The organism is Ruegeria sp. BF6 (assembly GCF_056538665.1).
In genome coordinates this window covers 1-104,924 of record NZ_JBQFTN010000012.1, presented here as the reverse complement: position 1 = coordinate 104,924, position 104,924 = coordinate 1, and the positions used below count along the sequence as shown (strand labels likewise).

General features: G+C 58.0%; 132 protein-coding genes and 4 tRNA genes. 63 read left to right on the top strand and 73 right to left on the bottom strand.

The annotated features are described in order from the left end of the window. Both ACR0IM_RS19555 and ACR0IM_RS19550 read right to left on the bottom strand, forming a co-directional pair. Positions 1–681 (bottom strand): hypothetical protein (locus tag ACR0IM_RS19555; RefSeq protein WP_480682937.1); only part of this gene is annotated, 681 nt, incomplete at its 3' end. Positions 682–892: 211 nt separating this feature from the next. After that, on the bottom strand, positions 893–1,396 hold the full coding sequence (locus ACR0IM_RS19550) for a hypothetical protein (RefSeq protein ID WP_480682936.1): 504 nt from the start codon (positions 1,394–1,396) through the stop codon (positions 893–895). 315 nt (positions 1,397–1,711) lie between these two features. On the opposite strand from ACR0IM_RS19550, the gene ACR0IM_RS19545 reads away from it, so the two are divergent. Then, positions 1,712–1,801: transfer RNA gene (locus tag ACR0IM_RS19545), tRNA-Ser, on the top strand. A 133-nt stretch (positions 1,802–1,934) separates the two neighbouring features. On the opposite strand, the gene ACR0IM_RS19540 is transcribed toward ACR0IM_RS19545, so the two are convergent. The 20 genes from ACR0IM_RS19540 to ACR0IM_RS19445 form a co-directional block, all read right to left on the bottom strand. Further along, positions 1,935–2,837 carry an FAD:protein FMN transferase gene (locus ACR0IM_RS19540; protein WP_480642078.1) on the bottom strand — a complete coding sequence of 301 codons (903 nt, stop codon included), beginning with the start codon at positions 2,835–2,837 and terminating at the stop codon, positions 1,935–1,937. Further along, positions 2,834–3,349, bottom strand: a complete 516-nt coding sequence (locus tag ACR0IM_RS19535) for a nitrous oxide reductase accessory protein NosL (RefSeq protein ID WP_480642079.1) — start codon at positions 3,347–3,349, stop codon at positions 2,834–2,836. The genes ACR0IM_RS19540 and ACR0IM_RS19535 overlap by 4 nt, the downstream gene beginning before the upstream one ends. Beyond that, on the bottom strand, positions 3,346–4,167 hold the full coding sequence (locus ACR0IM_RS19530; RefSeq protein ID WP_480594344.1) for an ABC transporter permease: 822 nt from the start codon (positions 4,165–4,167) through the stop codon (positions 3,346–3,348). Before ACR0IM_RS19530 ends, ACR0IM_RS19535 begins: the two co-directional genes overlap by 4 nt. Then, positions 4,164–5,057: an ABC transporter ATP-binding protein gene (locus tag ACR0IM_RS19525; RefSeq protein ID WP_480682935.1), complete on the bottom strand. Its 894-nt coding sequence runs from the start codon at positions 5,055–5,057 to the stop codon at positions 4,164–4,166. Before ACR0IM_RS19525 ends, ACR0IM_RS19530 begins: the two co-directional genes overlap by 4 nt. Next, positions 5,047–6,303 carry a nitrous oxide reductase family maturation protein NosD gene (locus ACR0IM_RS19520; RefSeq protein WP_480682934.1) on the bottom strand — a complete coding sequence of 419 codons (1,257 nt, stop codon included), beginning with the start codon at positions 6,301–6,303 and terminating at the stop codon, positions 5,047–5,049. The genes ACR0IM_RS19525 and ACR0IM_RS19520 overlap by 11 nt, the downstream gene beginning before the upstream one ends. A 4-nt stretch (positions 6,304–6,307) precedes the next feature. Next, a complete protein-coding gene (gene nosZ / locus ACR0IM_RS19515) occupies positions 6,308–8,215 on the bottom strand; it encodes a TAT-dependent nitrous-oxide reductase (RefSeq protein WP_480594341.1) in 1,908 nt (635 codons plus the stop codon). A gap of 16 nt (positions 8,216–8,231) precedes the next feature. Next, positions 8,232–10,409, bottom strand: a complete 2,178-nt coding sequence (locus ACR0IM_RS19510; protein ID WP_480682933.1) for a 4Fe-4S binding protein — start codon at positions 10,407–10,409, stop codon at positions 8,232–8,234. Beyond that, entirely contained in the window at positions 10,400–10,864 is a 465-nt protein-coding gene (locus ACR0IM_RS19505) for a DUF2946 family protein (protein WP_480682932.1), read from the bottom strand. The genes ACR0IM_RS19510 and ACR0IM_RS19505 overlap by 10 nt, the downstream gene beginning before the upstream one ends. A 141-nt stretch (positions 10,865–11,005) precedes the next feature. Beyond that, positions 11,006–11,269, bottom strand: coding sequence for a hypothetical protein (locus ACR0IM_RS19500; protein ID WP_480642083.1), 264 nt, complete (start codon positions 11,267–11,269; stop codon positions 11,006–11,008). After that, complete coding sequence (locus ACR0IM_RS19495; protein ID WP_480642084.1) at positions 11,226–12,779, bottom strand: cytochrome D1 domain-containing protein; 1,554 nt, start codon at positions 12,777–12,779, stop codon at positions 11,226–11,228. Before ACR0IM_RS19495 ends, ACR0IM_RS19500 begins: the two co-directional genes overlap by 44 nt. Beyond that, entirely contained in the window at positions 12,754–13,968 is a 1,215-nt protein-coding gene (nirJ, locus tag ACR0IM_RS19490) for a heme d1 biosynthesis radical SAM protein NirJ (protein WP_480682931.1), read from the bottom strand. Before nirJ ends, ACR0IM_RS19495 begins: the two co-directional genes overlap by 26 nt. 3 nt (positions 13,969–13,971) lie before the next feature. After that, positions 13,972–14,454, bottom strand: coding sequence for a siroheme decarboxylase subunit beta (gene ahbB / locus ACR0IM_RS19485; RefSeq protein WP_480682930.1), 483 nt, complete (start codon positions 14,452–14,454; stop codon positions 13,972–13,974). Then, the gene (locus tag ACR0IM_RS19480; protein WP_480682929.1) at positions 14,451–14,900 is read right to left on the bottom strand and encodes an Lrp/AsnC family transcriptional regulator; all 450 of its coding nucleotides are present in this window, start codon (positions 14,898–14,900) and stop codon (positions 14,451–14,453) included. Before ACR0IM_RS19480 ends, ahbB (ACR0IM_RS19485) begins: the two co-directional genes overlap by 4 nt. After that, complete coding sequence (ahbB, locus tag ACR0IM_RS19475; protein ID WP_480682928.1) at positions 14,897–15,886, bottom strand: siroheme decarboxylase subunit beta; 990 nt, start codon at positions 15,884–15,886, stop codon at positions 14,897–14,899. Before ahbB (ACR0IM_RS19475) ends, ACR0IM_RS19480 begins: the two co-directional genes overlap by 4 nt. A 3-nt stretch (positions 15,887–15,889) precedes the next feature. Further along, on the bottom strand, positions 15,890–17,035 hold the full coding sequence (locus ACR0IM_RS19470; protein ID WP_480682927.1) for a cytochrome D1 domain-containing protein: 1,146 nt from the start codon (positions 17,033–17,035) through the stop codon (positions 15,890–15,892). After that, positions 17,032–17,385 (bottom strand): c-type cytochrome, encoded by a 354-nt coding sequence (locus ACR0IM_RS19465; RefSeq protein ID WP_480594332.1) that lies wholly within the window; start codon positions 17,383–17,385, stop codon positions 17,032–17,034. Before ACR0IM_RS19465 ends, ACR0IM_RS19470 begins: the two co-directional genes overlap by 4 nt. Positions 17,386–17,449: 64 nt before the next feature. Continuing rightward, positions 17,450–18,211 (bottom strand): uroporphyrinogen-III C-methyltransferase, encoded by a 762-nt coding sequence (gene cobA / locus ACR0IM_RS19460; RefSeq protein ID WP_480682926.1) that lies wholly within the window; start codon positions 18,209–18,211, stop codon positions 17,450–17,452. Between the two features lie 202 nt (positions 18,212–18,413). Continuing rightward, the gene (locus tag ACR0IM_RS19455) at positions 18,414–18,815 is read right to left on the bottom strand and encodes a cupredoxin domain-containing protein (RefSeq protein WP_480642087.1); all 402 of its coding nucleotides are present in this window, start codon (positions 18,813–18,815) and stop codon (positions 18,414–18,416) included. 53 nt (positions 18,816–18,868) lie between these two features. Continuing rightward, a complete protein-coding gene (locus ACR0IM_RS19450) occupies positions 18,869–20,656 on the bottom strand; it encodes a NapC/NirT family cytochrome c (protein WP_480642088.1) in 1,788 nt (595 codons plus the stop codon). Between the two features lie 124 nt (positions 20,657–20,780). Beyond that, entirely contained in the window at positions 20,781–22,457 is a 1,677-nt protein-coding gene (locus tag ACR0IM_RS19445) for a cytochrome D1 domain-containing protein (protein WP_480594328.1), read from the bottom strand. Positions 22,458–22,690: 233 nt separating this feature from the next. Here ACR0IM_RS19445 and ACR0IM_RS19440 point away from each other — a divergent pair, with 233 nt between their 5' ends. From ACR0IM_RS19440 to ACR0IM_RS19410, 7 genes are all read left to right on the top strand, one after another. After that, positions 22,691–23,872, top strand: coding sequence for an NnrS family protein (locus ACR0IM_RS19440; RefSeq protein WP_480682925.1), 1,182 nt, complete (start codon positions 22,691–22,693; stop codon positions 23,870–23,872). 99 nt (positions 23,873–23,971) lie between these two features. Beyond that, positions 23,972–24,421, top strand: coding sequence for a c-type cytochrome (locus ACR0IM_RS19435; protein WP_170448418.1), 450 nt, complete (start codon positions 23,972–23,974; stop codon positions 24,419–24,421). Positions 24,422–24,437: 16 nt separating this feature from the next. Beyond that, the gene (locus ACR0IM_RS19430; protein ID WP_170575123.1) at positions 24,438–25,838 is read left to right on the top strand and encodes a cbb3-type cytochrome c oxidase subunit I; all 1,401 of its coding nucleotides are present in this window, start codon (positions 24,438–24,440) and stop codon (positions 25,836–25,838) included. Positions 25,839–25,840: 2 nt separating this feature from the next. After that, a complete protein-coding gene (locus ACR0IM_RS19425) occupies positions 25,841–26,650 on the top strand; it encodes an AAA family ATPase (RefSeq protein WP_480594326.1) in 810 nt (269 codons plus the stop codon). Between the two features lie 9 nt (positions 26,651–26,659). Beyond that, complete coding sequence (locus tag ACR0IM_RS19420; protein ID WP_480682924.1) at positions 26,660–28,582, top strand: nitric oxide reductase activation protein NorD; 1,923 nt, start codon at positions 26,660–26,662, stop codon at positions 28,580–28,582. After that, positions 28,579–29,127: a cytochrome c oxidase subunit 3 gene (locus ACR0IM_RS19415; protein ID WP_480682923.1), complete on the top strand. Its 549-nt coding sequence runs from the start codon at positions 28,579–28,581 to the stop codon at positions 29,125–29,127. The genes ACR0IM_RS19420 and ACR0IM_RS19415 overlap by 4 nt, the downstream gene beginning before the upstream one ends. A gap of 5 nt (positions 29,128–29,132) precedes the next feature. Continuing rightward, the gene (locus tag ACR0IM_RS19410; protein WP_480682922.1) at positions 29,133–29,381 is read left to right on the top strand and encodes a cytochrome C oxidase subunit IV family protein; all 249 of its coding nucleotides are present in this window, start codon (positions 29,133–29,135) and stop codon (positions 29,379–29,381) included. A gap of 56 nt (positions 29,382–29,437) precedes the next feature. Here ACR0IM_RS19410 and hemA read toward each other — a convergent pair whose 3' ends face one another. Then, positions 29,438–30,661: a 5-aminolevulinate synthase gene (gene hemA / locus ACR0IM_RS19405; protein WP_480682921.1), complete on the bottom strand. Its 1,224-nt coding sequence runs from the start codon at positions 30,659–30,661 to the stop codon at positions 29,438–29,440. A gap of 178 nt (positions 30,662–30,839) precedes the next feature. On the opposite strand from hemA, the gene ACR0IM_RS19400 reads away from it, so the two are divergent. Both ACR0IM_RS19400 and ACR0IM_RS19395 read left to right on the top strand, forming a co-directional pair. Next, positions 30,840–31,532 carry a Crp/Fnr family transcriptional regulator gene (locus ACR0IM_RS19400; protein ID WP_480594321.1) on the top strand — a complete coding sequence of 231 codons (693 nt, stop codon included), beginning with the start codon at positions 30,840–30,842 and terminating at the stop codon, positions 31,530–31,532. A 554-nt stretch (positions 31,533–32,086) separates the two neighbouring features. After that, a complete protein-coding gene (locus tag ACR0IM_RS19395; protein WP_480682920.1) occupies positions 32,087–32,329 on the top strand; it encodes a hypothetical protein in 243 nt (80 codons plus the stop codon). 489 nt (positions 32,330–32,818) lie between these two features. On the opposite strand, the gene ACR0IM_RS19390 is transcribed toward ACR0IM_RS19395, so the two are convergent. The 16 genes from ACR0IM_RS19390 to ACR0IM_RS19315 form a co-directional block, all read right to left on the bottom strand. After that, positions 32,819–32,938, bottom strand: coding sequence for a DUF6538 domain-containing protein (locus ACR0IM_RS19390; RefSeq protein ID WP_480642184.1), 120 nt, complete (start codon positions 32,936–32,938; stop codon positions 32,819–32,821). 121 nt (positions 32,939–33,059) lie between these two features. After that, positions 33,060–33,169: transfer RNA gene (locus ACR0IM_RS19385), tRNA-Leu, on the bottom strand. Continuing rightward, positions 33,130–34,215 (bottom strand): tyrosine-type recombinase/integrase, encoded by a 1,086-nt coding sequence (locus ACR0IM_RS19380; RefSeq protein ID WP_480682919.1) that lies wholly within the window; start codon positions 34,213–34,215, stop codon positions 33,130–33,132. Before ACR0IM_RS19380 ends, ACR0IM_RS19385 begins: the two co-directional genes overlap by 40 nt. A 211-nt stretch (positions 34,216–34,426) precedes the next feature. Continuing rightward, complete coding sequence (locus tag ACR0IM_RS19375; protein WP_480682918.1) at positions 34,427–34,774, bottom strand: hypothetical protein; 348 nt, start codon at positions 34,772–34,774, stop codon at positions 34,427–34,429. A gap of 12 nt (positions 34,775–34,786) precedes the next feature. Then, the gene (locus ACR0IM_RS19370) at positions 34,787–35,128 is read right to left on the bottom strand and encodes an ASCH domain-containing protein (RefSeq protein WP_480682917.1); all 342 of its coding nucleotides are present in this window, start codon (positions 35,126–35,128) and stop codon (positions 34,787–34,789) included. Between the two features lie 2 nt (positions 35,129–35,130). Next, positions 35,131–35,646, bottom strand: coding sequence for a hypothetical protein (locus ACR0IM_RS19365; protein ID WP_480682916.1), 516 nt, complete (start codon positions 35,644–35,646; stop codon positions 35,131–35,133). 112 nt (positions 35,647–35,758) lie between these two features. Further along, positions 35,759–35,977, bottom strand: coding sequence for a BrxR family helix-turn-helix transcriptional regulator (locus ACR0IM_RS19360; RefSeq protein WP_480682915.1), 219 nt, complete (start codon positions 35,975–35,977; stop codon positions 35,759–35,761). Beyond that, the gene (locus tag ACR0IM_RS19355) at positions 35,974–36,222 is read right to left on the bottom strand and encodes a hypothetical protein (protein WP_480682914.1); all 249 of its coding nucleotides are present in this window, start codon (positions 36,220–36,222) and stop codon (positions 35,974–35,976) included. The genes ACR0IM_RS19360 and ACR0IM_RS19355 overlap by 4 nt, the downstream gene beginning before the upstream one ends. Positions 36,223–36,232: 10 nt before the next feature. Beyond that, a complete protein-coding gene (locus ACR0IM_RS19350) occupies positions 36,233–36,427 on the bottom strand; it encodes a hypothetical protein (RefSeq protein ID WP_480682913.1) in 195 nt (64 codons plus the stop codon). 57 nt (positions 36,428–36,484) lie between these two features. Further along, a complete protein-coding gene (locus ACR0IM_RS19345; protein ID WP_480682912.1) occupies positions 36,485–37,489 on the bottom strand; it encodes a DUF2303 family protein in 1,005 nt (334 codons plus the stop codon). Positions 37,490–37,528: 39 nt separating this feature from the next. Continuing rightward, complete coding sequence (locus ACR0IM_RS19340; protein WP_480682911.1) at positions 37,529–37,948, bottom strand: hypothetical protein; 420 nt, start codon at positions 37,946–37,948, stop codon at positions 37,529–37,531. 60 nt (positions 37,949–38,008) lie between these two features. Then, a complete protein-coding gene (locus ACR0IM_RS19335) occupies positions 38,009–38,521 on the bottom strand; it encodes a hypothetical protein (protein ID WP_480682910.1) in 513 nt (170 codons plus the stop codon). 11 nt (positions 38,522–38,532) lie between these two features. Next, positions 38,533–38,793, bottom strand: a complete 261-nt coding sequence (locus ACR0IM_RS19330) for a hypothetical protein (RefSeq protein ID WP_480682909.1) — start codon at positions 38,791–38,793, stop codon at positions 38,533–38,535. Continuing rightward, entirely contained in the window at positions 38,790–40,379 is a 1,590-nt protein-coding gene (locus ACR0IM_RS19325) for a DNA cytosine methyltransferase (protein WP_480682908.1), read from the bottom strand. The genes ACR0IM_RS19330 and ACR0IM_RS19325 overlap by 4 nt, the downstream gene beginning before the upstream one ends. Then, positions 40,376–40,876, bottom strand: a complete 501-nt coding sequence (locus ACR0IM_RS19320) for a hypothetical protein (protein WP_480682907.1) — start codon at positions 40,874–40,876, stop codon at positions 40,376–40,378. The genes ACR0IM_RS19325 and ACR0IM_RS19320 overlap by 4 nt, the downstream gene beginning before the upstream one ends. Next, entirely contained in the window at positions 40,873–41,088 is a 216-nt protein-coding gene (locus tag ACR0IM_RS19315) for a hypothetical protein (RefSeq protein WP_480682906.1), read from the bottom strand. The genes ACR0IM_RS19320 and ACR0IM_RS19315 overlap by 4 nt, the downstream gene beginning before the upstream one ends. Before the next feature lie 386 nt (positions 41,089–41,474). Between ACR0IM_RS19315 and ACR0IM_RS19310 the strand changes: the two genes are divergently transcribed. The 36 genes from ACR0IM_RS19310 to ACR0IM_RS19135 all read left to right on the top strand — a co-directional run bounded on the left by ACR0IM_RS19310 (position 41,475) and on the right by ACR0IM_RS19135 (position 68,829). Then, complete coding sequence (locus ACR0IM_RS19310; RefSeq protein WP_480682938.1) at positions 41,475–41,810, top strand: helix-turn-helix domain-containing protein; 336 nt, start codon at positions 41,475–41,477, stop codon at positions 41,808–41,810. A 186-nt stretch (positions 41,811–41,996) separates the two neighbouring features. Beyond that, positions 41,997–42,611: a helix-turn-helix transcriptional regulator gene (locus tag ACR0IM_RS19305; RefSeq protein ID WP_480682905.1), complete on the top strand. Its 615-nt coding sequence runs from the start codon at positions 41,997–41,999 to the stop codon at positions 42,609–42,611. Between the two features lie 55 nt (positions 42,612–42,666). Next, positions 42,667–43,293: an acyl-homoserine-lactone synthase gene (locus tag ACR0IM_RS19300; protein WP_480682904.1), complete on the top strand. Its 627-nt coding sequence runs from the start codon at positions 42,667–42,669 to the stop codon at positions 43,291–43,293. 111 nt (positions 43,294–43,404) lie between these two features. After that, positions 43,405–43,644 carry a hypothetical protein gene (locus ACR0IM_RS19295; protein ID WP_480682903.1) on the top strand — a complete coding sequence of 80 codons (240 nt, stop codon included), beginning with the start codon at positions 43,405–43,407 and terminating at the stop codon, positions 43,642–43,644. A gap of 147 nt (positions 43,645–43,791) precedes the next feature. Beyond that, complete coding sequence (locus ACR0IM_RS19290) at positions 43,792–44,319, top strand: DUF1937 family protein (RefSeq protein ID WP_480682902.1); 528 nt, start codon at positions 43,792–43,794, stop codon at positions 44,317–44,319. After that, positions 44,316–44,585, top strand: a complete 270-nt coding sequence (locus ACR0IM_RS19285) for a hypothetical protein (protein ID WP_480682901.1) — start codon at positions 44,316–44,318, stop codon at positions 44,583–44,585. The genes ACR0IM_RS19290 and ACR0IM_RS19285 overlap by 4 nt, the downstream gene beginning before the upstream one ends. Further along, on the top strand, positions 44,585–45,763 hold the full coding sequence (locus ACR0IM_RS19280) for a DNA-methyltransferase (protein ID WP_480682900.1): 1,179 nt from the start codon (positions 44,585–44,587) through the stop codon (positions 45,761–45,763). Before ACR0IM_RS19285 ends, ACR0IM_RS19280 begins: the two co-directional genes overlap by 1 nt. After that, complete coding sequence (locus ACR0IM_RS19275) at positions 45,760–46,146, top strand: hypothetical protein (RefSeq protein ID WP_480682899.1); 387 nt, start codon at positions 45,760–45,762, stop codon at positions 46,144–46,146. Before ACR0IM_RS19280 ends, ACR0IM_RS19275 begins: the two co-directional genes overlap by 4 nt. Further along, positions 46,143–46,505: a hypothetical protein gene (locus ACR0IM_RS19270; RefSeq protein WP_480682898.1), complete on the top strand. Its 363-nt coding sequence runs from the start codon at positions 46,143–46,145 to the stop codon at positions 46,503–46,505. The genes ACR0IM_RS19275 and ACR0IM_RS19270 overlap by 4 nt, the downstream gene beginning before the upstream one ends. Before the next feature lie 58 nt (positions 46,506–46,563). Then, complete coding sequence (locus ACR0IM_RS19265) at positions 46,564–47,214, top strand: hypothetical protein (protein ID WP_480682897.1); 651 nt, start codon at positions 46,564–46,566, stop codon at positions 47,212–47,214. A gap of 167 nt (positions 47,215–47,381) precedes the next feature. Then, the gene (locus tag ACR0IM_RS19260; protein WP_480682896.1) at positions 47,382–47,963 is read left to right on the top strand and encodes a hypothetical protein; all 582 of its coding nucleotides are present in this window, start codon (positions 47,382–47,384) and stop codon (positions 47,961–47,963) included. Beyond that, positions 47,960–48,772 (top strand): hypothetical protein, encoded by an 813-nt coding sequence (locus ACR0IM_RS19255; RefSeq protein WP_480682895.1) that lies wholly within the window; start codon positions 47,960–47,962, stop codon positions 48,770–48,772. Before ACR0IM_RS19260 ends, ACR0IM_RS19255 begins: the two co-directional genes overlap by 4 nt. 171 nt (positions 48,773–48,943) lie before the next feature. Continuing rightward, positions 48,944–49,366: a hypothetical protein gene (locus tag ACR0IM_RS19250; RefSeq protein ID WP_480682894.1), complete on the top strand. Its 423-nt coding sequence runs from the start codon at positions 48,944–48,946 to the stop codon at positions 49,364–49,366. 39 nt (positions 49,367–49,405) lie between these two features. Then, positions 49,406–49,882 carry a hypothetical protein gene (locus ACR0IM_RS19245; protein WP_480682893.1) on the top strand — a complete coding sequence of 159 codons (477 nt, stop codon included), beginning with the start codon at positions 49,406–49,408 and terminating at the stop codon, positions 49,880–49,882. A 3-nt stretch (positions 49,883–49,885) separates the two neighbouring features. Then, positions 49,886–51,664, top strand: a complete 1,779-nt coding sequence (locus ACR0IM_RS19240; RefSeq protein WP_480682892.1) for a terminase large subunit — start codon at positions 49,886–49,888, stop codon at positions 51,662–51,664. Continuing rightward, positions 51,657–53,000 carry a phage portal protein gene (locus ACR0IM_RS19235; RefSeq protein ID WP_480682891.1) on the top strand — a complete coding sequence of 448 codons (1,344 nt, stop codon included), beginning with the start codon at positions 51,657–51,659 and terminating at the stop codon, positions 52,998–53,000. The genes ACR0IM_RS19240 and ACR0IM_RS19235 overlap by 8 nt, the downstream gene beginning before the upstream one ends. Then, positions 52,997–53,734, top strand: coding sequence for a head maturation protease, ClpP-related (locus ACR0IM_RS19230; RefSeq protein ID WP_480682890.1), 738 nt, complete (start codon positions 52,997–52,999; stop codon positions 53,732–53,734). The genes ACR0IM_RS19235 and ACR0IM_RS19230 overlap by 4 nt, the downstream gene beginning before the upstream one ends. A gap of 70 nt (positions 53,735–53,804) precedes the next feature. Continuing rightward, positions 53,805–55,046, top strand: coding sequence for a phage major capsid protein (locus tag ACR0IM_RS19225; RefSeq protein ID WP_480682889.1), 1,242 nt, complete (start codon positions 53,805–53,807; stop codon positions 55,044–55,046). A 73-nt stretch (positions 55,047–55,119) separates the two neighbouring features. Beyond that, positions 55,120–55,737, top strand: a complete 618-nt coding sequence (locus tag ACR0IM_RS19220) for a hypothetical protein (protein WP_480682888.1) — start codon at positions 55,120–55,122, stop codon at positions 55,735–55,737. Positions 55,738–55,747: 10 nt separating this feature from the next. Then, a complete protein-coding gene (locus ACR0IM_RS19215) occupies positions 55,748–56,338 on the top strand; it encodes a head-tail connector protein (protein ID WP_480682887.1) in 591 nt (196 codons plus the stop codon). 2 nt (positions 56,339–56,340) lie between these two features. Further along, positions 56,341–56,724, top strand: a complete 384-nt coding sequence (locus ACR0IM_RS19210) for a phage head completion protein (protein WP_480682886.1) — start codon at positions 56,341–56,343, stop codon at positions 56,722–56,724. Further along, complete coding sequence (locus tag ACR0IM_RS19205) at positions 56,708–57,145, top strand: HK97-gp10 family putative phage morphogenesis protein (protein ID WP_480682885.1); 438 nt, start codon at positions 56,708–56,710, stop codon at positions 57,143–57,145. Before ACR0IM_RS19210 ends, ACR0IM_RS19205 begins: the two co-directional genes overlap by 17 nt. A 14-nt stretch (positions 57,146–57,159) precedes the next feature. Beyond that, complete coding sequence (gene gp17 / locus ACR0IM_RS19200; RefSeq protein WP_480682884.1) at positions 57,160–57,549, top strand: tail completion protein gp17; 390 nt, start codon at positions 57,160–57,162, stop codon at positions 57,547–57,549. 2 nt (positions 57,550–57,551) lie between these two features. Further along, on the top strand, positions 57,552–57,953 hold the full coding sequence (locus ACR0IM_RS19195) for a phage tail tube protein (protein ID WP_480682883.1): 402 nt from the start codon (positions 57,552–57,554) through the stop codon (positions 57,951–57,953). A gap of 2 nt (positions 57,954–57,955) precedes the next feature. Next, a complete protein-coding gene (locus ACR0IM_RS19190; protein ID WP_480682882.1) occupies positions 57,956–58,327 on the top strand; it encodes a GTA-gp10 family protein in 372 nt (123 codons plus the stop codon). Between the two features lie 89 nt (positions 58,328–58,416). Further along, a complete protein-coding gene (locus ACR0IM_RS19185) occupies positions 58,417–58,644 on the top strand; it encodes a hypothetical protein (RefSeq protein WP_480642134.1) in 228 nt (75 codons plus the stop codon). A gap of 3 nt (positions 58,645–58,647) precedes the next feature. After that, positions 58,648–60,825, top strand: coding sequence for a phage tail length tape measure family protein (locus tag ACR0IM_RS19180; protein WP_480682881.1), 2,178 nt, complete (start codon positions 58,648–58,650; stop codon positions 60,823–60,825). 1 nt (position 60,826) lies between these two features. Further along, entirely contained in the window at positions 60,827–61,498 is a 672-nt protein-coding gene (locus tag ACR0IM_RS19175) for a hypothetical protein (RefSeq protein WP_480682880.1), read from the top strand. Next, a complete protein-coding gene (locus ACR0IM_RS19170; RefSeq protein WP_480682879.1) occupies positions 61,495–62,082 on the top strand; it encodes a hypothetical protein in 588 nt (195 codons plus the stop codon). Before ACR0IM_RS19175 ends, ACR0IM_RS19170 begins: the two co-directional genes overlap by 4 nt. After that, positions 62,079–62,504, top strand: coding sequence for a DUF6950 family protein (locus ACR0IM_RS19165; RefSeq protein WP_480682878.1), 426 nt, complete (start codon positions 62,079–62,081; stop codon positions 62,502–62,504). The genes ACR0IM_RS19170 and ACR0IM_RS19165 overlap by 4 nt, the downstream gene beginning before the upstream one ends. Continuing rightward, entirely contained in the window at positions 62,494–64,629 is a 2,136-nt protein-coding gene (locus ACR0IM_RS19160; protein WP_480682877.1) for a phage tail protein, read from the top strand. The genes ACR0IM_RS19165 and ACR0IM_RS19160 overlap by 11 nt, the downstream gene beginning before the upstream one ends. A gap of 14 nt (positions 64,630–64,643) precedes the next feature. Next, positions 64,644–67,349 carry a hypothetical protein gene (locus ACR0IM_RS19155; RefSeq protein ID WP_480682876.1) on the top strand — a complete coding sequence of 902 codons (2,706 nt, stop codon included), beginning with the start codon at positions 64,644–64,646 and terminating at the stop codon, positions 67,347–67,349. A 47-nt stretch (positions 67,350–67,396) separates the two neighbouring features. Continuing rightward, positions 67,397–67,774, top strand: coding sequence for a hypothetical protein (locus ACR0IM_RS19150; protein WP_480642142.1), 378 nt, complete (start codon positions 67,397–67,399; stop codon positions 67,772–67,774). Continuing rightward, complete coding sequence (locus tag ACR0IM_RS19145) at positions 67,771–67,893, top strand: hypothetical protein (protein WP_480682875.1); 123 nt, start codon at positions 67,771–67,773, stop codon at positions 67,891–67,893. Before ACR0IM_RS19150 ends, ACR0IM_RS19145 begins: the two co-directional genes overlap by 4 nt. A 28-nt stretch (positions 67,894–67,921) precedes the next feature. Next, positions 67,922–68,476, top strand: coding sequence for an N-acetylmuramoyl-L-alanine amidase (locus ACR0IM_RS19140; protein WP_480682874.1), 555 nt, complete (start codon positions 67,922–67,924; stop codon positions 68,474–68,476). Further along, positions 68,473–68,829: a bacteriophage spanin2 family protein gene (locus tag ACR0IM_RS19135; protein ID WP_480682873.1), complete on the top strand. Its 357-nt coding sequence runs from the start codon at positions 68,473–68,475 to the stop codon at positions 68,827–68,829. The genes ACR0IM_RS19140 and ACR0IM_RS19135 overlap by 4 nt, the downstream gene beginning before the upstream one ends. Before the next feature lie 52 nt (positions 68,830–68,881). On the opposite strand, the gene ACR0IM_RS19130 is transcribed toward ACR0IM_RS19135, so the two are convergent. From ACR0IM_RS19130 to ACR0IM_RS19110, 5 genes are all read right to left on the bottom strand, one after another. Beyond that, positions 68,882–69,055: a hypothetical protein gene (locus ACR0IM_RS19130; RefSeq protein WP_480682872.1), complete on the bottom strand. Its 174-nt coding sequence runs from the start codon at positions 69,053–69,055 to the stop codon at positions 68,882–68,884. Positions 69,056–69,317: 262 nt separating this feature from the next. Continuing rightward, positions 69,318–69,716, bottom strand: coding sequence for a type II toxin-antitoxin system HicB family antitoxin (locus tag ACR0IM_RS19125; RefSeq protein ID WP_480642146.1), 399 nt, complete (start codon positions 69,714–69,716; stop codon positions 69,318–69,320). Between the two features lie 77 nt (positions 69,717–69,793). Continuing rightward, positions 69,794–69,976, bottom strand: a complete 183-nt coding sequence (locus ACR0IM_RS19120; protein ID WP_480642147.1) for a type II toxin-antitoxin system HicA family toxin — start codon at positions 69,974–69,976, stop codon at positions 69,794–69,796. Positions 69,977–70,049: 73 nt separating this feature from the next. Continuing rightward, complete coding sequence (locus ACR0IM_RS19115; RefSeq protein WP_480682871.1) at positions 70,050–70,274, bottom strand: hypothetical protein; 225 nt, start codon at positions 70,272–70,274, stop codon at positions 70,050–70,052. A 200-nt stretch (positions 70,275–70,474) separates the two neighbouring features. Further along, a tRNA-Thr gene (locus ACR0IM_RS19110) sits at positions 70,475–70,549 on the bottom strand. Between the two features lie 83 nt (positions 70,550–70,632). Here ACR0IM_RS19110 and ACR0IM_RS19105 point away from each other — a divergent pair. The 9 genes from ACR0IM_RS19105 to ACR0IM_RS19065 all read left to right on the top strand — a co-directional run bounded on the left by ACR0IM_RS19105 (position 70,633) and on the right by ACR0IM_RS19065 (position 77,032). Next, positions 70,633–70,788 (top strand): hypothetical protein, encoded by a 156-nt coding sequence (locus ACR0IM_RS19105; RefSeq protein WP_480594319.1) that lies wholly within the window; start codon positions 70,633–70,635, stop codon positions 70,786–70,788. Positions 70,789–70,794: 6 nt separating this feature from the next. Beyond that, complete coding sequence (gene murA, locus ACR0IM_RS19100; protein WP_480682870.1) at positions 70,795–72,063, top strand: UDP-N-acetylglucosamine 1-carboxyvinyltransferase; 1,269 nt, start codon at positions 70,795–70,797, stop codon at positions 72,061–72,063. Beyond that, positions 72,060–72,536, top strand: coding sequence for a DUF2948 family protein (locus ACR0IM_RS19095; RefSeq protein ID WP_480682869.1), 477 nt, complete (start codon positions 72,060–72,062; stop codon positions 72,534–72,536). Before murA ends, ACR0IM_RS19095 begins: the two co-directional genes overlap by 4 nt. Positions 72,537–72,606: 70 nt before the next feature. Beyond that, on the top strand, positions 72,607–73,050 hold the full coding sequence (locus ACR0IM_RS19090) for a GNAT family N-acetyltransferase (RefSeq protein WP_480682868.1): 444 nt from the start codon (positions 72,607–72,609) through the stop codon (positions 73,048–73,050). Positions 73,051–73,102: 52 nt separating this feature from the next. Then, a complete protein-coding gene (gene hisD, locus ACR0IM_RS19085; RefSeq protein WP_480682867.1) occupies positions 73,103–74,404 on the top strand; it encodes a histidinol dehydrogenase in 1,302 nt (433 codons plus the stop codon). A 690-nt stretch (positions 74,405–75,094) separates the two neighbouring features. Then, positions 75,095–75,574 (top strand): UPF0262 family protein, encoded by a 480-nt coding sequence (locus tag ACR0IM_RS19080; protein WP_480594382.1) that lies wholly within the window; start codon positions 75,095–75,097, stop codon positions 75,572–75,574. 3 nt (positions 75,575–75,577) lie between these two features. Continuing rightward, entirely contained in the window at positions 75,578–76,030 is a 453-nt protein-coding gene (locus tag ACR0IM_RS19075; protein ID WP_475211327.1) for an arsenate-mycothiol transferase ArsC, read from the top strand. A gap of 2 nt (positions 76,031–76,032) precedes the next feature. After that, positions 76,033–76,431 carry a ketosteroid isomerase-related protein gene (locus ACR0IM_RS19070; protein ID WP_480682866.1) on the top strand — a complete coding sequence of 133 codons (399 nt, stop codon included), beginning with the start codon at positions 76,033–76,035 and terminating at the stop codon, positions 76,429–76,431. Further along, positions 76,424–77,032 carry a GNAT family N-acetyltransferase gene (locus ACR0IM_RS19065; RefSeq protein WP_480682865.1) on the top strand — a complete coding sequence of 203 codons (609 nt, stop codon included), beginning with the start codon at positions 76,424–76,426 and terminating at the stop codon, positions 77,030–77,032. The genes ACR0IM_RS19070 and ACR0IM_RS19065 overlap by 8 nt, the downstream gene beginning before the upstream one ends. A gap of 4 nt (positions 77,033–77,036) precedes the next feature. On the opposite strand, the gene ACR0IM_RS19060 is transcribed toward ACR0IM_RS19065, so the two are convergent. Then, positions 77,037–77,252 carry a hypothetical protein gene (locus ACR0IM_RS19060; RefSeq protein WP_480642154.1) on the bottom strand — a complete coding sequence of 72 codons (216 nt, stop codon included), beginning with the start codon at positions 77,250–77,252 and terminating at the stop codon, positions 77,037–77,039. 149 nt (positions 77,253–77,401) lie between these two features. Between ACR0IM_RS19060 and ACR0IM_RS19055 the strand changes: the two genes are divergently transcribed. The 6 genes from ACR0IM_RS19055 to ACR0IM_RS19030 all read left to right on the top strand — a co-directional run bounded on the left by ACR0IM_RS19055 (position 77,402) and on the right by ACR0IM_RS19030 (position 80,529). Further along, positions 77,402–78,277 (top strand): carbon-nitrogen hydrolase family protein, encoded by an 876-nt coding sequence (locus ACR0IM_RS19055; RefSeq protein WP_480642155.1) that lies wholly within the window; start codon positions 77,402–77,404, stop codon positions 78,275–78,277. Positions 78,278–78,368: 91 nt separating this feature from the next. Continuing rightward, on the top strand, positions 78,369–78,587 hold the full coding sequence (infA, locus tag ACR0IM_RS19050) for a translation initiation factor IF-1 (protein ID WP_005978431.1): 219 nt from the start codon (positions 78,369–78,371) through the stop codon (positions 78,585–78,587). Between the two features lie 11 nt (positions 78,588–78,598). After that, positions 78,599–79,177, top strand: a complete 579-nt coding sequence (locus ACR0IM_RS19045; RefSeq protein ID WP_480594310.1) for a Maf family protein — start codon at positions 78,599–78,601, stop codon at positions 79,175–79,177. After that, positions 79,174–80,196, top strand: coding sequence for a ribonuclease E/G (locus ACR0IM_RS19040; RefSeq protein WP_480594309.1), 1,023 nt, complete (start codon positions 79,174–79,176; stop codon positions 80,194–80,196). Before ACR0IM_RS19045 ends, ACR0IM_RS19040 begins: the two co-directional genes overlap by 4 nt. Further along, on the top strand, positions 80,193–80,375 hold the full coding sequence (locus ACR0IM_RS19035; RefSeq protein ID WP_480594307.1) for a DNA gyrase inhibitor YacG: 183 nt from the start codon (positions 80,193–80,195) through the stop codon (positions 80,373–80,375). Before ACR0IM_RS19040 ends, ACR0IM_RS19035 begins: the two co-directional genes overlap by 4 nt. Positions 80,376–80,454: 79 nt before the next feature. Further along, positions 80,455–80,529: transfer RNA gene (locus ACR0IM_RS19030), tRNA-Phe, on the top strand. Positions 80,530–80,951: 422 nt separating this feature from the next. On the opposite strand, the gene ACR0IM_RS19025 is transcribed toward ACR0IM_RS19030, so the two are convergent. Continuing rightward, positions 80,952–81,509 (bottom strand): hypothetical protein, encoded by a 558-nt coding sequence (locus tag ACR0IM_RS19025; RefSeq protein ID WP_480682864.1) that lies wholly within the window; start codon positions 81,507–81,509, stop codon positions 80,952–80,954. 1 nt (position 81,510) lies between these two features. After that, a complete protein-coding gene (locus ACR0IM_RS19020; protein ID WP_480682863.1) occupies positions 81,511–81,966 on the bottom strand; it encodes a hypothetical protein in 456 nt (151 codons plus the stop codon). 320 nt (positions 81,967–82,286) lie between these two features. Between ACR0IM_RS19020 and ACR0IM_RS19015 the strand changes: the two genes are divergently transcribed. After that, positions 82,287–82,571, top strand: a complete 285-nt coding sequence (locus ACR0IM_RS19015) for a hypothetical protein (RefSeq protein WP_480682862.1) — start codon at positions 82,287–82,289, stop codon at positions 82,569–82,571. Between the two features lie 59 nt (positions 82,572–82,630). Here the strand turns inward: ACR0IM_RS19015 and ACR0IM_RS19010 are convergent, their stop codons facing one another. From ACR0IM_RS19010 to ACR0IM_RS18975, 8 genes are all read right to left on the bottom strand, one after another. Then, positions 82,631–83,167, bottom strand: a complete 537-nt coding sequence (locus tag ACR0IM_RS19010) for a hypothetical protein (RefSeq protein WP_480682861.1) — start codon at positions 83,165–83,167, stop codon at positions 82,631–82,633. A gap of 131 nt (positions 83,168–83,298) precedes the next feature. Next, positions 83,299–84,105 carry a DNA adenine methylase gene (locus tag ACR0IM_RS19005; RefSeq protein ID WP_480682860.1) on the bottom strand — a complete coding sequence of 269 codons (807 nt, stop codon included), beginning with the start codon at positions 84,103–84,105 and terminating at the stop codon, positions 83,299–83,301. Between the two features lie 135 nt (positions 84,106–84,240). Next, the gene (locus ACR0IM_RS19000; RefSeq protein WP_480682859.1) at positions 84,241–84,636 is read right to left on the bottom strand and encodes a hypothetical protein; all 396 of its coding nucleotides are present in this window, start codon (positions 84,634–84,636) and stop codon (positions 84,241–84,243) included. Then, the gene (locus ACR0IM_RS18995) at positions 84,636–85,223 is read right to left on the bottom strand and encodes a hypothetical protein (protein ID WP_480682858.1); all 588 of its coding nucleotides are present in this window, start codon (positions 85,221–85,223) and stop codon (positions 84,636–84,638) included. The genes ACR0IM_RS19000 and ACR0IM_RS18995 overlap by 1 nt, the downstream gene beginning before the upstream one ends. 10 nt (positions 85,224–85,233) lie before the next feature. Continuing rightward, on the bottom strand, positions 85,234–86,079 hold the full coding sequence (locus ACR0IM_RS18990; RefSeq protein WP_480682857.1) for a phage tail-collar fiber domain-containing protein: 846 nt from the start codon (positions 86,077–86,079) through the stop codon (positions 85,234–85,236). Positions 86,080–86,091: 12 nt separating this feature from the next. After that, positions 86,092–86,760: a phage tail protein I gene (locus ACR0IM_RS18985; RefSeq protein WP_480682856.1), complete on the bottom strand. Its 669-nt coding sequence runs from the start codon at positions 86,758–86,760 to the stop codon at positions 86,092–86,094. After that, a complete protein-coding gene (locus tag ACR0IM_RS18980; protein WP_480682855.1) occupies positions 86,760–87,875 on the bottom strand; it encodes a baseplate J/gp47 family protein in 1,116 nt (371 codons plus the stop codon). Before ACR0IM_RS18980 ends, ACR0IM_RS18985 begins: the two co-directional genes overlap by 1 nt. Then, positions 87,865–88,248: a hypothetical protein gene (locus ACR0IM_RS18975; RefSeq protein WP_480682854.1), complete on the bottom strand. Its 384-nt coding sequence runs from the start codon at positions 88,246–88,248 to the stop codon at positions 87,865–87,867. The genes ACR0IM_RS18980 and ACR0IM_RS18975 overlap by 11 nt, the downstream gene beginning before the upstream one ends. Positions 88,249–88,455: 207 nt before the next feature. Here ACR0IM_RS18975 and ACR0IM_RS18970 point away from each other — a divergent pair, with 207 nt between their 5' ends. Further along, positions 88,456–89,721 carry a pentapeptide repeat-containing protein gene (locus ACR0IM_RS18970; RefSeq protein ID WP_480682853.1) on the top strand — a complete coding sequence of 422 codons (1,266 nt, stop codon included), beginning with the start codon at positions 88,456–88,458 and terminating at the stop codon, positions 89,719–89,721. A gap of 24 nt (positions 89,722–89,745) precedes the next feature. Here ACR0IM_RS18970 and ACR0IM_RS18965 read toward each other — a convergent pair whose 3' ends face one another. The 18 genes from ACR0IM_RS18965 to ACR0IM_RS18880 form a co-directional block, all read right to left on the bottom strand. After that, positions 89,746–90,213, bottom strand: a complete 468-nt coding sequence (locus tag ACR0IM_RS18965; protein WP_480682852.1) for a phage baseplate assembly protein V — start codon at positions 90,211–90,213, stop codon at positions 89,746–89,748. Positions 90,214–90,216: 3 nt separating this feature from the next. Next, entirely contained in the window at positions 90,217–91,221 is a 1,005-nt protein-coding gene (locus ACR0IM_RS18960; protein WP_480682851.1) for a phage late control D family protein, read from the bottom strand. Then, the gene (locus ACR0IM_RS18955) at positions 91,218–91,460 is read right to left on the bottom strand and encodes a tail protein X (RefSeq protein WP_480682850.1); all 243 of its coding nucleotides are present in this window, start codon (positions 91,458–91,460) and stop codon (positions 91,218–91,220) included. The genes ACR0IM_RS18960 and ACR0IM_RS18955 overlap by 4 nt, the downstream gene beginning before the upstream one ends. Next, complete coding sequence (locus ACR0IM_RS18950; RefSeq protein ID WP_480682849.1) at positions 91,457–91,915, bottom strand: phage tail protein; 459 nt, start codon at positions 91,913–91,915, stop codon at positions 91,457–91,459. Before ACR0IM_RS18950 ends, ACR0IM_RS18955 begins: the two co-directional genes overlap by 4 nt. Further along, on the bottom strand, positions 91,915–94,077 hold the full coding sequence (locus tag ACR0IM_RS18945; protein ID WP_480682848.1) for a tape measure protein: 2,163 nt from the start codon (positions 94,075–94,077) through the stop codon (positions 91,915–91,917). The genes ACR0IM_RS18950 and ACR0IM_RS18945 overlap by 1 nt, the downstream gene beginning before the upstream one ends. A 163-nt stretch (positions 94,078–94,240) precedes the next feature. Further along, positions 94,241–94,585 (bottom strand): hypothetical protein, encoded by a 345-nt coding sequence (locus tag ACR0IM_RS18940; RefSeq protein WP_480682847.1) that lies wholly within the window; start codon positions 94,583–94,585, stop codon positions 94,241–94,243. A 112-nt stretch (positions 94,586–94,697) separates the two neighbouring features. Beyond that, on the bottom strand, positions 94,698–95,207 hold the full coding sequence (locus ACR0IM_RS18935; RefSeq protein WP_480682846.1) for a phage major tail tube protein: 510 nt from the start codon (positions 95,205–95,207) through the stop codon (positions 94,698–94,700). Between the two features lie 17 nt (positions 95,208–95,224). Then, positions 95,225–96,487 (bottom strand): phage tail sheath family protein, encoded by a 1,263-nt coding sequence (locus ACR0IM_RS18930; protein ID WP_480682845.1) that lies wholly within the window; start codon positions 96,485–96,487, stop codon positions 95,225–95,227. A 3-nt stretch (positions 96,488–96,490) separates the two neighbouring features. After that, entirely contained in the window at positions 96,491–96,730 is a 240-nt protein-coding gene (locus ACR0IM_RS18925; RefSeq protein WP_480682844.1) for a hypothetical protein, read from the bottom strand. 1 nt (position 96,731) lies between these two features. Next, positions 96,732–97,211: a Gp37 family protein gene (locus ACR0IM_RS18920; RefSeq protein WP_480682843.1), complete on the bottom strand. Its 480-nt coding sequence runs from the start codon at positions 97,209–97,211 to the stop codon at positions 96,732–96,734. Between the two features lie 2 nt (positions 97,212–97,213). Then, the gene (locus ACR0IM_RS18915; protein ID WP_480682842.1) at positions 97,214–97,699 is read right to left on the bottom strand and encodes a phage protein Gp36 family protein; all 486 of its coding nucleotides are present in this window, start codon (positions 97,697–97,699) and stop codon (positions 97,214–97,216) included. A gap of 6 nt (positions 97,700–97,705) precedes the next feature. Continuing rightward, positions 97,706–98,062, bottom strand: a complete 357-nt coding sequence (locus ACR0IM_RS18910; protein ID WP_480682841.1) for a hypothetical protein — start codon at positions 98,060–98,062, stop codon at positions 97,706–97,708. Positions 98,063–98,173: 111 nt separating this feature from the next. Next, complete coding sequence (locus ACR0IM_RS18905) at positions 98,174–99,115, bottom strand: major capsid protein (protein WP_480682840.1); 942 nt, start codon at positions 99,113–99,115, stop codon at positions 98,174–98,176. 9 nt (positions 99,116–99,124) lie between these two features. Next, entirely contained in the window at positions 99,125–99,463 is a 339-nt protein-coding gene (locus ACR0IM_RS18900; protein ID WP_480682839.1) for a capsid cement protein, read from the bottom strand. A gap of 3 nt (positions 99,464–99,466) precedes the next feature. Further along, positions 99,467–100,585, bottom strand: a complete 1,119-nt coding sequence (locus tag ACR0IM_RS18895) for a hypothetical protein (RefSeq protein ID WP_480682838.1) — start codon at positions 100,583–100,585, stop codon at positions 99,467–99,469. Between the two features lie 398 nt (positions 100,586–100,983). After that, a complete protein-coding gene (locus ACR0IM_RS18890; protein WP_480682837.1) occupies positions 100,984–101,592 on the bottom strand; it encodes an HNH endonuclease family protein in 609 nt (202 codons plus the stop codon). Continuing rightward, on the bottom strand, positions 101,589–103,475 hold the full coding sequence (locus tag ACR0IM_RS18885) for an AAA family ATPase (RefSeq protein ID WP_480682836.1): 1,887 nt from the start codon (positions 103,473–103,475) through the stop codon (positions 101,589–101,591). The genes ACR0IM_RS18890 and ACR0IM_RS18885 overlap by 4 nt, the downstream gene beginning before the upstream one ends. A gap of 42 nt (positions 103,476–103,517) precedes the next feature. Beyond that, positions 103,518–104,498, bottom strand: a complete 981-nt coding sequence (locus ACR0IM_RS18880; RefSeq protein ID WP_480682835.1) for a DNA-methyltransferase — start codon at positions 104,496–104,498, stop codon at positions 103,518–103,520. Positions 104,499–104,924: the final 426 nt, after the last annotated feature.

Here is a 104,924-nt window from a genome sequence, read left to right as displayed (position 1 = left end):
AATCCGCCGCATAATCAGACCAATCAGATGGGCCACATCCTCTCTTAGATCAGAGCGCCATCTGTCCCAAAATCCCTGACGACGGACACCCCTCATCTGATCGAGAAATTTCGCTGCCCGCTTTAGAGTTCGCGCCCGGCCTGATGGCTGCGCTCCGATAGTCTCCTCGAGCCATTTCTTGTTCGCCTGGTGGATGTCAATTCCAGCCTCGCGGCAGCAACTAATAAATACCGTTAACGGAATGGCCTCACGAGCCGAGATCGGCGGCAACCCGAGCGTGCCTTTACTGACCAGTTCGAGGAATTTGGCCGACCGGTCTTGACGCGTTTTGTTTGCTGCCTTCTTAGCACGCTCGCCGCTTACCAAATCAAAAAAACGTTTGGTGTTCGAGTACCAGACATAAAACCTATCATAGCTTTTGAAACCGCAGTTCATTGGAGCTGTTCCGGTGTCGAGATAGTCCGCGACCAGAGTGCGTAAGCGCTTTGAATCACAAACCACTTGTGCGTTTTTTGGGGTTGCGTCCAAAACGTCAAAGACTTTTTCTACTTTGGACAACGAGCCACGGATTTTTCTCCAGGAGGATTCAGTCCACGGCAGATCAAGGACGCCGGCATTGGCCGCCAGCAGTGCGTCGCGAAGCGTCGGAGGTGTCAGCTGAGTTTGTTCGTTCGCTGTCATTGTTTGTCTCCAATCAGGGGGAAAGACCGTCGTTGCGCGAAAGAACGACGGTCTTTGCCTTCTGTTGGTTTTGACGAAAAAATTGGCTTGTGAAGCAAAGGAGCGGATGAATGAAGAAAACACCCAATGGTGTTTCGTCCGGAAATCCCTTTGGGTGTTTTCTTCATTGTCGCGCCGTGAAGCAGGATGTGTTCACTGCTGTATGGTCTTGTCATTTTCCAGCCCTCTTGCCTGAGTTCAGAAAATTCAAACGCTCAATTTCTTCGATGTTCGGGCGGAAAAGCCATCGCCGCCCAAGCTTAAAACCGTGGCGTTGACCATTTCGCGCCAAACGTCGAAATGTCTCCGGGTGGCACTTGACAAACCGCCGGTCGAGCAACCGCAGGTCCTCGATTGATAGCAACGGTGCAAGAAGGACTTTGCGGCCCTCACTGCCTCCAAACGCCCATAACAAGATCGGATCGTCTACCTCTTCAAGCCGCAGTACATCGAGCAGGTCGAAGCAGGGGTGCTCACCAGGAACAGAAACAGGCGTCAGGCCATGAAGCTTGCGAAATCGTTCAACTGAAGATCGGCTGCAGCGCCAGCGCTTAGCTAAGCAACGAACGGTCAAGAGCGGCGAAGGGTTCTGTCTAATGGCGATAGCTAAGTTGTGCGCATCATATTCAGCTTGTGTACCAGCACAGTTCACACCTTTTTCCGTTTGTTTTGACATGCGCTACCTCCGATGCCCGGAGGAGATGGGTTCGAACCGAAACAGGAGAAATTCTTCGTTGGCAGATAATGATCTCTCAATCGGCGCGGCGATGCAGAATGGGGATTCGATGTGTTGTGGTGTTTCGAACCTGACGGCTGGATGGTTCGGCGCTGGGAAATGCCTCAGAAAAAATTGTCCAAATCTTGCCCATAATCCACGTAAATCGGTGTGTTTTACCGTAATTTCAACGGGTTCAGCAATTTTGCCGGAGTGAGACACAAAATGGAAATTTCGCCTTGTATTCCCGTTGCTTGCAAGGATATACCCGTCGGCGGAGACGTGGCCGAGTGGTCGAAGGCGCTCCCCTGCTAAGGGAGTAGGCGGGAAACCGTCTCGAGGGTTCGAATCCCTTCGTCTCCGCCACCTACCTTTTTTCGTAGATACGGCGTGAAACTCGGCTTACCAAATTAATCTTTGGGCAAGTCTATGTTTCGGCTTTGGTGTACTGAGAGGCTTTGGTTGCGCAGTTTCTGGCACGCAACACTGAGCCTTGTGATCAGATGTGCATTTCCAGCCGCACGTCGGGGAAAGACCTGAGTACTGTGTCAAATCCTGTCTTCGGCAGGGCGCACAAAGCTGTCGACAACCCGTCGGCAATGGCCGCGCTGGGCGCTGAGACTGAGACGATGCCCGCTGGGCGCATACCACTCGCAGGGTTCAGAATATGCCCCTGATCACCTGTCAGCATGAAGCTGCGCGCGTTCGAAGTTGCGACCGCACGGTCCCGTAGTTCGATGGATTTACGAACATTGCCTCCGGGTCCAGCCAGCCCGACCTGCCAGGCTTGTCCGTCTCCGCGTTGCCCCCAGGCTGCTATTTCTCCCATATTTACCAGCACGCCCCGCAGGTCATGCGCGGTCAGCAGCGCACTGATACGGTCGGTGATGGCGCCCTGTGCGATGCCGTTCAGGGTCAGTGCTGAAACACCCGGTTGCGGCAGGCGGATCATGTCCGTCTGAACGTTCACGCGAGTCCACCCGACAGAACGCCGTGCCGCGTCGGTCTTTTCAGGGCGCGCATCAGTTGCGAGTGCGGACCAGAGTGGTTGAACGGTGGGGTCAAACGCGCCGTTCGTAGCCTCGTGCAGCGCCGTGCACAGGCTGAGAACGTTTAGCAATTCAGGTGCGGGGTCCGACAGTTGGCCGTCGCGGTTCAGTCGGCTGAGTTCGGATTGAGGGCGGTACAGGCTGAAGATGTTTTCCAAACGGTTCAACTCGGCCTCGACGGCGGCAATGATCGGCGCCGCCTGGGTATCGGTCAGCCCTTCCAGCCGCAGGCTGGCTTCGGCCCCCAGTGCAACCCCGCGCCAATGGGCCGCTGGGGCGGGTTTCGCGCTGGCTGGAAAGGCGGCGCAGGCGGCGGACATGGTCAGGAACCGACGGCGGGAGAGGGGGGTCATGAGGGGGTCTCCAGTTTCAGGTCCAGATCGACGGGGCCGAGAACCTCGGCAGCTGGAATGTCGGGCAGCGGCATCTGCGCGCCGCCATATTGGGTGATGAAAACATCGGCAGCGGTGGGATCGGCAAAGGGTACAACCTCGGGTGCGCCCATGCCGCCTGCAACGTTGGAGCCGACCACAAAGGTTGCGTCATCAGCCGCGATCCAGTTGGAAATGCCCGGCTGCCGCCAGTTCGGGGCAACCCCCATGTCACTGACATAAACAGCAGTGATTTTGGCATCCCTCTCGGGGCTTTTCAGATAGGCCACCATGTCGCGCACTTGAGCAAAGAACAGCGGCACGGGATACCCTTCCAGATGAATTTGCCCCTTTGGCCCGCCATGCTCGGCAATGTTCATCTGACAAAAATAGCTGAGCGCGTCCGGTGTCAAATCAACCGGGTCAGGGGCCACGGCCATCTCTTCTTTACAAGCAGTCAGGGCTACCAGGGCGATCAGGCAAAAGCGTTTCATGGCTCGACCCTCCGGAAGGCGGCACGGGCTAGGATAAAACCCAGCACCGGCCAGATCAGCAGCGAGGCCGGCGCGGCCCATACGGGCAGAGCCTGCGCAGCTCCAGTCATGCCCGAGGCCATGGCGACACCTTCGGTCGCGGCGATGTTCCACAGACGGAATGCGTCGGCCGGGTTGGCAACCATCACCCACGGAAAGACGGATTGGGTGAAGGTGCCGCCCTTGTCCATGACGACGGCTCCCAACAAGCCCAGATCATAAAGGACGACAAAAACCAGCCAGAGCCCGGCCGACAGACCTGCTGCCGCCGTGGCGCCCCTTGCCAGGGCAGACAGCAGGTAACCCAGCGCCAGAAACACAGCGCCCAGCAGGATGGATGTGAGAATGAGGCGAGCCAGCGCCATCAGGCTTTCCGGTCCCGCGCCGCCAAAAAATGCGGCCACCGCGCCTGCGGTGCCGAAACCAACGGTCATAGCAAAGGCCAGGGCGGCCAAGTGGGCGGTGAACTTGCCTAGCAGGATTTCTCCGCGCCCTGCCGGGTAGGACAGCAGCAGCGACAGGCTGCCCCGGTCCACGTCACCAGCGATGGCGTCGAAGGAAATCATCAGCGCCAGCAAGGGTGCCAGGTAAACCGACAGTGTGGTCATCGAGGCCACCGAAACAGTCAGCATATCTACGCCCAGTGTGCCGGTGGGGGCGCTGCCCGCAAAAGTCAGAGCCAAAGCGAACAATACCATGATCAGCGTTGCGACCAGCAGCCAGCGGTTGCGACGCAGTATCAGCATCTCGGTGCGAGTGATGGCGAGGAAGCGGGTCATTGCATCTCCTCCTGTGCGTAGTGTCGATAGAGGTCTTCCAGCCTGGGCGGGGTCATTTCGACATCCGCTACCGCGTCGCCCAACCCGGCGATACGGCGCAGGGCCTCCATCTTGTCATCCGGGGAACAGAGCAGTTCCACGGACGCACCATTGATCCGGTTGCCACCCAATTCGGCGGCCAGTGCATCTGCGTTGACGCTGGCGCGTACGCGCAGGCGGATCGGCAGCCCGGCCAGCGCCGACAGGTTGTTCAGCGTGTCATCCGCAACCATCCGGCCCTTCCGCATGATAGCGATGCGGTCAGTGCGGGCCTCGACCTCGGTCAGAGCGTGCGACGCGATCAGGACGGCGGTGCCCTGCGCTGCCAGTTCGTCAATGATGGCATAAAGATCCTGCCGTGAGATCGGGTCCAGGCCTGAGGTTGGTTCGTCTAGCAGTGCCACTTTCGGCTGGCCTAGCAGCACTTGCGCCAGACCAAGACGTTGCCGCATCCCTTTGGAATAAGTTCCAATCCGGCGATCCAGTGCATCGCTGAGGCCAACGCGATCCAGCAGGCCGGGTACATCGGCCATTGCCCCGGACAGCTTTGCGAAAAGGGTCAACTGCTCGCGTCCGGTCAAGGCTGGGTGGAACGACACAGCCTCGGGCAGATAGGCCGTATCCCGCCGTGCTTGCGCGGTGCCGGGAGTGGTATCGCCGATCCGAATGGCTCCGCCATGGATCGGCGTCAAGCCGAGGATGGATTTGATCAGGGTCGACTTGCCCGCGCCGTTATGGCCCAGCAGTGCAACGCGCTGACCTGGGGCAAGGGAAAGGGTGATATCGTCAAGAACGCGGGTTTTCCCTCGGTCCTTGCTGACTTGGGTAATACTTAGGGCCTTATCCGTCATGAGGCACCTTTTTCATAGCTGGGGGTTCAGGGGCTTGCATAAGCGGGTTGCTGTCGATCACGCCGCCCGGCAGAAGGGCCGGGAAGGCAGATTGCGACCAGCGTACCAGCTGCACGGCAGGGGAGCCGAGGAGTAATTTGGCTGAGGGTTGGGTCCACAGCACATGGTCCATACTGTCATTGGGGCGATAGGGGGCGTCGGCGATACCGTCCCCATCCACATCATAGGCGGCGAAATCGGACCAGTAATTGCCGCGCCCGTTTTCGGACCACTCGACCCACTTGGTCGAGACGTATTTCACCTGTGTCCGGTTCCCAATAAAAGAATTGCCGACGATGCGGTTGCGCTCGCTGCCAGCGGTAAAATGGATGCCGATGCCGCATCCCTGGAACCAGTTATCGGTGAATTCATTCTTGTTGGAGTTATAGAGGAAGGTGCATTTTTCCTTGGCACCTATCACCACGTTGCCGGTGATCTGACTTTTGTTGGCGTAGTTCAGCATCACGCCATGTTCGCGGTCACCAACCGAGACGTTATCTGCGACCTTCACATTGGTGGTGAACATCACGGCATAACCCAGATCGTTACCGATTGAGACATTGTCGCTGACGATCGAGTCGTCGGCATACATGTAGTGCACGGCAAATCGCAGATCGCGGAACAGGTTGCCGGTGAAGGTGTTTTTCTTGGACGAGTTCACAAAGATCCCGTCGCGGCCATAGCGGATGTCGTTGTCTTCCACCCGCGCACCCGGCGCATTCCAGACATAGACGCCATTACCGCGGTCGTTCATCCGCTGGTCCAACCGACCTTCGATCCGGTTGCCACGCACGATGCTGTCCTTGGCCCCGTGAATGTCGACGCCGTAGAGATTCCCCAGCAGCACGTTATCCTCAACCACGGGTGCTTTGGCCGTTTTGGTTAGCTGGATACCGCTGTCGATCCCGTCATGGCTAGAGCCTGAGCCGATCACGGTCAGCCCGCGTACGGTGACACCCGGCCCGGTCACGGTGATGACGCTGCCGTTTCCTTTCCCGTCTATGGTGGCCTGTCCCAGCCCGTCGATAATTACAGGCCGGTCCAGAACCAGTGTTTCGGTGTAAACACCGGGGCTCAGGCGGAGGGTGTCCCCATCCGCCGCCTGCGCCAGTATTTCATTGATGGCCCCCGCCCGGTTGGGCACGTCCCAGTCCGCCGCCCAAAGGGGCGAGCCGAGCAGGAGCGGAATGAGCAGGGACCAGCGCATCGCCTTATGCTCCAGCCGGTTCGACCAGCATCCGACCGCGCATTTCCATGTGCAGCGCGTGGCAGAACCACTGGCAATAGAACCAGTGCACGCCCGGACGGTCGGCGGTGAAGGTGACCGAGGCGGTTGCCAATGGTGCGACTTCCATCGCGATGCCGTAGTTGCCCAGGCAGAAGCCGTGGGTCACGTCGTCCACGTCATCCAGATTGGTGATGTAGACCGTCACCTCGTCACCTTGTTTAACGGTGAACTTCTCAAGGCTGAAGGTCGGGGCCTGCGAGGTCATGTAGACCCGCACCTTGTTGCCGTCCCGGATGGGTTCCTCGGCACCTTCTTCCAGATCGATGCCATCGGCTTCGGCCTGCTTGCGGGCGTCTTCCCATGTGACATCGGCGCGATCCCAGACGTTGACCGGGTTGACGATGTCGCTGCGAACGATGATCGAGTCATGCGGTTCGGCAAAGGTCGGGCCGTCGTGAACCACTTTCATCTCGTCGGACGAGATGTCGATCAGCTGCTCGTTTTCGGGCTTCAGCGGACCCACGTTCAGGAAGCGGTCTTTCGAGAACTTATTCATCGAAATCAGCCACTTGCCGTCGGCATCCTTGGTTTCACCCATGGAGGTCGAGTTGTGGCCCGGCTGATAGTGCACGTCGACCTTCGAGATGATCGGGTCCACATCGGCGCCGCCGTATGCCTCGATTGCCTTTTCGATGTTCCACTTCACGATCTGGCTGTCGAGGAACAGCGTGGTGAACGCGTTGCCCTGACCGTCATAAGCGGTGTGAAGCGGGCCGAGACCCAGCTGCGGTTCGCCGACGATGCACGACCGCGGGTCAGCGTCGCTTTCGAACAGGGCGTCCAGTTTGGTGACGTCCATGATCGAGACTGTCGGCGACAGCTTACCGTTGATGCAGACATGCTTGCCGTCAGGTGCGGTGTTGATGCCGTGCGGCGAGTTCGGGATCGGGATATAGCGGGTGTATTTCTTGTTCTGACCCTTGCGCCCGTCCAGAACCTTGACGCCTTTCAGCTCTTGGTAGTCACCGGCTTCGATACCCGCTTCGATTTCCGCGAGGTTGAAGACAACGACGTGGTCCAGCTCGTTCTCGGTCATCTCGGCCAGGTTCATACCCATTTCCGAGTTGTACGAGGTCGAGTAGGCGTACTTGCCCTGATAGTCGCAGTCGGTGTTGTCGAGGTTGCCCGACACGATCACCTGCCATGCCACTTCCATGGTGTCGCCGTCCAGCGCGGTGAAGATGTTCACGTATTGCGATGGATCATCCAGCACTGTGCCGTCATTAACCAGCGGCGTTTCATCCTCACCGTTGGCAAATACATAGCCGGTGCGCGGGAATTTCTGCGGGCGCAGACCGTGGATCGCCTTGGCGTTCGGGATCTCGGTGATTTTGTCGCATTTCATCACGTCGCAGCGCACGCGGGCGACGCGGGTGTTGGCCTTGTCGTTCATGAACAGGTAGCGGCCATCATAGGTGCCGTCGGTGAATGACATATGCGGGTGGTGAAGGTCACCGTTGTCATAGGTTTTCAGGCCGCGCTTGGCGAGGAATTCCTTGGTTTCCGGTAGCAGGCCATCGGTCATGATCTTCAACGACTCGTTGGTTTGACCCCAGCCGGTGGCCGAGCAGCGGTTGAACACCGGAACCCGCATCAGTTCGCGCATGGACGGGAAGCCCAGAATGCGCAGTTCACCTGTCTGACCTGAAGACCAGAAACCGTAGTATTCGTCCAGTTCACCGGGCTCCAGGTTAGCATTGGCGGCAGCGCTGGCTTGCTTCGCGGTCATCAGGGTTGAGCCCAGACCGGTCCCGGCCAGCACAGCGCCGGTTGCGGTTGCACCCAGCATCCCGCGGCGTGTGATGTTCAGTTTGCTTTCATTGTCCGACATGATCGTTCCTCCTTTTTTAGGAAACGGATTGCGGTTTGGCGTTCGGATGGTTCGCCGGTGGTTGTCCGAGCGGGGTCTTGAGGTCGACCGACCCTGTCTTGGCCCGCCGTTTTAGCTGGCGGATGACGACGGGACATTTCGTCTCGGACTGGTAGAGCACCTGACAATGCAGGCAGGTGACACACTCGTTCGGATTGATCTCACCCGTGGGGTGGATGGCCTGAACGGGGCATTCGTTGGCGCAGGTCTGACAGGGTGTGCCGCATTCCTTGTAGCGGCGCAGCCAGTCGAACATGCGGATACGGGCGGGGATCGCCAGCGCTCCGCCCAGCGGGCAGAGATAACGGCAGTAGAACCGTTCGATGAACAGCCCGACACCCAGCAGGAGCAGCGCAAAGACTACAAACGGCCAGTCGCGCATGAACTTCAGGATGATTGCGGTCTTGAACGGTTCGATCTCGGCATATTTTTCGGCCAGCGGGATGGACACGAAGCTGATGCCGAAGAGCACAAGGAAGATCATGTATTTTGCAGGCCAAAGCCGTTCATTCAGACCCCAGGGCAGGGTCCACTGCGGAACGCGGCAGGCCCGCGCGATCTTGTTGGTCAGCTCCTGCAATGCACCGAACGGGCACAGCCAGCCGCAATAGGCACCTCGGCCCCAGAACAGCAGGGCGGCGGCCACGGCGAACCATTGGATAAAGACCAGCGGATCCAGCAGGAACGCATCCCATGAGAACCCGGTGCGTAGACTGCCTGCCAGAGCCATCAGGTTCACCACGCTTAGCTGCGCGTTGGCATACCAGCCGATGAAGAACAGGGTCATTGTCAGGTAACCGATGCGGAACCAGTAGAAGACCCGCGCGTTCATGGTGGCGTGGAATTGGAAGAAGAAGGTGGCCGTCAGCACCAGAAGCATGATGCCGAGAACGCCAATTTCAACGGTGCGATCCTTCCAGATGCGCTGCCACAAAGCGGCTTTGGCGGCGGCTTCGCCGGTGGCATCATCGACGACCGCGGAGGCAGCGACGGGCAGCAGATACCGCTCGGGCAGTTTGTAACCAAGATCAAAGGTCAGGAATGTCTTCTCAACCGCACCTATAGCGCGTTGCACCAGCAGTTGCAGGCGGAACGGTTCAGCCGGATTGAACTCGGCCTCGGCAGGGATCTTGAAGATATCCAATTCGGTGAAGCTCGGCGCGTCGGAGGCTGCGACTTTGCCAAGACGCTCTTGTTGCTTGTCAAAGAACCGTACTGAATTGTCGCCCTGGATCAGTTGTATCCGGTCAAAGATACCGCCGCGGACGTAACCCGAACCTTTGAAGCTGTAGGCGCCGCGGCCCAGCACCAGAATGGCCTGTTCCCCTTCGTCCAACCACTCGACCAGATTCTGATATTCGGCCTCACCCAACAGCGACTTGCCGATTGACGGGACAGAAACCAGTGCCAAATGCATGTCGATGAATGTGTCGTCCGGTTCACCCGGTTCGGGGCGCTTGATGGCACGCTGATCGCCCGTGGCCTCAAAAGCGGCATTGACCTGACCGACGTCCAGCGTCAGACGCCGGACCGAGCCGTCGCCAGACAAGGTTGCCCAGTCGTAAGCGGAGTTCTTCGCCATATCGATTTCGCGTTTGGGACCATCGGCCAACAACGGAGACAGGCCTCCCAGACCCAGTGCGCGGGATACCTTGATCCCACCGCGAACGAGGCTGTCGTCGATCACCATGATCGTCACTGTCGCGCCCGAGATGATGTCGAGGTCATGCCCCTCGCCACCGGTCTCCACTTCGACTTTCAGGTCAAGCCCAGTGTAACCTTCGGTCAATTCGACCATACGGGAATTGGGAATGCCGATCAGAACGATGGGTTCCGAGTGTTTGACCAGCTTAACGCCGGTCAGAACCGCATCGTCGTCGATGGCAGCAACCACGTGGATGGGTTTGCCCGAATAACCGGTGGTGCCCACGAAATCAGAAGTCAGGAAAGCCCAGGCAACTGTCTCTCCGCCCTTCAGAACTGGGGCAACGGGCACGTCGTCGCGAACCGGGCCAAAAGCATCGGCACCGGGGGCCAGGTCGGCGGGCTCAATGTCGGGCAGGAAGCTGGCGAGGCTGTCGGCATGGGCGCTGATCGCCAACAGGCAGGACAGAGAAAGGGCCAGCAGGAAATGGATTGCGCGACTTACGACCACGGCGCACCTCCGATAATTTGGGTAGACGCCATGGACGCGCGCAGGGCGCGTTCAGTTGTTTCTTGGGTCACGCGGGGGGGGGCGCGGGTTTCGGGCCACAGTCGTTTTACACTGGTGACGCTGAGCAGATCGCGGTTTTCGCAATGTGCGGCGTGAATTAGACCTTCCCGGTAGAATACGGGCATTTCCGGCACCGGGGCCGCTGAGGTGACGGCGCACAGGGCGCAGTCGGCGCAATTCGGACAGGGCGCGGTTGGATCCGTGGTGTCCTCTTCAAGGTCCACCTGAACCCAGACCGCCCCTGCCTCCGAGCAGATCTCCACCCACATGCTTTCCCCGGGACTCGCCAGCGCCGGGCCAAGCAGCTGCAACAGCAGAAGGAAAATGCCCGCTACAGCACAAGCTGCGCGGGACGCGCAAACAGCTGACATGTGCAGAGGGTTAAAGGCGGGCATGGAGAATCCAACTCGGCAATCTTTCCTGAGGGGTAGACCTGCCGCCGGATTCGATCCTTGACTTAAGTCATTTGTTCTCAGACTGCCCAAAAATTAATCTTGGCGGATTTCCGTGAAATCTCAGAATTCTAGAAGCCGACGTCAACTGTCAGCTTCGTCCATCAGGCCCCGTACCCAGCGCCCGGCAAGCCAGGATGCAGGCACGCCCAATGGGATCGACCACAGGATCGCTGTGACCGGCTCGATAATGCCGTAACCGGCGCTGTTGGCAATCAGGCCGGCCAGAAACAGATTGATAGCCACGGTCAGCGCCGTGGCCGGATAAAGCAGAATGGCCAGTTTCCAGACCGGCCATTTGCCTTCAGTGGCTGGTTCCTTCCGAGAAGGTGATTTTGTTCCAGACATTGTATTTTCCCGAAGGTTTGCGCATCGGCAGGCGGCGGACTTCTTCCAGCGTTTGCGCATCATAGACGATTACCGCGCCGTCATCTTCCCAGATCGAAACCAGCGCGTGGCTGCCGTCTTTGGTGAACTCAACATGCGCAACTGTCTTACCCGGAGCCGGGCGCAGAGTCTTAACGATCTCAAGGCTTTGCTTGTCGATCACATGCATCGCGTCCTTGTTCGGCCCAAAGAACACATCGGCCCAGACGTAGGGCGAGTTTTCATGGCTGCGCATGAAGAACCCCGGTCCTTCCGTCTTGATCCGTTTGACAGTTTCCCAGGTTTCCATGTCGATCACCGACACGGTACCATCGGTCAGGTGCGGCGTGGCCATCACGGTGGTGTCGCCGTGCTGCCATGTGATGCCCGAGCCCAGATGCGGCATCCCCGGCAGGTCCAGATCGGCGACTTTCTGGCCGATGACCAGATCGATCACCTGACCGCCCTCGCCATCGCGCGATGCGCCCATGACATATTCATAGCTCTGGTCGAAAAAGAAATCGTCCAGATAGTCGGGCGTGGTGATCTTGCGCACCGGGAATGGGTCGGGGTTCTTGAACTGACCCTCGATGCGAAAGTCGTGACCCAGGCCGGATTGCGGTGGGTTGGCGCCGTAGAAGACCTCCCAGATCTCGGGCACGTCTTTCAGTGCCAGCACAAAGCTTTCGCGCGGTGGGGCCTGATACACGGCCGAGACACGGCTGGGGACTCCCTTCTTGCTCTTGACCTCAACGACCTTTGCAACCGACAGGTCCTCGGTCGACAGCAGGGTCAGGCTGTTGGGCAGGTAATTCGCCACGGCAACCCATTTGCCGTCGCCAGACATGGCAATGTTGCGGCTGTTCAGGCCCGCGCGCACGCGGCCCACCTGTTTCAGCGCCCAGATGTCGTATTTCTGCACCCAGCCATCACGGGACATGATGAATACATAGCGGCCATCGGGGCTGAATTTCGGGCCGCCGTGAACGGCAAAGGGGGTCTCGAACCGGTCCAGAACCTCGAACGTGTCGCCGTCCAGAACGCTGACATGGTGATCGCCGGTCTCAACTGCCAGCGTGATATTCATCGGGTCGCTGTCCCATACAGGGGCGTCGACCGGGACATAGTCCTCGTCCAGCGTGCGGCTGGCCATGATATCGGCCTCACCCCATTCAGGGTCGGTTTCCAGCGGGGATTTCAGCCAACCGGCCAGTTCCTCGATCTGCAAAGCGTCGAGTTCGTGGGAAAAGGCGGGCATCTGAGTGGCCGTGCGCCCTTCGGCGATCACAGCGGCCACGCGCGGGCCGCGCATCCGTTTCAGCGTCTCGGGGATCAGCGCAGGACCAACTCCGCCCAGACGGTTTTCACCGTGGCAGGATGCGCAGTGTTCGGCATAGTCGGCTGGGGCGTCGGCCCATGCAGTGCCCGCCAGCAGCAGCGAACAGAAGGTGCCGATTTTCAGAGTGTCAAAAGAATTGATGCGCCGGGTCATGGCTTTTTCCTCGGAACGGCGTCACCTGCAGGCGCTTGCCCGCATCTTCGACGCCGATTTCTTGATTTGTCAGATAACAGGCCGGATCTTCGGCCCAGGGGTCGCCGGTCAGCTGCAACGCCCGAATCCGGGTATTGCCGCCGCAGACGTCCTTGAGCTGACAAGCCCCGCAGCGCCCCTTCAGCGGGCGCGGGCGGGTGCGCAGCATGGCAAGCATCGGATCATCGCTGGTCCATAGCTCGGAAAACGGTTTGGTCTTTACATTGCCGACCGTGTAGTCGGACCAGTAGGTGTCGGGATGAACCCGGCCCAGATTGTCAATATTGGCCACGCCAAGACCGCTGGAGTTACCCCCCCATGCGGCCAGGTGCTCGCGTACATGGGCGGCCTTGTCGGCATCGAAGCGTGCGCGGACCCAGTTCAGGAAATACCCAGCATCGGCGTCGTTGTTGCCTGTCACGATGTCCAGTGGGCGCCCGCCCGAGGCGGCCTCCCACGCGCGTTCCAGCAACAGATCAAGCTCGTTGCGCGTGCGCATATGCTCGGCATCCTCGCCCCGGTTCTTGTCGCCGCGCCCGGCATAGACCAGGTGGGAGAGGTAGAACTTGTCGACGCCTTCGTCGTCACACAGTTTCAGCAGGTCGGGCAGGTGATGCTGGGTCCCTTCGGTCAGGCAGAACCGCAGACCGACCTTGATGCCGCGTTTTTTGCATTCGCGTACGCCGCGCAGGGCATCGGCAAAGGCACCTTCGACACCGCGAAACCAGTCGTTGGTGGCCCCGATCCCGTCCAGTGAGATGCCGACATAGTTGAATCCCACATCGGCGATCATGTCGGCGGTTTCGTCGTGAATCCGCGTGCCATTGGTGGACAGCGCCAGCATGGGCACCAGATCGCGGGCGCGTTTGGCGATATCGAAGAAATCGAACCGGTCCAGCGGTTCCCCACCCGAGAGGATCAGGGCCGGGACGCGAAACTGGCCCAGATCCTCAAGGGTTACCATGGCTTGCTCGTGGCTGAGCTCACCCGGGAACGCAACATCCGCCGAGACGGTGTAGCAATGGCGGCATTTCAGGTTGCAGCGTCGCGTCAGGTTCCAGATCACCACCGGTTTTACCGGCCCGGGGCGGCGTTTGCGCACCGGGGTGGGGGTGACGAGTTGATGCATGTATTCGGTCAGGCGGAACATGTCTCAGCCTTTCGTTTTCAGGCGCAGCCCGGTCTTTTTGAGAATGCGCGTGGAATAGAGGATATCTTTGGCCCGACAGGCCTCGCCCAGTATTGCGGTGATTTCCGCCCGCTTTTCTTCGACCTCGTCGCGATCCGTTCCGTGGACCATGGCGAACAGGTTATAAGGCCAGTCGGGCAGGGCGCGAGGGCGTTCGTAGCAGTGGGTTACAAACGGCAAAGCGCCGATCCGGGTGCCCAGTTCGGTCACGCGGTTGTCTTCGACATCCCACACGGTCATACCGTTCGAGGTCATGCCCAGTTTGTAGTGATTGGGTGCAGCAGCGATGCGGCGGATCACACCGCTCGATTTCAGGTCGGCCAGACGAAGCAGCAACTCGTCTTCGTCCATGCCCATGTCCGAAGCCACCTGCGCGTAGGGTGCAGGCACGAGCGGCAGGCCGCCTTGCAGCGCCTCGATAATCTCTCTGTCTTTCGCGTCGATCATGCCGCCACCCGGAAGCCAATGAAAAATTCCTGCAATTTGGGAAAACAAAGTACCTCGATCCCCGTTTCCCGTTCGATGGCATCGGCGGTGGCCTCGATCCCCTCGGGGGTTTCGGTTGCCAGAACGAACCACATGTTCAGCCGATGCGTGCGTTCATAATTATGGGCAACCTCTGGATGCGCATTGACTTTGGTCAGGACGGTTTCGAAATTCTCTGGTGGAACGGCCATTGCGCACAGGCAGAAGGCGCCGCCCATGGCAGCGGCGTCAAAAAACGGACCAAAACGAGTGATGATGCGCTCTTCTTTCATGCGTTTGAGACGGCCCAGCAAGTCGCTCTCCGAAATGCTCAGCTCGGTGGCGATTGCGGCATAGGGATGCGTGCTCAGTGGCAGATCGTCCTGCATCCGGTTCAGGATTGCGCGATCGGTTGCGTCCAGTGTCATGCCGCAGCCTCCTTTTGGTGGATCAGCGCGCCGGTCTGTTTGAAGCAGCGGGTCGAGAACAGCACCTTGTGGCGCGCACAGGCCAGTTCCGGCAAGGCGACGGCACTTGAAAGGGTTTCCAGCGCTTCGCTGCGCGACCGGGCGTGGATCATGGAATAGAGGCGATAGGGCCAGATGTCCTCGACCGGGTTCCGCTCATAACACAGGGTCACGCCGGGATGTGCGGCAAGTGCTGGGCCAGCAGTGCCGACCTGATCGGCGGGCATGTCCCAGACCACCATCGCGTTGGCCGACCAGCCAAGCGCCCTGTGGCGAACGATGACACCCAGGCGCGAGATAATGCCCGCATCGTGCAGTGCCTCGATTCGCGCCATCACCTCGGGGGCGGACCGACCCAGAGACCGTGCCAGATCAGCAAACGGATCAATGACCAGTTGCAGGCCCGAACTCAGCGCCTGCAGCAAGGGGCGGTCTCCGTCCCGCATGGCCGAGCAATCCACCTTGCGGGGGCCGGGCACGTTGCGGGTATTGCCCGACATGCGGAACCCCAGATCGACGTTGAACGGGCGCACCAGCCGCAAATCCAGCACCCGCAGCCCGGTGCGATGGCTGATCCGCGCCAGCGTGCCATTCACATGCGCACGGTCCGGGCCGGTGGTGACAAACCATAGGTTCCAGTCATCCTCGCGCTGGTAATTGTGGTTAACGCCGGGTTCCGCGTCGATTATTGCGGCGACCTCTTCCAGACGCTCATCGGGCGCGGCGACGGCAGCCAGAGTGCTGGCCGAAACCGCACCGGGTGCAATCGTCGCGCCAACGCGCGTGATCCGGCCGGTTGCGCGCATTCGGGTCAGGCGGTCGATGACTTCGGCCTCGTCCAGACCCAGCGTATTGCCCAGAACCTGAAACGGGTGGTCGGTGATCGGGAAATCACGCTGGAACTCATCCAGCAGGCGGCGGTCGATCGGGTCGGTGATATGATCCATCCGTCACAGCCCCGTTTTGTGCGCACGCGCTGTAAAGAAGATGCCCGAGGGGCTGTCCGCATCGATCTCGCGCAGTTTTTCGAAGGTCTGCGTGTCGTAGACCATAACCTTGTTGGCATCGCGCACGCTGAGCCAGACCTCATGCCCGCGCGGCGTGAACTCCATGTGCAACACGGCGGGGCCGGGTTTGAATTCGTGGATGATCTCTTTGCTGACACTGTCGACGACCTGAATCGTGTCGTTCAGCGGATGGGCGAAATTGACCCAGACCTGCCGCCCGTCGGGGCGAGCCATGGCAAAGACCGGCTGGCCGTGCGTCTTGGTGCGCCCGGTTTCGGTAAGGGTGTCAGAGTCGATCCACAGAACCTCGTGATGGCCAACGGCGGGCAGGACGAACTCGCGCCCGGTCAGCGCCCAGCCTTCCAGATGGGGCATCTTGTAGACCGGCATTTCCTCCTGTCCGCGCCCATAGTCGGGCAGCACGCGGATGGGTTCGGGGTTCTCGGCCCAGAGATCCAGCGCGGTCAGGCCGTCCTCGCCGAACAGGCCGGTGATATAGGTGCGGCCATTGGCGGTGATCAGCGCGTCGTAAGGGTTCTTGCCCATGTCGGTGATCTTGGTGATCGCGGGGTCGCCTTTGGCAAAATCGGCAATCCAGGTCTCGCCCGTGTCCCACATGGTAAACACGAAGCGACGGCCCGGCGCATCGACTAAACCGATGGTTTTGCTGTCGGTGGGAATGTCGGCGACCATCTCCAGCGTGTCCGCATCAAAGACTCGTACACCACCGGGTTCATAGTTGGACACGGCCACCAGTTTGCCATCGTCTGAGATTGCGCCGCCGATGGCGTTGCCCGCCTGCACGACGCGGTTCACGATCTGACGGGTGACAATGTCCACCTTGGTCAGCCCGCCGTCACGCCCAAAGACATACGCAAAGCGTTCATCCGGCGAATAGACCAGCGAGGCATGGGAAAGGTCGCCCAGCCCCTCGATCCGCGCGAGCGCGGCGCGGTCGGACTGGTCGACCAACAGGACTGACCCCTTAGCCCGTTCGATCACCAGACCCAGGTCTCCGGTTGCGGTAGGATCGGCATGTGCCGTTGTGATCATCAATGTGGCTGCAAGGCCGAGGATGAGATGTTTCATTGTTCCTCCTGTTCCAGCAGGTAACGGGCGATCCATTCGGCCTCTTCTTCGCTGATCAGGGGCCGCCATGGGGGCATTGCGGTATCGGGAATGCCGTCAAGGATGACACCGGTCAGGACGTCGGCATCGTAATGCTGCAATGTCTCGGACCGCAGATCGGGGCCAAGGCCGCCTTTCAGCGACAACCCGTGGCACGAGCCGCAATCCTGATGGACAAGTCGTTTCAGTGCGTTGGGGTCAATGGCTTCTGCGGCAAAGGCTGACGTGGCCAGAACTACGGCGGTCGTCAGCACGGCGTGCGCCGTCCAGCCCGAACGTTGGCCCGCCCTGCGGGGTAACACCCGGTCCATCCCCCGGCTAGGCGCCTGGCCCCCCGCCGGGACCTGGCACTGCCCCAGGCTTTTATGACCAAGCTTAGCCATGAGCCTGTTCCAGCAGGTCTGCCAAGGGCCGTTCTGCGCAGAGTGAAACCACCTTGCCGATGATGAACAAGGTCGGCGCTTTCAGGTCGGCTTTGCGGACATCCGCCGCCAATTGATCAAGGCGGGATACCATGCGGCTCTCATCCGGTGTGGTGGCTTTGCCCACGGCCAGAACGGGGGTCGAGCCGGGCAGGCTCTCGGTCATTAGCCCCATGGCGATCTGGCCGATGTTGGCGACGCCCATATAGACCACCAAGGTCGAGTCAGGATCAGCCAGCCGTTTCCAGTCCAGATCCAGCACCTTGTCGGCTTGCCGGTGGCCGGTAACATATTGAACCGAGGTCGCCAGCCCGCGATGGGTCAGCGGCACGCCGGTCGAACTGGAGGCCCCCTGTGCCGCCGTGATACCCGGCGCGTATTCGACAGCGATTCCATAAGCCATCAGATAGGCGGCTTCTTCCGAGCCGCGGCCAAAGATCATCGGATCACCGCCCTTCAGCCTTGCGACGGTGTGACCGGCCAGTGCCTCTTCTTTCAGGATTTCATTGATGCGATCCTGCGGTACGGTGTGGCATTTGGGGGCCTTGCCCACCGGGATCAGCCGCGCACCGTCGGCGTGCAGGGCGAGGATTCCGTCCGAAACCAGTCGGTCATAGACGACCACGTCGGCCTCTTGCAGCATACGCAGGGCGCGCAGGGTCATCAGCTCGGGGTCGCCTGGGCCGGCGCCAATCAGAAAAACCTTACCGCTCATGTGCTAACTCGCTTGTTCTGAATGTCTTCGGAACCCGGACCTTCCGGCAGCTTCCACGCGCGAATAGGGGACGTTGCTGGGTGAACCGGGCGTGTCATGAGGCCAAGTTGGCGTAATCCTAAACCAACCTCCTTGACATAAGTTAAGGAGCGCGGGATTAGCGCCCGCGCTCCTTTGATTTTGCCTGTATTTTTGCCTCGGCTCAGGGTTCGACTGTGATCATGCCGATCATGTCCTGCGTTTCCCAATGCGGACCGCACAGGTATTCCTGCGGGCCCGGCGTGAGGAATGTCATGTCCACCGATTCCTCGGGGAACAACCGATCGCTTTCGGGTTCGCTGCCGTCTTTCAGCAAGACCGAATGGCTGGTGCGTTTGTCCACATTTATCCAACGCACGGTGGTGCCCGGCTTTACGGTCAATTCGCGAGGGCAGAAGTTGTATTTGTACATCAGCACCACCTCGGCGTCCTCGACTGCGGACGATGGTTGGTCAAACATCTCGACATAGCGATCTTCGGCCTCGGCACAGATCTCAGCGGTTTCATCGGCCCAGGCGGGCGCGGCCAGAAGCAGCAGCGCGGGAAGAAGGCGGTGGGGTTTCATTATCCATGTCTCCTTTCCAAAGGGGAAGGGGCCGGTTCATCCGGCCCCCTCAATTATTGTTTTACCACGTTGATGAAGGCGCTGTCGTCGTCCAATGCAAGGCTGGTGTCCAGCGTCACATGGTGGAACCGCGCGGCGGCAAAGTCATCGTGGATGGCAAAGCCGACCGTGTAGGTATTGCCGGCCTCCAGCGGCACGTCGCCGGGCGCACCGGAGTTCAGCGGACGGGTAAAGACCACAGTCCACATTCCTCCGGAAAGTTCGGCCGATGCGGCGATCTCGCCGTCATTGACCACGCGCTGTTCCAGAAGATAGCCGTTGGTGGCACTGCCGTCCGCATAGACACGCATCAGGTCAAGATAGGTGCCGTCGGCCAGATACTGCTCGATCTGCTCGGCGGTATGCAGTTTATCCCAACCACCCATCGGCTTACCGCGACGACCTTTGGTATCAACCTCGGTGCGGCTTTCGCTTATGTATTTGGTCACCGTGTCCTGAGCGGTCAGACGACCTGAGACATCACCATTGGCGGCAATCGCCTCCGCACCCGGATCAAAGGGCATATACGAGTTGTCGGCGTGGCACGAGGCCCAGCAACCAACTTGATCGCCCATCTCGATACCGGTACCGGTGATCATCATGGCAACCTTGATCTGGTTGTCGGGGTCCATCTTGCCACCATCCACGAACGGTGCCGGGTTGTGGCCTGCATCCGGCCATTGCAAGCGGATATACAGGTTCTCGTCGTCATGTGCGGCCTGAACGGTTGCGTCGATCACACCACGTTTGCCGGGGATCGGCGTTGGCTCCAGATCACCACCGGCCACAATCTTGTTGCCGATCGTGTCCAGTTCCTTGGCGTGACAGGTCGAGCACTGATCACCGCCTTTTGTTAGCGGACGGGCGCCACCATGGAACTTGCCATTCTGCACCCATTCAAATGAAGCCTGACCGGGGTAGAACAGTTTCAGATCCGCGCTGGCCACGGCGTTCCAGTCGACGTTGCCTGGGACATCGCCGCCGCCGCCGTCTGAGGGCGCTGCGGCCTCTTCGCCGTTTGCTGCGGCACGCTCTTCAGCGACGGCCGCGTCAACTGCGGCTGCGATCTGAGCCTGAACGGCCTCTTGCTGCGCTGCCTTGGCGGCTTTTTCAGCCTCGGCTTCGGCGGCTTCCTTTGCCTCGATCCGCTCCAGACTGACCAAATATTCGGGCGGAATCGGGCGGATGAAGTCCGGATTCGGGGTTTCAAGCTTTTCCAGATACTCTTCGTCGGCCCGGTCGCGGGCATCCGAGTGCGCAATACCCTTGTGGCAGTCGATACAAGTCTGGCCGATCTCCATCGCATTCAGGTGCTGCTGACGCGCGCGGGGCTTCTGGAATTCCGGCATCATCGATTCGAAATCGTGACAGTTGCGGCATTCGCGCGAGTCGGTGGCCTTCATCCGTTCCCATTCGTTCATGGCCAGGTGTACACGTTTGGCCTCGAATTTCTCGCGGGTGTTGATGGTGCCGACCATCTTGCCATACAGCTCTTTGGACGCCTTGATCTTGCGGATGATCTTGTGGGTCCAGTCCTTGGGCACGTGGCAGTCGGAACAGACCGCGCCCACGCCAGAACGGTTCACGTCGTGGATCGTACCTGTGTATTCCTCGTAGACGAAATCGCGCATCTCGTGGCACGAGATACAGAAATCTTTGGTGTTGGTGGCTTCCATGGCGGTGTTGAACCCGCCCCAGAAGATGATGCCGCCGACAAAGGCGGCAGCGATTCCGGCCACGGGCATTCCCCACAGGAAATACCGGCGCCAGATCGGTGGTTTTTTATCCGGTTCGGAGGTCATATCCGGGCTCCGTTATGGCTGTATTGACTGGCCCGGTAAGTCGGGCGGGCGTGTTTGGCTGAACTGTCAAACGAGGAAAGGGCGGGCGAGGGGCCCGCCCTTTCCGGTTGTGGTATCAAACCCGTCAGGTGACGTGGTTCGAGCGGTTGTAGACGTTGAACTTGCCGGTCGGGGCATACAGCCCTTCGATGCGACCGATTTCTTCCAGCGTCTTGGCGTCGAAGATCACGATCTGACCGTTGGGTTCTTTCGAGTCCGACAGGTTCCATTTGGAAACCCAGACCTCGGTGCCATCCGCGTTGAACTCGAAGTGTACGGCAGCGCTGCCTTCATCTTCGGTGATCTGGATGGTTTTCACGATCTCGCCGGTCTCTTTCGAGATGACCTGCACCGATTGCTGAATTTCAGGCTCGGGGTGCTTGGTCTGGTCCGCCCAGATGTAGTCCGAATTCGGGTGGGTCCGAACAAACAGGCCGGGGCCATCGGTTTCCACTTCGTAGCAGACCTTCCAGGCATCATCCGGACGATTCTCGGGATCGTTGCCCCAAACAGTCACGGTACCGACACCAAGGTGGGTTGTGCCAGCGACCGGACCGCAATTCGGGTCGACCCAGTTGGCGCCCGGACCGGGGTGCGGCAACGCGGCGGTGTCGATCATCGCTTCCAGCTTGTGGGTTTGGGTATCGACAACAACCATCTTGTTCGACGCGTTTGCGGCGATTTGGAAGTACCGGCCAGTCGGGTCAAAGAACCCGTCGTGCAGGAACTTGGCCGAGTCGATCTTGTCGATCCGCAGGTTATCCAGGTCGGTATAATCAACCTGCCACAGCTGACCCAATTCCTTGATCGCGACGATCCAGGTCGGCTCGTTCGGCGTTGTGTAGATTGCGGCCACACGGGCCTCTTCCACATAGTCGCCGTCCACGTTCACACCGCGGGTCGATACAACCTTGACCGGTTCCATTGTCTGGGCATCTACGATTGCAAAGTGCGGCGGCCAGTAACCACCACCGATGACGTATTTGCCGTCGCCGGAAACGGCCACGTCACGTGCGTCATAGGCAATCTTGACTTCCGAAACCAACATGTTCTCGGGCTTCTGCCAGAGGTCGATCTTGGTCATCTTGCCGTCGCGGCCCATGGTGTACCAGAAGCGGCCGGGGTGCTCAGGCTCGGTAATGCTGTGGTGTTCCGATGCTTTCAGAACGTGCACGGCGTAACCTGTCGGGATGTGCGTTAGCACTTCTTTGGTGTCGCCGTCGATAACAGCCACCTTACCTACGTCACGCTCGATGACGACGAAGAAATTTTCCCAATTGCGGCCGTGAAGCGGCTCGGTCGGGTAGTCGGCTTCTTCGACATAGACCTTGCGGGTCTCTTTCATCTGCTCCAGCGACATCTCAGGCGGCTTGGGGGCCTCCATCTGAATGTAGGTCGCCATATCCTTGATTTCCTGCTCGGTCATGATGTCCGAGAAGTTGTTCATCCCGCCTTCGGTACCCCAGGCGATGATTTTCTCAAGACGTTCCTGCCCGAGTGCAAGGGTTCCGCCTTCGGTCACGGTTCCGTCGGCTGCGGTTTTCTTCCAATGTGGTTCAAGACTCTTGCCTGTGGCGCCTTTGCGCAGAACGCCGTGACAGCCTGCGCATTGTTCGAAATAAAGCTGTTTGGATGATTCAAACGCTTCCTCGCTGAGGGTTGGCTCTTCGGCGAAGGCTGGTGCAGCGACGCTGCCCAGCAGCATCGCCAAACCGGCCCCAAAGGCGCGGCCAGTTTTGTTGTAGCTGATTCCAAGTGACATGATCACTCTCCATTTGCGTGGTGAGGCACCCCCAAGGGTGGAGCATCGCTCGATAGCACTCCTTGACGAAAGTCAACACAAGGGGTGCAATTCGGGGTGGCAACTGGAAAAATCGCGAAAAAAACGCGGAAAAATCTGAATCTTAGGGGCATGTTTTCCAACGTTTTGATTTTGGTTAAGTCGCCGTTTCAGCTTCGCTGCTAGGGCTTAGAAAACCGTCAAGGAGAGCAGCCATGCCCGCAATCGTCGCCCGTGTTCTTGGTGAGGCGTTTCGTGTTTTCTTTCTGTCCGCCGGTCTTTACGGCCTGTTTGTGGGGCTGGTTTGGGGGCTGTGGCTGGCGGTGCCCTACATGGCGCCGGATTATGGCATGACGCCACCGATGTGGCACGCGCACGAGATGATCTTTGGCTATGCCACCGCCGCGCTGGGCGGGTTCTTTCTGACGGCTGTTCCCAACTGGACCGGCGCGCCCGAGGCGCGCGCACGCTTTATCACTCTGGCCGCCGGGCTGTGGCTGGCGGGTCGGATGGCCATGTGGTTTTCCGGGATGCTGCCGCCAGTGTTGGTTGCGATGGTCGATCTGGCCTTTGTGCCTGTTTTGGCAGCCAAAATCCTGACTCAGCTGATCCGTCGCCCAAAACCGCAGAACATGATTTTCCTGCTGTTGCTCAGCCTGATCTGGGTCGCGGACCTGATGACTCATCTGGAATGGATGGAGGTCACGGCGGACACGTTGCAAACCGGGTTGCGCGCAGGGCTGCTGAGCTTGTGTGCAATGATTGCCATCCTGGGCGGGCGGATCACGCCGGCCTTCACCCGCAATGCCATGAAGCGCGAAGGCGTGCCTGAGGCGGACTGGCCGGTTTCGGTCGCTGTCTTGGATAAGGCGGGTATGATTCTGGCCTTGATTCTGCCGCTGAGCGTTTTGGTGTTTGGCGCCGGGCCGGTGGCCGGGGTGGTTGCACTTGCATTGGGCGCGGTGCAGGTATTGCGCATGGCACGCTGGCGCGCACGCTGGGCTGTGCGGCAACCGATTCTGCTGGCGCTGCATCTGGGGCTTGGAATGCTGGCGCTTGGGCTGATTCTCTGGGGGCTTTCGGTGCTGGGCCTGGGTAATGAAGTCGCCGCCCTGCATGTTCTGGGCATCGGTTGCGTCGGCGGCATGACCCTGGCGGTCATGAGCCGCGCTGCGCTGGGTCACAGCGGTCGTGCGTTGATCGCACCCGCTCCAATGGTTGTCGCCTATGGGCTGATGGCCGTGGCAGCTCTGTCGCGCTGGATCGGAGCGGACCTGAACGCAGGCTATATGGTGGCGATGCTGCTGTCCGATGGCCTGTGGGTCTGCGCCTTTGCGCTGTACCTGATTGCAATGTGGCCCGCCCTGACAGGTCCCCGCGCAGCCCGGGCGGGATGAATTTCAATTACTTCGGCCAGTCTTGACTTTCGTTAAGGAGACACCATGGCCCAGCCGCCATGGTGTTCAGACTAGCTAATCTGCGCAAAGGAGAGCGCAATGCGAGAAGTCATGACCAAGAGCATGGCCCGCAACATATTCTATGGCGGGTCACTGTTCTTTATCCTCATATTCTTGGCCCTGTCGGCCCATTCACACTGGTATATCGTGAATTCCGAGAATTCGGCAAAGCTCGATGAAAGTGTGGTTCGCGGCAAACACGTCTGGGAAAAACACGCCTGTATCAACTGTCATACGATTCTGGGTGAAGGGGCCTACTTTGCCCCCGAAGTCGCTAACGTAATGACTCGGTGGGGCGTCCTCGACGACCCGGAATCGGCCTTTGAATCCCTTAAAGGCTGGATGGAGGCGCAGCCGACCGGCATTCCCGGTCGTCGGCAGATGCCACAATTCAACCTCAGCGACGAAGAGCTCCGCGATCTGACCAACTTCCTGATCTGGACGGACAATATCGACGCTCAGGGCTGGCCGCCCAACGAGGCCGGCTGAGAAAGGGAACGGAGAAATGAAATACGAATCCCAAAAAATCGCCTACGCCTACTTTGCGGTGGCAATGGCCCTGTTTGCGATCCAGGTGATCGGCGGCCTGCTGGCCGGTTTGATCTATGTGTTCCCAAACTTCCTGAGTGAGCTTCTGCCGTTCAACATCGTGCGGATGCTGCACACCAACTCGCTGATCGTCTGGCTGATCCTGGGCTTCTTCGGGGCGGCTTACTTCCTGATCCCGGAAGAATCTGAGCGTGAAATACATTCACCCAAGTTAGCCTATTTGCAGCTGATCATTCTGGTGGTCGGTACATTGGGCGTGGTTGTGACCTATGTCTTCAACCTTTTCGAAGGCAATTGGCTGCTGGGCAAAGAGGGGCGCGAGTTCCTTGAACAACCCAAATGGGTCAAGGCAGGCATCGTCGTGGCCGCGCTGATCTTCCTTTACAACGTGTCGATGACCGTTCTGAAGGGTAAAAAGACCGCGATCACCAACATCCTTTTGTTGGGTCTGTGGGGTCTGGCGCTGCTGTTCCTGTTTGCCTTCTACAACCCGGGCAACCTGGCCTTGGACAAACAATACTGGTGGTATGTCGTCCACCTTTGGGTTGAAGGCGTGTGGGAACTGATCATGGCCTCGATCCTGGCCTACCTGATGCTGAAACTGACCGGTGTTGACCGTGAGATCGTCGAAAAATGGCTTTATGTCATCGTCGCCGCCGCGCTGTTCTCGGGCATCCTTGGTACGGGTCACCACTACTACTGGATCGGTACACCCGCGTACTGGCAGTGGATCGGTTCGATCTTCTCGAGCCTCGAAGTGATCCCGTTCTTCGCGATGATGGCCTTTGCCTTCGTCATGGTCTGGAAAGGTCGTCGTGACCACCCCAACAAGGCTGCGCTGCTGTGGTCGCTGGGCTGTGCCACGCTTGCCTTCTTCGGTGCCGGTGTCTGGGGCTTCCTGCACACGCTGCACGGGGTGAACTACTATACCCACGGTACGCAGATCACTGCAGCCCACGGCCACCTGGCCTTCTACGGTGCATATGTCTGCCTCAACCTGGCAATCTTCAGCTATGCGATGCCAATCCTGAAGAACCGTGACCCGTACAATCAGGTACTGAACATGGGTTCGTTCTGGCTGATGACCAGCGGCATGGTCTTTATGACCTTCGTGCTGACCTTCGGCGGTACCGTGCAAACGCACATGCAACGTGTGGTCGGTGACTACTTCATGGACGTGCAAGACCAGATCGCGATCTTCTACTGGATGCGTCTTGGTTCCGGTGTTGTCGTTGTCCTCGGTGCGCTTTTGTTCATCTACTCGATCTGGGTGCCCCGGAAAGAGATGGTTGAACCCGGCCCGATCGAACGCGACCGGCTGGAAAACGATCCTGACCACGTCGCAGCGGAGTCATGAAGATGGACGGCTCAAGAAACATGGGAACGGGGGCGGCTGACGCCCCCTTCTACCTGCCCCAGCGTGATGAATGCGATGTGTTCACCGCCGCTTACAACAACGACCTACCGGTTCTGCTGAAGGGGCCGACGGGCTGCGGCAAGACCCGCTTTGTGGCCCATATGGCCGCCCGCCTTGGTCGTCCGCTATATACCGTGGCCTGCCACGATGACCTTGCCGCCGCCGACCTGATCGGGCGCTACCTGCTGAAAGGTGGCGAAACCGTCTGGGTTGATGGTCCCTTGACCCGCGCGGTCCGCGAAGGCGCGATCTGCTACCTTGATGAGGTGGTCGAAGCCCGCAAAGACGTGACCGTCGTGTTGCACCCACTGACCGATGACCGGCGCATACTGCCGATCGACCGCACAGGCGAAGAACTTGAGGCCGCACCCGGTTTTATGCTGGTCGCCTCGTACAACCCCGGATACCAGAATATCCTGAAAACCCTGAAACCCTCGACCCGGCAACGGTTCATCTCTCTCGAGTTCGACTTCCCGTCGCCCGAGATGGAGGCCGAAGTTGTTGCTCAGGAAAGCGGGCTGGCGCTGGAGCGCTGCAAGCCGCTGATCCGGTTGGCGAACAAGCTGCGCGGACTCAAGGGTCAGGATCTTGAGGAAGGCGTTTCCACCCGCTTAGTCGTTTATGCCGCGACGCTGATCGCACAGGGCATGTCGACCGACCGCGCCATCCTTGCCGCAATGATCGAACCTCTGACTGATGACGAGGATATCAAACGCGGGCTCCTCGATCTTGTCACGGCTGTCTTTGGGTGAGGCCCGCCGATGGTCAGGATCGAATTTGAGCCATGGGAACCCGAAGAAACGATCGGGAAACTGTGGCACACCCTTGCCAGCCGTCTCGATGCACCTGAGGTGCATGTTGGAGCCGCGGTCGACCTCTCAGAGGTCGCGGGGCGGCTGGCAGTCCTCTTCCGGGGACTTGGGGGTAGTCCGGGCGTTGAATTGCGCCCGGTCTCGCCCGAGGTTTCACGCCACCGGTTAAGCTGGCGTCGCAAGCTGGCAACCGAGGCTGAACTGATGCCGCGCGCCTCGTTCGATGGAGAGGTATTGCGCCTGCCGGATCGGCTGGCTGTTTTTCCCGCGCGCGAGGCGAATGGCGCGCTTTATGTCTGGCTCGCCTCCGCCGCTGCCCATGCCGGAACCCGAATTGAAGAGAACGATCCGCTGCGCGCCGACGTGCACGCGCTGATCGCGGCGCAGAGCATGGTCGAGACGACGCTGGATGACGCTCCTGGACTGCGCCCACTTTACACCGAGCTTTGCAAAGGTGTTCTGCATCACCGCGACATCCCGGGCCTGCCACCGGTTGAGGCTACGGTTGAAGAGCTTGTCCGTCACATGCTGGGGGACCCTGCGCCGCTGTCGGACCGGGCTGAACAGATCCTGACGCTGGACGATGACCTTATCGCCCCGCGTGGCTATCAACCGATGCGCCCGGTCCCCCTGTGGCCAGAACTGCGCGCGGTTGGGTTTTCGGAACATAACGAGGTCGAAAACCCCGAAACCGAAGGTCCACCTGAAGAATCCAGTGAGAAAACCCACCGCGCACGCCGCCGCAAATCGGATCAGGCCAACCGCAGCGACAGTTTTATTCTGCATAAGTTTGAGGCCATTCTCAGCTGGGCCGAGTTCCTGAACATCAACCGACGCATCGACGATGACGATCCCGACAACGCGAAGAAGGCTGCCGACGATCAGGAAGAAATCGGCTTGGGGCAAATCTCCAAGGCGCCACCGACCAAGCTGAAGCTGCATCTGGACCTTGCCCCCGAAGACGTGAATCGCGAACGTTTGTCAGGCCGTATCCTCTATCCCGAATGGGATGTGCGTACAGGCCAATACCTGCCCGATCACGTCAACGTTCTACTCTCGGATGCCGAGATCCGCGAAGACGCCGCCGAGTTTGGCAAAGACCCCGCCACCGCCCGCCGAATTCGCGCAGTGAAACGCCAGTTCGAGGCCCTGCGCCCCGGTCGGGTGATGACGCGCGGCCATCTGGATGGAGATCAGCTGGATATCGAAGCCGCCGTACGCGCCGAAACCGACAGGATGGCCAGTGGTGAGGGCAACGAACGCATCTGGATGCAGTCCCGCCCAGTGGCGCGCGATCTGGCGGTGTCAATTGTGCTGGATGTCAGCCGTTCTACCGAAAGCGCCGTCACAGGCCGCGCCGTGATTGATGTCGAACGTGAGGCGCTGGCCGCTTTGGCCTGGGGCCTGAATGCCTGCGGTGACGATTTTGCCATCCATGCCTTCAGCTCTCTGAAACGCCAGCGCGTTTATGTGCAACGCTGCAAACGGTTTGACGAGCCGATGAGCAGCACCGTCGAACAGCGCATCGCGTCGCTGCGGCCGGGGCATTACACGCGGTTGGGCGCTGCGATCCGTCATTGTTCTGCCGATCTGGCCAAGCAAACTCGTAAGCGCCGCCTGCTGCTGGTGATCACCGATGGCAAACCGAACGATCTGGACCATTATGAGGGCCGCCACGGAATCGAAGACACACGCCAAGCTGTTCTTGAGGCGCGCCGGGCCGGACAATCGGTCTTTGGCGTTACCATCGACAAGACTGGCAAAAGCTGGTTCCCGCGTATGTTCGGGCAAGGCGGTTTTGCTGTTATCCCCGACCCGCATCGTCTGACGATGGCCTTGCCGCAGATCTACCGCCAACTGGTCGGCGCATGAGCGATACCTCTCTGATCGACGAGCTTCCGGGCGAGTTGCTGATGTGGGTTCTGATCATCTCGGAATTGCTGGTCTTCGGCGCCGGGATGATCGCCTTTATGGGCGTGCGCCTGACCGATCCGGTGGGCTTTGCCGAGGCGCAGTCGCATTTGCATCGCACCGGCGCGGCGTTCAACACTGCTGTTTTGGTCACGTCTGGCTATCTGGCGGCGCAGGCGCTGCACTGGCGGCAGGCTTCCCGGCGCGGAGCTGCGCGTTTGGCCTTGTTTGGCGCTGCCCTGCTGGGCGTGGTGTTCCTGATCATAAAAGGCACGGAGTACGCGGACAAAGCTGCGCAGGGGATCGGATACGAAACGCACCCGTTCTTTCTGTTCTACTACTTGCTGACCGGTTTTCACGCCGCGCATGTGCTGGCCGGGGTTGGCATTTTGCTGCTGGTCGCGTGGCGGGATGATCCCCGCAATATTGAGGCAGGTGCCCAGTTCTGGCACATGGTTGATCTGGTCTGGATCATGCTGTTCCCCGTTATCTACCTGTTGGGATGAGGGAAATGATCGCAAACACTCTTACACGGGCCTGGCTAGCTCTGTTGGTGCTTAGCCTTGGGTCGGCGGTGCTGACCACAATGCCGTTGCCGTCCGAAGTTCTGGGCGGTGGGATTCTGATTCTAGCGCTGGCCAAATCCCGCATTATCCTAGCCCATTACCTGGACCTTGCGGCCAGCCCGTCTTGGCTGCGCGGCTTCACCATGGTTCTGACGGGGTTTGCGGTGCTGATCTTCGGCCTTTACCTGATCTGAGAAAGAAAAAAGCCGCCCCGAAAGGGCGGCAGGTTTCCAAGCAAGGGGCGCATTGGTTATTGGGCGGCCATCGGCATGCGCGCTATCTGGCACCGTTGCCAGAGGGCCGACAGAGCATTGACCAAGTGGCCGATATCGGCGTCGGTGTGAACCGGAGACGGCGTGATCCGTAGGCGCTCGGTTCCTTTGGGAACGGTGGGGTAGTTGATCGGCTGGATATAGATGCCAAACTCTTCCAGCAGTGTGTCCGAAATGAATTTGCATTTGACCGGATCACCGACCATCACGGGGATGATGTGGCTGGGGTTGGGAAGATGCGGGATGCCCTCGGCGTCAAGACGGGCGCGCACCTGCGCCACGCGGGCCTTTTGCAGATTGCGTTCGGCACTCGACTGTTTCAGGTGCCGGATCGAGGCCGCAGCGCCAGCTGCGATTGAGGGGGGCAGGGCAGTTGTAAAGATGAACCCGCTGGCAAAGCTGCGTACGAAGTCGCACAACGCGGCCGAAGCAGCGATATAGCCACCGACCACACCGAAGGCTTTGCCCAGGGTACCTTCAATCACGGTCAGTCGATCCATCAGACCTTCGCGTTCGGCGATACCGCCACCACGCGGACCATAGAGACCTACGGCGTGGACCTCATCCAGATAGGTCATGGCGTCGTAATTGTCGGCCAGATCACAAATCTCTTTGATCGGCGCGATGTCTCCATCCATCGAATAGACCGACTCAAATGCGATCATCTTTGGCGCATCGGGATCAGCGGCGGCCAGTTTCGCCTCAAGATCCTCTAAATCGTTGTGTTTCCAGATGACCTTTTGAGCGCGTGAGTGGCGGATACCTTCGATCATCGAGGCGTGGTTCAGGGCATCTGAAAACACGATCAGTCCGGGGATTTTGGAAGCAAGGGTGCCAAGGGCGGCCCAGTTCGAAACATATCCCGAGGTGAACAGCAGCGCGGCTTCTTTGCCGTGCAGATCAGCCAGTTCGGATTCCAGCAGTACGTGATCATGGGTGGTGCCCGAGATGTTCCGCGTGCCACCCGCGCCTGCGCCGCAGCGGTCCAGCGTGTCATGCATGGCTGAAATCACGGCAGGGTGTTGGCCCATGCCCAGGTAATCGTTCGAGCACCAAATCCGCACGTCCCGCTGCACCTGTCCGTCGGTTTGGCGCGCATTTGGGAAGGATCCGCAGCGACGTTGCAGATCGATGAAGACGCGATAGTTTCCTTCTTCCCGCAAACTATCGAGGCTTTGGCTGAAAAATCGCTCGTAGTCCATCTTTCTGGCTCCCCGGAATACTGGCTTTGGGGCGAGATTAGGAGCGTCGTGCCCAAAGCGACATGACTATTGTCAAGTTGACCTCGGAAAAGACTGGTGCGTTGGGCGCAGCTTTGGCATAGCCTGAACCCGAAGGATGTACCGGTCAGAAGATCGACTAGGGAAAAGGGGAACCTTCTTGGCTCACGAAGCGCAAAAAGCAATCGCGCGGCAATCGCTCCTGCTCAAGAGCTTGCCGGATCAGCATGTCGATACTCTGCTCAGCCATGCAATCTGGCGCAGCTATGATCGCGGCGAGACGATTTTCCTGCAGGAAGAAAAAGCCAAGGCCGTACACGTGGTGCTGGCGGGTTGGGTCAAGCTGTTCCGTATGTCGCCCACCGGGGCCGAGGCGGTGGTGAGCGTCTTTACACGCGGTGAAAGCTTTGGTGAGGCGGTTGCGCTGCGGAACGTTCCCTATCCTGTCTCTGCCGAGGCGGTGTCGGCCTGCGAAATCATGCATATCCCCAGCCCGTTGTTACTGTCGCTGATGAAGGAAGACCCCGAGATCGGCGTATCGATCTTGGCCTCGACCTTTACCCATCTGCATGCGCTGGTGGCGCAACTGGAGCAACTAAAAGCCCAGACAGGCGCACAGCGGGTGGCCGAGTTCTTGCTGAGCCTGTGCGACACCGATGCCCAAGCTTGCGACGTGGAATTGCCCTATGACAAGATGCTGATTGCCGGGCGTCTGGGGATGAAGCCGGAAAGCCTGAGCCGCGCCTTTTCGCGGCTCAAGACCGTTGGTGTGAAGATCAACCGCAACCACGCTGAGATCGCAGACGTCGACCGCCTGCGAGACTACGCCGAAAGCGATCCGTCAGAGAAGTAGTCGTCCGGATTGACTGCAGCCATTCGGATATCCAGACCTTGATCGGTTTCTTGCTGTCGAATCCGCACGTCAGGCTACAACGTGGCGCGTTTTTTCGACCTGAAACGTATACTGTAACAGGTCTCATTCGTTGCGAAACTGCCTCAGCTCTCCGAAACTCTGACTGCGCATGGAAGGGCTAGATATGCACAATGCCGGGCAAATGAGCGCGAGATGTAGCGTTGCTAATTGCATGGTGTTCAGGCAAACTTTTTGCCAATCTTTCATAGTAGGTTTTCAGGTTTTTGGGGGGCAAAATGAGGGGTGTGTTCGTCTGTGCTCTATCAGCACTTTTTTCAATTTTTGCGTCGGTTTCGTCTGCGGCGACTTTGAGCCCCACTGAGGGTCTAGCGGTGGATTTTAGCTCTGGCACCACTTTTGATATTTATGATGTGTATTGGAGCGCATCACCGTTTGCAGCAAACCAACTGCGCGTAACAGTCTACTCCGGACCCGGGCTTACCGGCAGTATAGTCGGATCAAGGGTACTTCCTTTCGCAGCAAGTGGAGGTGGTATGTACATAGATACGCCCTCTGCGGGTCCTAATGGTTCAATTATTGCCACAGCGGAATTTGGTACGATTGAAAACTTCAGCTTTTCCAATCTTGCGGTTCTTCTTGACGCGACTGGTAGGCGCTTGGGTAACGCAACCTATGAAAGCGCTCCTTATGTCGCCAGCCCTTCGCCTGTCCCGCTCCCTGCAGGATTGCTTCTTATTGTCAGCGCTTTAGGGGCACTTGGAGCATTGGCACCTTGAACAAACGTAGGTTACATGGTGTCGAACCAGAAGTGAAGGTGTCGGCATGCCAATCCCGTGCTGCCGCTTACTGATAATTTGAGTTTGGTCGACAGGTGTTGATACGGAAACAGTGAGATTTGCTGCGACTATTAGATAGCTTGGGTTGTACGGTTTTTGAGTTTGACCGCCACGCTATTTTTGCAGTCTTAGAAACCGCAACTTGTTTTCGAGTTACTGGTTATTGTCGCGTTTCATTCCATCTAGGATTTTGGGCAGCACTGCGTGCAGTTCATCCCTGCCGAGCGTTTATCTGTTAGCGACACTAGACCGAGGTGTTTATCGTTAACCTGCCGCTTACAGGCAATCTTAACTGAGGTTCAACCGGCTTATTCTCCAACACTTCCAATAAGCGGAATTACAATATCGAGAAAGTACGGCGATTTTCTCAAAGGGGAGCCGTTCAGGCTTTGCCCGAAGGGGCGCGCAACGTTTTTGAGGCTACGCGTGTTAGGTGGTATTTCTCTCTTTTGACTTTGCTGCGTCCTTGATGCGGAGTGACTTTGACACTTCAGCACGACCGATGATTCCCTTCAGGTCCGTTGGAACACGCGTTACAGCGAAGTATATCTATTTTTTTGTTGTTGACCGGTTTAAGCAAGGCTGGGGTCAATGCCTAAGACTCCTGTGTAGGAGCTAGCAGGCGCAAGCAGTTGGTTTTCGTAAGTTTTTGAGAATGATGAGGAAATCATGGTGCTGCTGGAGAGAATTGAACTCTCGACCTCTCCCTTACCAAGGGAAAATAGAAACGCCGATTTCCTTTATTCTTTCATCCCCTTAGCGTGCTTTACGTTCAGCGGCTGTACGGCCCCTGTACGAATCCGGTCCCGCATTTCGCGGTCATCACCTTCCACATGGGCATAGATTTTGTCCGGCAAAGCCGGGTTCGACCAGCGCCCCGCCTTGGCGGCTTTGACCGGGTCAACGCCCTGGCGCACCCGCAATTCGGTGTAGAACCCGTGCCGCCCGGCCTGGTGCGGGCTGAGATACTCGACCTTTGCCGCCTTGCAGGCCGTGCGCAGTGCGGCGGTGAAGCCAGATCGATCGGCATAGCCGAACATGCGCCTAGGCAGCTTGTAGCCGTGTTTGCGGTTATGCGGTGCGCGGGGCTTGAGATTGGCCATGGTCACCACCAGCGCGGTGGAGATCGATACCCATTGTTCCGGGTGGCCTTTTGAAGCGATGATCTTGACCCGCCCGTTCTGCAGATCGCAGTGCCTGGGTTCAATCGCCACCAGTTGCGACACCCGCACGCCGGTTTCGAACATGAATTCCAGACCTGCCGCCACATACGGATTGGCATGGGGCTGCACGGCCCTGATCCAGTCCCAGCTTCCCGCCTTGCGTTCCGGTCGGCTTTGTTTGCCGCGTATCTTGTCCTGATCGATGCGCTGCTGCGATGTGTAGGATCGGATTCGGATCGGGTGGCATTTGCCCCTGTCATGGGCGTTGTTGATCACGGCAGAAACCGGCGTGATGATCTGGCGCTTCCATGTATCGGTTGAGGCTTTGGGATAGATCACCGGGCCAAGGTCGCGCACCTGCTCTGGTGTAATCTTGTGAACAAATTCGTTGCCGATCTTCTCAACAATCGGGATCAGGAACTTCGCCTCGGCGGGTTTGGCTTTGTAGAGCATCACCGCATCGGCAAAGGTCAGCGCTGATTCTTCACCAAGGACGTGACAACGGATTTGCCTGTCCTCTTCCGCCCTGATCCAGTCTTTTGCGCCTGCTTCTGTAGATGCGCCAGAGCTGCACCGGTAGTAGTCTGAGATGGCAAGCCCGTTGTACTCGACCCGGCCCTTGACCCACCAGACCTTGCCCCGTTTGTAGGCTTCGAGCGGCATAAGCAATTCTCCAAAATAACATCAAGCTGTTGAGGTGTGATAATCATCGCCCGGCCAATGATATGGCAAGCGTCGTGTTTGCGGGCTTTTTCCCGCAAGCTGCGCGGGCTGATGTCGATGCCACGTTCCAGCAGCAGTTCGCACCACTGTTCCGGCGATTTGCCGTTGTCGATTATGAACGATCCGGTGGGCGGCATCATGGACATGGGTTCTATCCCTGCTCAGTCAGATCGCGCACATCGGCGGCAGATTGAAGCCACATACCGTCTCTTGCAGCAACTCGGCCCATCAACTGCGCGCAGCGATTTGTGCAGAAATAATTGTCCAAATAGCTCTCGCCGTCCCAGAGGGCTGCGAAGTGAATTAGATGCTTCTTTTCCGGGTGACGTCGAATGTAGGCAATCGGCATGTTCACAAGGCGATCAACATCGTCTCTGGTCTCCGGGTTTTCATCCCTGACGATGTGCCCGATGAATGTGTTTGCGTACCTCTGGAACACCGCAAAACTGTATTGTTTTCTGAGTGCCTTCCCGCAGCTCCGGCATAATTTCGCAGTCATCACTTCGTCCTCTCAATCCAGATACTTGAATTCGATGCGGTTGACCGGCTCGGCTGGGTCGCAGCGGTAGTGGCGCACCAGAAACTGAACGAACTCCTGCGGTGTCCAGCCGGGAAAGCCTTCCCGGATCACGTCAGCCTGCGTGATGGCGTTCAGAGGTTCGGCGCGCACGGATACCACTTCGATCAGGCAGAGCCGTTCGATCTTCTCGCCCTTGCGCAGCCCCATCGCCTTTTTGACGCCGTTGAGGTGGTCACCGGGTTTCAGGAACCACCAGCCAAACCGGCGCGTCACGTCCTTGCTACGGTCCTGCACCTGCTGGGTGGTCATGGCAAAAGAGATGTTGCGGGGCATGGTTACGCCTGCGTCGCTTCGGAGCTGGTGGCGCGCCATTGGGCCTCGCTATCGCCAAGGCGATAGTCCAACTCGGCCTCGGTCTCTGGCGCAAGGTGCATATCCTTGACCAATTCCATATACAGCCAGTGCCACCAGTCGCGAATTTTGGCGTCAGGATGCTTGTATCCGATGATCTCGGCGGCGTGCATCAGGTGCAGTTGGAAGTGGTGCGGCAGTTCGTCGAGGCTTTGCAGATAACGTTCCACGACGGCGTTCATTTTCGCGGTCCAGTCGTGGTCCAAACCCGGAGGCCATTCGTAGCTGGGGCCAGTGAATGACCCGCCCCGGGGATCGTAGGGGTTTTCAAAAACGTTGTGGTCCAGTGCGCCCAGGAGGACGCAGCGACGAAACCAGCGGATGAGAAATTTGCAGGGGTGGTACTTCGCCACGCCATCGGGGCCGCGCACAGCAGTCAGCAAAACGGTTTGCTGCATGCAGGTCAGGCTATGGGTCCATTCTTGAGTGACAATCGGCATTTTTGGCCCTTTCAGTTGGTGCGGTTGGCGCTGTAACGAACAACGCGGATCGGGTGGTAAAACGCCTTCCAGAACGGCGGCAGGAACTCATAGAAAATCGCTGGAATCGGGATCATGCGGCACGCCCCTGCTCTTTCGTATTGACGTAGGACTTGCGGCGGGTGTCGTACCGTACCCAATCCGCGTTCTCGGACTGGAAGGCCGTCAGGTCGTGCCCGGCGGATTGTGGTGAGCATCCGAACTTGGCCACAATATGGCTGCGGTTGATGAAACCGTAGATCCGCAGCATTTCACCAATCCAGTTCTGGCGCTGTTGGGCATACCAGTTCATTGCGCGGTCCCTGATGATGATTTGAAATCAGGGACGCGCGGACCCCAAACAAAAGCGTCGATCAGTTGACCCGGTTCGATGCCCGGCACGTAGACGCGCCACTTGTCATCACCCTGGCCGTTGTTGTCGGAGACCGAGACGACTTCCCAATCTGGGGACGTCCAATCTTCACCCTCGGGCATTTCGTGTGGATGGACCAACTTGGCCCAAAAGTATCCTTCGGCGTTTGGCGTCGGGTAGCGCATGTCTGTTTCCTTATTGGGTTGCTGGTCTTGGCCGCTGCTGGGGCACTCGGTTCATGGTCAGGACGTAATCAACGCCATCGATTTCAGCGATGACCGCGACGGTTTCCGGGTTGAGAACAAGAATCTCTTGCGGCAACTTTCCCGAGGTCAAAGGGATCAGGGCGTCGCAGACCTTTACGGCTGGGGGAATGAGCTTGTGCGTCATGATGTTTCTTCCTGCGTTCCGTCGCTGGCCCCTGTTTCCAAGGGCCAGAAAGAGAATTCAGGCTTCGGGGGAACCCATGAAGGTCGGCAGGCCGGTTTCCTCGGTCGCCTGTTCAACGGCTTCCTTGAATGCCAGTTCGAACGCCTTCTCGGGGTTGTAGACCGACAGGATGAATTTCACCTGCCCGCCCATCTTGCGATACCGGAACCGCACCGGCATGCGGAACGGTGCGCCGCCCATGAACACCGGGATCGCGATGATGATCAGGTTGGGAATGTTCAGCGGTTTGCCGTCCGGTGCCTTGTGTTCGTTCAGGAACTGCACTTCTTGTTCGCCGGTGTCCCGGTTGGTTTTGACTGTCAGGTTGCTGGTCTCGTGCACCTGAAACTGCTTGGACATGGCCAGCAGTTGGGTGAGCTGCCCATAGCGGCCTTCGATCTTTTGGGCGGTTTCGATCAGGCGGGTTTCCCAAGGCTGGATCTTGTCGCTGATGTTACCCTTCAGAATGGCGGGGGTGGGGTCGAACACGTCTTTTGCCTGGGCTTCGATGAACTCGCCCATTTCGTCCTTGTCCAGCGGCTGGCCAGAAATGCCCATCCATGCCTTCCATTCTTCGGACAGCGGGAAGCTGTAAACCGCCCTGTGGTGGCAGTGGCGGGCGCTGGGGTCGCCTGACGTGTTTTCGACATCAACCGGACCGCTTGCGTGATAATCGGCAACGCAAGTCAGTGTGGGTTTGGTCATATCCGGTTTGGCGAACAGAACGGACGTATCGCCCTTGAAGCGGTTGGCCCATGCAATGATGCTGGCCAGATCGTCAAAGCGGGCAGTGCCCATGCGGCGGGCTGGTTTGAGGAATTCCAGCGCTTTGCGGTGAGCTTCGGTTAGGTCCTCAACCGCGCGGTGGTTCGGGACCGTGAGCAAATGGGCCTTGGTTAGGTCCATTTGATCCGGAGTTTGGACGTCGTCGTGATGGCCGATGTCGGCCATCAGGTCGCGCACGGTCTGCGCCGGGTTTTCCAGCGCCGGTGCGATAGTGATGTCTTGCTTTTCTCCTGCCATGGTCAGTTTCCTTTGATTGGCGGGTTGAGGTTTTCGGGGTTAAACGTCGCGCACTTCGCCCGTTTCCGGGTCGTGCGGGGTGACGTCACGCACGCCGCTGTGCATGCGCTTCATCATTGGGCTGTACAGAGTCATCTGCCCGTTCTGGTCCACATAGGCCCCGGCCTTGCTTGCGGGCTTGGTGGGTTCCTTGAATGCTGCGCTGGCGCTCATTCCCAGATCGCCTGCGCCGTTCAGTTCGTAAGACACGGTCAGCGTGAAAGAGCCTTTGGCCGCTTTCTGGCCGTACTCTTCAATATGTTCCTGCATCTTCTGCAGCAGCGCGCGGTGGTCGCCCTTGAATTCCTTGATGAAGTCACCGCCATCAAACAGCGTCAGCATCTGTTCAAGGCCGTGGATAGCGTAGGGGTCGCGTTCTGCGATGGTCTGCGCCTCATCAGTGTTTTTGCGTTTGGTCATCACGTGACGGTTCCTTTCGGTGCGGTTAAAGGGTGGTTGTTTCAGCGGTGGCTGTTGGCTTCAGGCTTCGCATTCCCTGAAGCCGCAGGCGTCAATCACAGCGCTGCCGTTGAGATAAACGACGCGCTTTCTTTCGTGGGCTGGTCCAGCAAGGAACCACTGGCCCAGATCGGGACATCCCAGCAGGTTGAAGGCGTAATCCTGCTGAACGGCGGTTGATGCGATGGCACCGCGATAGCTGAGTGCGTGAAAGCCGAACCGGGCTTTGCGGGAAACGCATACGTTCTCATGGCTCAGGAATACGGTGCAGGATGAAACGCATCTGCCGCGAATTTCCACGGCGTCCACCTTGTTGCGCTTGCGGACATATTGCCGAACATAGCCGCCATCAGACCATGCGGAGCCGGGTTCAATCACAAGCCGTTCGGCGTTCGCCGCAGGGGCAAAAAGCACCAGCAGCAGGAAGGCCGCAAATGCTGCCAACAGAGCCAGCAGGGCCGTTGTTAGGCTGGCGTCGGTGCGCTTCTGTTCACGTGGGCCGCGTGTGGCATTCGATATGCGAAGGGCTTGCATCGTGGTTCCTTTCAATTGCGGGGGCGGGCAATCCGCCCGGTCCATGCGTCGAACTCGGTGCGCAGGATCTGGAATCTTTCGTGGGCGGCGCTGTCGCTGGACAGGTCGCGGCGGCTTTCGATCTGGCAGGCTTGCCGCAGATATTCGGCGGCGGCGCTGGCGTTGAAGGTTTCGGAGGGTGCGCCGCAGCGGGTGGCCGCGAAGCGCTGAAACTGCGGATCGTTGCAGAGGATGCCCGCCTGTTGCGGGGCTGAAGGGTTGGCCAAGCTCATGCGGCACCTGCCTGTTCGATCAAATGGGCGCAGTTGGCGCGGGCCAGCGCGTCGGCGATGTCCGGGGGCACGCTGTTGCCGCACATGCGGGTCTGCTCTTTCTTGGTCATGCGTGACCCGTCCGCGCCCCGGTCGATTTCGTATGTGTCAGGGAACCCCTGCGCCCGGAATTGTTCGCGGGCTGTGAGCATCCGCATGCAGATGTCGGTAATGGCGTAGGTCGCCCCGTTGATTTCCACTGTCACCAAGCCAAAGCGGTCTTTGGTGGTCAGGGTGTGCAGGGGTTCATCCGCAACCTGGCCTTCGCCTGTCCCGTAGTATTTGTGCAGGAAGGCTGCGACCAAGGCCCCGTGGCCACCGCCTGCGCAGATGGTCGGGTGCGGGTCGTTCAGATCGCGGGCGCTGCGCTGGGTGCCGTGCATGTTCATCAGGTGCGCGGCTACGATCTGCTGCTGTGCCCCTGTCGTGGTCAGTGTGGACAGGGGCGCTGTGGCGGGCCTGCCTGACAGGTTGGCGTTGTTCGGCCCTGCATTGTGTTGCGCCAGAAACGCGGCCACCAAGGCGTGCTTTGCGCCGCCCGCAACCATTGTGCCAATGGGCTTGTCCAGACCGGGGACGCGTGGAGCCTGGCCCTTGCGTTCGCCGTAGCCGGTTTGAATCAGTGTCGGCACCACAAGCGCGTTCTGATCTTTGATACTGGCCGTCACGGTATGCAGTGGATCAACTGCGGATCTGCTGGCCCCGCCATGCTGTCCATAGGTGACAAAGAAGGGTTCTTTCGCATCGATGACATAGCGCTGTATGCCGCGCGCAATGCGTTTCAGGGTGTTCTCTGCCAGCGGGCGCTTGGGCGGGTGCTGGCCATTGGCCTTGCCCCATTCCTTAGCCTGTTCCGGCGTCAGAAAGATGGACGGGCAGGGGATTGACCAGTCAATGATTTCCGCAGCGGTGCGCCACGGCAGTAGCTTGCCGGTCTGTACTGCGCGGCTGTTGGGGTCGCCATGGGTCGGCTTGGGCCAGACAATGGGGCGACCATCGCGGCGGGCCACCATGAAGAACCGTTTACGGATTGTGGGTGCGCCATAGTCGCAGGCGCGCAGTTCGCGCCATTGGACCTTGTAGCCCGCTTTGCGCAGGCGTTTCACCCACATTTCGTAGGTGGTGCCTTCAAGCCCACTGATGGGTTTGCCAGCGTCACAGATCGGTCCCCATGTGCGGAATTCTTCGACGTTTTCCAACAGGATTACATCGGGCTTTGCATCTTCGGCCCATTTGACCACAACCCACGCCAGATCGCGGATATTGCGGTCGCGGGGTGCGCCGCCTTTGGCCTTGCTGAAATGCTTGCAATCTGGGCTGGCCCAGAGCAGGCCGACGTGGCGGCCCTGTGTGACGGTCAGCGGGTCCACATCCCAGATATTGCTGTCCAAGTGGATTGTCTCGGGGTGGTTGGCCTCATGCATGGACAGGGCGCGCGGGTCGTGGTTGATCGCCACATTCGGGCTGCGACCCAAGGCCATTTCAATGCCCGTGCTGGCGCCACCACCGCCTGCAAAGCTGTCGATGATCATTGGCAGTTCAATCATTCCGCCCACCGTGCGTTGGCTTCTGTGCGCTTGAGGGTTTCAAGCTGCAGGCGCTTGTTCTGGTGGTAGACCAGTTTGTCAGCCTCGGTGCGCAGGTTTTGGTTGTGGCGGGGCCGGATCGAGACCTGTTCTATGGTGAAATTCATGTTTTCCGAGAACGCCAATGCGTCGGGGTGGGCGTAGACTTCCCAATGCGCTGTGGCCTCAATGCGCGGCGTCGGCGTGTCGTTTGGGATCGAGACCTCTACCGTCTTCATTTGGCCGTCAGGACGGCGCAACAGTGCGTAAAGCTTGAACGTGGCCACGGGGTTTGGTTGCGCGGGTGGGCCTTTCTTTCCATGAGTGGCAAAGCTGCGCAGCCCCGTGGCGGACGTGGCCCACCGACGAATTCGGGAAAAGTGGCCAGAGGCGGCGAGCAGCGCGCCCCTGACCAGTAGACCGGCATACAGGCTGCCGGTTGAGGGGGTCATACGGTCGAAATTGATAGGAAGGTTCAAAACAGCGACTCCTGCTGGGCATCGCCTGGACGGGCGACGGCAACGGTTTCGAGAACAAGGAACTGCGCGTCGTTTTCACGGGCCAGCTTGGCCGCGTCGGCCATGGCATCATCAAAGGTCGAATACCGCGCTCGGGGTTCGGTTTTGGAATTCGGGCCGGTCGGCTTGCGGCAGACCATCCAGAAGCGGGCAAATTGGGGCAGGGTGGACATTACGCGCCCTTTCCCGGCAGCGCGTCGATCAGGATCAGAGGGGCCGGTCGGGTCTGTCCGATCAGGTTGGCGCGATCTAGGATTCGGTCTTTGAGGGACCTTCCCGCACTACGGGAAGTCTCGCCTTGATCCTTCAGGGCTGCGATTTCCTGCTCAACTTTTTGTTGAGTACCGTGAATTTGAGAACCCATTGTTTTTATGGCTCGGCTAGGTGTCAATTTCTATCCTCCTATCAATGGAGATATCTTGTAGGATATTTGATTATCCTAAACAAGCAAAAAAATATCCCCACTCGCTATAAATGGGGAGTGCAGAAAACTACACGTTGTTTTTGTTGAGGTATTTCCCTACTATCCTTTAGGTCCATAAGGTCGAGGGAATTGGTTGTGGATTGGAATCGAGTTCGCCAAAACGTTGGCTTGCGCTTGCAGAAAGCGGGTCTGAACCCAACCTCGGGTTCCGAGGCGATTGGATTGTCAAAGCATACCCTCAATAAGTTTCTTGATGGGCGTAGTGAGAAACTTAGCCCGGACAGCGTTGAAAAGATAATGAAGTTCTTCGGCCTTGAGTTTGAGGCCGAGCTTGAATTTGAAAACCCGTTTGATGAGGGTCGGAAGGCGCTATTGGCTGAAGCCTATCGCGCTAGCCCTCATGAGGTTTACTGGCTGCTGGAACAGATTCGCCGACGCCGGATCGATAATCCTGAAGTTGAGTCGAAATGAACTCGACTAGGGCGCTGTCGCCGTGGGCAATCAATTGAATAAGCTTATTCTTTTGCTCGTCTAGGTCAAGTTTGCTGGTGCTCATATTCCGTGCCTCGGGATGACAACTTTAACGTGAAATTCTTTTTGCTGGCAATGAATAGCAGCACGATCTTGCAATAAGCAACCCAGCGCGCTAGGATATTTGTGTATCCTAAAGGGGGTAATCCGTTGTTTGAGAGGCTTTTAGGCGCATCAACAGGATATGCGTTTGTTGTAGGTAGGACGCCGGAGGCACCGGAGGTCCTTTTGAGTGACTACCCGGATGAGTGGTTGGTGCGTTACTTTGAAGTTGGTTTGTTTAGACATGACCCAATCTTTCAGGCGGGCAAAATATGCGTTGCGAACAAGTGCGCTGCAAAGTTCGTGGACAAGTCTGCAAACCCCGAGTTTTTTGCTGAAGCTGGGGCCTTTGGGATCGGAACAGACAAGGTGATTGTCAACTCAATCGGCGGCAACAAGTTGCTTCTTGGTTCCATGGCTGCGGCCAGCGAAATCGAGACCTTTATAGACATCGTGAAGTTGGATCATATGGACTACCTGATAGAAAAAGTGGATGGCCTTACGGATCGCCAAAAAGAGATTCTGGATCTGTTCGATTGGGGCATGACCACAAAGCAGGCAACGTCTGATTTGGGCATAACGGCCAGCGCCATTGACCAGCATAAGCGCCGCATCGTGGATGCGCTTGGGGTGTCGAATTTCAGCGCCGCATCGTCGGCCTATGCTGTCTACAAATGGTCAGGATTAATGCGTAATTGACACGGTTGGCGCGGCATATAGCCTAGAGACACTCAACTTTAAGGATAGGAGTGTCATGCAGGCCGTCGTCTTATCATTCGACAATTTGAACAATCAGGGCGATGATTTTGCCCAGATGTTTGCGCTGCGCAAGCGGCTGTTTGTCGATCAAATGCAGTGGGACATCCCGCACACTGAACAAATCGAAATGGACCAATACGACAACATTCACGCAGTTTATGTGTGCGTGAAGGTCGATGGCCGCATTGTTGGTGGAACCCGGTTGCTGCGCACAGATGCGCGGGTCGGCGGATACACATACATGGTAAAGGATGCCCATGTGGGAGTTCTGCCGCCGTTTCCCCCGGATATCGCCGAAAGTGAACCGCCAGCGAGTGCGGATGTGTTTGAGGCCACGCGGTTCTTTGTGGACCCTGGACTAGATGGGCGCGAACGCAATGAAGTGTTGGCTGAGGTGGCGCGCGCCGCGCATGACGCCGTGCGCGACCGGGGAGGGCGATCCATTATTGCAATCATGTCGCCGGGGTTTCTTATCTGGTTCAAGCGGTTGGGGCTGGTTGCCAAGCGGGCTGGTGCGACCTTTCGGGTTGCAGGTGACGCCATGTGTGTTTTGACGATTGGTGTTTCTCAGCAGCCCCTAACTGATCTGGGCGAAAGGCCAAAGTCAGCCGTTTTGGCCTGACGGGAAATTTTTTTGCTTGATGAGGATAACTGAGTATCCTACAAGATACTTATGTTTAAAAAACTTGATCCCCTTCCCTCTGTGCGCTTCGCCAAATGGCTGAGGCGCACAATGGACGAACTGGATTGCACGGCTTACGGGCTGAGCAATTTCATTGACGATGGGGCGCATTGGAAGCGGCTAATAAGCGAGGCGATGAAAACCACGAAGGGTTCCCGCATTGCTTATGACACATGCTCGACCATTGGCCGCGCGTTGGTTCAGTACGGTGCGGAACAACGTGGCATCGCCGTCACTCCGCCCGACCCGTTTGCTCTTGACGATGAAGCTGAAGGGGAGGCGGGCGAGTGACTTGGTTAGGGCGTATAGCCTTCCAACAACTCCATGGCCGTATTGTCGGGTGTTCAGGCGCAGTTGGCGCGCAGGCGCGTAAGAACGGTTATCTCCCTGAACTTGGCGCGCGGCTTCGGTCGTGCGCCTTTTTTCCGGGTGTGGCGCATGTCTGACATCGCATCGCCTGACCTGACATTGCCTGCCAGTATTTGCTGGTCGCATACGGCCTTTGATGGTCTGGCAAAGGCCGGGTTGTTCAATTACGGATTGTCGTTTTCTGAAATCGTTGCCGAGTGTCGCGGGCGGCTGTGCTATCTGGCTACGCCCTATTCCAAGCTTGCTGTTGATGATCGAGGCGATTGGGACTTGTCGGCGTCGGTGGAATGTTCGGTGCGGGCTGCGCGGTGTGCGCGGGCTTTGGCGGGGGCGGGTGTTACGGCTATTTCGCCAATCGTGCAGGCGGTCGAGATGGTTCACGCCGATATCATCCGCCAAGAGCTTGATCCGCTGGATGATGATTTCTGGACTAATTGGTGCAGGCCGCTGTTGCGGACGGCGCATGTGGTCATTGTGCCGGATCTGCCGGGTTGGGCGGAAAGCAATGGCGTATGGGCCGAGGTGCGCGCGGCGCTGAATTCGAACCGGCGCGTTTTCCTGATGAATGTGTCTGAGACTTTCGAGGGGGCAGCATGAGTTTTCACGATCAGAATGAAAACCAGATTGAGGAACAATTTGTCAGCGCGCGGGCGTGTCGCAACCTTTGGGTGGGCGTGCTGCTGGAAATGTACAGACTGGCCTTTCATCCCCGGTCGGCGGATCGAGCCTTTGAAATCCAGCAGGCGCAGAACTGGTTCGGAACCAAGGATTTTGCCATTGTCTGCGAGTTTGCCGGTTTGGACCCGCACTGCGTTTGGGAAGGTGTTCAGCCGTACCTGGCCTGCGTGCGCGGGGTGGCGTGATGGGTGTTCATCTTCTGCAGGGTGACGTACTCGACATGCTCGCCACTCTTCCCGACAATCATTTTGACTGCGTTGTGACATCGCCGCCTTATTGGGGGTTGCGTGACTACGGTGTTGAGGGGCAAATCGGGTTAGAGCCTACGCTTGCAGAACATCTTGACGTCATGGTGCAGGTGTTTGCCGAGGTTCACCGTGTTCTGAAGCCCACCGGCACATGCTGGGTAAACTATGGTGATTGCTACGCAACCACGCCAAACGGACGCAGCGCTGCTGATGCCAAGGCGGCTGGCGGTGATGACCGGACGTTTCGGGATAAACCCTTTTCCACGGTTGGTCCTATCTGCGCTGATGGACCCCCTTCGAGTTCGACGCGTGCGCGGGGTGGGAAGAACCCCAGCGGTCAGACCGGCAACAGCAAGCGGATCATGTCGGGCGGGTATCTGAAACCCAAAGACCTTGTGATGGTTCCGAACCGTTTTGCCATTGCCATGCAGGAATGGGGGTGGTGGGTGCGCTCAGAGATTATTTGGGCCAAGCCGAACCCAATGCCGGAAAGCGTCACAGACCGACCGGCGACGGCGCACGAAAAGATATTCATGTTCACCAAAGAGGGGCGTTATGATTACGATCCTTCGGCGGTGCGTGTCCCGGCTAAGCACTCGGGCTTGAAGGGCCAAGATGAGAATGGATTTAAAAACCCCCAGAACTTCAACGGCAAGCACAAAAACGGTTATCGCAGCAGTGCCCCGAAGTCAGACAAGCAACGTGGACACTCCCGGCGTCATGCTGGGTTTAATGAGCGCTGGGAGTCTATGTCCCGTGAAGAACAGCAGGCCAACGGTCGCAATCTGCGCAACTTTGAACCAGCCCCTATTCAGGTTTGGGAAATTGCCACGCGCCCATTCAAAGAGGCCCACTTTGCAACATTTCCACCTGAATTGGTTGAGCGCTGTCTGAAGGCCGGGTGTCCGCAAGGTGGAAAGGTCCTGGACCCGTTCGGCGGTGCAGGCACTACGGGTCTGGTTGCGGACCGCATGCAGATTGATGCCACCCTGATTGAGCTGAACCCGGAATACGCAGACATCGCAATCAGGCGTATTGAGGGCGATAGGCCGGGGTTTCTGGGTGATGTTGAAAACGACGCCCTGAAGCCGTTTCAGGAGGCGTTGAAGCTATGACCCTTATGCTTCCCCATTCCTCGAATGCGGTGGCACCGCATCCGCAGCCCGAGGATTTGTTGACGTTTGCTCATGGTGAGTTGGTTGAATGGACGCCTTGGGAAACGGGGGTTTGCTTCAATCCGGGTTGCGGGCGCGTGTTTTCGCCAAGCCGTGATTGGCAGATTTACTGCTGCCCGAAGTGCCAAGCCGCTGGCAAGGCGGAAATGCGCAAGTGGGGGCATCGCATGGCCCTGTCGGCGCTGGTCTGGCGCATGGGGAAATACGAGCAAACCAATGAGGCAGAGCGCGCCGCCGTTCGCGCGGCGCGGCGTCATTTCACATACATTCAGTCGGCGTGGCTGGCTGATCGGCAGGCAAGAGCAAGCGGGGTGATCAGATGATTTCAGGCGCAGAAATCGCCGTTTGCGATCTGGTGGAAGGTGCCCACTATTGGGCCAAATTCCCGGATCGCGAGTGGGGTGTTTGGCATTTCAAAGGCGGCTTGATGCTGAGTGATATGGGTGGCGGCTATCGCCCTGATCAGTTCGATCACATCGTTGCGCGCGTCTTTACCCCGGAAGATGTGGACGCGCAGGATCGTGCCCTGATGCGCTTGCGTAGTACGTTGTCGGCCATCTCGGTCGAGGTGGCCTATTCTGCCGAGACCTTGGCGGAGGCTGAAGAAGCTATCGCCAATGTTGCCCGTCTGGCCAATGCGGCGTTGGACGGTGCCGGTGCGGCGTCTGGGGGTGTGTCGTGAACGCGGTAGTGTCCTCGTTTCTGGCGGATCGTCGGGCGCGTGCGGAGCGGGGTCTTTGATGACGGCTTTGCAGGTGGTTTCCCCGGTCAGTTTTGATGATCTGCCGGAATATCCGATTGATCCTGATGCGCGCCTGGACTCGCACGGGTTTGTTCAGTGGGAATTCCGCCGTTGGCTGAGTTCTGACATGCGTTGGAACGGCAGTCATGAGTGTAAGTCCATGTGGTTTGAACTTGTCAATCTTGCGCATAGCGAAACGCCGGTCGGCACCTTGCCGCACGACATGAAGCGATTGGCGCGGATGATCCAGCCGGTTGTTGACCGTGATCACTTTGAGAGCCTGTGCAAGCTGGAATATGGGCCGTTGCACGGCTGGCGGCAGTGCCGGTGTGGCGATGAAATCCGCCTGATGCATCCTGTTGTCACGCGTATCGTCAAAACTGCGTTTGCGTCTCGGGCAAACCATGCCGCGCGCGTCGAGGCAGCGTCACAGGCGCGCAAACTGCAGCGGCTGACTGAAGACATCGCGCAGGTTGCACCCAAGACAGCAACAGATCCGCGTAAGGTTCGCTGGATCAGTGCGTTCATAGAAGACCGCGTGTCGCAGCGTGGTGGTCAGCGCAGAACGGCTGAGGATCTGCATATCGCGGTTCAAGCCTGCATCGCTGAAATCAAAAACGGGAAGTTCCCGGAAAAGCCTGAAAGCTAACGTCTTACAGTGTCGCGCAGACACTAACAGACGTTGTCGGACACTAACTTAATGTCGCCATCGATAAGGACAATGACATGAAATTATATCGAAAATTGGCGCTGGTGTGACGCAAGCGACGGGCTTGCCTGTGGATAAGTCAGGATTTGCTTAGAAAAGGTGGGGCAATGGAAGGGCAGGAACTGAGAGACGGAAAGGCGCGGGTCAGGCGGTGTCTGATCGATCCTTTGATCGGTAAGGGGCTGGTGCGCAAGCGCGGTCAGAAGGTGGAAGATCATGAGCGGTTTCTGTCCAGCTTAGAAGCGCGCTTGTCCTATATGGTGGAAGAAAAGCTGTGGGCTTTGGCTGAGGTTGTCGAGGTCTATGCAAGTGGGCCGCAGAAAAACACATGGCCTGCTGAAGCTTCGATCATGAATTGGGCGCGGCTGTTGCAGATACCACCGGCCAGCCAAAGCCGGTTGGTGCGCACCTATCTGCAGTCCGAGGCGGGCAAGGCCGCGAAGTTGGGTGGCTATCTGGTCGAACTGTTCTGGTATCTGAAAGCGTTCGGTGCGCCGCCCAACACCTATTCCATGGAAAAGATCAGGTCAGAAGCTGAGGCGAACAAGGGGCGGCGGGCACGCATTCAACGTGAAGCGGATGCGGACTGTGCAAGCCCGTCTGATCTGCGGTGGGTGCAACAATACATGGATGTCCGGCGCGTGTGCCTGGATATCATCAAGGCAAAGGCAGAAGGGGCAGAGGCATGAAGGATGGGATAGACGCAGTTTGGGGCCGAATGGAACGGCGTGCGGATGCATTTGAGGCTGAGGCGCGGCGCGTGGCTGAGGTCAAGGCAATGGGGTTTGTTCCTGCAGATGTTGGCCCGGCTATCCCCGAGGCCCCGGCGCGCGGCCCGGTGCAGACGTTTCATCAGCTTGAGTCCTATCCCGATGGTGAGCGCGGCTTTGCATTCAAGCATGGCGGCTTCGAGGGCCGCAAGACGATGCGTTGCGCTGACAGCTTTGATCTGATGGCGGTGAAGGCGGCGCGGCACAAGAAGCCATCGCCCTTCAATTCGGCGCAGGTGGCCATGGGTCGGTTCTATCGGGATCTGGTTGAGAAGCACGCAAACGCGGGCGTTAAGTGTTCGTCGCTTGAAAGTCTGTCTCAATCCAGCGGCGGGCGCGGTGGTGACTTCATGGATGCAGTGTTGTGGGACCGGCAGCAGATCGAAGTGCTGCGGCGGCGCATTGGTGATAAGTCGGCTATGGTTGTGCGGCGCATTCGTCCGTCTGAACGTGGGTCGCGCGCGTCGATCATGGATCGTCGGTTGGTGGACTCGGTCTGTTTGCAGGACATGACCATCAGCGATGTGTTGCGGGCGCATGGTTGGGTGCGTGATGGTCAGTCGGCGCAGGGCAAGCACATCAAGGCATTGACCGAAGCATTGCGGTTGGCGCTCAACCGGATGATGGGGCCGAAGTCCAAGTCTATTCAAGTTGGTTTGTTCGGCGATCAGTTGATGCCTGATCATCTGTTTGTGGATGATCGGGGCAGGGTGTCCGCCTCTGGTTGAAAAAAAGATGTTGACCGTTAGTACGTCAACGCCCTACTAAATATGCATCATCAAGTATTGCGCCCGCTGCCCTGCAGTTGGGCGCTTTTGATTCGATGTGGTTCCACACAATGAGGTTGGCTATGCGCTGCATCGGGGAAAGCCCGGTGGTCTGGTCAGTTCGGTTGCGCTGTGCCTAAGAAGCCTTGCGCGCATCCGGGCTGTTCCAGACTGATTGATGTTGGGTCGGTCTACTGCCCAACGCACGCGGTGCAGGACAAGCGGGACCGGGGCAGGCCAGCGGATGCAAAGCGGGCGGATCGCCCGTCTCGCAAATGGTACAAGCGCAAGGCGTGGATGGGCGAGGGTGGACGGCGTCTAACCCAGCTTGCCAAGGAACCGCTGTGTTGCATGTGCCCACCGCATTCGCGGCAGTTGGCAACCATCGCTGACCACGTGGTTCCGCATCGGGATGATTATTCGCTGTTCTGGTTCGGTGAACTGCAGTCGCTCTGCAAGTCCTGCCACGACATCAAGAAACAAAGGATCGAGCGTCGGGCCGGTAGGGGGGGATCAAAAGTTCCCAACCCACAGGCGCGGGACCGGCGTGGGTAATCAGATTTTTGCGCGCTAAAGTTTAAGGGGGGGGGTCTTGTGACCGCTACACCATCGAGCATGGAACGGCTGGTCACGCTCTTGGGCGGCTGGCCCGATCACTTTGAGGATGCCCAGAAAAAGCACGGCGAAAGCTTGCTGGAACTTCTGCGCCGTGAGCGGCTGCTGGATGAGGCGGTCTTTGGTCAGGTGGTCCGCTACGCCACGCACCGCGCGGCTTATGATCGGCTGTCAGCAGAGATTGCGGCAGAGGATCTGAAAGCACCGGATGAAAAGGCGGTTGCCACGAGTGACAAGCACTATCTTTCGGGCAAAGAGCAAAGCCGGGCTTTCCACGAAAACAAGCTGCTTGTGCTGGAACGTGAGCTGCTGGCTACGCCATACGCGCGCGGCAAAAACGGGATGAAGATTCAGACTTCCTTTATGGATCTGCTGACAGCCCAGCCAGAAGAAAAAAGCGGCCCAAGTACGGTTACGCCATTCAAGCCTTTGGCCAAAAAGAAGCGCGGCAAGTGATCCATGCTTGATGAGGTAGTTGAAACGCCGATTACACTTCGGGCGCTGGATTGGGTTGAGGATGTCCTGTCCAACAAGATCCCGAGTTGTAAGCGGGTAAAGCTAGCCTGCAAACGATTCCGCAAGGATCTGAAGCGCGCCGGGACTGAAGGTTTTCCATATGTCTTTGATATGGAAGCGGCTGAACATATGTGCGCTTTCATCGAAGCGCTGCCGCACATCAAAGGCAAGTGGGCTGCACGGGGCGAGACGATCACCCTAATGGGGTGGCAGGCGTTTCTAATCGGGCAGATCGGCGGGTGGTTGCATATGGAAACCGGCCTGCGCCGGTTCCGCACGGCTTACATCGAAGTGCCACGCAAGAACGGCAAATCGACCCTTCTGTCCGGTTTGGGTTTGTATTTCCTGACCGTCGATGATGAGCCGGGGGCAGAGGTCTATTCGGCTGCGGCTTCGACGCATCAGGCGCGCATCGTCTTTGATGCAACGCGCATCATGGCGAAAAACGGCAGGGTGGATGGAATGCCGCTTGCCGTGAAGCTTGAGTTAGATGTTCAGGAGCACAAGATCAAAACGCCGGATGAAGCTGCAGTGTTTCAGCCGGTTGCCAGCCAGACCAAATCGAAGGATGGCAAAAACCCACACTGCGCAATCATTGATGAGTTGCACGAGCACGATAAGCGCGACGTGTGGGATTCAATGGAAAACGGCATGGGTTCCCGCGATCAGCCATTGCTGATTGCGATCACCACGGCAGGTAGCAACACCGCAGGTATTTGTTACGAGCAGCGCAAATACTTGCAGCGGATTTTGGATGGCATCTTTGAAGATGAAAGCTACTTCGGGCTGATCTTCGAAGCTGACGAAGGGGATGAGCCGGGCGATCCGGAGACATGGGCGAAAGCCAATCCCTGCCTGCACGCGGCTAAGTCGCTGCAGACGATGGAAGATAATTGGCGGAAAGCCTCAGCCAGTCCTGCTGCGATGGGTGAGTTTCTGCGTAAGCACCTGGACATTTGGACAAGTGTTGGCGCTGCTGCGATTGACATGGACGGCTGGAGGGCTGGCGAGGATCTGTCGCTGAAGATCGAGGACTTTGTAGGTCGGCGCTGCTATATCGGTGTTGACCTTGCAACCCGTCACGATCCGTCGAGTGTGGTTGTGGTGTTCCCTGATGAGAATGACCCAGCCAAGGGGCCTATCACACATTTCAGTTGGCATTGCCTTCCTGAAAAGGTGGTGAAAGCAGACGGTAACGAGCATCTTTGGGGGTGGGCGCAAGAAGGGCTGATAACTACGACGCAGGGTGCGGAACTGGATCTGCGCTTGGTGGAAGCCCTGGTTATGCAACTCGCTGGCCACGGGAAAGATCATGACCCAGACAACGAATGGGGCTGGGGTGATTTGCCCGTTCTGGATGTCGAAATGGTCGTTTACGATGCCCAGTTCGCCCAGCAAATGGCGGCGACATGGGATGCTGCCGGAATTCTGGCTGTCGAGTTACGCAAGCGGGCGGCCAACACCAATGAGCCGTTCAACAAGCTTATTGGTGCAGTGGATGACCATCGCATTCTGCACGATGGCAACGAAGTCATGATGTGGATGGCGGCTAACACGCTTTTGAAACAAGTGGCGGGCGGGGATTACATATTCCCAGCCAAGCTTGCGCCTGAAGACAAAATCGACGGGATTGATGCTCTGATCAATGGCTTGTGGCCGCTGTGTCAGGCTGTCGAGGATGAAGACACCGACGAAGTGACGCAAGGATTTGTGGATGTTTGACTGGCTTAAACGATCATCGGCAGCGGTGGCTGACGCGCCACGGGTTGAGCCGGTTGTTGCTGCACCTGCGGAACCGTCGCAAATGCCTGTGAACCTGCAGTCATCTGCCAGCGCTGAAGTATGGCAGGAGTACTTTGGGTTCCTTCAGGGAAACGCGGTTTCGCGCGATTCCGCTATGAAGCTTTCTGCAGTGTTTGCCTGTATATCGCTGTTGTCTGGCACCATCGGCACGCTGCCAGTTCGGGTCATTGGGCGCAGCGAAAAGGGCGGTAAGGTTGAGCAAGGCGATCATGACGTTCACTGGCTGGTGAACCATGAGCCGCACGCCATGTATTCGCCTGAAGTGTTCTTTGAAGGCGTCGGCGGATTGTCCTTTCTGGATGGCAATGGGTACGCCGAAATTCGCAGAAACGGTCGCGGCGATCCCGTGAGCATCAGGCCGCTGCTGGATGCGACGGTTAAGCCTTTCGAGCGCAAGGGGCGTTTGGCTTATAGCATCACAGAAAACGGCGACACGTTCGGCAAAGATCAGGGTGACATCCTGCATTTTCGCGGATCTCCGACAATGCGCGGCCATGAGGCGCTTTCACCTCTGAAGGTTCTGGCGCGCTCTATCGGCATCGGTCTGGATGCTGATGCGTACGCGCAGAAGTTCTATGAGCAGGGCGGAGCGCCCAGCGGGTACATCACTTACGACGGCAAAGTTGATCCTAAGATTGCGGATGAGGTTCGCAATTACTGGCAGCGAAAGATTGCCGGTGTGCAGAACGCGCACCTGCCTGCTGTGCTGTCAGAGGGCGGTAAGTTCGTTTCGCTGATGACAGACCCGGAAACGGCGCAGTTGTTTGAGTCCCGGTCGTTTCAGGTTCTGGATCTGGCGCGGGCTTTTGGCATTCCACCGCATCTGATCGGTGAAACCGACAAGTCCACCAGTTGGGGCACTGGTATCAACGCCCAGACAACGCAGTTTTACATTCTGGGTTTGCGCCGCCACGTGAAGCGGTTTGAAACCGAACTGACGCGCAAGCTGTTGACGCGGGATGAGCGGCTAGCGGGCATAGCGATCAAGTTCAATCTGGATACGCTGCTGCGCGCCGACCTGGCCGCGCGCTATGACGCGCACAAAATCGCCGTTGGCGGTACTCAACATCCGGGGTGGATGTCGGTGAATGAGGTCCGCGAACTTGAAGGTTTGCCAAAGCTGGATGACCCGGAGGCGGAAAAGCTGTTTCGTCCGGTCATCAAGTCGGGGTCCGATGCGGGCGACTCCGGTGATGGCGGCGGTGCGCAACCGCCCGCGCCACAATTTCAGCCATCGCAAAGGGATGAGACATGAAGTTCAAAGAAATTCTGGCCCGCGCGCTGCAGGCCAATGACAAAAAACGTGTGGGCGTTCAGGTCCGCGCCATGGATGAGGTGGGCAGCGAAGTTGAAGTTATGCTGTATGACGCCATCGGCTATTGGGGTGTCACGTCGGCTGAGTTTCGCGCTGAGCTGAACGGGATCGAGGCGGACACAATTCACCTGCGCCTTGATTGCCCCGGTGGCGATGTGTTCATGGCCCGCGCGATGAAAACGGCGCTGGAACAGCATTCTGCCCGCGTCGTGGTCCACATCGACGGCGTGGCCGCGTCGGCGGCATCCTATCTGATGATGGCTGGTGATGAGATTGAAATCGCGCAGGGCGCGCAGATCATGATTCACAATGCCTGGGGATGGACCATGGGCGATACCCGCGAACATCAGAAGGGTGCGGATCTGCTGGCGAAGATCGACGGTGGCATTCGCCGTGACTATGCAGACAAAACCGGCAAGCCCGATACGGATTTCATCGAACTGATGAATGAAGAAACATGGTTTGAAGCGGATGAAGCCTTGGAAATGGGCTTGGTAGACAGCGTCTATGACAAGAAAGATGGTGCCAACAATCGCTTTGATCTGAGCATTTACAAAAATGCCCCGAAGAAAACGCCACCGGCCCCCGCGCCGGATGATGGCGAAAAAGCTGCAGCGGCGCTTCGTGCCGAGCAGATGCGCAAGCTCGAATACTTCGAGCGCACTGCGCCCTGACCTGCGGCGCGTCCGCAATCAACCGAAACCCGCCCGGCCTATGCCGGGTTTTTTTATGGAGAATGGGAATATGCCCAAGACCATTGCCGAGCTGCGCAAGCAGCGTGACGCGCTGGCGAAAAAAGCGCGGAATAACCTGGATGAAAACACCGGCGATTTCGATCCGAAAGTGAATGACGAAATCTATGCGGAAATCGACCGGATCGATGCAAAGATTAAGGCTGAGCAGCAGCAGCTTGACCTTGAAGCGCGCCTGCAGTCCGAAGCCGATGACCCGGACACCCCGGCCCCGAGCAATGGTAATCAGGTGCAGCAGCGTCCGGGTGACGAAGTTCGCGCACTGGTTTTTGATGCCTACGTGCGTGGTGGCGAATCAGCGGTAAACCGTCTGCCGGAAAATGTCATGGCTGAGTACGCCCGGCAGGTTCAGAATGCGCAATCCACTGGCGTTGACAGCGAAGGCGGCTATCTGGTCCCGACTACGTTTAGCGGTGTCCTTCTGGAAGCCATGGCGTCCTTTGGTGGTGTCCGTTCTGTTGCGACCATCGAGTCGACCACGGGCGGTGAGGCCATGCAGTGGCCGACGGTCGATGAGACGGCGGAAGAAGGTGAATGGCTTGCCGAAAACGCGCCGTCGAATGACGGCGATATCACCTTTGGCACCACCATGATTGGCGCGCACCTGGCTTCGTCTCGTGTGGTCGCTGTGCCTTTGGCGCTGCTGCAGGATGCTGGCATCAGCAACCTTGAGCAGCGTATTGGTCGCATGCTGGCCACGCGCCTGTATCGCACGACGAACAAGGCGTATACGGTGGGTGACGGCACGGGTAAGCCGACCGGGATTGTGCAGGGTGCTGATCTGGGTCACACCACTGCGGCGGGCCTTGTTGATAGCTTTGCGTGGGATGATTTCACCGAACTGGAACACTCGGTCGATCCTATCTACCGCCAGAATGCAGAATGGATGTTCCACGATACCGTTCTGAAGTCCGCGAAGAAGATCAAGGATCTGGATGGCCGTCCGATCTGGGTTCCCGGCGTCAGCGGGTCCGCGCCTGCGGAAATCAATGGATACGGCTACACCATCAACCAAGACATGGAAGAACCTGCGGCGGGCGTGGATTCCATGCTGTTTGGTGACCTGTCCAAATACATGGTCCGCGACGTGATGGATGTGACGCTGTTCCGGTTCACTGACTCGGCCTATGCGAAACGCGGTCAGGTTGGCTTCATGGCTATGCTGCGCACCGATGGCAAGCGCATCGCTGCAAACGGCAAAGCCTACAAGCGTCTGCGCCAAGCGGCTTCCTGATCGGGGCTAACATGACATCCTGCCGCCCGCCTGATCGGGCGGCAGTTTTCATCTAAGAGAAAGGGCGCTGACAATGGCGGCGAAAAAGAAAGCAGCATCCGTTGCGGATGCGGGCAAGATCATCGTGGCATTTGCGCTGCGCGATGCTTTTGAGGGTGAAGGCGACGAATCTGTCAAAACGCTGGCGGAGGGGCAGCGGATCGATTTGCCGGAAGATGAATTCAAGGCGTTGGCAAAAGACGGCTTCGTTGTTGAGGGCAAATTTGTGAAGATGATCACCGGCGTTGAGGGTGGCCGGTATAGCCTGAAGCCTAAAGACAATACCTGGCTTGCGCCTGAAATTTTCGAAGCGTGGAAAAAAGAGGGCTATTGCGTCCTGTCGGATGAAGATCCGAGCATCGGCGACGCCCTGAAAGACCGCGAGGCTGCGGCGCGCGAAGCGCTGGCCCGGTGCGGGGAACTTGAAGGCCAACTGCAGGAAGTAAACCTGCAGCTTGCGGCAGCGCAGGCGCAGGCTGTGAAGGTTCGTGAACTGATCGAACCGGACCCGGATAGCGGCAATGTGCTGGATGATGAGGCTCAGGCATTGCTGGCCGAGGTCATCACCCTGATTGAAATGTTCCCCGAAGCGCCGGAGCCTTCGGAGAATGGCGAAGAGGGTTCGAAAGAACCTGAACTGAAACTGAACTGAGGTTCGCGCCATGTGGTTGGAACGGATTTCTGGCGGCAACGTCAACTTGATTGATCGGGATGACGCGAAGGCGCATTTGCGCTTGCTGGAAGATGACTTTGACTCTGAAGTTGATCGCGCCATTGCTGCCTCGACCACGTATCTGGATGTGGATGAAGATGGCTTTGGCGGATTGGGTTTTCCCCTGATCAGCCAGCAATGGTCATCCAAGGCAAAGGCGTTTGCGCCTGATGTGCTGCGTCTGCCATTCGGTCGGGTGACTGCCGTCGATGAAATCCGTTTCATCGCTCAGGATGGGGCTAATGGGACTGTTTCGGCTACGGACTACCTTTTGACCCGGTCGGGCCGGGATGCGGTTGTGGCGTTGTTGCCCGGTAAGGCATGGCCAGCGGTTGCAGATCGGCCGGATTCCGTGGATCTGCGGTTTACGGCGGGTTTCGCAGATGTGGCGACTGTCCCGGATGACATCAAGGCGGCGGCGCGTTTGCTGGTTGGGCATTTCTTCAACAACCGCGAGGCCACTGCGTCGGGTAGCGTGCCACAGGAAATCCAGTTGGGTGTTGAACGTCTGGTTGGGCGGTATCGCCGGTTCGGGGCGTGACCATGGGTCTTGGCAGTCAGGAATACAATCGACGCATCGGCTTTGAGCGCGAAACCGATGATTTGCGTAATGGGTTCAATGAACCTGTTTCGGGCTGGGTGCGTGTCGGTGAGACCTACGCCAAGCGCGTGGATATCAAGGATCTGGAAAAGCTGAGTGCCGGGCAGGAAATGGCTGCTTTGTCCGCGCGCTTTACCGTGCGCAGTACGGCCATGACGCGCGCCCTGACACCTGCGTTTCGCATGGTGCTGTCGGGTGCCTGGGATGCGCAGGGCAAGCTGGTTTCTGGCGAGGTCTGGGACATCGACGGGGTGAAAGAGGTTCCCGGCGAATTGCATGCGCAGATCGAAATCACCGGGGTGCTGAACCGTGAACACCAAGTTTAAGGTTGAGGGCTTCAAAGAGTTAGAGCGCGCGCTGATGGACTTGCCCAAGGCAACCGCCAAGGGGGCCGTGCGGCGGTTCTTGAAGAAAGCGTTGCTGCCAGTCGCTGAGGCGGGCCGCGACAATGCCCCGGAACGTGAGGGCGGATTGAAGGCCAGCTATGGCGTCGGCACCAAACTGAACAAGCGCCAGCGCAAGCTTTCCAAGAAGGAAAGCGAAGTCGAGGTTTATGCGGGCGCGGATGATCCAGCGGCGGTGCAGACCGAATTCGGCAACGAACACCAAGACGCCCAGCCACACCTGCGCCCTGCATGGGACGCGCTAATGCTCAAGGTCCTTGAGTCAATCAAGGAATACGCGTGGGCGGAAATTGAAAAAACAGTGGCTCGCTACAAGAAGCGGCTGGCCAGAAAGGCCCGGTGATGGAAGAGGCTTTGATGGCGCTGCTGTTGGGGCATGCGCCCCTGCAGGCGGTCTTGTCTGACCGCGTTCATTGGATGCGCAAGCCGCGCAGCGTTGCAGGTTTTCCCTATGTGAACCTGCAGGTCATTTCTGACCCGCGATCCTACCACATGAAAGGCCAGTCTGCGCTTCGATCCACGCGCGTGCAGGCTGACATATGGGCGGAAACCTATGCGGATGCTGAGGGCGTGCAGCGGGTGCTGACAGATTTTCTGTCGGGCTACAGGGGTGCGCAGGACGGCGTGAACTTCCAAGGAATCTTCATCGGTGGGGAAAGAGACCTGACCGACAAAACAACAGGTGAGGAACGCCAGCTATTCCGCATCAGTGTTGATCTTGAAATTAGCTGGAACAAGGAGACCTGAGAATGTCAGACGCACAAATCGGCTTTGGGTCCGATTTTCTGCGCGGGGCTGCAACTGTCGGTGAGGTGACGAGCATTGGCGCGCCATCGTTGAGCCGTGACGTTGTTGATGCCACGCATATGAAGTCACCGGACGGCTGGCGCGAGTTCATCGGCGCGCTGAAGGATGGCGGCGAAGTCACTGTTGAAATCCAGTCGAAACCGTCAAGCGCGGCCTATCAGGCTATGGTTGCGGATTTCGATGAGGCTGACCCGCAGGCGTACACGATCCAGTTCCCCGATAATTCGAACTGGACGTTCAATGCCCTTATCACCGGTCTGGAAACCTCTGACCCGCTGGATGACAAGATCACCACGTCGGCCACGTTCAAGATCACCGGCAAACCCACATTTGCGGCGTCGTGATCATGGGCAACAAAGTCAAAGGCAAAATAGACTTCACGGTGGCGGGCGATAACTACACCCTGCATTTCACCACGAACGCGCTGTGCGAGTTGGAGTCGGCTTGTGGGTCCAGTGCGATGAAGTTCATCAACGGGCTGGATCAGAAGGCCAAGGATGGCGATCTGCCCCTCAGTGATGTCCGGCTGCTGTTCTGGGCGGGTTTGCAGGAGCATCACCCGAACACTACCGTTCAAAAGGCCGGTTCGCTGATCCATGATATGGGTGGGTTGGATAAGGCCATGGAAATGGTCGGTGAGGCTGTTGGCGCAGCCTTTCCGCAGGCTGATGATGGTGACGGGGCTGCGGCTGAGGGAAACGCGGCGGGGGCGTCCTAGACTGGACGTCCCTGCTGGAAAGCTGGGTTGAGGCCGGGCAGGACCCGGCCCAATTCTGGTATCTAACCCTTCGGGAAATCTCTGTCATCATGCGGGGCGCGGCAAAGCGCATTGAACGGGAGCTGTTGTTCTCGGAAACCAATGCCTGGTTGACAGCCAAACTCATGATGACTGCTTACCACAAGCCCAAGAAATTTCCCGAGTTCAACAAGATCAGTTCAACCAAACGCAGGCGCAAAGTGCGTCGGCAGACTTGGGAAGAACAAAAGGCTGTGGCTCAGGTTCTGAACGCGGCGTTTGGCGGAGAGGTTGTCTAGGACATGGGTATCGGGAACGCAGTAATCGGCGCGCTGCGCGTTGTTTTGGGTATGGACAGCGCGGCATTCGAAAAGGGTGCAACTGCAGCCCAGAAGCGCACAGAAGCGTTCCGCAAGTCGATGCAGCGCACCGGCAAACAGATGCAGCGCACGGGTAAGCTCATGTCTGCGTCTCTGACCGCGCCTTTGGTCGGGTTGGCCTATAAATCGGTCGCGGCGCAAAAAGAACAGGAGCGGGCAATCGCTTCTGTTACCGCAGCATTGGAAAGCATGGGTGATGGGGCAGGTTACACCCTGTCGCAATTGCAGGACATGGCGTCACAGATTCAGGACAAGTCGCTGTATGGCGATGAAGAGGTCTTGTCCCGTGTAACGGCCAACCTGCTGACCTTCGGGAACGTGCAGGGCGATGTGTTCGCACGCGCGCAGCAAAACGCGGTGGATCTGTCGGCGCGGTTGGGGCAGGACCTGCAGTCTTCGGCGGTCATGCTGGGTAAGGCGCTGAACGATCCGGTGAAGGGATTGACGGCGCTGAGCCGTGTCGGGGTTTCGTTCACGGAACAGCAGAAACAGCAGATCAAAGCTATGGCCGAGGCCGGGGATATCGCGGCGGCGCAGGCGATGATCCTGGATGAATTGGAAAAGCAGTATTCCGGGCAGGCTGAAGCGCTGGCAAATACTGATAGTGGACGGATCACACAGGCTTGGAATGCCATTGGCGATGCAACCGAACGCGTTGGGGCCATCATTCTGCCGATCCTTGCGGATTTTGCGGATTACGTGAAGGGCTTGGCCGAGCAATTCCAAAACCTGTCACCGCAAACGCAGAAATTCATCGTGGTGGGCGGCGCACTGGCGGCGGCAATCGGGCCGGTTGTCGCGGGGCTGGGTTTGATGATGACGGCCTTGGCCCCTATGGCTGGGGCTATTCTGGCTATCGTTTCCCCGCTTGGATTAATGGTGGCCGGCATCACTGCCGCAGGCGTGGCGATCTACCAAAATTGGGGGCAGCTTAAAGATGAGTTCCCGGCCATCACCGGGGCGATAGAGGCTGCAATCGAAGGGCTGAAGGTGGCATTTGGTGTCATCCTTGAAATTGCTGGTGTGGCCTTTGAGGGGATCGGGCAGCACATCCGCCTGCTGCTTGGCGTCGTGGAATCGCTGCTAAGCGGTGACTTTCGCGGGGCTCTGGATGGCGCGTCTGAAATCCTGAAGAACTTCGGAGCAACGGCTGTTGGCATTCTGGAAGCGCTGGTGGGTGACCTGTCAACAGCACTTAGCCGCGGTGTCGCGGTCGTGACCGACTTCGGAAATGGGCTGCTGCAGGCGATGTCCGATCTGTTGGAAAGCATCGTCGCAGCCGCGGTGAACATTGGCCATGAGATTATCAACGGCCTGAAGCGCGGCATCGAGGAAAAGTGGGCCGACATAAAAGCTTACATCCATGAATTGGCCATGCAGCTTCCAGAATGGATCAGGAAGCCTTTGGGAATTCACTCGCCTTCGCGTGTGTTCATGGCGATTGGTGGGTTCATCGCTGGCGGTCTGGCTCTTGGCATTTCCGCAGGAGAAGCCGATGTTGCAGCGGCAACAGAACGGTTGGTCAACGCAGCCTCTGTAGATGGTATGGTCGGATCTACCGCAGAACTTGCGAAGGGCTTCAAGACTGCAGGCGATGCGGCGAAGACTGCTTTTGGTGATCTGGGATCGACACTTGCCGGTCTTGTCAATCGCACGCAGACGCTGGGTGACGTGGCATCGTCTGTGTTCAGTAATCTGGCAAACTACTTCGGTGATCAGGCTGTATCAGGGCTGGCATCTATCGCGTCGGGAGCTTTCGGGGGCGGTGACGATTTCTTTTCAAGCCTCTTCGGCGGTCTGATCGGGTTCGCAAATGGTGGATCGTTCAACGTTGGCGGTGCCGGTGGGATCGATAGTCAAGTCGTCGCATTCCGGGCGACTCCGAATGAGAACGTGACGATCACAAAGCCGGGGCAGGATATGCCGTCCAGCGGTGGATTGGTTGAGGTCAGAATAGGCGTGGATGAAGAGGGGAACGTGGTGCCTCTAATTGAGCGTGTCAGCGGTCGGGTTGCAGCGGGCGTCACGGCGGCTGGAATGAATGCAGTTCAGAGCAATTTCGGCGGCACGCTGAATGATCACTTGGCGCGGGATGGCTAAGATGAAACGTGAAATTGTCACCTTTCCTGCCGGTTTTCTGAAGCACTTGAAATGCGATTGGGACATTGACTGGCGCGGTCAGGATTCCGGGGAACGAAACTCGGGATCTACGCAGATTGTGCACAACACCTTTCCCCGCTGGATTGGTACTGTAAATGTGTTTCTGGACGCTGCTGCAATCCCTCAGTGGCACGCAATCCGGGCGCAGGCGCAAGGTCGTTTGGGAATATATGTTGTTGAGATGTTTGATCCGGCTGGATTTGAAGCATCTGACCAATTCCAGAACGGCATTCCGCATTCTACGGATGCGCTTTTCAGCACTGGCAATGGGTACGCATATGATCCCTTCTGTGTTGCCCATGTCGCCGCCAGTGCAGGGGCCACGACTATTCGCGTTGACACGTCCGGCGCGGGTATCGTGCCGAGGATTGGCCAAATCATGAGTCACAACGACCGGCCGTTTCGTGTGACTTGGGTCTCTCAGGTTGCTGGTGATGTTTATGACCTCGGCATTCAAATGCCGCTGCGTTCCGGGATCGAGGCCGGGGGCGTGATCAACCATCAGGGCAGGGGTCGATTTGAGCTTGTAGAGGTGGGCAACGGGCAGGCGATCTATGGCGCGGATCGAGTTGGCCGACCCAGCATCACATTGCGGGAGGTTCTTACCCGATGAGCTTTTTTCCTGACGGCTTCAACCCGAATGATCCGAATGTCGGGTTGTTGGATCTGTGTGAAATCAATACGCCGGATGGCCCTGAGCGCTTCATCATTGGCACAGAGGGTCTGTTCACCGATGTGAACGGCAATCAATGGGTCGGGTCGCAGTTGCTTGGGGTTGGTGGTCTGGGCGCTGCAATAGATGGCAGCGCACCTGAAGGCAGCGCCCGAATGGCGTTTTTTCAGGACCCGGACGCCTCTGATCTGATAGGCCAGGTGCGGGCGTTGGGTCTGGAATATTTGAACGGGCGGACCATCAGGTTTCTCGTGCAGCCCCTTAATTCCATGTCTGAGTTCTACGCGCCTGTTTATGCACCCATCCAATGGTTGCAGCGCACAATGCGCACGCTGGTTTTTAACGCGGACGGTGCACAGGATAGATCGATCGGTGTGACGTTTGAGGCGTGGTCCGAGAACCGCCGTGCTGCCCGTCGGGTGATCCTGAATACAGAGGGGCACGCCCAGTTGATCGGGGAGGCAAACCCTAGCTTGGATCACATGCCTACAACCAACTACGAAGAAGAAAAGCTGTTCGGATGATGACGCCGCTTTATCAAGAGCTTCACAGATGGAAGGCCCTGCCGTTCATCTGGGGTGAGACGGATTGCATGATGGTCTGCGCCGATTGGGTCCACCGTGTGCGGGGTGTCGATCCGGTTGCGGATATCCGGGGCACCTATGACAGTCGAGGTACTTGCCAGAAGGAAACCGGGTTTCTGCGTGACCCATGCGGAACTGTTGACCGCATTTTGAACCCGCATGGAATTGACCGAACAAACCAGCCTCGGCGGGGCGATATCGCGGTCATCAGGATTGCGGAACCGGACGGGCGGATCTCGCCGTGTGGCGCAATCTGGCTCGGGTCAGCCTGGGGCTGCAAGGGGCCGACCGGCACGACAACGGTGCATCCGCGCGCAGTGGTCGAGGTCATGGCTGTTTGGGGTGTCGGCTATGAAGAATAAACTAATGGTCGCTGCCCTGATGGGCACAACGTTCCTGACCCCTAAACCTGCAGAAGCTGCGCCAGTAGTGGGATTCATCGCTGGCGCTATTGGCGTTTCGGCTTCAGCCGCCGCCGCCATCGGCATTAGTGCGGGGTTTGCGGCTGGTGCGACGTTCGGGGCAACTCTGATTGGTGGTGTGCTCGTCAAAACTGTTGTGGCTGTTGGATTGTCAAAGCTGGCCCAGAAGCTGCAGAGCAGGGCAGCAGGTGGTGGTCAATCATCCCCATCGGCGCGCATGGCGAATTTTGCCCAACCGATTTCGTACGCGGAAACGTGTTATGGGCGGTTCAGGAAGGGCGGGCCTTTGGGCTTTACGGGTTTCAAGGTTGCCCGCCGCTTTTATGTGCCCATCCTAGCGGCCCATGAGATTGAGGCTTTTGATGAACTTTGGCTGGATGAGCGGCAAGTTTGGCTGAATTCTTCCACCTATCAGGGCGATAGCAACGTAACCGTTGGCCCGATTAAGGGCTACGGTCGGATCAACCCGTTCACCGGGGCACCGGGTCAAGTGGCTGATCCGGGGCTTAGTTACAATTTCCCCGAGATCACCAGTGCCCATGACTTCAAGGGGCTGGCCGGTGCTGCCGTTTGGGCCAAGCGCCCGCCTGATGAGGATTTCACCAGAATTTACCCGAACGGCAAGCAGTGGACCTTTTCTGCAGTCATTCGCGGAAAGAAAGACATTTACGATCCGCGCGATCAGACGCGCAAATACACTGATAACGCCGCGCTAATCCTTGCGGATTGGTTTACCGACTATCTGGGCGGCTCGGTGGATTGGGATGAGGTGGCCGTTGAAGCGGATGCTTCGGATGAATGGCTTTCCAATGCCCAAGGTGAAAACCAGAAGCGATGGACGTTGAATGGCTCGATTTCTTCTGAACAGGAATTCGAACAACAGCGCGCCCAACTTGCAGTGGCGTGTGATGCTTTCGTTTACGAACGCACAGACGGGAAAATCGGTTTCAAGGTGGGCCGCTGGATCGAGCCAACACTGACCCTGACGGCTGACGATTTCTATTCCTTTGAGTTGACTGAAGGGCGCTGGGGGGCGGATTCACCTGACGAGGTCGCTGCCCAATACGTTGAGCCAGACAACAAGTGGCGGGAAACGCCAAGCGGGGTTTGGGTGGAAAACGATGTTGCAATTCCCAAGCGGGATGAGCCGCAACTGTTCATGTGCACCAATCACAATCAGGCTTCCCGCATCAACAAACGTCTGGCGCGAACGAAGCGTGCGGACTTTCAGTTGAGGGGCACAATGGGCCTCAAAGGGTATGAATTGCTTGGCGGCGGTGAGAATGGTTCAGCGCACCGTTTCTTTCGGGTGATCCATGAGGAAATGGGTGTTGATGAAGTTTTTGAGATTGGCGAATTGGCGCGGGATGGTGTTGGAGCATTCTCGCTTCAGGCCAATTCGGTCAAAAAGGCCGACTTCGATTTCACGGCTGCGACCGAAGAACCCGCGCGGCCAGAGTTCAGCGACGTTCAAAATGATGGATCTGTTCCAGAGCCTGCGTCTGTGAAGGTGGGTGCAGAAAGTGCCTCATCTTTGCGTGTCGTGTGGGACGGGCAGGATGACGCCTACACGCCGGAAATCCGATATCGTTTGTCGGGAACGCAAAATTTCACTGCTGTAAGAGGGACTGCAGGTTTCCCGTCGGGTCTCATTACTGGCTTGGCTTCCGGTTCAACGTACCAACTACAGGTGAGGAACACCAAGTCGGGCGTCGGTAGCTCGGATTGGACCCCGGCTATAACGACTTCTGCGACCGTGACCGTCGATCCGACCGTGCCAGCCGCATTGTTGAGCCTGGACGCGGTCGGTGATGTCGGCGGCGCTGAGGTCACAATCTCGGCACCGGACGATCCGGCCTATTTCGGCGCAAGACTATACCGCAACACCAGCAACGACTTCGGCACCGCGCAGGTCATTGGGACGCTGTTTGGCCCGGAGAACACAAGTGCAACCTTCGCAGACGAAGGTCTGACGGCAGGCACTTATTACTATTGGGCCGAACCTATTAACGCATCTGGCAGCGCAGGGCCGCTGTCTGGGCCGAACAGCACGGTCGTAACCTAAGCACTGAGGCAATCATGGCAGCACTTCCCCCAAAAACGATCATGCACGGCAACCCGCCGAGTCCTGCGCACCAGCCGGTTCCGTCTGAACTGGCGGACTGGATGCAGGAATTTGAAAGCCTAGCCGCAGGCGGTGGGCTGAACTACGTGAACCACTCGGTTGCCGCACTGCAGGCGCGGTCTGGTGTGTCAGACGACGAATTTGCGCTGGTTGTGACCACGGCGTCAGAGGGTGGCATATATGAGCGTGTTTCCGGCAATTGGGTCAAAGTTGCAGGCATCCCGGCAATCTTCACGGAAAGTCAGGCGGCAATTGAGGCGCTGGCAAGTGCGGCAAATGCACTGGCCAGTGAACAGAGCGCTGCGGCGTCAGAGGCCAGTGCAGAAAGCGACCGCGCTGGTGCGGAATTGGCCCGGAGTCAAACTGAAACGGCGCGTACGCAGGCAGAACTGGCCGCTCAGGCTGCGGGTGCGACGATGTATGACAGCGTTGCCAACGGTTTGGCGGGCACGTCGAATGGCGATGTTTTTCTGGTGCAGATCGAACCGGGCACACAGGTCTACCGGAATGACGGCGGATCGGACACGTTACTAGGCTGGCTGGGCGAGGTTCTGTTCGATGACGTGATTTCTGTTTTGACATCAAGCCTGACCGGGTTCAGTGCCGGAACCACGATCAGAACCCGGAAAGACAGCGTTTCCCTGATCGCGCTGGATGCCGGTGATCCTGTATTTGATAGGCAGAACGCGGGTGGGACCAAGTTCCTTGTTCCGGGTCGCAATCAGTTCTTTCCCGAGGCGTTTGGCGCGGTCGGAGACGGCGTGGCAGACGATACCGCAGCGTGGAACGCTCTGCTTGCGGCGGTAGCGCGGGCATCGGCAAGTGGCCCCGTTTTTGTCTATGGCCGGGGTCACTATCTGGTTGATCAGCTTGAGGCGCTTTCGCAGTACGCGGCGGGCACAATCGTCGGGTTGCAGCAGGATTCTGTTTTCTTCGATCTTCGCGGCGCGGTCCTGGAACACTCAGGCGTTGGCGATGGTATCCTTTTCGCTGAGGGCAACGGGGTTACACGACACAAGACGAATTTGGACGGCGGGCAGTTCATCCCTCACGCCAATACCAAGTGGCTGACCAAGGCGCGCGATCTTCGGTCTTCGCGGTGGGCACCGGAAATGTACGGCGGCACCACCGGCGGCAACTGTATCGGACATGTCGCGGAGTTGTGGCGCACGTGGTCCGAGAACATGTCTTACGGTGCGGCTGGTGACAAATTGGAGGTGCGCCAGATTGCGCATGGTCTGGCTTTCTTCGGGCGTGCGGAAAGCTGGGCTATCGAGGCGATGTGGTCGAACCCGTCATGGTTCGTTCAGGGCGCCAACAATCTTGGGTATTTCTACGCGGACGATGCTGCGGCTGTTGCGGCCAAAGGCAGCGCGGCGGTTGAGGGGGATTATTACTATCGCAGGGAAGCGGGCTATGGCGCGGGATACCGCATATATCGGGCCTCGGGTTGGGTCGATGCGATGTATTGCCGGGGCGAGGTGTTCGGCTGGGCAGAGCATCCGATTGCGACCAGCGATCCTGTCAGCCCTGAAAAGGGCGATCTTTACTACAATTCCGCAGCATCAGAAGTGCGGGTCTGGGACGGCTCCGCTTGGCAGGTTGCGCATCAGATTCCCGAAGTTGACACCAGCATTTCCGGTCGCAGCTTTGCGCGTACCAACATCTACGATCTGTTGCTGGCGTCCCCGTATTCGGACAGCGCGGACGGCCAAGCCATTCTTGTTCAGAATGCATCGCTTTACGAGAGCAATATTGACGGCGTTCGTGGGGTCTCAGACAACAACGGCAACTCTCTGATCTATTGGAACGTCGCATTTGCGCCCGGCACGATCATTCAAAATATCGGTGTCGAAAAGGCGAACATCGGCGGCAACCCTGAAGGCATGGGCGTGCGTGCTGGGCCTCGGGTTGCGGATGCACCCAAACCGCCGCTGTTGAGAAACATCCGTTACAGCACGTCGCGGGGCCTGCCGGTCGATCCTCTGGCGGGGTTCGTCTGGGAAGGGCAGGATTATGAAAACTTCATAACCACCGTTGCCGGAACGCCTGTTGAGGTCGTGAACGCCGGTATGCTGTGGCCGAACACGATGTTCGAAATCACTGTAAAAAGTAACGACAATGAAGTTCTTGCCAGCGCCATCGTGGCCCGGAAAAACGCATCCAGCGTTCTGCAGATCATCGACAAGATGGCCAGTACCGTTATCGTGCCGTTTTCGGTATCTTCTCCCCCTGTCGATCAGTCACTGGTCTCAATGGCCGGTAGCCGCTTCGTTGCGCCGAGGGGTGGTTCTTTGGTCGGCATTACGGTTTGTGCAAACACAAATGTTGGCTCAGGAAACATCAACTGCGAACCGCGCATCAGCACCGGTGATCTGAACGCGTCGGGTGCAAACCCAAATCTTGACGCCACATTGTTCAGCGGTTTCTTCGCCCAGAATACACAGGACCCGCTATCAGACACCTTCGAGGCCGGAAACAGCATCTATGCGGTCTATGAGACAACCACTTTTTCTGGGCCAACAGAAGTGCAGTGCGGCTTGGAATTGCTGCTGAACGGGTTGCATGAATGGGGGGCGGACGTCTCGGGCAATCTGACACTAAAAGCGCTGACATCGGAAACCGATCTGCGCGTGACGATGCGAGTGCTGAAGCCGTAACCAGTCGATGGCTTTGCAAAAACAAGAAGGGCAAGGGGCAAAACAATATGAAACTTGAGTTACTAGGGTCCGCTTCGGCGGGCCTTTTTGCTGCGGTAGGGTCGTGGTTGGCGGTATACGGGCTGGCGTGGGAAGTTTTGATCGTCGCGCTGTTGGGCGCAATGGCGGCCGTGCTGGACCTGGAGGATTGGGCGGCTAAAAAAGTGGTTCTGCTTCTGCTGTTCAACACAACAGTCGGGGCGCTTGGCGGGCCGGTTCTGTTTGCCTATGCGCAGATCAGTTTGGAGAGTGTTCCGCGCGCGGCAATCTTGCTGCTACCGTTTCTGACGGCCTTTTCTGCTCATACGATAATCACCGAATTGCGCGATCCGCTTTTGGCTGCTGCAGCTCGGGCTTTGTCGTGGGTGGCGGGGGTGAAGAAATGAAGCAGGTGTTGCAGGGCGCGAAACGCACCGCGCGGAAAACATGGTATCGCCGGGCCAAACTGGTTCTGGCGGTCGTTCTTTGGGGAATGCTGGTCTTCGCCCTGCAGGCGATGGCCTGACCCTTACTTACATCTAGGAGAGATTGCCATGAAGTTGGCTGTTGTCGTGGGCCATAACGCCCGCGCGCAGGGTGCTGTGCGCCCTGACACCGGGGAAACGGAATACGCTTGGAATTCCGATCTGGCGCGCGTTATCAAGTCTCTGGCTTCGGAGTATCCGGGTATTGAAGTCAGGGTTTTCTTTCGTGAACCCGGACAATCATACACCCGCGAAATTCGTGACGTCTATCGGCGCGCGGATCTTTGGGGATCGACCGCGTCCGTGGAACTGCACTTCAACAGCCACCACAACCCGCGCGCCACCGGCACCGAGACCCTGACCAGCGGCACGCCGCTGTCGGTGAAATATGCCGAGGCGTTGCAGTGTGAAATGCTTGAGGCTCTGGGCCTGCGGGATCGAGGTGAAAAGATCGTGCGCAAGGGCCGTGGTTCGGCCAGCCTGATTTCGGGTCGCGCGCCTGCAGCCCTGATCGAACCATTCTTCGGATCGTCGCCCGCTGGCCAGCAGGCCACGGATGAGCCGCATGAAATGCGCAAGCTGGCCCACGCGATCCTGCGCGCAACTGAACAGGTGTTCTGTTGATCCGTCTTTGGGGCTTGCTGATCTGCTTTAGCGTCCTGACGGCCTGTTCTGGTGGTCAGGCGCTAAAGTTTCTGACGGGTGGCGGGCCGAATGTTGCCGCCAATGTGCAGGCCGGAAAAACGAACAGCCAGACCATTGGAACCACGGCGAACACCAATCAGAAGATTGTCAGGCCGCAGGCGGGGATTATCCGTCAGTCATCGGATTCAAGCAAGGTGCAGGCGGAAACGGTTGAGCAGGTAACTGTTCAGGAGGTCCATACACCAATTTGGATCATCGTCGCGTTTGCCGTCGCGCTTCTGCTGGACAGCCCCTTGCGGTGGCCGGGGCAGATCAAGAAAGCACTGTCTTGATTCTGCACTTGTCCGTTCTTGTGGCGCTTGTATCGGGTCGCGTGAAAGGTCCTCAGAAGAACCAGAGCAGAACGAGTACCGATGTCGCTGTAATGACGGCCAGCAGGCCCGAGGTTGTGGCGCTCGTATCGGGTCGCCCTTGCTCATGCAGCATTCCCGCGATGAAGGCAAAAAACAAAGCGCCTGCTGTGAGGGCTACAGCCAACAGATGAATAGATAGTACCACTTTCCGCGATTCCTTTTTTGCGTTTTTTGAACTCTTCTACGCCCCAAAGCAGTATGTGCAAGTGGCGGTGAGGCTTTGATCCCTCTTCCTTTTTTTGCGTTCCTGAAAAGCTACTAATCAATGCTGGGGTTCGAAAGAACACAACCCGGCGCGTGAATTCTGTTCTGTCGCGTGGGGTCTTTTCGCCAGCCCGGTAGGTATGGCCCAAACTTGAACGATAAAGGGCTGGGCCGCGTTACGGCCCAGCCCCTGATCATTGGAATCAAACAGCGTTGCGCTCTTTGATTTCGTTCTGCACTGCCTGGGCGATAAATGCCGACCGATTAAGCTCAAGTTGATCTGCGGCGGCATCTAATGCGGCTAACAGCCCGCGATCCATACTGGCATTGAAGCGAGTGGATTTCGTGGGTCTGGGTATGTGGGGTACCAAAATTAAATAGGCACCCTCGGCCAAATCTTCGGCCAATTCATTACGGATATCCTCAAGGGCGCTGGGGGCCGGGTGGTCCTCAACATCGGACAGATAGTCATCCAATGCGCTGATTGCATTCTTCAGCACGCCCTCTTCTTCATCCGCAGCCGCAAAGCAGTCCGGTACGTCCGGGAAGGAAACGCCAAAGGCGCTACCGGGATCGTGGTGGACGATTGCGTAATAGTACATAGACTCCGTACTTTCTCCGTTTTTAAGTGACAGCAAGTTCCGTGTGTGAAACCTGTGGTTGGTGCCTACGGGCTGGATTAGATCCAGCCCGCCTGCTTTGCTATGTTGCGGGCGGTGCCTTTCGGCAAGTCCCGCTTAGGATGTGGAACAATAACTGTCCGGGTTCCCTTGCGAAGTTTTACGTGTGATCCAGCTTGTGACACCTTTTCAAACCCTTCGCGTTGTAGCCGAGCAATTATCTTTTTGCTGTCGGTTTCCATGTGTATATATTTACACAACTGTGCTTAGCGGGTCAAGGGTGGGTGTGTAAATAATTACACACAAAATGAATAGTTACCGCCACCAATCCTGCGGGTAGTAGGGGCGGCAGTTGCCCTGCATGTTGTCGGTTGAAACCCGGCTTTCCGGGCAGTCCTTGGCGATGATCGCCAGTGCCTGTGGCAGCTCGATCTCCGCGCCCACGATTTCCAGAAACCGCGCCTTGCTGTAGCGGCCAAACCGACCGCAATAATCGCATTGAATCTCGACGGTGGGCAGGGGGAAGTCTTTTGCGCGCATGTCGGACTTTTACCACAGGATGAGCCCGCGCATACCTTCAGATTATTTCCGGGGCATTCCGCGAACATGCCCAGAGGTTTGTACGGGATTTGTACGAAACCTTGTCAGCAATGCACGGTTTGTTCCTGCAAGTTTCTGCGAGTTACACGGTCGGGTTCCGGGGTGTTCTCGCTTAAGTTATTGTTTTCGCGAGAAAATCATGGTGCTGCTGGAGAGAATTGAACTCTCGACCTCTCCCTTACCAAGGGAGTGCTCTACCTCTGAGCTACAGCAGCGCCGTGGGCGGGTGATTAGACTCAAACGAAACGCGGCGCAAGGGTGTCTGGACGGTTTTTTTCGCCTCCTGTAGAGAAAGACAATGACAGAAAAAAAAACACCCAAAAAACACGGTAAATCCGGTGATGCACGCGACGAGCGGCTGAAGGCAGCGCTTAAGGCGAATATGGCGCGGCGCAAGGCGCAGGCCAAGGCGCGGGCGGCATCCGGGAACACTGTCGATAAAGACGAGGGATAAGAGCAGATGGATTCGATTTTGGTGACGGGCAACGGCCCGCTGAACGGTCAGATACCGATTGCAGGGGCCAAGAACGCGTGTCTGACGCTCATGCCCGCCACCTTGTTGAGCGAAGAACCGCTGACGCTGACCAACGCGCCGCGGCTGAGCGACATCAAGACTATGACGCTGTTGTTGCAGTCGCTGGGGGCCGAAGTTTCCTCGCTGCAGGACGGGCAGGTGATCGCCATGTCCAGCCACAGCCTGACCAGTCACGTCGCCGACTATGAAATCGTGCGCAAAATGCGTGCATCTAACCTGGTTCTGGGCCCGTTACTGACCCGGTTCGGAGAAGCGGTTGTCTCGCTGCCCGGTGGGTGCGCGATTGGCGCGCGCCCGATGGACCTACACGTAGAGGGGCTCGAGGCGCTGGGCGCTGAGATTGAACTGAAGGACGGATACCTGCTCGCCAAAGCGCCAGGCGGTCTGAAGGGCGCGGTGCATGAGATGCGCTTTGCCTCTGTCGGCGCAACCGAGAACATTGTCATGGCAGCGACGCTGGCCATAGGCACCACAGTGCTGAAGAACGCCGCGCGTGAGCCCGAGATCGTTGATCTGGTCGAGTGTCTGCGAAAGATGGGCGCGCAGATTTCGGGTGAGGGCACCTCGACCATCGAAATTCAGGGCGTCGATCGCCTGCACGGCGCGACTCATCAGGTTGTCACCGACCGGATCGAACTGGGCACCTATATGCTGGCCCCCGCTATCTGCGGCGGTGAGGTCGAGCTGCTGGGCGGTCGGATGCGTCTTGTCGATTCTTTTGCCGAGAAACTGGAGGCCGCCGGGGTCAGCGTTACGGAAACCGACAAGGGCCTGAAAGTTGCGCGCAAGAATGGGCGCGTTCAGTCCGTGGACGTGGTCACCGAACCGTTCCCCGGTTTTCCGACCGACCTGCAGGCACAGATGATGGCGCTGATGTGTACGGCCGAGGGTACCTCGGTGCTGGAAGAGCGTATTTTCGAGAACCGCTTCATGCACGCGCCGGAGTTGGTGCGCATGGGGGCGAATATCGAAGTGCACGGTGGTACGGCTACGGTCACCGGAGTAGAGCAACTGAAGGGCGCGCCGGTGATGGCGACGGACCTGCGGGCCTCGGTTTCGCTGATTCTGGCAGGACTGGCAGCCGAAGGGGAAACCACGGTCAGCCGGGTCTATCATCTGGATCGCGGATATGAACATGTGGTGCGCAAGCTGGAAGGCGTGGGCGCCAAAATCGAACGGATCAAAGGCCAATGACAGACGCAAGCTTTCACGACGGGCGCGAAGCCCCGCTGAACCTCGGCGCCGAGGATGGCGAAGACCTGCAGGTGATTTCTACACTGACGCAAGATGCCGTGTTCCCGATGACCGAGATGAAATGGCAGCCGTCGCAGCGCCGGTTTGGCCTGCTGTTGAACCGCTTTCGTTGGGAAGATAAGGACACCGCCACCCGCCGAGGACGTGCATTCGAGCGTGTCCAATCGGTTCTGGTGTTTGACTCGGTGCTATCGGTGGCCAGCCAGGGTGTAGATCGCAGCGACAAGGATATGGTGGTGTCTTTGCTGTCGGTCGATTTCGAAGCGGGTGAGGACGGCGCAGGCCAAATCATCCTGACATTGGCAGGTGACGGCGCGATCCGTCTGGCGGTTGAGGCGATTGACGCCACGCTCAAGGATGTGACGCGGCCCTATCAGGCCCCGTCGGGGCAGGCCCCGCACCATCCGGAATAAGCGTGGCATATCACAAGCGTTCTCCGGGCCTCCGGCGGGTTCGGGGCTGCGCCGCGCGACTGTGTTCGATGTGTTCGATCTGAGCCGGGTTCTGATCCGCTCGATCACCCAGCTGTGTCAGGTGGATCATCAGGGTGACCCGCAAGCCATCGCGAAATGGACGGTGAACAAAGACCCCGAGACGATTCGGCGCTGGATCAGGGACGGAGCGCAGATCTGGTTGGCTGAACGTGCAGGTCAGGTCGCCGCCGTAGGTGGATTGCGTAACGATGAGATCACCCTGCTCTATATCGATCCGGATCATACCGGGCATGGTATCGGGTCGGTCTTGCTGCGTCGGCTGGAACAGGAGTTGATCGCTTCGGGCCATACCGAAGCCCGGCTTGAGGCGACACAAACGGCGCAGGCGTTTTATCGGCGGCATGGCTGGCAGCCTACCGGGCAATGCGGCGCGCGTGGTGACGTTTCCTGTTTCGCCATGCGCAAATCGCTGCACCCCGCCGAGAAGGGTTGAGGCCAGCCCATCCCGGCGATATGTCCCGATCAAATGCCCGGAGAGCCAGATCATGCCCGTTTTCCTAGATTCCTCGTCGCCCGAGTTTGAACACGCCTTTCAGGCGCTGTTGTCGGCCAAGCGAGAAGACAGCCCGGATGTGGACGCCGTGGTTGCGGAGATCATTGAGGATGTGCGCACCCGGGGCGATGCGGCTGTGATTGAGCTGACCGCCAAGTTTGACCGGCTGGAACTGACGCCGGAAACACTGGCGTTTTCTGTCGATGAAATCGCCGAAGCGGTCGCGCAGGTCTCGGACGCGGACCGTGCCGCGCTGGAACTGGCGGCCGAACGCATCCGGGCCTATCACGAACGGCAGATGCCAGAAGACCAGCAATGGACCGACACCGCCGGGGCGACACTGGGGTGGCGCTGGTCGGCGGTCTCGGCGGCGGGGCTTTACGTGCCGGGCGGTCTGGCCTCGTACCCGTCTTCGGTTCTGATGAATGCGATTCCAGCCAAGGTGGCAGGAGTTGACCGGCTGGCCATTGCGGTGCCGACGCCGGACGGGCAGGTGAACCCTCTGGTCCTGCTGGCGGCACAACTGTCGGGCGTCGACACGATCTATCGCATCGGTGGCGCGCAGGCGATTGCGGCGCTGGCCTATGGCACCGAATCCGTCGCGCCAGTGGACAAGATCACTGGTCCGGGAAATGCCTTTGTCGCTGCTGCCAAGCGCCGGGTTTTCGGTAAGGTGGGCATCGACATGATCGCGGGTCCATCCGAGATTCTGGTGATCGCCGACAAGGAAAATGACCCGGACTGGATCGCGCTGGACCTGCTCAGTCAGGCCGAGCATGACGAAAGCGCGCAATCGCTTTTGATCACCGACGAAGCTGCGTTCGGACAGGCCGTGGCGCAGGCCGTGGAAAAGCGCCTGGAAACCTTGCAGCGCCGCGCGATCGCCGGAGCCAGCTGGCGCGACTTTGGTGCGGTGATTACCGTGCGCGACTTGGACGAGGCTGCCGCGCTGTCAAACCGCATCGCACCAGAACACCTTGAACTTTGCGTCGCCGACCCGGTGGCGCTCAGCCAAAAAACCATTCACGCCGGGGCGATCTTTCTTGGCCAGTATACGCCCGAAGCCATTGGCGATTATGTCGGTGGCCCCAACCACGTGTTGCCGACCGCGCGTTCGGCCCGTTTTTCGTCCGGCCTCAGCGTGATGGATTTCCTCAAACGCACGACACTCAGCCAGATGACGCCCGAGGCACTGCGGGCCATCGGACCAGCCGCCGAACAATTGGCGCAATCGGAAAGCCTTGAGGCGCATGGCCTGTCGGTCACCGCGCGTCTCAAGCGGTTGAACGGCTGAATTGGCGTAATGACGCAGTGTGACCTCAAATAAGGCCCGGTCGAAAGACGACCGCAGGGAACAAAACAAGGAAGTCTAATGACTTTTCGCAAAACAATCACTCTGTTTCTACTACCTGTCATCTCAGCATGTACATCCTATGTGCCTAGCCAGAACGACGTGCAAAGAGCCAATGATAGCTGTTTAGGTGACGAACTTTGTACTCTCGCCACCATTTGGACCAACGGCTACAACGAAACGGCAGGTACAAACTGGGGTCACGGGATATCTGTGAGTGAAGCAAAAACAGATGGGAAAGTAGTTTTTTTGACGTTCAATGTTGGTGACCGCGTGAAAAATAGACCTACCAACTTGAATGATTCTACAGCTAAACAACAGTTTGAATACGGCATATGGCGAGCTCTTTGTTCCGTAGACGGGTCGCGACACTTCTTTGAGTTGGGCGGGGAGGTCCAGTACGCTGCGTACTTGCCATCTGACCAATTGTTCTCAATGCAAACGATTAAGTCCTGCAGCTGGTCATCGGCCCCTCCGGGGTAAAAGCGTAGCGAATGGTCTGGCAGGCATTGGTCAAGTTGTGAGATTCGGTCCGCAGATCACAAATAGGAGCCCTTAAGGGGCTTCTGTCCGTTGCCGAACGAAATACGTTGTTATAGGTCTGTGCAGACCCGAAACACTGTGACCATAATGATGACCCGCATTTCGCATATCGAATTGGATGACCGTAATCTGCCCCCGCCGACCCCCGAGATCGAGCAGGAGCGCAAGGTTGCTATCTATGACCTGCTAGAAGACAACAGCTTTGCACTGCCCCAGCGGGACGGCCGCGAGGTACCCGAGGGGCCATACCACGTGCAGTTGTCGATCCGGGACAAGCGGCTGGTGTTCGACGTCGCCACCGAGGCCGAGGAAAAAGCGGCCGAGTTCCACCTGTCACTGGGTCCGTTCAGGCAGGTGGTCAAAGACTATTTTCAGATCTGCGAAAGCTATTTCAACGCGGTCAAGACCTTGCCGCCCAGCCAGATCGAAACCATCGACATGGCTCGCCGCGGTATCCACAACGAAGGCAGCCGCGTGCTGCAGGAGCGGTTGGAAGGAAAAGCAGATATCGATACTGACACCGCCCGTCGCCTGTTCACGCTGATCTGCGTGCTGCACTTCGGGGGCTGACGGGTGAAGCCTTTGCCGCAGTCGGTCCTGTTTTGTTGCGACCACAACTCGGTCCGGTCACCGATGGCCGAAGGCATCATGAAGAAGTTTTATGGCACCGGCACTTATGTGCAATCTGCCGGTGTGCGCAACGACTTTGAGATCGACGGGTTCTGCATTTCGGTCTGCCAGGAAATCGGGGTTGAGCTTTCCCGCCACCGGACGCGCTCGTTTGACGAGATGCAGGAATGGGGAGATGACCTCAGCTCTTTTGACCTAGTGGTCGCCCTGTCGCCCGCCAGCCAGCGAAAAGCGCTGGAACTGACCCGGATTTTTCATCTGGATGTCGATTATTGGCCAATAATGGACCCTACCGGGCTGGGCGAGAATCGCGAAGAAAAGCTACATCACTACCGACAGACCCGCGATCAGATCATCGGGCATCTGAAAGAACGCTGGGGCGAACCTACGGAGTGACCATGAACCAGACCGTCAAAACCTATTTCGAAGCTTTCAATGCAGGCGATGTGGACGGCATGTTGGCCTGCCTGTCCGATGACGTGGCGCATCACGTGAACGAGGGCCAGATTCGCGTCGGTAAAGAGAAGTTCGCGGCATTCTGCGAACACATGAATCGCTGCTATCGTGAGAACCTGACCGATATTGTGGTGTTCAACACCGAAGGTGGTACCCGCGCCGCGGCCGAGTTCAGCGTAAACGGCACCTATCTGGAAACCGACGAGGGCCTGCCCGAGGCGCATGGCCAGACCTACCGCCTGCCCGCCGGGTCGTTCTTTGACCTGAAGGATGGCAAGATCACCCGCGTCACCACCTTCTACAACCTCGCCGACTGGACCAAGCAGGTTTCGAATGGCTGAGGTTACCGCCGTCCGCCCCCTGACCGGAGCGGCGCTGGGGGCCGCTCTGGACGACGTGGCGCGCCTGCGGATCGAAGTGTTTCGGGCGTGGCCGTACCTGTATGACGGTGATTTGGAATACGAACGAAAATACCTGCAATCCTACCGCGACAGCGACAAGGCGATTGTGGTTGGTGCTTTCGACGGTGACCGCCTGATCGGGGCCTCGACCGGGGCGCCTCTGACCGAACACGCCGACGATTTCGCTGTGGCCTTCGAAGGGTCCGGGTTGGACCTGTCCGAGATCTTCTACTGTGCCGAGTCTGTTCTGCTGTCCGACTACCGGAGGCAGGGTGTCGGCCACAAATTCTTCGACCTGCGCGAGGCCCATGCCCGCGCGCTGGGTTTTAAAAAATGTGCCTTTTGCAGCGTCCAACGCCCGGCCGATCATCCCATGCGGCCGGAAAGCTACCGGCCACTGGATGCATTCTGGCGCGCGCGGGGCTACGAACCGTTGCCCGGTGCAATCGCGCAGTTTTCGTGGAAGGATATCGGCGAAGAGGGTGAGACGCTCAAACCGTTACAGTTCTGGATCAGGGATTTGCAACGTAATCCGCGCTAGCGCTTCAAGTCCGGTGCTTTCGGCTGAGCAGACCGTATTTGACGGCCCACCCTCTGAGGGACAAGCTCTTGCGTTTTTCCTGCTTCAGCGGCTTTTTTACTTGTGCACCGCTCTTTCGATTGAATTCGAACACGTCGATAACGCGTTCCGCACAGCCACAGGCTTCGCCCATGCCAACTTTGGCAAAATAGAACTTCTCGAAATTTTGCGGGTTTTGCATGGTCTTCCTCCTAAGCACATTGAAACACTTCGGATGTCTTCTGCCAATTCACTTTCCCGTCGATGATGGCTGGGGCGAACAATGCGTCTGTACAGTTCGAGACGCCGTCTATTAGTGTCTCGCCAAACCAGGCCTGAGGAGCCCGCGCTATGAAAGTCGCAACCGCCGCCTATAATCTTGACTGGCTCGACAGCTGGGCGCAGTACGAGGATAAGCTGTATCGCTGGGTGGCCGAAGCTGCCGGGCAGGGGGCCGAGCTTCTGGTGTTTCCGGAATACGGTGCGATGGAACTGTCGACGCTCGACGGGGCTGAGGTGGCAGGTGATCTGGAGCGTTCGATCCGGGCTGTATCGGATCGGATGGAGCAGGCGAAGACCCTGCATCAGCGCATCGCTCAAGAATACAAAACCTACATTCTGGGCGCATCGGCGCCGGTTGTGGATGGGCCGGGCCGTCCGGTAAATCGCGCAGCGCTCTACGCGCCTGATGGCGGACAGGATCATCAGGACAAACAGATCATGACCCGGTTCGAGCGCGAAGACTGGGATATCGTGCCGGGCGGGCCACTCAAACTCTTCGACACTGCATTGGGGAAAATCGGCGTGTTGATCTGCTATGACAGTGAGTTCCCCTTGCTGGGCCGAGCGTTGAGCAAGGCTGACCTGATCCTTGTCCCTTCGTGTACCGAAGCATTGGCAGGCTATTGGCGCGTTCGCATCGGGGCGATGTCGCGAGCGTTGGAAAATCAATGTGTTACCGTAATGGCGTCTCTGGTCGGGAACAATGATTGGTCCGAGGCTGTGGATATGAACACCGGCACCGGCGGCGTTTTTGGCCCGCCCGACAAGGGGTTCCCAGCGACCGGTGTGCTGTCTGAGGGCGTCCTGAACCAGCCCGGCTGGACCTATGCCGATATCGACCTGACGACCATTGCCGAAGTCCGCGCCGATGGGAATGTACTGAACCGCACCCACTGGGAAGAGCAGGCGCCCCGAGTCGATTCAGTCACAATATCGCGCCTTTAGGTGATTCCGCCCTTGAAATAGGGCCGAAATAGGCTCATTTAAGCCCACATCCCCGTAGATTCTGCGGGTGCAACGTAATGATGGAGACAACATGGCCAAGGAAGATACGCTCGAATTTCCCGGTGTCGTGAAGGAACTCCTGCCTAATGCGACGTTTCGGGTCGAGCTGGAAAACGGCCATGAGATCATCGCACATACGGCAGGCAAGATGCGCAAGAACCGCATCCGCGTTCTGGCCGGCGACAAGGTTCAGGTCGAGATGACCCCGTATGATCTGACCAAGGGTCGGATCAACTACCGCTTCAAGTAACGCCTGCCGCAATGGCGTTTATCTTAGGATCGGGCAGCCCAAGGCGGCTGGACCTGCTGGCCCAGCTTGGTGTGCAGCCCGATGCGATTCGCGCCCCCGACATCGACGAAACGCCCCTGAAGGGCGAGCTGCCGGTGCCCTACTGCAGCCGTATCACGCGGGCCAAAGTGCAGGCGGTGCAGGCGGATAATGGCGATATAACCCTGTGCGCCGACACCACCGTCGCGCTGGGTCGCCGCATTCTGGGCAAACCCGAAGACGCAGGCCAAGCGGCCGAATTCCTGCATGCCTTGTCCGGTCGGCGGCACCGCGTGATCACCTCGGTCGCCGTGCGGCGTGGGGACCGGATATTGCAGCGAGATGTTGTTTCCCAAGTCAAGGTCAAACGTTTGTCGGACGTGGAAATCAACGCCTACCTGGCGACCGGAGACTGGCAGGGAAAAGCAGGTGCCTACGCCATCCAAGGTCCAGCAGGTGGCTTCATCCCATGGATTTCGGGCTCGTTCACCGGCATTGTGGGTTTGCCACTATCTGAGACTGCCGCCCTTTTGCAAGGCATCGGTTATCCGCTGTATCGTGAGGCATCATGAAGGGTCGTACCATCGTTCTGGACCATATTGAAAACCGCGAAGCAGCTGCTTTGATGGTGGACGGAAAGCTTGACGATTTCCTGATCGCGTCAGACGCTCCCGTGCCGGGCACGATCTATCGCGCCCGCGCCGACCGTCCGGTCAAAGGGCAGGGCGGTATGTTCCTGACAACGCCTGAGGGCCCGGCCTTTCTGCGCCAGGTCAAGGGGTTGGCGCCGGGTGCGCTGTTACTGGTGCAAGTCACGGGTTATGCTGAACCGGGCAAAGCGCTGCCGGTAACCGACCGTATCCTGTTCAAAAGCCGCTATGCAATTGTCACACCCGATGCGCCCGGCCTGAACATCTCGCGTTCCATCCGTGACGAAGAAGAGCGCGACCGTCTGCTCGAGATCGCGCATGAATGCATGGAGAGCAGCGACTATGGCCTGATCCTGCGGTCGTGCTGCGAGGGCGAGGATGCGGGCGAGATTGCCGAAGATATCAGCGCCATGCTGGCCCACGCTGATCAGGTTCTGAAAGATTCCGGGGCTGAGCCCGCGCTTTTGCTCGAAGGTGACGGCCCGCACGTATTGGCCTGGCGCGACTGGACCGACCCGGCTGAGGTCCTGACGCAGGCGGGCGGGTTCGAGGTGCAGGGAGTGCTTGACGCGCTGGACGTGGCGCGCGGGATATCCGAGCCGCTTCCGGGCGGGGGCCACCTGTTCATCCAGCCCACGCGCGCTTTGGTTGCCGTGGATGTGAACACCGGGTCCGATACGTCTCTGGCCGCTGGCACCAAAGCCAATTTCGCCTGCGCCAAGACGCTGGCCCGTGCGCTGCGTGTACGCGGCCTTGGTGGGCAAATCACGGTGGACCTGGCCCCCATGCCCAAGAAGGACCGCCGCGGCTTTGAAGCGGCACTGCGCGCTGCGTTCAAGGCAGATGGGATCGAGACCACTCTGGCCGGCTGGACACCGTTGGGGCACTATGAACTGCAGCGTAAACGTGGCCGTATTCCGCTGTCGGAGGTGTTCAAATGAGTTGTCCGATCTGCGGCGAAGACACGGTGATGAGGTTCCGCCCGTTCTGCTCAAAACGCTGCGCTGATATCGACTTGGCCAAGTGGTTTAACGGGTCATATGCGGTTCCGTCACAGCGCGAAGAAGACCTGGACGCGGACGTCACTGAGGGGGAAACAGAGCAATCCCGCCCACATTGAAAAAATGTCAAAAAGGCTCTGGACACTGCCAGTGGCAAGTCATAGAAGGCCTCCACCCAACGATGAACATCGTTCCCGTGCCCGGGTAGCTCAGGGGTAGAGCAGTGGATTGAAAATCCTCGTGTCGGTGGTTCGATTCCGCCCCCGGGCACCACTTTTAGTCATAACCTGTTGTTCGCCATCAGTTTTCTTGTGGAGACTGCGAGGGCGTATGACAAATCGGTGCCGTATTCGTTCACCAAGAACGGCATTTATTACTTCGAGAGTGTAGCGCGGCGGCAGCTTTCGGACAATTTGGCACGATTTCCCGGACAACTCGACGTGACCCGTTGGTAGACACGGGCCACTGAGCCGCCGTTCGCCGCTGTTGCATGATCAAACGTCCACAATGGAAGCTATGCGGACAAAGTGAGCTTTCGCTCCGATTGTGCCAAAGTCGGCTTTTGACGAAAACCCGCAATGTCAAAAACGGTCAATTCTGACTGAAACAATTGGAACAACTGCAAGTTGCATAACATGCAATGTGTCTGGAAACGTTCTCCGACCTCAAAAGGTCAAGATCGGTATCATTGAACTTTAGCGTTCTTTCCAGCCTGGCGGCTGCGTAGACTCCCCAAGTCCCTTGGGCCATGTCGGATCTAGGCCACCGATATCAGGAACAATTTCTGGATTTTCTCGCGAGCTGATCAGAGTATTCTGCAAGCCGACAGGAAGCGGTCTACGCCAAGCAATGGATGGGTCCCTCGAGACTTCATCATCCTCGAATTCATTGTCGAACGTTAAGTTAACGTTCTCCCAAACCTTGTGAAATTTCTCCGGCAGGAAAATCTTTACGCAGAACAATGTAGGCCGTCTGTCACCAAATGCAGAAGTCTGGATCAGAACATCTTTTGGTGGCCTAATGCCACGACGCACACGCGCATCTGGATTAAGGAATACATCCTTGACGAACATCGGTCTTGCCTCAGGGGGCAAGCTCATCATCTCAAGATAGGCGGCACGAAACTCTGGTGTTCTCACGAAGGCAATTAGGACGGCATATCCATCCGACATAGCCCGTGTCAACTCTTCCCGCGAAAATTTCTGACCAGTGTAATGGGCAGAATGATCGGTGTTGACTACGTTCTCGTTCATATTACCCGGATCCCAATCCGCCACAGGCTGCCAATCCACCACAAGCACACAAGCATCCGGCGAGCGGGGTGATCCCATCTTTGCGAGCATCCGCTGCTATTAGCTCATTCAATAACTCGGGATTGACCGAAGCAATTCGGTCCAAAATACCCGGTTCCATCTCATGCATCGAACGCAACAGACCTTTTTCAGCATCACCAAGCTCTCCTGCGAATACCGCCGGTATTTCATTATCAAAGTATCTACTGGAGATCCTTACTCCTTCAGGTAGCGGCACCCCCTTCTCGCGCAGTTTTTCTGGAGTCAGGCGCTCCATCACGACACTCAGTCTTTTTTCATTTGGTGTGGATTTCAGCTCTGCCATCGCGCTGACATATTCTGGGTGGGTAAGAGCCTGAACCATCTCATCGGTGATTGATTTCAAGCGTTGCTCGTCCAGATAGTCTTCCGGTCCCATGGCACCCTCCGCTAATTCCCAATAATCGAAGTATATCAGATAGAGCGTGCAAATGTGGATTTCATTCGATGAGCTTTCCACTTTTTGCCTTCTGGCTGAACAAGACCAAGATTCGAATGTCGAGAACGGTCAATTGTTATCACGGCACAATCACCAAAATCGTTAAAACCTTGTACCAAAAAGCCTTGGCAAAACTGCCTTTGATTTTGCAACATCTTTTTGGCTGAAACTCCTTAACGCGGACGTTGATGCGCAGCGCGGCGATTGGTAGCTCTGGGCTCACAACAGACATTCAAAAGTTCACAATGAGGAGGTGAGCGATGGTTTACTGCCGGTTCACTGATTTGGACGGCCGCTGCGAAGTCTACGTTATGGACGACCGCTACAGAGATGGTTGGACGACTAAGGTTGCCAAGACGTCGAGTGACCGCAAGGACACTGGCAGGACGTTCAGCCACGCCACACCCGGCGAATGTGCTGACAATTTGGAACGGTTGGCGGCAGAGGGTTTTCTTGTCCCGCAGGACGCAGTTGACAATCTGCGAGCCGAGCAAAGCATATTGGAACAGTACTTTCCGTCGAAGCTGGCGGAAATGCAGCGATAGTTCACAATGAGGAGCCAAGGTCGACTATGCGGGAATTGCTGCCACTCGGCGATAGTTCATCATCTACACGGCGAAGACGCTACGTCAGGCAAAACTTCCCAAGCCATTAAAACGTGGTCACCATCATCAACGGGTGAAAAGTTGACCAAAATTGGTAAACCACGTTTCGTATTTTGCACTACTGACCGAAATCCAAACACGCCCGCAGCGTTTAGTTCGAACTGGCAAACCTCTGCGGGAAGCCCCATTGCGCTCATAACCTCGGTGACAACCGTGCTATCCGCGCCCTGAAAGCCATTCACAGTTATTCCGCACGCTCGTGCAAATGTGAAATGGGCATCGCCTGCCATCATAGTCCCAAGTGTCCAGTTTTTCTCTGGAAACCGCCAAGACTGTCGCTGCGCGGCGACTCCTTCAACTCCAATGTCTGCATTTGGCACGCTCGATGGGCCGACAAGGCCTTCCGAAACGAATGGATCGTCGTCGACCATCGGCACCAAGCATCGTGCCAAAAACTCATCAGGAAGCTCCGCAGCGTTTGCAAGAACTGGAAAAAGAAAGGCGAATGACATCAGTAAAGGATCAAGTTTCTTCATGCAAAAAACCGAGCGCCGTTCCCTGTTTATTTTGCCGTCGACTTAGCATGGCACGTCAAGTGATGCCACACTTGCGTAGAGGTGCAAACTGGGCTCACAGCCGACTTCGGCTGCGAGCTCTGCCGTTAGATCTAAAACTCGAAATTACTGATCAGCAGCTCATCCCGCGCCCCGCGCGCGTCGTTGGTTTTGCCGATGGTGTAGGTGGTCTCCACGGGTGTGATCCGGAACGCCGAGAAGACTTCGCGGATCTCGGGCACATCGTTGATCGACATCAGGAACTGGCCCCGGATGCCATTCAGCTGAGCGGCGAGGCGTTCAAAATCAGTACGCTCAAACAGCGACCTGCCATAGTCGCTTTCACAGCCCCAGTAGGGCGGATCGAGGTAGAAGAACGCGCTCGGCCGCTCGACGCGGCGAATGAACTCGGCATAGTCCATGCAGGTGACGGTGACGCCGGACAGGCGGGTGTGCAGCGCCTCCAAATCCGATTCCAGCGTGGTCAGGTTGAAGCGAGCCGGACGGTCGGCCGAGAGGCCGAAATTCCGCCCCGAAATCTTGCCGCCAAACGCGGTGCGCTGCAGGTACAGGAACCGAGCCGCGCGCTGCATGTCGGTGAGTGTGGACGGATCGGTTTTGACTAGGCGATTGAAGTTGGCCTGTGTCGTAAGCTGGAACCGCATCAGGTCCAGAAAGGCGACGTAATGCTCCTGAAGGACGCGAAACAGGTTGTAGACGTCCCGTTGGGCGTCGTTGATAAATTCGGCGCGCGCCTGTTTGCGACGGCGCAAAAATATCCCGCCCATTCCAACAAACGGCTCAGCATAGGTATGGTGCGGCTCCACGTCGATGATGGCGCAGATGCGTTTGGCCAGATTGCGCTTTCCGCCCAGCCAGGGGGCGACAGGTTTGGTCTGCTCGATGTCATGCTTTGACATTTGTTCTCGAATCGTTCTCTTATGCGGCCATCTCATGATCATGAGTGCGGACGGCCTTGATTTGCGTAAGGTCGGCGGGGACGAGTGGAGTCGGACCCCGTGGTAATGGGCGGTTGCCGCCGCCCATGCCTCCGCTTAACGGTAGGTGTCCAAAACCCCCTGTAGCGTTAGGTAATGATCGCGGTATTCGAAGGAACCGAATTGGCCGCCCACGCGCACTGCGAGGTAAAAGATAAGGCTGATCAGGATGGCAACTAGTGCAGCGGGCAGCCAAAACAATGCGCCCGACTGCGTAACCGCATCCCGCAACATCGCGCGCAGGAACTTCCAGTCGCAGCGGGTACGATCCCAGCGATCGCCACCCACGGCGTAACCGAAATCATGGTGTCGCCAGCTGGCATCCTGAAAGAACCAACTGGCGGTCTCAGTAATGAAGCGCCGCACCGCCTTTGGCAGCCAGTACGGCCCCAGACCGTTGCCGAACTGCGCCTGCTGTTCCGGGGTCAGATCATGGAAAGAAGGACGCAGCATCAGTCCACCTCAATGCCCAGCTCGGCAGCAAGGGCGATGGCCTGCGCCTTTCCGTTCTCAAGGATGGTCTTGAATTTGAACGGATCGGTTTCGGCCTCGATGTCAGTATCCAGTTTCACGCGCAAACCTGCCGCCTTTGCGATCACGGCCTCATAGGACGTCGCCCGCGCGACGATCACGTTGGCCAGTTCTTCAGGTGTCCGAGTGGATGCCTCTGCCTCGGCCTCGATCATGGCAGTTTGATCGGCGCGAGCGGTTCCCGCCACATAGGCACGCGCCGCTTCGGCTTTGCTGGGCCAGCTGGCGCGTTCGTAGCTTGGAACCTGACCTGTAATCTGGGTCATGAACTGGTCAATCCACGCGGCCATTGCTGCTCGGGCCGCCGCCTTGCTGGGGTAAACCGGTCGCGCCGGTTCCACGTACTCGACAACCTCCCCGACAATGAAGCGGTAGATCACCTTTCCGGAAACGTGATCTGCCCATTGTTCCTCGGTCAGCCCGACGTTCGGCTCCGGAATGTCGCCATGCACGCCCTCCCGAAAAAACCCGTTAAAGCTGCCGTCTTCATCATACGTTGCTCGGATCATGATTGCCTCATTACTTACCGATAGAGAAGAAACGGCACGGCGTGGCTGCGGTCATTTCAATGGCGTTGGTCCATGCCGAATGAACTGTGAAGTTTGCCAGCGTAAGCGTTTCTATTCGCGCCCCTTCGGTTGGATTGCCATCCGGGTTAATACGACCAACCGTGTCAGATATGATCGTCTGATAATGCGCGGTCGGAAATGCCATCGGCAGCGCGACGACCTTGGACAGGTTGTTTCCAACGTCGTCAAAAACGAAACTGCCCCACTGAATGATCAACCCACCCGGCAGGGCCTGCACACCGGCACTGGCATGTGTGGCTGACAATTGACCGGCAATCTCGGCCAGCGCTGCTGTTGCGTCGAGAGAGAGCGTCCGATCCTGAGACAGGTCACCACCGCCCTGCAACCCGGCGCCCGCAATGATCTGGCGCTCAACCGGAACGTAGGAGTCCGTACCGACCACTTGCAGGATGAGGTTCTGCAGGTCGGAAAACAGCACATGGATCCGTAGCAGTGCCGAGACCGTGTCCTTCGGCTTGTTCACCGAAGGGTCATAGTGGGCAACGGCAATCAGATCACCATCTGCATCAAACAGCCCGGCCTCCCTGATCACAAAAGGCCCCTCTTCAACGTCCAGCAGGATCTCGAAGAATGCCGTGTTCAGCGCACCGTTCACGGTTCCGTTTCCTTGCACGGCTTTGCGGCCCTGCTCGTTTTCCAAGGCCGTTTCGTTACCGCCGGGAATACGATTGCCGTCGCCCCAAGCGATTTCGGTAATTGTGAGCGCGGTGCCGCCAGCCAGAGCTGCGGCCTCCTTGTTGCGCCCAGTTTGGGTCAGGATGGCGAATTGAGCCATGTATGGCGCTCCTTACGCAGTCGTCACGATTGAGGTGATACGGGTGGTCGGCACCACTGCCACCTTGGCAGCAGCGTCCAGGACAGGCGGCGGATCAATCTCTACGTCCGCTGTCGCAACGATGTGGGTCAGGGCAAATGCGCCAGCATAGGCAACCGGTCGAGCCGGGACGCCGATCCGAAAATCCGTGCCCTGTGACTGACGCTTTGTGGCCTCGATCATTTTCAGGGTCGCGCGAGTTTGAAGAGGCGAAAAATAGCCATCATCACCCGGAAGGATGACCTCATCGATCATGACCGTCAGCCGGTGAGTGTTGGGTGTCCCCATAGGCTCCTGCGCGTGCCACTGTTCGATGATGGCCGTCATGCCCAACAGGCTCAGACCCAGCTTCACACCGGCGTCATACCCCTCCAGCGATTGCAGCAGGTAAGCGTTTTTCAGAACACGACGCTGGATGGCTTCGGGCAAATCGGCGTCGATGAACTCTTCCATCGAATATTCGGCGATCAGTGCAGGCAGCGCCTCGGCCGGACAGGTGTCAGCGTCCTTGACCTGAAAAGCGGTAATCGGCTGGTCGCCGATGATCTCGTTTAACGCTTGCAGATACGCGCTGCCGCGCTCGTCCAACGCCTGCGGTGGCGTGATGCGCTTCAGCTCGGACTTGGGCCAATACTCGGACATCAGACCGCCACCACAACAACCTGCAGGGCTGTGCATCTGCGCCACGACGAGGCGGCTACAGCGGCAAAGGCCAGATTGGGCACGTCCGCGTCCACAACGCCGACAATGTCGCGCGCGGCGTCCGTCAGGGCCGACGGGGCAATGTAGCCGCCAAGGCTGCGCTCCCATTCGTCCAGTACGTTCTGGACAGCCGCCTCGGCGTTGTCAGCAGCCTCCGGATCGGACAGCACGAGATGCAGCTCAGCGGTGAACTCATGCGCGGTCGGCGTTTTGACCTGAATGAAGTCACCTTGGTGAATGTTGCTCTCGTTGAACACGGACAGCAAAGAGGCGATTTCCTGTGCGTTGGGTGCACCAGTGTCCATCAGCGGGTAAATGTCCACATAACCGGGCTGCGGGCGGTCGATATGGACATCGATGCAGCGGGCATTCCATCCAAGTACGTCCGACACATAGCGCTCGCGGTTCAGACCATCCCCGATCCGCTCAAAGGCCAGCGGCAGGCGCTCCCTGTACCGGGCATCACTTTCGACCTCGGCCCCGCCGCCGGTCTCGGTCAGATTGGCAACGGTCGAGACGCCGGGGACCGGATCGATCAGAGCAGACATTGCGCCAACCGAGAACCCGTTTGCAGCAGCACCGGGTTCGGTTGCTGCAGCCAGAACATCAGCCGAAGTCTGACCGGCTGCGATGAACACGGCCACCTGCGTGGCGAACTGGACCAACCCGCCCGCATCAGCAACCCGCGTCCCGGGCGGGATCAGGATTTGCGACACGGCCGGTTGCGGGGCGCTGAACCGCAAGGTGGTTGTTGCGGGTGAGGCCTGCAGGCGCGGCGTGTTGCGATCCGCGCCGATAACATCCAGCCAGCTCCCGCGCGCATAGGCGACAAAACAGTTTTCAAGCGCCTGCTGCTCTTCGGCCGCGCGCAGGCTGAGCATGTAGGCGATGGTTTCCAGCAGGTACATCTCTGTCTGGCTGTCAGACAGGGTGCGGCCAGTGTCGGCCTCGAACCTGGCTTTCGCCTGGTCCAGCAGCTTTTGCGCCCCGAGGGTGACAAAATCGGGTGCACCTGCGGTGTTCAGGGCGGTGATCGGCGCAACATCAGAGGACATATTCGATCTCCGTTACCTGAAACTCATCCAGCACCGCTTCGCGCGGCGACCAGCTGACATTCAGCGAGATCGCCTCGAAGGTGGTCTGATAGGTGATTTCGTGGACCTGGACGCGGGGCACCCACAGGCGCAACGCCTCGCGCACCTCAGCCACCACAAACAGGCTACGCACGTTCATCGGCCGGTCGCGAAATTGATCGAGGTCGCAACCCTTTTCCGGGTTCAGCGGCACCGACTCTTTGGGCGTAAGAACGCACTGACGGATTTCCTGTGCGAGATCCTCAAGATCAGGCGCAATCTCGCCCCACGCAGGCCCCTCGGCCGTGCGTTTCATCTGCCAATGTACGTTTGTGATGGTGTTCCGATCCAGCATGACATGGTGATGCCGGATCTGAGGGGCGGTTAGATACCTGAACTCAGTTCAGGGGGATTGCGTTCAAGTTCTCTGTCTGAAAAAGAAAAGAGCTTCAACGAAAGGCATCCATGGTTGCAAATGCTCCGTCAAGAGGTGAATGTGACGCCAACTCACATCTACCAATTACCCGCCCTAGTTACTGCGGTTGCTCTTAGCTGAAACCCTATGACTTTGAAGAAAAACTCATCAATCGACGTGCGTGAATGGCTCGGTATCTTGCAACCGCTAGACTATTCAAATTCAAAGACTCTGGGACGGGTGTTGGGTATCCTTCTCACTGCCAGCGCCTTTCTACTGGTGATTTTGACTTTAATCATAGTCACAGATTTTTTTCTGGCCAGTTTGAGAGCAGGTCCCTACGAAGACGACACTGATGGCTCTGCCATTAGAAACATCGGGCTCGTTCTTGTTGGGATGTTGGGAGCTCCATTTGTCGTTTGGCGCACATTTGTGGCTTCAAAGCAAGTTTCCATAGCAGATGAAGCTCTTTTCAACGAAAAAATGGAAAGCGCTCAGAAGGGGCTTACCGCGCGCCATGAGTTTTCTCACATTGATAGTGAGCAAGGTATTCCAGTAGCCAATCAGTGGGTTGACGACTTGGTCACTAGAGCAGCTGCTTTAGACAGGCTTGAAGGGCTTGTAGCGGAAAGGCCAGAGGCCGCGCCTCGCGTAGTAAAAATAATCGCAGCCTACGTAAGAGGTAGCTTCCCAGCTCAAAATCTTACTCCTTCTGAGCCACCATTTGACGTGAAAACCCCTCGCTTAGATCTTCAGCGCGCAATTGATGTGATCGGTCGAGTTCATCGAGTTGCCGTAGCTACGGATTCCAGCCATTGGCGATTGGACCTGAGAGGGTGCAACTTGGATGGAGTAAATTTCGAAGGCGGATATTTTTGGGCGGCAGATTTTACCGGTTGTCGAATTGAGGCCAGTTTGTTGAGTGAAGCTACATTTGAAGGATGTCTGTTTAAAAACACACTACTAAACTATTCTACGTTCATACGGACCAATCTCGTGGGTGTAAGGTTTGATGGAGCTACGATAAACCGGCCTACTTCAATGCCATTAGTTCCACACAGCATCGCCATCGGTGACTTGACTGGAGCAACATTCATAGCCGCTGACATTTCTGCGCTCGCATACTTAGGTGCGCCAGAACAGATTTCAAAAACCTTCGGTACGCAAAACACACAAGTTTCACAAGTACTTCGCGACAAGATGCCCGATGAGGGTAAACATGGGAAGGTGATTACTCGAAGACTGGCCCGAGCTTACAACACACCAACTGAAGCAGAGATCGCTGAAGACGCTGAGGTGAACGCTACAGGGTTTCAGAATTGGTCACCGTGGGCTTCTTACGACGGAGCCACAGGGGCGTTGCTCGAAAAGTTTTATGAACAATTGGATATGAAGCGGTGGCCCTATTGGTAATGGAGATCCTGCTAAAAATGTCGATTAGTCTTCGACTTGCCCTATCCCGTTGATCGAGGTGTTGGCTAGCGTCGTTTGACCCGTAACAGAAAAATTCCCGTCAACCTCGAGATTGCCCTGCACGACCAGCTTGCCACCTGCAATAATCAGGACGATCCCACTTGCGTGGTTAATAGAAAACGCACCGCCTTCCCAGATCACGGTTGACCCATCCGGCATTTCGAAATGCACCGTCCCCTCATTCCCGGCCGGGGCGGGATCCGCGTCGGAATAGACCGCGCCCAGGACAACGCCGGCCTCGCGGTTTGCATCCATCAGGCAAACCACCTGGCTGCCCACTTTGGGTCGGGTGAAGACCTTCATTCCGGCCGTGCTGCGCTGCGCGACATCCAACCAGCCCGAGATCATCTGATCGTTGTCATCGAAACGGACCCGGACTTGCGAGCCGCGACCGTCAACAACGATGCCGCGTTTCATCTGCTCGTGTTGCATCTCCTAGCCCACCAGCTTGAGAGAAATATGCGTGGTGTAGCCACCCGAATTGAACCGGTGCTTGGCCATGGTGATCAGCCAGCGGCCTGCATAGCGGCCGTAACTGGGGGCCAGTTCCACAACCTGACCAGCCAACAGCTTGGGGTCGCCCACGGTAGTGATGCGCCCTGTACCCAGGTCATCGTTTTCCCGTGCCAGACGCGCCACGCACATGCGCTCGGCGTGGGCCTGTGTCTCAACCCGGTCATCCAGCTTCAGGGTGTCACCAGAGGGCACACGCGGATCCTCGGCCGTCGCAGTCAAGGTTGCCTTGCGGGCGGGATGCAGATAGCGGGCGACGGCCTTGGCATAGAGCTTGTGTGTTGATTTCCGGAACCTGTAGCGCGTGACCGGATCCCCTGTGACCAGGTCAAACCGGCGAACCGGCGCGGCGCTCTCGATGGCTTCGCGGGCGGTGAACACCAGCTGGTCACCCTTGACCGAGAAATAGCAGCCCCAGTCTTCGGCCAGCCCGGTCAGAAACCGTAGATCACCCTTCTTGTTCTGGGTAATGCGCTCAAAGCTCAGGTCGGGGATATCTCCGACCACGGTGAGGCCATGGCGGTTTGCGACTCTGGCGACGATATCGGCCAGCTTCATCTCGTCATAGGCGTCAGAACGCTCGGTGCGCAGCTCTTTCGATGTGAAGGCTGAAAGCGCTCTGAACGTGGCCGTGTCGCCGCCTGCATCGCCAGAGGCTTCGGTTTCGTCCACGGCGTACAGCCCGCAGGGCACACGAACACCCAACAGACCGCCATAGCCCATCACGGCCGAGACCTTGGTGCCTTCATCGATGCCCCAGTCACCGCGCCACAGCCCGCGCCCGTCACCCAGCTTGAAGGTGATATCGTCTACCTCGCCGTGATGGACGTCGCGATAGGTAAACTCCTTCAGGTCACGGCCCAGCACGAGACCTGCGCTCGCACCCGCGACCGTGATGTCGACAACAGGTTTCTGCGGGCCGATCATGACGTGATCCGCTTCCAGGGCGGCAGTTGCACAGCGGAGAGCTGCGCCTGCTCGAGGACCGGAATCTGTAGCTTGGTGCCGGGATCGAGAACCAAGGGAACAGGGCTGTCCGGATCTCCGAGCAGATCAGGATTTGCCTTCAGGATGTGGTGCATCAGCTTGGCATCGCCATAGTAGCGATGGGCGATCAGATCCCAGCGCTCGCCCGGCTGGGTGATGTGTTCCAGGTAGTCGCTCATTTCAGCCTCCGCAGGGCGGGGTTGAGTGCAGCGCGCGCCGAACCAGCAATCGCATCCAGCATGCCGCCCGTGCTGACCGGGCTTTCGATCAGCTCAACTTCCAGCTCAGCCCGAACCAGACGGCCGCGCGGCGTGGTCTTCAGGTTTCGAGTGCGCAGCCGTTCGATGATGTAGACGCCAACCTCAAAGCCCTGCAGATCGAAGAACAGCCGCATGGGGACGCGCGCCTGAAACGCGGTCTCGATCTTGGCCTTTTCCGTTTCAACGTCACAGAAGGTTTCATCAAAGAAGAACCGCAACCGCTTTGTGCCGTTATCATTGCCCAGATCCTGCAGGATCGACTGGCCGCGCAGTGGTGTGTGCCGCGCAAACCGGGCGGCTTTGACTTCTGTGTCAGACGTCGGGCCGGTCAGGTGATCGGTGCCGATGACAGAGTCTCCAAACAGTCCAAGCATCAGTCATGCCCCCTGCGTTGCGACTCGCGGATCCGCTCTTCGACCTTGTCGGCCGTGCGTTCAGCAGGCTCCTCCAGATCGGGCATGACTTCCCGGTCAACGTTGCCTTTGATTTCGATTGTAACCGGCGCGGAGACTGTCGTGTTGTTGCCGGCGCGCGGATTGACATAGCGCGACCCATCAACCTCGCCCGGCGCTGCCAGCGCCCCACCGCCACCGACCGCCAAAGCCCCGGCAACCGCAGCTGCGCGCGCCGCCTTGCCAGACGCAGCAACGCCGGGAGGCGGGCCGGGCCTGTTCGCAAGCAATGCGGCCCGCGTGCTGGCCTCTGTGTCATTACCCTGCGCCCATTCCCATGCCGACTTCATCCAGTCGGGAATGATGCCAGCCAGCTTTGCAGAGATTGAGTCCACCATGACCGTTAGGATGGATGCCATGCCGTCCCAAAGGCATTGCATGAACTCGACACCCTTGTCGTATAGCTGACCACTGAGATCGGACAGATACGTGGGCAGGTTCATGATGTTGGACACAAGGGTTCCGACAGCCTCACCCGCTGTTACCCCCCATTGCCGCCATGTCTCAGCGCTGGCGTTAATTGGGCCGGTCAGATCGGTCATCCACTGCCAAAGATCGGCAGCGATATCCACGATACCCTGAACCAGCGGACGGGCCGGGCCAAGGCTGGCCATGAAGGTTTCCCCAAAACCCTTGAAAAACGCGACAAGACCGGACCAGTTGTTGTAGATCCACGTCCCGGCCATGGCGAGACCGACAACCAACGCGCCGATCCCGGTGGAAATGATGGCAAACCGGATCGCGATGAACGCCGCCCGGACCAGCTTTAGCGGGTTCAGCAGGGCAAGAAACGCGCCGCCGAGACGCCATGCCCCGCTGGCTGCTGACAAGAGGCCGATGCTGGCCAGAGAACGACCGGCAAGCAACGCACCCCGTGCGAACTGGAACATGCCGAGCGCCGCGCCGATCAGGAAGCCCCGAAGCGGGATAGCCAGGAGAGCCAGCGCCAGATTGCGCCAACCGCCAAGGGCATCAGCAGCAGCCTGCATGACCGGATAAAGGGTCTGCCAGAACTCGACGGCGCTGGCCCCAAAACTCCAGATCGCTTCCAGCCCGATCAGGATGTTATCCGCGATCCGCTTGGCCCAAAGCTCCAGCTCGCCCGAGGCTTCCAGCCGGTTGATCTCATCCAGGACTAGTTTCAGCTTGCTCTTCATCCAGTCGAAGACGCCGAAGCCCATGATCATGCGCTGGAACTTGGTCCACTGGTCCACGACATTCGAGAACATGCCGTCAAAGGTTTTTGACAGCCGATCCATCGACCCGTCGTAACGCTCGTTGAAAATGCCGAGGATCGCCGCCTGAATGGCCTGCCGGTCGCTTGCCAGTGCGCGCACGATCTTGGTGGTGCCGTCCTGTCCGGTATAGGAATATTCGAAGTGCTGGCCGACTTTGGCTGCCTTGATGCCCAGTTCCTTCAGGCGTTCGTTTTCGCCCGTGACGGCATCGGCCATGGCCTCAACGGACTGCATCAGCGGTTTGTTCATCGCGGCCGAGGCATCGCCCAGCGTTTTCAGCATCCCGTTGGTAGGATCGAGGCCATAGGCGCGCAACTGCACGAAAGACGCCATGACCTGGTCCAGTTCGTAAGGCGTTTTGACGGCGAAATCCTCGACCCATTTCATGGCTTCCTGCGCGGCCTGCGCCGAGCCTTCCGTGGTGGTCAGAACGGTCTGGAACCGCTCAAACTGACGGGCCGGGCTGAGCATCGCAGTGCCCGCCGCCGAGACGGTTCCGCTATAGGCGGTCCAGAGGCCACCGGCGACCAACGCCGCCCTGCCGACGCCAAGCGCACCGTCGCGCATCATCGCGACCGAGGATCGCAGCCGCGCGCGTTGCGTGGCGATGACCTGATTGGTGCGTCGCATACGGGCACGCAGGGCGTCCTGCGCGCGCGCCAAGCCGCCAACAGCGCGGGTGTATAGGTCGGTTGCGCGTTTCGCGGCTGCGGCCGAACGCTGCGAGACCCGGTTTGCCAACTCGGTCGCGCGCCCCATGCGTTTCTGCAGGGCGATGAACCGCCGCGCCGGGCGAGAGGCCTTGTCGACCAGCTTCAGCACCATTTCGGCTTTGCGGCGGCTCATGTGTCTTCCTTCGGCTTGGTCTGTTTCTTGATGGCCTCGGCGACCAGCTGGTCATATTCGAGGCGTTCATCCCGCCAGAAGCAGAACTCCTCTTCGGTCATGTCCATCAGCTCGGAGTGGGAAAACCCGCAGTCGATCAGATGGATATGATCAAGCGGAGTACTTAGCTCTGGTCGTTTCCCCCGCCGTCCTCGTCATCAAAGCCGTCACCCAGAACCTCGCCGGTCAGGTGCAGAACGTCGCTGGTTGGGACCAGCTGCTTGAATTCATCGAGGGTGAGCTTTTCGCCGTCGAACTTGCAGACCATCGTGACGTAGATGTCCGACGTGGCCATCGGGTTCTTCTTTGCTGCCCGCTGAGCGCGCATCCACACGGCGTGCGGCTGGAATTTCGGCCAGGTCACGGTGATGCCGGTTTCCGGCAGCGTGGTTTCGTTGACGCCGGTTTTCTCGGCCTTGTGCTTTTTCAGGCGGGCAACAACGCCGCTGTCTCCGGTTTGGGTTTCCATGGTGGGATCTCCGGGGCATCTCTAGGGCATGGTTGGCAGGCTCCGCCGAATGCCCAAAAAGCGGAGCCTGCCGGGGTTGGTGGCGGCCGGAACTGTCGCCACCAATTCGGGATCAGCTCGGCCAAACATCCTCGCCGTTGACCTTGTAGATGTTGGCGAAGAGGTCGATCTCGACCAGCGGCACGTCCGAGCTGGTCAGGCGCTGCATCAGGTAGGTGCAAGTAAAATCGGCCGTGTCTTCGTGCGCTTCGCCCTTTTTGACCGAGGCGAAAGCGTTCTTGTTGAACAGCGCTTTGACGTGGGTGATCAGCGTGTCCGACTTTTCCTCGTTGAGGCCGTCTGAATCGAAGACATCGATCTTCTGATGCACCTGAAACTTCGCCGCCTTGTTCGGGCGCGAGAACATGGCAACCATCGACGGCTCGGGGAACATCAGCTTGATGCTGCCCGCCAGCCCGCTGAGGCCATGCTGGGGCAGCATCAGCACACCAACCGACCCCAGCGTGTCATGCTCGATGGTGCCGCTTTCGATTTCGGGAATGTTGAACTCGTTGCAGATGCCCAGCAGTTCCTTGTCATCAAGGTAGACCGGGGCGTCTGTGACCTGTCCGTATTGCAACATGGGTCTAGGTTCCTTTCTTACGCGGCCAGCTGCAGGGCGTTGCCCAACAGGTTCAGGTCGATGTTGCGATCCACGGTGATACGCTCCATCACGCCAACAGGGGCATAGGTCAGACGCCAGAAATACTGACCCTGTGCCACCGTGGTGCTGGTGGTTTTGGTGCGGTCAAAGCGGAACTGGCCGCCGGACAGAACCGGGTCATCGCCGATCATCAGCGACTTGAGCCAGTCGTTTATCTGCTCTTCGATGAACTCGATCCGGGCCAGATTGCCGTTGCGGTCCTTGTGCTGGTCGAGGAAGGCGATCACGCCCTCGTCCAGCGCGTCCTCGATCAGCTGGACATGCAGGAAGTTGCGCATATCGGTGTCAGTCGGCCACGCGCTGGAACGGTTGCCTGACACATGCGGACCCTTGCCCCAGCGCTCCTCGACGGTAACGATCCCGGAATCGCGCAGCCCCTGAACATCCGAAGTGGCGTCACCGGGGATGTACAGAACCGGGGTCTCCGACTCTTCGATGCCGTAGATCGGGCGGTTCGAGGGTGAGTGATGGTAGCCGTTCTCCATGATGGTGCGCAGCCACACCCCGGCAAAACGCGCCGAATAGGGATCGAGACGGGTTTGCCCCGCATTGGCCGTGTCCACGACCACCATGTGCGGCCAGACCGGGACCAGGCGACGATTGGAGAACTGCAGGTCAAAGCTGCCGGATGGTCCGCGCGCCTCGCGCACCTGCTGCGCCGTCACACCTGTGGGCGTGTCCAGGATCGCGCGGGCGCGGATCCGTGCGCAGATCGTCTCCAGCTCGGCACGCACGCCGGTCAGGCCGGTGAAGCCGGGGGCCAGCAGGATCTTCGCAAACCGGCCAAAGCGCTGATAGCTGTCATAGGCCAGCTTCAGGCCGCTGGGTACACCCGAAGCTGAAAACGCGCCAATGATGTGGGTATTGTCCACGTCACCAACACCGCCCGTGTGGACGGCGGGGTCGTAGACATTGACCACTTCGATCTCGCCAACGCCCGTGGTGCCCGCCTGGTCGAAAATGGCATCCAGCGCCGAAGGGATGGTAAAGCCCGTTTTATGCGCGCCAAAGGCGGCGGCAGCTTCTTCCCGTGTTTTGATGATGATCGACTTGTTGATGTAGGGTGCCTGCTCTTGGGCGGTCGCATGGACGTCATCAATGGGCGCGGTGCCGATCAGAAACACGGTGGCCACGGGCTGAGTGCGGACAGTGGATGAACCGGGGCCGGTTTCGGTGATTTCAACGCCGTAATAGGGCATGGTTTATCCTTTCTTCGCGGATTTGGTGGTGGGCTTGGCGGCGGCGTCATCAACCTCCAGCAGCTGCCTGCGGTCGATCATGCCCTTCACGACGTCATTGTCGGCGGGCAACTCGAGCGGATCGGCACCGGGGATCAGCGCCACGTCCTTGAACTCGGACTGCAACTCCCCGTCGGGGCCTTTCTTTTGCCCGACAGCAATCGAGATATGCTGCACCGGGCCGTGATAGGTGTATCGGGCCATGTCAGGCTCCTTGTTTCGTGAAATCGGTCATGAGGGCAGTGTGGGCGTTCTGCGGACGTGGCACGGCCGGGATGGTGCAGGCCACCTCGATCACGTAACGCCAGAAACTCTCGTCCTGATCTGCGATCCCGTCGCGGACCAGGCGCAGCTCTGCCCCCTCGATGTTTGCGGCCTGCAGGGCAAAGCGCACCTGCTCGACTTCGCGTGTGCCGCGCATTGCGTGGCCCAGCGTGCGCAGTTGCAGGTGAATGGCAAAGGACGGGCTACGCTGTTGCCAGCCGGACTTGGTGCCATCCGGAGCGGCATAGTTTGAGCCGGTGTACTGCACCAGCGCGGCTTTGTTGGCCTTGCCCATGTCGAAATCACCGGGCCGATCCGGAAAGATATCGATTAGGTAATCAGACCCGAGGTGCTCCTTCAGGAGCGCAACGATTCCGGCCTCGATCTTTTCCAGCGCGGTGGGTTTCAGTTTGGTGGACATTGTCAGTACCCTTTCAGGATGTCGGAGGCTTGCGGTGCGCCCCCGGTGATCGAGGGCAGGTCGGCTTTGGGGTCAGGTGTTTCGATGCTGTCCAGGTCAGCGCTGTCCAATCGGTCGCGCGGCAGATCCAACTTGCCTTCGCTGATGGCCTGCAGGCCCTTCATGGCGGCCTTGTATCGCTCCTCGACAGTGTCGGTGATCTGGCCCTGACTGCCCTTCTTGTCACGCAGTCGGTAACGCACGATGTCGTAACCGAACCCCTTCAGCAGGTTGGGCATGTCCTGGACATCCACCGTGCGCAGCCAGTCATGGCGCACGATCACGAACCCGGCGATCAACTCATCAACAAAGGCGATTTCCTTGTCGATCTGCGCCACGTCGATCTGGCTGCCTTCCAGGCTGTTGAAGGCTCCGGTGCCCGCGATCAGCTGGGCTTCGGCCTCGCCGAATTGGGCAATGAAACCGTCAGAGGTCAGGAAACGCCCCATCGTCGTTTACTCTTTGGATGCCTTGGCGGCGGCGACGTTTTCAGCGGTCAGCTGCATCCCGAGCTTTTCGTTCAGCTCACGCAGCGCGTCGGCGCGGATATCGCCATCCTTCTTGAAGGCCTCATCGGGCAACTCCAGCACGGCCGCGCGCACCTTGGCGAACGTTTCAGCCTCAGCCTTCACAACGTTGGCGACGTTCTTGTCAGCATCGCCGGTTTCGTCTGCGGGCGCGTCTTCGGGATCTGCTTCACGCACCGCACCGTCCGGCAGGTCCGCCAGTTCGTCGTCGGTCAGTTCGATGGGTTCTCCGGTCGCGTAATACTTGCCGTCTTTCTTGATGCGGTGGTTCGCAATATGGGACATTTCAGGTCTCCGTTGATTGGGGTTGGCAGTTTTCTGTCATGCCCAGGACGGTGGCGGCGGGGTTGATCCCCGCTCTCCTGCTCTCAGGGGGTGTTCTGAGGGGGGTAGTGGTTAGATCGGGGCCTGGAACAGGAACCCGGCATCGGCACCGGTCAGTTCGGGAGACCATTCTTCCTTGATCTTGTAGACCCAGCTGTCGCAGCTATCGTCCGAATAGGGCTTCATGATCATCGGATGGCCCCGCAGGCGGTACGTGTAGCCAAAGGACGGAACCATGTAGTTCGTGCCCTCGGGCTTGAACGACAGGATCGCATCGTCGCCCCAGATATCCTGCGCATCCGCGTCATCCGGCGCGGCTTCGTCCAGGAACACCGCCTTGCCGACAATGACCTTTTTGACGTCAAAATACTTCGCCAGCATCTCGACCGTGATCGAGTCGGAGCTGGTGTATTTAAACTGCGCCTTGATCTTGGGATGTTCGCTCAACACGTTGAACGTGGACGCGCCAATGGTCAGCTGGTTGGGGTAACGACCGATGCGGCGGCGGATCTGTTCCTTGCCTTCCTTGATGTCCTTGGCGGGATCACTGTCAGGGTAAGACCATTTGTCCGCGCCCGCCAGGGACATCTTGTTGTTGGCACCATAGTTGTTCGGATCCCGAACGATCCCGGCGATGTCGAATTCGCGGCCAAGAGCGATGATATCCAGAACCATCTCGACGCTGCCGCGCGCCAGATCGACGCCGGGCACCTTGGAGGCTTCTTCCATGTTCTCCCACGGCACCTTGGCGGCCAGAGCCTCCTGCTGCAGGGCAACCGGGTTGGACGCATAGCCGTACTGCACGGTCTGGTATTCCGCGCCGGGCGCGCGGCGGGTGTTCATCTTGCGGAAGCTGTCCTTGCCGAATTTCAGCACGCGGACGCCACGGGTCGGGATATCCACCACCGGCAAAAGCAGGTGACCGATCATCTCGGCGTTGCGATAGCCCTGCGCGTGTGTCGACAGGATCGGGTCAATCACACGGGCCTGGGCGGTGTTCATGTTGCGAGTCATATTTGCCCCTTACTTCACGAGGATTTTGACGACGTCGCCAGGATTGACGGCGGCGGTCAGGGCCAGCCCGGTGGCAACCCCTGCGGCTTTGGTGATCGGCTGGCCGTTGGCGTCCGACTGGACCTCGGCCCCCTTCGCGATGGCGGCACCGGCAATCATGTCGCGTACGCCGATGACATCGACGGCAACAGCACGACCGGTGACCTCGTCGTTATGCGACACACCGATTGCAGCTTCACCCTCACCGGCCTGCGCCCCACCGACAGTCACGAAGCGATGCGCGCTGACATTCCCCGTCAGCGTGACGGAGATGCGCAGAACGGAAATGGAAGACAGTAGCGGACCCATGGATCAGGCTCCCTGTACGGCGGCGACGGCGTCGATATAGGCCGTGCCGGGGTTGGCTTTTTGGAAGGCGACCGCCTTGCCGTGCAGCGCGAGATCGTCGCGGTCCACCGACAGGCCATCAGGCGCGGCGAAGGACACATTTGCCGATCCAGGCTCGTCACCAAGATCGGTTTCGCCCTGCGGCACGATCTCCGGCTGCGCGTTCAGGATGTCTTTCAGCAGGTCGGCCGGGTTGGTGGTTTTTTCGGTGCCATCATCCGAGAACGAAATCTCGGTCTCGGTCAGGCCACCCAGCTCATCCAGCAGTGCGGCCACGCTGTCTTTTTGGACCGGCAGCAATTTGCCCTTTGCGATCAGGTCATCAGCAAAAGCAACGCTTGCAGCATGCAGCAGCTTGCGTTCGCGCTTGGCCAGATCAGCCTCGCGGGCCGCGAAGTCTTTGGGATCTCCACCCATGGAGGTCTCCTTTGGTTCAGGTGAGGTAAAGCCGGGGGCAGTTTCAGGCTCATCGCCTGCCTGCTCGATCCAGCGGATGTGACATTCGGGGACGGCCTCGTTGGCGGCATCCATCCCGTATTTCTCGATGAAGAACTCACGGATGCGGCGGAAGATCGAGCCGCTGCTTTCGGCGATTTCCGGCAGCGAGAACGCCACCTCGATCAACTCGTCATCGCCACTGTCGGCGAATTCGACCGGGGCCAGACCGCTGACGGCCGGAGCGGCACCGCCCAGAAAGCCGATATGGCGCGGGTAGTAGCTGCCGGGGACCGGGTTGTTCGAAGCGTCCGGCGCAAAGAACTTCATCGACACCTTGCGGTACCGGCCCTCTTCCACGGCCGAGACGAACTCGGGGGCCAGATCCTTCAGCTCGGCCACCAGTGTGCCGCTCTCATTGACCTCAAAGCCCTGCGCCCAGCCAAAGGCGGGATCGTCATGTTTGGGGTGACCGACAACAACCGGGGCTGGCGCGGCTTGCGCGTCGTACCCAGATGCCATGGCGGCCACGTCAGCCTCGGTGAATGCGTATTCCTGGCCGTTCATCGCCCGGAAGGTACCCGGCCGGAACACCTCCACCTTGCGTGTCGCCGCTACATTGGTCTGCCCCTTGGGTTTCGTGGACATGGATAATTTGCTCCATCGCATAACTCGTGGAGGCAAATTAGCTGGCTGATTTTGGGGGAAATACCTGAACTGAGTTCAGGGGAGGCGCGTTGTCCGCGTTGCCCTGATCATGACGAAGATCGGGCCGTTCGCAAGCGATTTGTGAAACCGGGGGCGAGGGAAGGATATCAGGATCGCCACAGAGCGTTTTTAACGGTGGGTTTAACGCAGGTAACGGGGTTTCGGGGGGGAAGGTAGCGGCGAGGGGATTTCCGAACCCCTGACAGGTGATGTATGATGTCCGTCAATGAGGCCACAGAGTTGTTGTTCGCTGCGGTCACGACACGGATCACTTCAAATGTCGACAATTGCTACGCCTGCAAATGTTTCGGGCTGTGCTCTAAATCAGTTGCTCCTAGTCAAAGCTTAAAAATGTCAGACAGCCGGTCTTGAATACCTTGCCGAACTATTTCTTTTTGAAGAAAGGGGTAGTTGTCTTCCAAGAACTGTGGGCCGATTTGTCCACGCGCGTAGGAAATCAAAATGCGGCATCTCTGTTCAACGTAAGTGTCATCACTGTTGAGCCGCAGCGTATTAATAGTTGCATTGATGCGAACACGAGTTTCGCGAGGAAGTTCAGGATCCGCCTTGATCAAGCAGCTTGGAAGATCGAGTTGAAACCAACCATCATTGATCTGAAACGGATCGAGAACCTCCAGAGAATTGCCTTTGGACGAATTTACCCGTGAGTTTGCCAGGCGATAGTTGCTCCATTCGTATGCCAATTGTGGATGGGACGACTTTGGCAAAAAATGATCCACAGATCCCCTATCGGGCAAGTACATAGATGTGTACGCACAAACCCCAGAATATGCGGCGTGCAACTCTTTCAAAGCGTGCTTCCAGTAGTTCTTCTTGCTGAATTGCTTTGAGGTGGGAGAGGGAACTACAGCCAGATACTCCGACCCCGGCCGGCGGACTTCGTTGTTAAAATCGAGATATTCGGCTTTTTGAGTAACTCTAATCATAGTTTGGCACCGTGCTTTTCAGCAAAGAAGAGCCAGCGCGGCCAAAACGAATCTTCGTTCGAAAGCACACGTCGAAGCTCGTTCGTTAGCTTCACAACTTCCTGTGAGTCGGGTTTTTCCTCAAGCTGAAGAACTTTTGCACGCTCAATTGCTCGTTCGGCTTCCCGTGACCTCGCGTGCCGTAATCCAAATAGCGGGGACGTCAACCAGCCCGACGCATCGCCGTACTTAACAAACGGAAGTTCTTCGAGTTTTACCGCTCCCTTTTCAGTAAATAGATGGAAAAGAGCATCCTGCTCGGAGTCATAAGCAGGCTCAATTGATGCCAAAATCATGGGGGAGTGAGTCGCTGCTATAGTCTGCATCGTCATCTCCCCGCTTAATAAGTCGCCAACGCCCATCAGGGCGGGTAAGACAATTCGTTGCCACTTGGGATGAAGATGCGCTTCTAATTCATCGATGAAAACGATCAATCGTCTCAGCGAGGATTGTGACAAATGATCTGCTGCTAGTTCATGTTCTTGCCATGCCAAAATAATAAGATACGAAAGTAGCAACACCCTTTGTACACCGGATGACGCATAAATGACGGGTACTGTACCGTACTCGTGCTCGATGGTCGGGATATCTCTCGGATCAGGGTATATACGGATTGATTTGCCGGGGCGTAACTCGCCCAAGTCCTCAGGACTAAGCCTCCGCAAGACTGCTTTAAATCGGTCAAAAGTCGTTTTGTCTTCAGAAGACTCCCACCTTATCCAATCCCTGATGAGGCCTTCAATTACACCTTCCTTTCCGTTCCAAACCTCATTGCTTGAAAGGGTCATTACCTGGTTAGTTGACGACCCGGCGATTTGGTTCTTTATCGGATCAAATACTGCAAAGGAGCCATCCGCTCGTGAGAATATACAAAGCGCTTGAACGGTGGGTGTTTTGTTGGTTCGCCGTCTGGTTCGCGACCTCTTCCACTCGTACTGTGAGTAGTCAAACTCCATTGCCGCACTTACACTGTTCGACGCGGAAACACTTATCGTATATTCGACCCTCGGTGTCCTGGATCGATCCATCACATCTGGTAGTATTGGCCGGCCCGCCCATGTCCCAGTTGCTGCCCACCAGGCGAACTCTAGAAGGAAAGACTTACCGAGCCCGTTGTCCCCTGCCACCAAACTCAACCGTTCGCCAAAGTTGATCGTGAGTTTTTCCGCTATGCTGGATTGGTATATGGTTAGAGAGCCAAGGGATTTGCCTTGTTCCGTTTTGGCATCGGGCGGTGGCTCAAAATGTCCCAGCAATCGTGATGCCACAAACGGTTCTTCGGAAAACGCATTTCCTTCGGTCACTCCGTCAATCCGGGTGTCTAAATGAAAAAGCTCACTTTGTTCCTTAGGGCTGATTCCAAATTCACGAAAAAACCGGTCTATTAAGCCAGAAATTCCGTCATTGGCGCGAATACTCCTACCTTTGAAAATCCATATCGCGAGCGCCAACGCGGACACCCGGTTTGGATAGGAGATTTCTGTGAGAGTATCCTTTATCTTTGCGATGTACTCCTCTTCAAATCCCCAGCTCTTGCTGTTCCTCGCGTGCAAAAAAACCTGATTGAATGTCTGTGTGTTCACGGTTTGCAGCCCTGATGAGGCATATTTTTTTGCACTCACCCACTGCTGATTGCTTCGAAAAGGTTGGAAATAGTAAGAACTTTTAGGGTCGGTTCTGTGGAACTTCTCGAGATGTTTTTTGTTTAGCGAATCGACGCTAACTTGGGTTTGGTATCCAATTGGTAGATCAAATGACTTGCAAGCAAGAAAGGTAATTCCCAAGAACGGATGTACATTTGCTTTTAACTCTTTGATCGCGGCTACAACCGCACTTTCAGTCAAGTACATTCTTCACAAGCCTAGGCACTGCTGGATAGACAGTTTTTATTCTGTGTCATTTTCTACTTCTTCTTCATCCGCTATTTTTTTCAAAGCGTTTGCAGCCAGTTCACAGTAATCTTCTTTCACATCGATGCCAATACAACGGAATCCGTGCTGACGTGCGAAAATAAGGCTTGTGCCGCTCCCTGCAAATGGGTCAAGCACAACCCCTCGAGCCGGGGTTGTGCTTACCACCGGAATGCGTACCAACTCTTCGGAAAACCGTGCAGCGTGCCCATTTCGTTTGCCGCGGACGGTCGGGACTTCCCAGACGTCGTATGGTGGAAGCACTGAGCCGGATTCTGTCACTCGTCCTATCGCGTTCTTGTCGAAGTAGTACCAGCGTTGTTTGACAAAGTGGAAGACATACTCATGTGAAATCGAGCAACGGTCGCGTACCTGATCCGGTATTGGATTTGGTTTGCGCCAAACATTGTCGTTTCGAACGAGCCACCCGTCATCCTGCATTGAGATGGCTAATCGATGTGGAATTAACAGCAACTGTTTCGGCACGCACCATTTACCATCGCCCTTTCGGTCTTGTGGTCTCAGGCCAAATCTTCGCGCGTCCTGCTTTGCTTCGCTACTTCTGTGCTGCCCTTTCCCACTCCAATATGTATCCCCAATATTTACCCATAGGCTGCCATTTTCTGCTAGAATGGATTTGCACTTCCCAAACACTTTAGTTAAGCGCTCAATGAATTCCTTTGGGTGCTCTTCCAGGCCAATTTGTTCTTCGACACCGTAGTCGCGCTGACCATAGAATGGTGGTGACGTCACCACGCAATTGGCCATAATGTTCTGTTCTCGAAGAAACTCAATCGCTTCTTCCACTTCCATGTTGAAGACTAGAGAGTTTTCGTCGGAATAGTATGCTCGGCTAACCAATGCGTCAGAAAGGAAAAGCTCTTCCTCCATGACACGCGGGTGCATCGCTTCGTTTGCTTTGGTCTTGGGGCGATCCTTCACTTCTTTCGTCTTCATCGTCGCTTGGTCTTTCTGCTCAATCTTGAACTCTCCCTATATCATCTTTCTGGTTGGGCACTATGGGCAAACGTTGCTTACCTTAGGCAGTGCCGGATTGCTCGAAGCTGAAAAAGTTTATCCACTCCACCGACCCGCGGATCAACCATCACTGCTTTGGGCCTCATCCAACCGAATGAGTTCGCTGCACCCTAGTTACATGGCAATGCTGTCTCAGGCCTCGTAGCCAATTATCGCTCAACCTCCCAAAAATCCAATCGCTTCCTCCTCGATCAGATCCATATCAGCTTTGGAAAACCCGAGATACGGTCGGGCCGGTATCACTGCATTCAGGCTGTCCGTCGTCAGGGATTTTGGGACAGATGGCGCTCTGATCTAAGAGAGGATGTGGCCCATCTGATTGGTCTGATTATGCGGCGGATTTGC

Excerpts from the sequence above, each read along its gene's own strand:
- ACR0IM_RS19550 (WP_480682936.1), bottom strand. The coding sequence starts at position 1,396 with ATGTCAAAACAAACGGAAAAAGGTGTGAACTGTGCTGGTACACAAGCT.
- ACR0IM_RS19540 (WP_480642078.1), bottom strand. The coding sequence starts at position 2,837 with ATGACCCCCCTCTCCCGCCGTCGGTTCCTGACCATGTCCGCCGCCTGC.
- ACR0IM_RS19535 (WP_480642079.1), bottom strand. The coding sequence starts at position 3,349 with ATGAAACGCTTTTGCCTGATCGCCCTGGTAGCCCTGACTGCTTGTAAA.
- ACR0IM_RS19530 (WP_480594344.1), bottom strand. The coding sequence starts at position 4,167 with ATGACCCGCTTCCTCGCCATCACTCGCACCGAGATGCTGATACTGCGT.
- ACR0IM_RS19525 (WP_480682935.1), bottom strand. The coding sequence starts at position 5,057 with ATGACGGATAAGGCCCTAAGTATTACCCAAGTCAGCAAGGACCGAGGG.
- ACR0IM_RS19520 (WP_480682934.1), bottom strand. The coding sequence starts at position 6,303 with ATGCGCTGGTCCCTGCTCATTCCGCTCCTGCTCGGCTCGCCCCTTTGG.
- nosZ (WP_480594341.1), bottom strand. The coding sequence starts at position 8,215 with ATGTCGGACAATGAAAGCAAACTGAACATCACACGCCGCGGGATGCTG.
- ACR0IM_RS19505 (WP_480682932.1), bottom strand. The coding sequence starts at position 10,864 with ATGCCCGCCTTTAACCCTCTGCACATGTCAGCTGTTTGCGCGTCCCGC.
- ACR0IM_RS19500 (WP_480642083.1), bottom strand. The coding sequence starts at position 11,269 with ATGTCTGGAACAAAATCACCTTCTCGGAAGGAACCAGCCACTGAAGGC.
- ACR0IM_RS19495 (WP_480642084.1), bottom strand. The coding sequence starts at position 12,779 with ATGACCCGGCGCATCAATTCTTTTGACACTCTGAAAATCGGCACCTTC.
- nirJ (WP_480682931.1), bottom strand. The coding sequence starts at position 13,968 with ATGTTCCGCCTGACCGAATACATGCATCAACTCGTCACCCCCACCCCG.
- ahbB (WP_480682930.1), bottom strand. The coding sequence starts at position 14,454 with ATGATCGACGCGAAAGACAGAGAGATTATCGAGGCGCTGCAAGGCGGC.
- ACR0IM_RS19480 (WP_480682929.1), bottom strand. The coding sequence starts at position 14,900 with ATGACACTGGACGCAACCGATCGCGCAATCCTGAACCGGATGCAGGAC.
- ahbB (WP_480682928.1), bottom strand. The coding sequence starts at position 15,886 with ATGGATCATATCACCGACCCGATCGACCGCCGCCTGCTGGATGAGTTC.
- ACR0IM_RS19470 (WP_480682927.1), bottom strand. The coding sequence starts at position 17,035 with ATGAAACATCTCATCCTCGGCCTTGCAGCCACATTGATGATCACAACG.
- ACR0IM_RS19465 (WP_480594332.1), bottom strand. The coding sequence starts at position 17,385 with ATGGACCGGGTGTTACCCCGCAGGGCGGGCCAACGTTCGGGCTGGACG.
- cobA (WP_480682926.1), bottom strand. The coding sequence starts at position 18,211 with ATGAGCGGTAAGGTTTTTCTGATTGGCGCCGGCCCAGGCGACCCCGAG.
- ACR0IM_RS19455 (WP_480642087.1), bottom strand. The coding sequence starts at position 18,815 with ATGAAACCCCACCGCCTTCTTCCCGCGCTGCTGCTTCTGGCCGCGCCC.
- ACR0IM_RS19450 (WP_480642088.1), bottom strand. The coding sequence starts at position 20,656 with ATGACCTCCGAACCGGATAAAAAACCACCGATCTGGCGCCGGTATTTC.
- ACR0IM_RS19445 (WP_480594328.1), bottom strand. The coding sequence starts at position 22,457 with ATGTCACTTGGAATCAGCTACAACAAAACTGGCCGCGCCTTTGGGGCC.
- ACR0IM_RS19440 (WP_480682925.1), top strand. The coding sequence starts at position 22,691 with ATGCCCGCAATCGTCGCCCGTGTTCTTGGTGAGGCGTTTCGTGTTTTC.
- ACR0IM_RS19435 (WP_170448418.1), top strand. The coding sequence starts at position 23,972 with ATGCGAGAAGTCATGACCAAGAGCATGGCCCGCAACATATTCTATGGC.
- ACR0IM_RS19430 (WP_170575123.1), top strand. The coding sequence starts at position 24,438 with ATGAAATACGAATCCCAAAAAATCGCCTACGCCTACTTTGCGGTGGCA.
- ACR0IM_RS19425 (WP_480594326.1), top strand. The coding sequence starts at position 25,841 with ATGGACGGCTCAAGAAACATGGGAACGGGGGCGGCTGACGCCCCCTTC.
- ACR0IM_RS19420 (WP_480682924.1), top strand. The coding sequence starts at position 26,660 with ATGGTCAGGATCGAATTTGAGCCATGGGAACCCGAAGAAACGATCGGG.
- ACR0IM_RS19415 (WP_480682923.1), top strand. The coding sequence starts at position 28,579 with ATGAGCGATACCTCTCTGATCGACGAGCTTCCGGGCGAGTTGCTGATG.
- ACR0IM_RS19410 (WP_480682922.1), top strand. The coding sequence starts at position 29,133 with ATGATCGCAAACACTCTTACACGGGCCTGGCTAGCTCTGTTGGTGCTT.
- hemA (WP_480682921.1), bottom strand. The coding sequence starts at position 30,661 with ATGGACTACGAGCGATTTTTCAGCCAAAGCCTCGATAGTTTGCGGGAA.
- ACR0IM_RS19395 (WP_480682920.1), top strand. The coding sequence starts at position 32,087 with ATGTACATAGATACGCCCTCTGCGGGTCCTAATGGTTCAATTATTGCC.
- ACR0IM_RS19380 (WP_480682919.1), bottom strand. The coding sequence starts at position 34,215 with ATGCCGCTCGAAGCCTACAAACGGGGCAAGGTCTGGTGGGTCAAGGGC.
- ACR0IM_RS19375 (WP_480682918.1), bottom strand. The coding sequence starts at position 34,774 with ATGACTGCGAAATTATGCCGGAGCTGCGGGAAGGCACTCAGAAAACAA.
- ACR0IM_RS19370 (WP_480682917.1), bottom strand. The coding sequence starts at position 35,128 with ATGCCCCGCAACATCTCTTTTGCCATGACCACCCAGCAGGTGCAGGAC.
- ACR0IM_RS19365 (WP_480682916.1), bottom strand. The coding sequence starts at position 35,646 with ATGCCGATTGTCACTCAAGAATGGACCCATAGCCTGACCTGCATGCAG.
- ACR0IM_RS19360 (WP_480682915.1), bottom strand. The coding sequence starts at position 35,977 with ATGAACTGGTATGCCCAACAGCGCCAGAACTGGATTGGTGAAATGCTG.
- ACR0IM_RS19355 (WP_480682914.1), bottom strand. The coding sequence starts at position 36,222 with ATGCGCTACCCGACGCCAAACGCCGAAGGATACTTTTGGGCCAAGTTG.
- ACR0IM_RS19350 (WP_480682913.1), bottom strand. The coding sequence starts at position 36,427 with ATGACGCACAAGCTCATTCCCCCAGCCGTAAAGGTCTGCGACGCCCTG.
- ACR0IM_RS19345 (WP_480682912.1), bottom strand. The coding sequence starts at position 37,489 with ATGGCAGGAGAAAAGCAAGACATCACTATCGCACCGGCGCTGGAAAAC.
- ACR0IM_RS19340 (WP_480682911.1), bottom strand. The coding sequence starts at position 37,948 with ATGACCAAACGCAAAAACACTGATGAGGCGCAGACCATCGCAGAACGC.
- ACR0IM_RS19335 (WP_480682910.1), bottom strand. The coding sequence starts at position 38,521 with ATGCAAGCCCTTCGCATATCGAATGCCACACGCGGCCCACGTGAACAG.
- ACR0IM_RS19330 (WP_480682909.1), bottom strand. The coding sequence starts at position 38,793 with ATGAGCTTGGCCAACCCTTCAGCCCCGCAACAGGCGGGCATCCTCTGC.
- ACR0IM_RS19325 (WP_480682908.1), bottom strand. The coding sequence starts at position 40,379 with ATGATTGAACTGCCAATGATCATCGACAGCTTTGCAGGCGGTGGTGGC.
- ACR0IM_RS19315 (WP_480682906.1), bottom strand. The coding sequence starts at position 41,088 with ATGTCCACCCTGCCCCAATTTGCCCGCTTCTGGATGGTCTGCCGCAAG.
- ACR0IM_RS19300 (WP_480682904.1), top strand. The coding sequence starts at position 42,667 with ATGCAGGCCGTCGTCTTATCATTCGACAATTTGAACAATCAGGGCGAT.
- ACR0IM_RS19295 (WP_480682903.1), top strand. The coding sequence starts at position 43,405 with ATGGACGAACTGGATTGCACGGCTTACGGGCTGAGCAATTTCATTGAC.
- ACR0IM_RS19290 (WP_480682902.1), top strand. The coding sequence starts at position 43,792 with ATGTCTGACATCGCATCGCCTGACCTGACATTGCCTGCCAGTATTTGC.
- ACR0IM_RS19285 (WP_480682901.1), top strand. The coding sequence starts at position 44,316 with ATGAGTTTTCACGATCAGAATGAAAACCAGATTGAGGAACAATTTGTC.
- ACR0IM_RS19280 (WP_480682900.1), top strand. The coding sequence starts at position 44,585 with ATGGGTGTTCATCTTCTGCAGGGTGACGTACTCGACATGCTCGCCACT.
- ACR0IM_RS19275 (WP_480682899.1), top strand. The coding sequence starts at position 45,760 with ATGACCCTTATGCTTCCCCATTCCTCGAATGCGGTGGCACCGCATCCG.
- ACR0IM_RS19270 (WP_480682898.1), top strand. The coding sequence starts at position 46,143 with ATGATTTCAGGCGCAGAAATCGCCGTTTGCGATCTGGTGGAAGGTGCC.
- ACR0IM_RS19265 (WP_480682897.1), top strand. The coding sequence starts at position 46,564 with ATGACGGCTTTGCAGGTGGTTTCCCCGGTCAGTTTTGATGATCTGCCG.
- ACR0IM_RS19260 (WP_480682896.1), top strand. The coding sequence starts at position 47,382 with ATGGAAGGGCAGGAACTGAGAGACGGAAAGGCGCGGGTCAGGCGGTGT.
- ACR0IM_RS19255 (WP_480682895.1), top strand. The coding sequence starts at position 47,960 with ATGAAGGATGGGATAGACGCAGTTTGGGGCCGAATGGAACGGCGTGCG.
- ACR0IM_RS19240 (WP_480682892.1), top strand. The coding sequence starts at position 49,886 with ATGCTTGATGAGGTAGTTGAAACGCCGATTACACTTCGGGCGCTGGAT.
- ACR0IM_RS19235 (WP_480682891.1), top strand. The coding sequence starts at position 51,657 with ATGTTTGACTGGCTTAAACGATCATCGGCAGCGGTGGCTGACGCGCCA.
- ACR0IM_RS19230 (WP_480682890.1), top strand. The coding sequence starts at position 52,997 with ATGAAGTTCAAAGAAATTCTGGCCCGCGCGCTGCAGGCCAATGACAAA.
- ACR0IM_RS19225 (WP_480682889.1), top strand. The coding sequence starts at position 53,805 with ATGCCCAAGACCATTGCCGAGCTGCGCAAGCAGCGTGACGCGCTGGCG.
- ACR0IM_RS19220 (WP_480682888.1), top strand. The coding sequence starts at position 55,120 with ATGGCGGCGAAAAAGAAAGCAGCATCCGTTGCGGATGCGGGCAAGATC.
- ACR0IM_RS19215 (WP_480682887.1), top strand. The coding sequence starts at position 55,748 with ATGTGGTTGGAACGGATTTCTGGCGGCAACGTCAACTTGATTGATCGG.
- ACR0IM_RS19210 (WP_480682886.1), top strand. The coding sequence starts at position 56,341 with ATGGGTCTTGGCAGTCAGGAATACAATCGACGCATCGGCTTTGAGCGC.
- gp17 (WP_480682884.1), top strand. The coding sequence starts at position 57,160 with ATGGCGCTGCTGTTGGGGCATGCGCCCCTGCAGGCGGTCTTGTCTGAC.
- ACR0IM_RS19195 (WP_480682883.1), top strand. The coding sequence starts at position 57,552 with ATGTCAGACGCACAAATCGGCTTTGGGTCCGATTTTCTGCGCGGGGCT.
- ACR0IM_RS19190 (WP_480682882.1), top strand. The coding sequence starts at position 57,956 with ATGGGCAACAAAGTCAAAGGCAAAATAGACTTCACGGTGGCGGGCGAT.
- ACR0IM_RS19185 (WP_480642134.1), top strand. The coding sequence starts at position 58,417 with ATGCGGGGCGCGGCAAAGCGCATTGAACGGGAGCTGTTGTTCTCGGAA.
- ACR0IM_RS19180 (WP_480682881.1), top strand. The coding sequence starts at position 58,648 with ATGGGTATCGGGAACGCAGTAATCGGCGCGCTGCGCGTTGTTTTGGGT.
- ACR0IM_RS19175 (WP_480682880.1), top strand. The coding sequence starts at position 60,827 with ATGAAACGTGAAATTGTCACCTTTCCTGCCGGTTTTCTGAAGCACTTG.
- ACR0IM_RS19170 (WP_480682879.1), top strand. The coding sequence starts at position 61,495 with ATGAGCTTTTTTCCTGACGGCTTCAACCCGAATGATCCGAATGTCGGG.
- ACR0IM_RS19165 (WP_480682878.1), top strand. The coding sequence starts at position 62,079 with ATGATGACGCCGCTTTATCAAGAGCTTCACAGATGGAAGGCCCTGCCG.
- ACR0IM_RS19160 (WP_480682877.1), top strand. The coding sequence starts at position 62,494 with ATGAAGAATAAACTAATGGTCGCTGCCCTGATGGGCACAACGTTCCTG.
- ACR0IM_RS19155 (WP_480682876.1), top strand. The coding sequence starts at position 64,644 with ATGGCAGCACTTCCCCCAAAAACGATCATGCACGGCAACCCGCCGAGT.
- ACR0IM_RS19150 (WP_480642142.1), top strand. The coding sequence starts at position 67,397 with ATGAAACTTGAGTTACTAGGGTCCGCTTCGGCGGGCCTTTTTGCTGCG.
- ACR0IM_RS19145 (WP_480682875.1), top strand. The coding sequence starts at position 67,771 with ATGAAGCAGGTGTTGCAGGGCGCGAAACGCACCGCGCGGAAAACATGG.
- ACR0IM_RS19140 (WP_480682874.1), top strand. The coding sequence starts at position 67,922 with ATGAAGTTGGCTGTTGTCGTGGGCCATAACGCCCGCGCGCAGGGTGCT.
- ACR0IM_RS19125 (WP_480642146.1), bottom strand. The coding sequence starts at position 69,716 with ATGTACTATTACGCAATCGTCCACCACGATCCCGGTAGCGCCTTTGGC.
- ACR0IM_RS19120 (WP_480642147.1), bottom strand. The coding sequence starts at position 69,976 with ATGGAAACCGACAGCAAAAAGATAATTGCTCGGCTACAACGCGAAGGG.
- ACR0IM_RS19115 (WP_480682871.1), bottom strand. The coding sequence starts at position 70,274 with ATGCGCGCAAAAGACTTCCCCCTGCCCACCGTCGAGATTCAATGCGAT.
- ACR0IM_RS19105 (WP_480594319.1), top strand. The coding sequence starts at position 70,633 with ATGACAGAAAAAAAAACACCCAAAAAACACGGTAAATCCGGTGATGCA.
- murA (WP_480682870.1), top strand. The coding sequence starts at position 70,795 with ATGGATTCGATTTTGGTGACGGGCAACGGCCCGCTGAACGGTCAGATA.
- ACR0IM_RS19095 (WP_480682869.1), top strand. The coding sequence starts at position 72,060 with ATGACAGACGCAAGCTTTCACGACGGGCGCGAAGCCCCGCTGAACCTC.
- hisD (WP_480682867.1), top strand. The coding sequence starts at position 73,103 with ATGCCCGTTTTCCTAGATTCCTCGTCGCCCGAGTTTGAACACGCCTTT.
- ACR0IM_RS19080 (WP_480594382.1), top strand. The coding sequence starts at position 75,095 with ATGACCCGCATTTCGCATATCGAATTGGATGACCGTAATCTGCCCCCG.
- ACR0IM_RS19070 (WP_480682866.1), top strand. The coding sequence starts at position 76,033 with ATGAACCAGACCGTCAAAACCTATTTCGAAGCTTTCAATGCAGGCGAT.
- ACR0IM_RS19065 (WP_480682865.1), top strand. The coding sequence starts at position 76,424 with ATGGCTGAGGTTACCGCCGTCCGCCCCCTGACCGGAGCGGCGCTGGGG.
- ACR0IM_RS19060 (WP_480642154.1), bottom strand. The coding sequence starts at position 77,252 with ATGCAAAACCCGCAAAATTTCGAGAAGTTCTATTTTGCCAAAGTTGGC.
- ACR0IM_RS19055 (WP_480642155.1), top strand. The coding sequence starts at position 77,402 with ATGAAAGTCGCAACCGCCGCCTATAATCTTGACTGGCTCGACAGCTGG.
- infA (WP_005978431.1), top strand. The coding sequence starts at position 78,369 with ATGGCCAAGGAAGATACGCTCGAATTTCCCGGTGTCGTGAAGGAACTC.
- ACR0IM_RS19045 (WP_480594310.1), top strand. The coding sequence starts at position 78,599 with ATGGCGTTTATCTTAGGATCGGGCAGCCCAAGGCGGCTGGACCTGCTG.
- ACR0IM_RS19040 (WP_480594309.1), top strand. The coding sequence starts at position 79,174 with ATGAAGGGTCGTACCATCGTTCTGGACCATATTGAAAACCGCGAAGCA.
- ACR0IM_RS19035 (WP_480594307.1), top strand. The coding sequence starts at position 80,193 with ATGAGTTGTCCGATCTGCGGCGAAGACACGGTGATGAGGTTCCGCCCG.
- ACR0IM_RS19025 (WP_480682864.1), bottom strand. The coding sequence starts at position 81,509 with ATGAACGAGAACGTAGTCAACACCGATCATTCTGCCCATTACACTGGT.
- ACR0IM_RS19020 (WP_480682863.1), bottom strand. The coding sequence starts at position 81,966 with ATGGGACCGGAAGACTATCTGGACGAGCAACGCTTGAAATCAATCACC.
- ACR0IM_RS19015 (WP_480682862.1), top strand. The coding sequence starts at position 82,287 with ATGGTTTACTGCCGGTTCACTGATTTGGACGGCCGCTGCGAAGTCTAC.
- ACR0IM_RS19010 (WP_480682861.1), bottom strand. The coding sequence starts at position 83,167 with ATGAAGAAACTTGATCCTTTACTGATGTCATTCGCCTTTCTTTTTCCA.
- ACR0IM_RS19005 (WP_480682860.1), bottom strand. The coding sequence starts at position 84,105 with ATGTCAAAGCATGACATCGAGCAGACCAAACCTGTCGCCCCCTGGCTG.
- ACR0IM_RS19000 (WP_480682859.1), bottom strand. The coding sequence starts at position 84,636 with ATGCTGCGTCCTTCTTTCCATGATCTGACCCCGGAACAGCAGGCGCAG.
- ACR0IM_RS18995 (WP_480682858.1), bottom strand. The coding sequence starts at position 85,223 with ATGATCCGAGCAACGTATGATGAAGACGGCAGCTTTAACGGGTTTTTT.
- ACR0IM_RS18990 (WP_480682857.1), bottom strand. The coding sequence starts at position 86,079 with ATGGCTCAATTCGCCATCCTGACCCAAACTGGGCGCAACAAGGAGGCC.
- ACR0IM_RS18985 (WP_480682856.1), bottom strand. The coding sequence starts at position 86,760 with ATGTCCGAGTATTGGCCCAAGTCCGAGCTGAAGCGCATCACGCCACCG.
- ACR0IM_RS18980 (WP_480682855.1), bottom strand. The coding sequence starts at position 87,875 with ATGTCCTCTGATGTTGCGCCGATCACCGCCCTGAACACCGCAGGTGCA.
- ACR0IM_RS18975 (WP_480682854.1), bottom strand. The coding sequence starts at position 88,248 with ATGCTGGATCGGAACACCATCACAAACGTACATTGGCAGATGAAACGC.
- ACR0IM_RS18970 (WP_480682853.1), top strand. The coding sequence starts at position 88,456 with ATGACTTTGAAGAAAAACTCATCAATCGACGTGCGTGAATGGCTCGGT.
- ACR0IM_RS18965 (WP_480682852.1), bottom strand. The coding sequence starts at position 90,213 with ATGCAACACGAGCAGATGAAACGCGGCATCGTTGTTGACGGTCGCGGC.
- ACR0IM_RS18960 (WP_480682851.1), bottom strand. The coding sequence starts at position 91,221 with ATGATCGGCCCGCAGAAACCTGTTGTCGACATCACGGTCGCGGGTGCG.
- ACR0IM_RS18955 (WP_480682850.1), bottom strand. The coding sequence starts at position 91,460 with ATGAGCGACTACCTGGAACACATCACCCAGCCGGGCGAGCGCTGGGAT.
- ACR0IM_RS18950 (WP_480682849.1), bottom strand. The coding sequence starts at position 91,915 with ATGCTTGGACTGTTTGGAGACTCTGTCATCGGCACCGATCACCTGACC.
- ACR0IM_RS18945 (WP_480682848.1), bottom strand. The coding sequence starts at position 94,077 with ATGAGCCGCCGCAAAGCCGAAATGGTGCTGAAGCTGGTCGACAAGGCC.
- ACR0IM_RS18940 (WP_480682847.1), bottom strand. The coding sequence starts at position 94,585 with ATGGAAACCCAAACCGGAGACAGCGGCGTTGTTGCCCGCCTGAAAAAG.
- ACR0IM_RS18935 (WP_480682846.1), bottom strand. The coding sequence starts at position 95,207 with ATGTTGCAATACGGACAGGTCACAGACGCCCCGGTCTACCTTGATGAC.
- ACR0IM_RS18930 (WP_480682845.1), bottom strand. The coding sequence starts at position 96,487 with ATGCCCTATTACGGCGTTGAAATCACCGAAACCGGCCCCGGTTCATCC.
- ACR0IM_RS18925 (WP_480682844.1), bottom strand. The coding sequence starts at position 96,730 with ATGGCCCGATACACCTATCACGGCCCGGTGCAGCATATCTCGATTGCT.
- ACR0IM_RS18920 (WP_480682843.1), bottom strand. The coding sequence starts at position 97,211 with ATGTCCACCAAACTGAAACCCACCGCGCTGGAAAAGATCGAGGCCGGA.
- ACR0IM_RS18915 (WP_480682842.1), bottom strand. The coding sequence starts at position 97,699 with ATGGGGCGTTTCCTGACCTCTGACGGTTTCATTGCCCAATTCGGCGAG.
- ACR0IM_RS18910 (WP_480682841.1), bottom strand. The coding sequence starts at position 98,062 with ATGTCCCATATTGCGAACCACCGCATCAAGAAAGACGGCAAGTATTAC.
- ACR0IM_RS18905 (WP_480682840.1), bottom strand. The coding sequence starts at position 99,115 with ATGACTCGCAACATGAACACCGCCCAGGCCCGTGTGATTGACCCGATC.
- ACR0IM_RS18900 (WP_480682839.1), bottom strand. The coding sequence starts at position 99,463 with ATGGGTCCGCTACTGTCTTCCATTTCCGTTCTGCGCATCTCCGTCACG.
- ACR0IM_RS18895 (WP_480682838.1), bottom strand. The coding sequence starts at position 100,585 with ATGTCCACGAAACCCAAGGGGCAGACCAATGTAGCGGCGACACGCAAG.
- ACR0IM_RS18890 (WP_480682837.1), bottom strand. The coding sequence starts at position 101,592 with ATGATTAGAGTTACTCAAAAAGCCGAATATCTCGATTTTAACAACGAA.
- ACR0IM_RS18880 (WP_480682835.1), bottom strand. The coding sequence starts at position 104,498 with ATGAAGACGAAAGAAGTGAAGGATCGCCCCAAGACCAAAGCAAACGAA.